This is a genomic window from Pseudomonas sp. Y3 TE3536 (genome assembly GCF_053629175.1).
This window is the reverse complement of sequence record NZ_JBRJHU010000001.1, coordinates 4,467,536-4,582,878: the sequence shown is the minus strand read 5'-3', so window position 1 is coordinate 4,582,878 and position 115,343 is coordinate 4,467,536. Positions and strand designations below refer to the sequence as shown.

Below are 115,343 nucleotides of genomic sequence, written 5' to 3'. Positions count from 1 at the left end.
CGATCGGGCCGGACGATACCAGCACCTCGCGGTTGCAATGCACCGTGTGGGTCTGCCCGCCCTCGTCATACTCCACGCCCACTGCGCGCTTGCCGTCGAGCAGGATGCGCCGGGTCATGGCGTGGGTCACCACGGTCAGGTTCGGCCGGTTCATCGCCGGGCGCAGGTAGGCATTGGCGGTGGACCAGCGCACCCCGTCCTTCACGGTCATGTGCATGGCGCCGAAGCCTTCCTGCATGTAGCCATTGCAGTCGGCGGTCTTGATGTAGCCGGCCTCAGCCCCGGCCTCTACCCAGGCACCGTACAGCGGGTTCTGCATGTTGTTGCCGTTGTTGGTGGCCAGCGGCCCTGCGCCGCCGCGGTAGTCATCGCCACCAAACTTGAAATGCTCGGCGCGCTTGAAGTACGGCAGGCAGTTGCGGTAGCTCCAGTGCTTCGCGCCCAGGCTTTCCCATTCATCGAAGTCGCAGGCATGGCCACGGATGTACACCAGCCCGTTGATCGAGGACGATCCCCCCAGCACTTTGCCCCTCGGGCAGTGCAATCGGCGGCCGTCCAGGTGGGCTTCGGCGGCGGTCTCGTAGCGCCAGTTGTACTTCTTGGTATTCATCGGCAGCGAGAACGCACTGGGCATCTGGATGAGCACGCTGCGGTCACTGCCGCCGAACTCCAGCACCAGTACCGAGGTGCCGGCATCTTCGGTCAGGCGGTTGGCCAGGACGCAGCCGGCAGAGCCTGCGCCGATGATGATGTAGTCGTATCGTTTTTTCATTGTTCTAGTCCTGTACGCGAAGGCCTGCGGCCTCGATGTTGCGTTCATTGCCCTTGGGGTAGCCGCCCCAGCCCAGGCGTGTGGCCAGCAGGCGGGTCAGGCCGTAATGCACCAGCCCGGCCAGCAGGCAGGACGGCAGCGAGGCGGTGGCGAAGGTGAAGAAATCGGTATGGGCCAAGGTCTGCGGGTTGAACACCACCACGTAGATGGCAAACCCTGCCACCAGCGCCAGCAGCGCGATGGGGTTGAAGCCTTTGCAGAAGCGCAACGGCGAGCCGCTTTGCTCGGCATACAAATGGCGCAGGTTCAGGCGTTGCTTGCGCAGGAAGAAGTAATCGGCGATGCCGATGCCGGCCAGCGCGCTGTTCAGCGCCGACGTCCACACCAAGAAGATGAAGAAGCCGTCGTAGATACCCGGGAGGCACACCACGATGACCACCGGGATGATGCAGAAGAGCCCGATCAGCATCCCCCAGCCCAGGCTGCGCAAACGCTCCCCGGCCAACTGACGCAGGCCGATGACGGCTGTGTAGAGGATGTTGACCATGCCCGTCAGGTTGGCCAGCGCCAGAAAGCTCAGGGCAATCACGCCGAAGGTCATGCCGCCGGCCAGCCGCATCCAGGCGGTGGGGTCGCTGCTGCCCAGGGTAGTGGCGGCGAACAGGCTGACCGACTCACCCAGTGAAGCTGCGCCGAAGATGCCCACCAGGTTGGGCCAAAACGCCGTCCGCTGGTTGCTGCACAGGCGCGACAGGTTGCCGATGTAGGGCCACCAGGAGAATCCCGCAGCGATGTTGATTTCTACCGCGATCATGAAGTTGACGTGCGGGTTTTCGAACGGAGGCTGCAAGGGCGGCATGGCCAGCAGTTCGCCGAAACTGTAGCGGCGGGAGATGAAATACATCAGCGCCAGCATGATCAGGATCAAGCTGGGCGCGATCACCGCGCTCAGGCGGCGGATCATGTCTGGCCCGCGCATGGCCACCAGCGCCGCCAGCACGATGGCCAGCAAGGCCCCGGCGGTCACCAGCCAGTCATTGCTGTCGGGCTGGCTGTGCTGCACGAGGGTTTCCAGGTTGTCCAGCGCACGCCCGCACATCAGCCCCAGCACCGCCAGCCAACCCATGGTCAGGATCACCACCGAAAGGGTATAGACCAGCCGGCTGCCATTGAGGCCAAACATGCTGCGCAGGAAAGTGAACTGCTCGACGCCGTACTTGCCGCACGGCAGGCAGGTGGACGAGGCCGCGAGCACCACGCCGATGATGTTGCCGATGATGATCGCGGCAATGCCTTGCAAGGGCCCGACAAACAGCGCGGTGGCACCGCCGATCAAAAACACCCAGGTGGCCACCGCCAACGCCGAGTTGGCGTAGGCATAACCCCAGAAGCCCCAGACCCGCTCGCCCGGCAGCAAGGGTGTATCGCCGCGTTCGGCGGCCAGGCGAAATTCCTGCTCTCTGGAGCGGCTCATGGCTGGCCCCCCAGGTAATACGCGCCCACCACCATGACCAGGGTCAGCACGGCCAGGGCAACAATATCCGCCGCGCTCAGCGCGCCGGGCCAGTGCGCCCTGCCCTCCAGTTCTTCATAGGCGCGCAGGCGCCGTTCCAGGTCTTGTGCACGCTCGGTATCCACTTGGCTGTTCATTGGCATCACCTCGACGGGTTCTTGTTCTTGAAATTCGATGCGTTCATGTGGCCCGCGTCGCTCGCCAAACCAGGCGACGCGGGCCAGCCCTGTACCTCAGGGCAAGGTGATCCAGACCGCCTTGGTCTCCAGCAAAAACTCCAGTTGTTCAGCGCCCATGTCCTTGCCATAGCCCGATTGTTTGTAGCCACCAAACGGCATGGAGGGGTCCAGCGTGCTGTGGGCGTTGACGTAGACGGTGCCAGCGCGCAGGCGCGGGATCAGCCCGTGGACCTTGCCCAGGTCGTTGGAATAGATGGCCGCGGCCAAGCCGTATTCCGAATCGTTGGCCAGCGCCAGGGCCTGCTCCTGGGTATCGAAGGGCAAGGTCACCAGCACCGGGCCGAAGATCTCCTCGCGGACGATGCGCATGGCGTTGTTGCAGTGGGCGAAGATGGTCGGCTGCACGTAGAAGCCCGGGCCTTCGACCGGCTCGCCACCGTAGTACACCTGCGCCCCTTCGGCCTTGCCCAGGGCGATGTATTCCAGTACCCGCTGCTGTTGCTGGCGCGACACCATGGGGCTGATGAAGCAGTCAGGGTCCAGGCCCGGGGCAATCTTCAGCGTGGCCGTATAGCGGGCCAGCGCTTCGAGGAAGGCTGGGTAGACGCTGCGCTCGACATAGGCACGGGTACCGGCATCACACACCTGCCCCGAGTTGAAGAACACACCGTTGGCGACCGCCTCGGCCGCCGCGTCAATGTCGGCATCGGCGAACACGATCACCGGCGACTTGCCGCCCAGTTCCAGGGTAAGGCGTTTCATCTGGTCCATCGCCGCCTTGCCCACCGAGCAGCCCACCGGGGTAGAGCCGGTGAAGCTCAGCTTGTCGATGCCTGGGTGGCTGGACATCGCCGTGCCCACCACGCTGCCGCGACCGGTGACGATGTTCAGCACACCGTCAGGGATGCCCGCCGCCTGCACCAGCTCGGCAAAGCGCAGGGCCGACAGCGACGTCAGCTCCGCCGGTTTTACCACCACGGTGCAGCCTGTCGCCAACGCCGCGCCGAGCTTCCAAGCCATGGTTTGCAGCGGGAAGTTCCAGGGCACGATGGCCCCCACCACGCCAACCGCTTCCTTGCGGGTGTAGGCCAGGTAGTTGCCCGGCAGCGAAGGCTCGACCGTGCGCCCATGAATCTTGCTGGCCCAGCCGGCGAAATAGCGCAGCGTATCGACGGTACCTTGGATATCCACCGCGCGGGCCTGGGCGACCGACTTGCCCATGTCGATCGACTCGATCTGCGCCAGCTCGTCGGCATTGTCTTCTATGAGGTCGGCCAAGCGATGAATCAGGCGCTCACGTTCCAGGGGCTTGAGCTGGCTCCAGGGGCCGCCATCGAATTGCGCACGGGCGGCACGCACCGCGCGGTCGAGGTCGTCCTGCGTGCCCATCGGGATGCGCGTCAGCACGCCCTCGGTGGACGGTTCGATGACCTCGGCGCTGGCACCGTCACTGGCCTCGAGCCAGGCACCGCCAATGAACATGCGCTGGGGCTTGCAGAGAAAACGCTGGGTGGCCTCGGAAACGCCGAAGGCCTGCAGGTAGGCTTTTACCTTGTTGTCCACGGTACAGTCTCCGGATCAGCGGGCGTTGGCACGCGCGTGGAAGATGAAGCCGATGCTGTTCATCAGCAATTGCGCGGCCAGAATCGAGGTCACGCCTGCCGGGTCGTAGGCTGGGGCCACTTCCACCAGGTCCATGCCGACAATCCGCCCCTGGCTGCGTCGGGCCAACGCCTGGATGATCTCCAGCACTTCGTAGTAGAAGAATCCGCCATGGCTCGGGGTGCCGGTGCCTGGGGCGATGGACGGGTCGAAGCCATCGATGTCGATGGTGATGTAGTAGTCGCGGCCCTCGGGGATCTTCGCCAGCACACCTTCGCAGCCCAGGCGACGCACGTCGCGTACCGAGAGGATCTGCGAGCCGGCTTCGCGTGCGGCATCGTAGTCGTCGCGGTTGGAGGACGACACGTTGCGGATGCCCATTTGGGTCATGCCGACGATGTGGTCCAGCTCCGAGGCGCGGCGCAAGGGGCTGCCATGGCCGTAGCGCACGCCATGGCGCTCGTCGACGAAGTCGAGGTGGGCATCGAAGTGCACGATGTGGATCGGCCCACGCCCTTCGAAGGCCTTGATGACTGGCGCATGGATCGAGTGGTCGCCGCCCAGTACGATCGGCATGGCACCCGCCGCGAGGATCTGGCGCACGGCCGACTCGATGTTGGCATTGCTGGTGGCCATGTCGGTGTGCACGATATCGGCGTCGCCGACATCGACCATGCGCAGCTGGTCATCGGTCAGGTAGGTGGCGTCATCTTCGAAGTCGTAGGCACCGGCGTGGCCGAACGAGAACAGGGTCGATGCCTCGCGGATGCCGCGCGGTCCGAACCGTGCGCCCGAGCGCCATTGGGTCCCCATGTCGTTGGGCGCGCCGAGGATCGCCACATCGGCGTCGATGGCATTCCAGTCGGTGCAGATGGGTGACTTGGCGAAGGTGCAATGCCCTACGAAGGGCAGGTTCAGGCGGCCGGATTCATAACCGTGCTTTGCCATGTTCGGGTTTCTCCACTTATTGTTCTGGTCAGGAGACGGGGCGACTGCTCGACCGCCGTTGCAGCCACTATGGCGGCAGGCCAACGCGGGAAAAATGCGCAAGTGCAGATGCATACATCGGCCAACCCGAAGTAATCGCCCGCTGCCAGCGGCCAGGCGAAATGCCGGGTGTGCACCGGCAGTCATTTGCAGGTGCCGGGCATTGCAGTGATCACAGGGGCGTGGTTAGCTTGAAAAAAAACAATGGCCGGACGCTCATATCAGCCAGCGCGATGTGACGCACCGCCAGGAGGCCCCAGTGATCCAGCTCCACGACGTCGATCTGAAGCTCCTCAGGGTATTCACCACCATCGTCAGGTGCGGTGGCTTTTCTGCGGCGCAGGCCGCCCTCAACGCCGGCCAATCGACCATCAGCGAACAGATGACGCACCTGGAAACCCGCCTTGGGGTCAAGCTGTGCCAGCGCGGGCGCAGTGGCTTTCGCCTGACCGAACAGGGCGTGGCCATCCACGAAGCCACCTTGCGCCTGCTCAGCGCGGTGGAAAGCTTTTGCATGGATGCCGACGTGCTCAAGCAGCACATCAGCGGCAAGCTCAACCTGGGCATCATCGACTCCACCCTGACCGACACCGCCTCGCCTCTGCCGCGCACCACCCAGCGATTTGTTTCACGCGGGCACGATGCCCACCTGCACATCTACATCGGCGCCCCGGCCGAGCTGGAAGAGCGTGTGCTGGACAGCCGGCTGCACCTGGCCATCGGCCATTTTCCGCTGCGCGTGCCGGGGCTTTCGTACCTGCCGCTGTACGACGAAGCCCTGGGGCTGTACTGCGGCCGACGCCATCCGTTGTACGCCAGCAAGGCGGCGAACGGCCGGTTGCTTGAAGAGGTTCGCCAGTGCCATATCGTGGTGCGCGGCTATATGCAGCAATACGACCTGGAGCAACTGGGCATCACCAAGGCCGCCGCGACCGTGGAGAACATCGAGGCGGCCGCGATCCTGATCATTTCCGGTGCCTATATCGGGTTTCTGCCGGTGCACTTCGCCGAGCAGTGGGTGAAAACCGGCGAAATGCGCCGGCTGGGCGCGAACACCCTGGACCTCACCTCGCCCTTCGACGTAATCACCCGGCGCGGCGTGTCACCACCGCCGATCCTGCGGGCGTTCCTCGAAGACCTGAACGCCTGCATGCACCAGGCTGGGGGCGTTTGAGCCCGCAGGCTCAGGCAATAACCCGGGCAACCTGCTGCGCGCGAACAAGCCCGGTCGTCACCAGGCCCTGAAGCCTTGCCACCAGCACGGCGCGGGCGGTTGGCGAGGTGGCCGGGTCGATAATCCGATACTGGCGATCGCACCAGCCGCTGATCTCCTGTAGCCAGCCGGCCTGCAAGACGGGCTCGGCGTCCAGGCGCTGCAACAGGTAGGCCACTTGCTGCCAGCCAGACAACAAGTGGAGCACCGCCAAGCGACGCGGCGCCGGGCATTCATGCCAATGGCGGTCCAACCAGGCGCTTGCCTCGACATTGACGGTCGCCCAGGGCAGCTTGCCCAATTGCACGATGGTGGCGGCGAACACCTTGTCCGAAGGGTCGCCCAGCAGGCCGAACAGCTCACCCGCAGTGGCCTCCCCTGCCTGGTGCACCGCAGCAAAACGCACAAAGGGATAGCGCGATTGCAAGGCGGCCCTCCACCACGCGAGGGGGAGTTCCACCTGCAGCTCTGCGCCAAGGCCGAGCACGCCCAGCCAATCGCGTTTTGTGGTGGGCATTTCACCGGCCAGGCGCGCCGCCAACACCGCCGCAGCGTCAACCCCGTAGCGCGGCGCCTGCCAACGCGCAAGGCTGCGGATCGCGGGCGAGGCATCCAGCAAGACTTGGCGCAGTAACGGCTGCGGGTCATCCAGCAAGGGCAGCAATGCCCGCAGCACACAGACCCGCACCTTGGCAGCCGCGTGTGGCAAGGCGTGCACTAACAGTGGCACGGCTTGCGCAGCGGGGAGCGCCTGGCACGCAGCAACCGCTGCCAGGCGAACAGTCAATTCGCGGTGGGCCAAGGCATCACGCAGCAGGGTTGCAGGCTCGGTGTCGGCTTCCAGCAAGCGCGCAAACAGAAAACGCGCGGTCTTGCCTTGCCGGGTCAGAAAATCAAGGTGGACTTCACGCCGAACCTGCGCCCCCTGCAATACTGCACACACCTGTTCCAGGGTGGCAGCATGATCGACCCGCCGGCGCGCAGCCAGCGCCACCACTGATTCCAGGGCGCTCAACAATGACGTCACATGGGCGCCTGTGAGGTAAGGCTGAATGCCCGCCTTGGCCAGTTCGCGAACCTGCGGCACCCAGTCATTCAACCGCTCGATCAGCGCCTGCAAGGCTTGCGGCGTTTGCTCGGCGCACAGCGCCCGTACCGCGACTTCTCGCACGAAGCCGTTGTCGTGATGGCTGAGGGTGATCCACGTATCGCCATCACGGGCAGACGCGATCAGTTCGAGGGCTTCATTACGCCGCTGCTCGGCCCAGGACCCTGCCGGTACCTGCCTTGCCTTCAGCCGACCCAACCAGTTGCTGACGGAGCTTACATTCATTCCCTTGTATTCCATGTGCGTGCAGTGTGGGCTTCAGACGCTATTCGAAGGCTCAGGTTTCACGGCAGCTGAATTCGGAGCCTGGTTCAATCTGCTTCTGCAGCCAGCTGCCCCTCGATCCAGTCGATGAATGCCCGCACGTGTGGTCGTTTCAACTGCTCTTTGCGGGCGACCAGGTAGTAGGCGAAACGTGAAGGCCAGGGCCGGTCCACGGCCACCACCAGGCTGCCGTCACGCAGCCCCTCTTCGGCGTGTTGCGCCTGAACCAGGGCGATACCTTGACCACTCGCGGCCGCACTTAGCAACAGCAGTTCTTCGTCAAAACTCGGCCCGCGCCGGCTGCGGCTGTCGGGCTCGAAGCCATGGGCCTGCAACCACAGCGTCCAGTCGGCACGGTCGGCATCCTGCAGCAGCGGGTACTGCAAGCAATCCTCAGGCGCATGCAGTGGCGGGCCGCTGGCGAGCAGTGCCGGGCTGCACACCGGCAACAGCACCGGCGCCAGCAAGGGTATCGACTGCAGCCCCGGGTAGTCGCCCAGGCCATGGCGCAAGGCGATGTCGACACGGTCACGGTGCAAGTCGACCAACGCCGCCGTGGCCTCGACACGGACCTCGATGCCGGGGTGCAGCGTGCTGAAACTGGCCAGGCGCGGCACCAGCCAGCTAGAAGCGAAGGACGGTTGCGTGCTGATGGTCAGGGTGCTGGCGCGGGCCAGGGCTTCAAGGTCGAGCAGTGCACGCTCGATGTCGCCGAAGCCACGTGATACGCCTGGGTACAGGCTCGCCCCAGCCTCGGTGAGTTGCACGCCATGACGGCTGCGGGTCAACAGAGTGACGCCTAGGCGGTCCTCCAGCAGGCGAATCTGCTGGCTGATGGCCCCTGGCGTAACCCCCATGCGCTCTGCGGCGGCTTTCAAGCTACCCAGGCGAGTGGTTTCGCTGAAGGCGCGCAAGGCAAGCAGTGGCAGGACGGCGCCCATTACATTCCTCACTTTAGAAAAACTAACGCTTAGGGTAGAAGCAATCGTTTTTGTATCTTGCTTCATCTGCATAGCATAGCGCTCAGGCCAAACAACTTGCGTTAGTTTTCCTGAGGTTACTCGATATGCCTGACCCGTCACTGGTGCTCTATACCGACAGCTCGCCCAACGGCTTCAAAGCCACCATCGCCCTCGAAGAGATGGGCCTGCCCTATCGCCTGGAACATGTTCGCATCGAGCACGACGAGCATCTGCAAGCAGGCTTTCTGGCGCTCAACCCGGCAGGCCGCATTCCGGTGTTAGTCGACCACGGCGCCAACATCGTGCTGTTCGAGTCGGCCGCCATCTTGCTGTACCTGGCACAGCGCAGTGGCCAGTTGCTCGACTCCGCACCGCAGCCACGCTGGGCGGCGATCACCTGGCTGATGTACCACAGCGCCAGCATGGGGCCGCTGCTCGGCCAGCGCGTGCACTTCGAATGCTTCGAAGCCACGCCCAACCCCGCTGCGCTCAAGCGCTACCGCAGCCTTACCGAAAGCACCTTCGCGGTCCTCGACCAGCACCTTGCCAGCCACCCATGGCTGGCCGGCGACCACTACTCGATCGCGGACATCGCGACTTTCGCCTGGCTGCACATCGCCGCCCTGGTGGGCTTCGACTTCAGCCCGCACCGCCACCTGACGCGGTGGTACCAGCAGGTGGAGCAGCGCCCCGCCGTGCAACGCGGCATCCGCCTGCCAGCTCCGGCCACCGGCCCATGAACGCCCACAACCCAGGAACAGCCATGAACGCTAAAGCTGCCACCTGCGGCGTCAACGCCAACGCTTTCGCCCACCACCCCGGCTACCGGCGCATGTTTGCCCCAGATCACCTGACCCTGGGTATCTTCATGCCGCAGCGCTTTTATGACGGCGACCTGCAGGCCCTGGCCGGGCAGGCGCGGCTGGTCGGTGAAATCGACCGCCTGGGCTTTGCCGCAGCCTGGGTGCGCGATGTGCCGTTGTTTGACCCAGCCTTCGGTGATGCCGGTCAGGTATTCGACCCGTTCACCTATCTGGCTTACCTGGCCGCGCACACCCGGCAGATCGCCCTGGTGACCGGCAGCGCGATCTTTGCCTTGCGCCACCCGATCGACCTGGCCAAGGCCGCCACCACCGTTGATACCTTGTCGGGCGGGCGCTTGGTGCTGGGCATTGCCTCAGGCGACCGCCCCGTGGAGTTTCCCGCCTACGGCCTGGACCACGGCAGCCGCGGCGAGCGCTTTGCGCACAGCGTGGACTACTTCCGCCAACTGTTGGCCGAGCACCCAGGGCCTATTCAGTCGCCGTTGGGCCAGCTCAGTAACGCCCGGCTGTTGCCCAGGCCTGTGTCAGGGCGCATCCCCCTGGTGGTGACCGGCTCCTCGCGCCAGACCCTGCAGTGGCTTGGCGAGCACGCCGATGGCTGGCTGACCTACCCCGACGCCACCCATAACATCCTGGGCCCACGCCGCCTGGCCGAAAAAATCCGCGCCTGGCGCGAAGCGATCCCGGGCGGGGGGTTCCGCCCGCACATGACCAATGAATGGATCGACTTGGACGACGACCCCAACTTCCCGCGTACGCCGCAGCAAGGCGGCTATGTACTGCGCACCGGGCGCAACGGGCTGATCGACTTGCTTGGCGAGTGGCGCGAGGCTGGGGTCAATCATGCGGCCTTGGGCGTGCAGATGGCGCGGCGCCCGGCCCGGGAAATCATTCAGGAACTGGCCGAAGAGGTAGTGCCGCTGTTTCCGGCGCTGGCCGGGCCTGCACCGCAGTCGCAAGACTGGTAAAGCGTGCCAGGCAACGCAGATGCACAGCATACGGTATGGGGCTTGCCCGCAAAGCAGGCGCCGCGGTGGATGGCACGGGCTTCGCCCGTGTTCGCGGGCAAGCCCGCTCCCACCCGAACGGTGTAGCCGGCAAGGCTAGCGCCGCACCTGTGGAAGCAACTGTCTCGCGCAATTTATAAAAATTGATTCATTACGTGGGAGCGGGCTTGCCCCGCGAACACCGGCGAAGCCGGTGCCATACAACGCGTAGCCCCATTCGCGGGGCAAGTCGGATCGCCGCACCGCCGCTCCCCCCCCGAACGGTGTAGCCTCCAAGGCTAGCGCCGCACCTGTGGGCTTGTTCAAATGTCTGGGGGCAACCCATCCTCTGGGAGATCACCCAGCCCTTTGGGCCGCGTTGTCGAGCAGAGAACAAAGTTCGTAAGCGAGTTGCTGACCCTGTGGGAGCGGGTTTACCCGCGAACACGGGCGAAGCCCGTGCCATCCAAGGTGGTGCCTGCTCCGCGTGTAAACCCATTCCTACAGAAATCACGCTGCACCTTGAGCCTGCGCTGTACTTTCAGGCTTTGGTAGCGGTTGCTCTCGCCATGGCGTGCCCGTCCGGATCATCGCGTTGTTGCACGATGAAGACCCGCATACCACTACAAGACAGTTGCTCCCACACGGGCACTGCTAGAACAGTGAAACGTGAGCTTTCCTACAGAAGCGGGCTTGCCTGTGGCATTGCCGCGAGCCACTGCATCATCAACTGTGCCAGCACTTGAGGCTGTTCAAGCGGGATCATATGACCGGAGCCTTGAATGATCTCGAGGCGTGCGCCCGGGATGTGACCGCATAAGGCTTCAGCCTCTTCAACTTGCCTCAGCGCGTCCTGCGCTGCCGCAATCACAAGTGTCGGGCACTGGATCTGATGAGGCCCCACACCCGCTCTGGTCAGCAGCGACTGTGTGGCAAATACCGCATGCCCCATGCGTGTCCCCATCTCACGAATTCTGCCAGTCAGGGCGTTATCCGCAGCACGCTGCGAATGCACCGACTGCCTGATGGCAGCCAGGCTCAAACCGCGAAACTGCCCGTGAGCCGACGCATCGACCGCCGCTTGCTTGGCTTTCTGCCGCTCGGGCGAATCTTCACGCAGGGAGGTAGCGATCAGTATCAGGGCAGCTACACGATCTGGGCATTGCTGCACGATTGATCTCGCCACATAGCCCCCAAGGGAAAAACCAACGAGGACGAAACGAGGCGGCGCACTTGCCACGACATGGCGGGCGATCTGCGCAAGGGTTTGCCCCTCGAGCAGGTTGGCCCGGTGGACCTCACACGTAGCGGGCAGGCTCTCGACCACTTCATCCCAGAGCGTTTCGTCCAGCATGAAGCCTGGGATCAACACCAGGGGGAGCGCGTTTTCAGGGGGCATGTTCTTCACCAGGCAATCCAGACAGCAGCATACGGGCCAACGCTGATCAGTTACACAGCGGGTCGCGCAACGCATCGGCGGCGCGTGAACCTGCGGAGTCTCGACTGTGGGTCAGTACCACCTCCGCCACCGGCAGGTCCGGCAGGCCGTGCCGTAGGTCGAGCACCTTGAGGTGCGCCGGCAAGCTGCAGCGGGTGACCACCGCCACCGCCAGGCCAATCCTGAAGAGTTGATTGCGCTGGGCATCACGCTGGTTGCCGCATGGCGCTTGCCGATGCTGTTCACCGTCGCGATTGGCGTGGCGTCGTTGGCGGTACTGCGATTGTATTGGCAGTGAGAACCTGGATCTTGCCCTTCTGCGCGATAAGGACGCTGCATGCTCGTCAACTGGGTCCGCCTAAGCCCCGCGCCAGCTTCGAGTGACTGATCTGCTTAAGATAATGCGTGCAAAACAGCCGCAACCATGTGCTCTTCACTGCTTGTTCCGTCAACCCGCAACACTTCAGACGTTTGCTCTGCCAACCACGCCTCGTGCCACGCTCGGTTGCGCCCCGAGAAGTTAGGGTCGTCATACTGCGAGGCCCATTCGCGGAAGGCCGTGTGGATCCCGTGCATGTCGCCACCCGGTGCAATCCGATCGCCAAAGCGCTCTTTTTCACGCGCGGCCAGCCGTTCAAGGCGAATGGGCGTGGGGGTGACGACGAACACGGTCAGGTCGACGTGCGCAAGCAGCGCATCGCCCCACACCATGCAGGAACCGGTCAGTACCCAATCTTGGTCACCGAGCTTTTGCTGGATCACTTTCACGCGGTCAGGGACAGGCCGCTTGGTCGTGAAAGGTGGGTCGGTGGGCATCCAGTAAGCATCATCGACATCGACATGCCGCGCACCCAGCACGGTCGCGAGGTTTTTACCCAAGGTGGTCACACCGGCACAGGAAGCACCCGTAATGTAGATTCGCAATTGTTCCTCCATGAATGCACGTCGAATTCGGGGCAGCACTATACACCCGACCTGCGCAAGACGCTGAAGCCGACGGCTGGCATCGGGTCAGCGTCAGGAAGAAAAGGCAGCCTCAACGCTCCATGACATAAGTACCCGGCGCAGGGCAAAGCGGCCGGTACTTGCGCGAGCCCAGCTTCTTTGGCGCCGCCAGGCTTTCGCCGGAACGCTGCCCAATCCATTCGCGCCAATGCGGCCACCAACTGCCTTGCTGGCGCTCCCCGGCGTTCTGCAGCCAGGTTTCCGGCGCCTCGGCGGCGGCGGGCGCCGCGTAGTAGAACGACTTGGGGTTGCCGGGTGGGTTTACCAGGCTTTGCAAGTGGCCGGCATTGGACAGCACGTAGGTCGTGTCCTCGCCGAACAGCCGGGCGGTGCCGTAGCAGCCTTGCCAGGGGGTGATGTGGTCGGTAGTGCCGCCCACCACATAGGCGCCCACCGTTACCTGGGTCATGTCGATCAACTCGCCGTCAATCTCCAGGGTGCCGGGGTTGCTGTAGGGGTTTTGCTGGATGAGGTCGAGGTAGTCAGCGTGCAGCTGAGCGGGGAGCCGCGTGGTGTCGTCGTTCCAGGCGAGAATGTCGAATGCCGGCGGCGGGTTGCCCAGCAGGTAGTTGTTGACCCAGTAGTTCCAGATCAGGTCGTTCGGGCGCATCCAGGCGAACATGCGGCCCATGTCCTGGCCACTGAGCACACCCTTGCGCCGGGAGCTGGCCTTGGCCGCGCGCAGGGCGGACGGCGTGGTGAACATACCCAAGGTGGTGTCGTTAAGCGCCGACGCCGTGTCGAGCACGCACACGGCCCAGCTGGTATTGGCCACCTTGTGGCCCTCACCACGGGCCGCCAGCCAGCCCAGGTAGGCTGCCAGGGTGATGCCGCCCGAGCAGGAGCCCCACATGTTTACATCCGGGCTACGGGTAATTCGACGCGCGACGTCCACCGCCTGATCGAGGCACAGCGCGTAATCGGACAAGCCCCAGTCGCAGTGCTCGCGGGTGGGGTTGCGCCAACTGATGACGAACAGGCTCACGCCGCTGTCCTGTATCCACTTGACCAGGCTTTTTTCCGGCGACAGGTCGATGGCGTAGTACTTGTTGATCTGCGGCGGCGACATGACCAAGGGCCGGGCAAAGACCTTTTCGGTGGTGGGCGCGAACTGCAGCAGCTCGAACATTTCGCAGCGAAACACCACCTCGCCCTTGGCCGTGGCGATGTTTTCACCCACCGTGAATGGCGTACTGTCGACCTGCCTCGGGAGGCCGCGGTTATTCAGCATGTCCTGGCCGAAGTGGCGGATGCCCCTGGCCATGCTCATGCCGCCTGTGTCCACCAATTTGCGCAGCGCCGCGGGGTTGGTCAGCGGGGAGTTGCTCGGTGCCAAGGCATCGGCCATCTGTGCTGCGACGAAGCGGGCGCGGCTTTTTTCCAGCGGAGCCAGGTCGGTGGCCTCGATGAAGCGGGTCAGCTCTGCCTGGCCAGCCAGGTAACTCTGCAACAGTGCGCGCAGGAAGGCGTTGGATTGCCAGGCCGGGTCGGCGAAGCGCTTGTCCTTCGGGTCTGGCGCGATGCTGGTGTTGCCTGCGACGATGCCGCGCAGCGCCTTCAGGTAGCCCCCCACATGGGCACCCGCCTTGAGCGGCGAGGTGCCTACGGCCTTGAGCAGGTAGCCGGCTGAACTGGCCAGGTCGGCCGGGCGCATGCTGACCAGGGGGTTGCCTGCCAGAGGCTGGCTGGGGGTGACGGTCTCGTTCGTTTGCGTGGATCTGCTCATGGCGGCTCTTGATTCCGGGCACGGTTGTGTTGTGCTCCGACTCTAAGGCAGCCGTGGCTGCGGCCACTTCTCATCCCGCGACAGCGGTTTTTCACTTCATGACGGGGGAGCGATCTGACCGAAAGCACCGGCAAACTCGGTGCCATCCACGCTATGGTCAACACGACTGCCCGAAAGAGCAATCACGGCTAGGCACCTCGATGCCTGGACACAGGATGCTAGCGCTCACCGCACTTTCCAGAGGCTCCGTTCGTTGACTGACTCACAGCACAGCCCTACCTACGCAAAACGGTTCGAAGCCGTGCTTGCCTACATCGACAACCATCTCGAAGATGACCTGTCGGTGAATGCACTGAGTCGCATCGCCAACTTCTCGGCGTTTCACTTCCATCGGCAGTTCACGGCGTTCATGGGCGTTCCGGTTTCACGCTATGTGCAACTGATGCGGCTTCGACGCGCGGCGCACCAATTGGTCGCCTCGCCCGCAACGTCCGTGCTGGAGGCCGCATTTGGCGCTGGTTTCGAAAGCCCCGAAGCCTTTTCCAGAGCCTTCAAGCGTGCCTTCGGCATGGCGCCGAGCGTGTTCGCCAAGGCCCCGAACTGGCAGGCCTGGAGTGCGGTATTCGTTGTTCCCCATCGTTCCAGGAGTATCACCATGCAGATCCGTATCGTGGATTTCACCGAAACCCGCGTAGCCGCGCTCGAACACCGAGGTGCGCCCGCCCTAGTCGGCGAAAGCGTCGCGCGTTTTCGCCAATGGCGCATGCACAGCGGCCAATCGCCAGTGGCCAGCAGCCGCACCTTCGGCATCCCCTTCGACAACCCCGACACCACACCGTTGCACGCCTTCCGCTTCGCCGTTTGCGGCGAGATAGACGAGGCTGTGCAGCCCAACGATTTCGGCGTGCACGAACGGCTTATCCCGGCAGGGCGCTGCGCGGTGGTTCGGCATACCGGTTCGCCTGACTACATTGGCGAAACCATCTACCCGCTTTATCGTGACTGGTTGCCGTCGAGCAACGAAGAGCTGCGCGACCATCCGCTGTTCTTCCATTACCTGAGCGCGTACCCGGAAACGCCCTTGGAGCAATGGCAAACGGATATCTACGTCCCGCTGAAGTAGGCCGAGCCCTGCCCGCCCGGTGCCGGGCCGCCGAGCCCCCACCCATGAGCCTCTTCGATAAAGTGCAGCACTGCACGCGAACGCTCGTCAATCCGTGAAATCAGCGAAAGTTCACTGACCATTTCCGCTTGCGCCAGGGGCACGATGCGGATGCCCGGCATGGTCAGCCGGGTCATGGTTTCGGGCACGATGCTCAGGCCGATGCCGGCGGCCACCAGCCCGGGAATACTCATCAGCGACGGCACATACATGATGTTCTGCGGGTGCAACTGGTGCTGCCGGCACGCTTGGAGGGTGTGGGAGGTCAGGCCGATGCCGGTGCTGTCCTGGAGAAACACGAACTTTTCGTGGCGCAGGGTCGACAGGTCCCCGCTGAAGCGGTCGGCCAATTCATGGTTGTCCGGGATGAGCAGGACGAGCCTGGACTGGCTGAATGGGTGGGTGCGCAGACGGTCCGGCAGGTGGTCCTTGAACACCCGGGCAAAGGCCAGGTCGAGTTTGTGGTCGAGCAACATGTCGAACTGCGCGCGAATACCGGCGTCGACCAGCGACACCTTGACCTCGGGGAACGTGCTGAAGTAATGCCGGAGCAATTGCGGCAAATTGGCTTCGAACAATGCCGAGTGGTAACCGATGTTGATTTCGCCCACCTCCCCCCGCTTGGCACGCCGGGCCGCAGCCATTGCCCGTTCGCTGGCCTCGATGGACTGCCGCGCGTGAGGCAGGAACGCCTCGCCAGCAGCGGTCAACGCCACGCCGCGGTTCTCCCGCCGGAACAGCGTTAGCCCGAGCTCGGACTCAAGCGTTCGCATCAATTGGCTCAGTGCCGGTTGCGCAATGCCCAGTTGCTCTGCCGCCCGGCTGAAGTGCTGCAGGTCAGCGGCGACCACAAACGCTCTAAGGTGACGCAGTTCCATAATCGCTACCCATAAGGCTGGCTTATCTATTTATCGTGATTTCGATAATTATTCTGCAAGCAGGATGCGCTAACGTCTATTCACTTCGACGATTCCTTTCCACTGCATAGCCCGAGCGGAATCGTATGGGTATTCCGACACCATAAAAACAATGACGAGCCCCTTATGAGCACAATCAGTGACGCGCCTCATGATTCGCGCATGCCTCGCAAAGCGGTGACCGCCGCCACCATTGGCACAGCCCTGGAATGGTTCGACTTCACGTTGTATGGCGCGATGTCCGCGACCATTCTGCCCAAGTTGTTTTTCCCCGCGATGGAACCCACCGCAGGCCTGCTCGCTTCGCTGGCAACGTTCGGTGTCGGCCTGGCCGCCCGGCCCCTGGGCGCCATTACCTGTGGCTACCTCGGTGACAAACTCGGCCGCCGCAACTTGATGCTGGCCACCGTAACCATGATGGGCCTGGCTTCGGTACTGATGGGGTTGTTGCCCACCTACGGCCAGGTGGGTATCTGGGCGCCGATCCTGCTGGTGCTGCTGCGGATCATTCAAGGCTTCGCACTGGGTGGCGAGTCCACTGGCGCGCAACTGATGGCGCTGGAACACGCCTCCCCCGATCGTCGCGGGCGCTATTCCGGCATGCTCGGCCTGTGCTCACCCCTTAGCCAGATTTTGGCCAACGGCGTATTGATGGGCCTGGCAGCGACGCTTTCAAGCGAGCAGTTCGAGAGCTTCGGCTGGCGAATCCCGTTCCTGATGAGCTTCGTCCTGGTAATCGTCGCAATTTTCATCCGCCTGAAAGTCGATGAAACCCCGGCCTTCGTGGCCTTGAAGAAGGCCCCGCTCAAACAGGAAAAGAGCCCGCTCACATCAGCCGTGAGCAGCCATTACAAAACCATCCTGCGACTGATGCTGTTCTTCTGCTCACCCGCTGCGCTGTTCTACTTGATCGTGATTTTCTCCCTCAGCTACCTGACCAAGCACCTCGGTTTTAGCCAATCGACAGGGTTCATGTCGCTGATGGTGGCTAACATGTGCGCGATTTTCGGTGCGCTTGCCGGTGGTTATCTGTCCGATCGTTGGGGGCGTAAAAAGGCGCTGGCATTGGGTTCGTGCATGACGTTGCTGATCCTGTTCGTCTACTTCCCAATCCTCAACACCCTGAACGTCCCCGCCATCATGGCAATCATGGGGCTGTTCCTGGGCTTCACCCAGTTCCAAAGCGGCATCCAGCCTGTGGCCTTCGCCGAAGCGTTTCCTACCCAGGTCCGCTACTCGGGCTCGGCACTGGCCTACACAGGCGCCAATCTGGTGATCGGTGGCCCAATGCCGATGATCGCCGTGTGGCTGATGAGCCAGTCGAACAACTCGCCGTGGCCGCTGGTGACGCTGTGCGCGGTGATCAACCTGATCTCGCTGGCGATGATCATCACCGGCCGGGAAACCCGCGGCATCGACCTGAACGCCGTCGCCGAAGACGACACCGTCGAAGCCCGCGCTACCACCCTTCTTTCCAAATAACGCAGCAGGACAATCATGAATCGCACCGTTTTCATCCTTAACGGCCCTAACTTGAACCTGCTGGGTCGCCGTGAGCCGCACATCTACGGCCACACCACGCTTGAGCAAATCCGCCAACGCAGTGAAAGCCTGGCGCTGGAACTTGACCTGATATGCGACTTTCGCCAAACCAACCACGAAGGCGTCATGGTCGACTGGATTCAGGAAGCCTTCGAGCAAGGCGCTGCAGTGATCATCAACCCGGCCGGCCTTTCGTTTCACTCGATTCCAGTACTGGATGCGCTGAAATTACTCGACACACCGCTGGTCGAACTGCACCTGTCGAACATTCATGCACGGGACGAACTGCACCGCCACTCGATCATGTCTGGCGTGGTCAATACAGTGATCTGCGGCATGGGCGCTGACGGGTATCCCCTCGCAATCCGGGCTATCGATACTTTACTGCGGCGTCGGGCAGCCAACACTTAACCGCCCTTCACCGGACGCTGACCGGGTGGTCCTTCGGCAACTTCGGAATGTCGCGCTTACACCCTGAACCGCCCTACCAGCGCTGTCATTTCCCCCACCAGGCCCGACAGCGCCTGGCTCGCCGCACGGGTTTGCTGCGCCCCGGTCGCCGACTGGTTCGACAACTCGCGAATATTCAGCAAGTTCCGGTCCACTTCCCGCGCCACCTGGGCCTGCTCCTCCGCCGCACTGGCGATCACCAGGTTGCGCTCGTTGATCTCGCCGATGGCACTGTAGATGCCTTCCAGCACCTGCCCCGACGCCAGAGTAATGTCCAGGGTCGACTGGGCCCGGCTGGTGCTGGCCTGCATTGATGCAACCGCGGCTTCGGTACCTTGCTGCACGCGCCCGATCATCTGTTCGATTTCCTGGGTCGATGCTTGTGTGCGGTAGGCGAGCGTACGCACCTCGTCCGCTACCACCGCAAAACCACGCCCGGCCTCACCGGCGCGGGCGGCCTCGATGGCGGCGTTGAGCGCCAGCAGGTTGGTCTGCTCGGACACCGAACGGATCACTTCCAGCACCTTGCCGATGTCCCGCACCTGCCCCACCAGCTGCTCCAGGTGCCCACTGCTGGCCTGAATCTCATGGGTCATGGCCTCGGTACCGTCGATATTCTCGTTGACTTGCCGGCGGCTTTTTTCGGCCAGTTGATTCGATGCCTGCGTGGTCTCGGACGTGGAGACGGCGTTACGTGCGACCTCCTCGACCGCCGTGGTCATTTCGGTGACGGCAGTGGCAGCCTGCTCCAGCTCCTGGCCCTGCTGGCGCAGGTTATTGGCGCTTTCCTCGGTAACGGTGTTCAGCGCCGTCGCCGCGTCAGCCAGCTGTTGTGTGCAGCTGCTGAGCTTGCCGAGGGTTTCGCGCTGGCTCTGCTGCATGCGCTCCAGTTCGTGGAACAGCTGGCCGATTTCGTTGCGCCGCTGCACCACCACCGGCACGCTCAGGTCGCCGCCGGCGATGCGCTTAAAGTGCTGGCCAGCTTCACGCAATGGGTGCAACACACGCTGTGCAATGAACGCCCAGCACAGCGCCGCCAGCAGCAACGTCACGCCCAGCAGCCCCAGGCTCAGCAGTTGTGCGCGCTCCAGACGGCGGTCGGACTCGAGCATGATCTGCTGGCTGCGCTCGCTCAAGGTGGCTACCAGTTGCTGACGCAGCGCCTGCAGGCGGCCCATGGCATTGCCGGCATCGGTGTTGACCTTGAAGTACTGCTCCAGCGAGCGCTGCCGCACCGCCTCACGCTGCCCCGCCACCGCCTTGGCGTAGTCGGCGAAGGTGGCCTGCAGTTCCTTGGCCGCCGCATGCAGCGCAGGTTCGCGGGCGTTGCCGACGAACTCATCGACCAGTTTCTGGCTCTTGTCGTTCAATTCGACCGACAGCGCCATGCGCTTGTTCGCACTCTCATCGTGGCCGCCCAGTTGCTCGATGAAACCCGAGGACACGTTGGCGCTGGCGCGGATCGCCATGAGCAACGCATTGTTCAACCGGTCCGACTGGTGCGCGGTCTGGTCCAGTTCGCTGATCTGCTCATCGCTGCCCACCGCCGCGCGCCAGGCGCTGACGGTGGAGAACAGCAAGGTCAGGCTGAACAGCGACAGCACCCAGAACATTCCGGTGCGGATCTTCAGGTCGGCAAACATACGGGCAGTACTCCTCATGGTCCTGTTGGCACCCCTTCTCATCGGGATTTCGATGGCGGGTGAGCAGGTATCGGAGTGCCCGCTGCGGGCTTGAGTGGCCCTGAGGCGCTTGTGTGCGGTAACCGCACGATTGTTGCCGGCGCCTTGCATGTGGCGGCGCATACGTGCAAGGGTAAAAAAGGAACGTCAGTCATCAGAAAAGGAAGATAAGCACCTTATGCTTGGAATCACACGTATCCATCGCTACGTGCGCCCATTGCCTGCAAGCCAAGCAGCAGCCAGTGGGCGTGACGTCAACGTCAAACCAGGCGCCCGCCTGGCCGCGAAGCTTGCCACCCTCCTCTGCACACCCCGCGCCGTCCCGCCCTACCTCTGGGTCAACCCCGAGCGCCCCCCTGTCGATCGCATGCCCCCTACCTGACCGCCCACACGCCGTCATCGCACCGGCCTCGCCATTCAGTGGCTGAAGGCGGGATGTCTCACGCAAAAAAAGGGGCAACACCCATGATCATGTTTCAGGGCAAGAAAATTCACAGCGCCATCTTCGACATGGATGGCACGATGTTCGACACCGAGCGCCTGCGTTTCAGGACGCTGAAGCAAGCTTCGCTGGAAATCTTCGGCACCGCCTTGAGCGAGCAAACGCTGATCGGCTCGCTGGGCCTGAGCGCGAAAAAGGCCGAGGCCCTCGCCAAGGCTCACAACGGCGATGACTTCCCCTATGCGCAGATCCGCCAGCGCGCCGATGAGCTCGAACTGGCGTACGTGCGCAACCATGGCGTGCCGATCAAAGCCGGCCTGCTCGAGGTGCTGGAGCGCCTGCGCAAGTCCGGCCTGACCCTGGCGGTCGCCACGTCCAGCCGCCGCGCCATCGCCGAGGAGTACCTGATCAACGCCAACGTGCTCAAGTACTTCGACATCACCGTTTGCGGCGACGAAGTCAGCCAAGGCAAACCCCACCCAGAAATCTTCCTGCACGCCGCCCGCGCGCTCAATTGCCAACCCGGCCAGTGCTTCATGGTCGAGGACTCAGAAAATGGCCTGCTCTCAGCGATCCGCGCCGGGGGCCAGGCAATCCTGATCGAGGACATCAAGCCGCCCGCGCCCGAGGTCAAGGCCGGCGCGCTCATGGCCTACCGTGGCATGCACGCCTTCCTCGCCGACTTGAGCGAGTGCGTGCCCGACTTGGGCATGCCGGCGCTCGACGAGGCGTTCCCTGCCTCACTGAACCAGTTCCGCGTCGGCATCCACGGCTTCGGCGCCATCGGGGGCGGCTACCTGACCCAGGTGCTGTCCCATTGGGACGGCTACACGCGCCCCTGCGAAATCATTGCCGCGACCCGTTCGCGCATGCTCCGCGAATCGGTCGCTGCGTTCGGCCGCTACAGCGTGCGCTACGGCGCCACCGCGTTCGACCAGACCATCGACAATGTGCGCATGATCGACATGGACGACGAAGAGGCGGTAATCGAGATGTACAACGCCGCCGAAGTCGTCGGCATGAGCCTGCCCGAGCAGGCCATCGCGCATCAGGCCAAGGTCATTGCCAAGGGTTTGCTGCGGCGCTTCGAACGCAGGGGGCGCGAGCTGACCGTACTGATCGTGTTGAACAAGATTGGCGGTGCGGCGTTCGTCCGGCGCCAGGTGCAGGCGCAGTTGGCGCTGCTGTGCACGCCACAGGTGTGCAAGCAGGTGCTGGAAAAGACCCATTTTGCCGAAACGGTGGTCAGCCGCATCGTTTCCAAGATCAGCAATGACGCGCTGGTTCGGCAGTTACGCATCAAGTCGCAGATCTTCAAGAACAGCCTGGAGGATGAGCCAGCGGTCACCCGCAAACCCGCCACGCCAGCCCCTGAATACGAACGGCTTATCGGGCACTTCAGGCCCTTTGCACAATCCAGCAGTGCCATGAGCCAGTTGCACCTGATTCTGTTCAACAGCGAGCCCGACATGCCGCTGTACGTGGAGCGTGGCAGTGATTTGCTGGAGCGGCTGCGCCAGGTAAAAACGGTCGCAGACATTACCCAGATCCAGATCATCAAGAACCGCTTATGGAATGGGCCACACGCAATCATCGCCTGGTATGCGAGCCTGCTGGGGCACACCTGGGTCGGCCAGGGCATGGGGGACGCCCGCGTCAGTGCGCTGGCGCAGCGCCTGATTCATCAGGAAGTGGCGCCAGCGTTGATGGCCGAATACCCGCAGATGTCAGAGGTCGTCAGCAGCTTTGCCAATGCGTTTCTCGAACGGTGCAAAACCTCGTTCAAGGACCCTTGCGTGCGGGTTGGGCGCGACCCCATGCGTAAATTGCAGCGTAACGAGCGCATCCTCAGCAGCATCGACCTGGCCCGCAAGCATGGCATTCAAACGCCTGCGCTGGCGTATGGGGCGGCGCTGGCCATTCACTATGCGCTGCACGGCAACGCCAGCAAAGATCGCGAGGCCCAGTTGATCAAGGCGCTGTACACGGCCAGCGGCGAACGTGTCGAAGCGGTGCTGACCCATGACGGGGAGTATCAGGGCAAGCCTTATCCGGGGCTGGACCCGGTCAGAGATGCGGAGATGGTCGAAAGCATTTCGGCCAACTTCCGGCTGTTGCTGGAACGGGACAGGGCTGACTGGGCACTGCCCGCTGCGTTGGCGCGGGGGTCGTCCGAGTGTGGTAGGGCGTCGGCCAAGCATTCGCTACCGGTTGCTTGAAGCGGTTTGGTAAGGGCGGTGTGTCGATGTGTTCGCCCTGACATCGTCAGCGCCTGGGAAATCGAGCGCCGCCCGCGCGGCGCATCGCGAGCTCTGCTCGCTCCTACGTTTATTTCGGGCCAATCATGCCTGGGGGATTGGCGCGCGAACGGGCGCATGACGCGATGGTGCGTCGTACAAACCCGGCGGTCGCGCGCGCGTGTCACAGGCGTTACTGGCCAAAAACAAACGTAGGAGCGAGCAGAGCTCGCGATGCGCCGCGCGGGCGGCGCTCGAACTCACAGGCGCCGCAAATGTCGAGGTGAACGACTGACTGACTCAACACTGACCACCGCCAGCACTAGGTCGCAAACCGTCGACCGGGAATGACCGCTTTCGACCCTTTGCAGTCGTTCGGGGTGTCTACCAAACCAAGGGCGATTCATACTGCCGGGTGGATAGGTGCTCTGAGGCGTGTAGCCGGCTTGGGAAAAGACAATCCTCGCTGTGCAGATGGGCTTGATGTATCCAGGCCTGTAGGGCCAGCCGAGTTTGCTCTGTAATCTCAAACTGCACGGGGCGCTGAGTTTTCTGCTGCATCAGAACCGCTCTGCTAAGGACGTGCACCATGTCGACACACACCGCACGGCAAAGTGCTTGTGGCTGGGTTTGTCGAAGGCCACCTGCACCTGGAAAAAGCCAACGTGATGCAGCGCAAGGCCAACCGTTCCGGCACCTTGAAGGAAGCGATCGCTGTCACCGCCGAACTGAAGCCCACACTGACCCGTGAGGATATCCGCGAACGTTCGATCCAGGTGCTGCGCGCACTGGTTCAGGCCGGTACCACGCATGTGCGTGCCCATGCCGAGTTCGACCCGCCCAAGGCTTCACCGGGCTCGAAGTGGTGCTGGAGTTGCGCGAGCAATTCCGCGAGGTGATCGACATCCAGGTCGTGGCGTTTCCGCAAGAAGGCATTCTCAAGCTGCCTGGCATGCAGGCCATGATGGCCCAGGCAATGGAGATGGGGGCCGATGTGGTGGGCGGCATTCCCTACAACGACGTGTCGCCGCTGGAGCACATAGATTTCGTCTTTGACTTGGCCAAGCGCTACGGCAAAGACATCGACTTGCACCAGGACTTCGCCGATGACGCCGAGCACATGACCATCGAGTACGTGGCACGTCGAACCATTGCCGAAGGCTACCACGGGCGCGTCTGCGTTGGGCATCTGACCAGCCTGGCCGCCGCCTCGCCAGCGCGACGGGCACAGGTGATTGCGTTGCTACGTGAGGCCGACATCAGCGTGATGTGCCTGCCCGCCACCGACCTGCACCTGGGGGCTCGGGGTGACAGTCACAATGTCAGACGCACCCTGACACCGGTGCGTGCACTGCGCGACGGCGGTGTCACGGTTTGCCTGGCCACCAACAACATCCGCAATGCATTCACACCGTATGGCAGGTGCTCAAGCGCGGCAAGGTGGTTGCCACGGCTGAGCATCGTAGGTCAGTCGCATTTTGAGGCCATCTTGAAGAATTCGTAATCAAGCGGGCTCATTTATCCCCGTGGAGAAGAGCACTGGCTGCGTCTCAGGAAGGTGGCATTGGATCGAGAGCGGCCACTGGCAAGATGGTAGACGTTTCGTTTCTACAGCCAACGCCTGACCTGTTTGCAGTACTGCGCAAACTCCCTCCCGAAAAGGCTGGCAAGGGCCCGCTCCTCCGGCCCGATCTGGAAGCGGTTCATGTAGATCACGAAGCCCAGCACGCCCAGCAGCGCTGGCGGCCAGGCGAGAAAGATCGACCAGGCTATCAGCACTGTGGCGAATCCTAAGTACATGGGGTTGCGTGTGTACCTGTAAACGCCCGAGCTGACCAGGGCCGAAGCCGTTTCAGGCTTCAGCGGGTTGACTGTGGTACGTGCGTGACGGAAGGAAAGCACGCCGGCCAGGCAAACCGCTACGCCTGCCAGCAATACCAACAGCGCAAGGCCAATGCGCCATTCGAGAGTCAGCTCCAGTGTTCCCGGCAAGTGTCGAGCTGCGAACCACGCCAACAGGCCGAACAGGGTAGCGACCAGCGGCGGAGGAATACGGTTGTCCATGATGAATGCCCGGTAGAGAGAAACTGGCTACCAGCGTGAGGGTTGTAGCCACTTCAGGGTCAAGCCGCTTGTGTACGATAGAGACCTCAGGGGCTCATATGACTTTCACCGCGCGCCCAATGAACTTCACCGGGCCCGTTGGAGCACCGGTCGGGGAGCCGCCCGCTTTCTCAAGGGTCAGCTCGAACAGCTGATTCGGCTCAAGCGCAGGCAAGCGCGTCAGCGGCACGCGGTACTGTTCGCCCGGTTTGACCAACCCCAGCGAAACAGGTGCGCGCCACTGCTCGCCCTTGGTCCAGAACTGCAGGGTCATGCCTTCGGGCACATCGTCCACGCCAAGCGGGATCAGTTCGATCATGCTCGCATCGTTGGCTTGCACTACCCACCCCGGGGCCTGCCCCGACGGCGCTACCAGCACCACCATGTAGGTGGTCACAGGCGGTGTCTTGGTCAGCAGCGCCAAGGCCAGAAGCAAGCTCGCGGCCAACCCCGCAGCGCTCAAGCCCTGCCAGAGTCCAAGCCGCTGCCACCAGCCAGCGCGTGGTTGCCCGGACGGTTGAGCCTCTTCAAGGCTGCGCTCGATCCGGCCCCACAAGCGGTGGCTTGGCGTGATGGGTTCAGCCTGCGTGGTCAGTTCGAGCAGGCGGGCCTCCCAGGCATCCACTGCGGCGCGTACGGCCGGCTCCGTTTTCAACCGGTCCTGCATGGCAGCACGCTGCTCGCCACTCAAGGTACCCAGCACGTACTCGGCTGCCAGGTCGTCCAGGTCCTCGGCGCTGTCATCACCTGGGGTACGCTTCATGTCATGCACTCCCGCAGGGCCTTCAGGCTTCGCTTGATCCATGCCTTCACGGTGCCTAGCGGCGCACCCAGCAGCGCTGCGATTTCGGCATTGCTGCAACCGTCCACATACGCGTGCAGGATGCAACGCTGGGGGGCGGGTTGCAGTTGCTCAAGGCAGCGATAGATTTTCGCCGAGCCTGACCACAATTGCAGGTCGTCCAGCTCCGGGGCCAGGGTTACAGCCGCGATCATGCCAGTCTCGTCCAGGTCGGTTTCCCAGCGGCCGTCACGCACGAAGTTCAGTGCCAGGTGACGGGTAATGCTGTAGACCCAGCCCCGGGCTGAACCGCGCGACGGGTCATAGCTGGCAGCACGTGTCCAGATACGCACAAAGGCATCGTGAACGATATCCTCCGCGCTCGCCTGATCGCGCGCGATGCGCCGTGCGACGCCCAGCAAACGCGCCCCCTCATGCTCATAGAGCGCCTGCAAGGCACGGCGGTCTCCTTGGGCACAAGCGGCAAGACAGCCCTCGAAATCAAATGGAACAACGGGCGAATTCAAAATGGGGTCGTTCCTTCATCATGAAACCTGGACGGTGCCCTGCCTTACCGGCCTGGGGCACGTCCAGCAGCGTAGATGATCAATCGCTGGCCTGCCGCTCAAGCCCTCGTCACTTGGCCGACCAGAACACGTAGTCCGCCTGGTACTTGACTACTTGTTGCGCGCCTTTGCTCTGCGCCGTGCAGTCCATGGCAGGCGCTACGCCACCGCGCGTCGCCAGGCGCTGGATGTAGCTGACCCCTTGCATCGCGCCCTTGCCCTCGGCAGGGTTGGCCTTGACCAGTTGATACGGGATATCGCCTTTGGCCGCCGGGGCGACGGCAAGCTGGGTGCCGGTCACTTTCGAACCGTCCTTGGCCTGCCAGGTGGCCGGAGGACCAAAATAGTCACCTACAGGTTTGCCGCTGCGATCATTGAGCACCGCCTTGGGCCCGACGAAAAACCACTCCGTCTGGCCTGGCGCATTGGCCTTGTCGCGGCATTCGTAGGTGATCTCACCGACACCGACGGTTTCCAGCATGATGGCGTGGCCGTCGGGTACCTTGACGGCGTCCGGGACGCCCGACTGGGCATGGGCGGGTGCAGACGCAAGTACAAGGCAGGCGGCGAGCAGGGAGAAAGCGGGCTTGATGATCATGGGGCGAACTCCGTGGGGTCATGGGTCAGGCAATCACCGACTGCCTGATAAGAACTACCCATCGGGTGCCGTTCTGGATGCACCGGCACAAAAATAATTTTGCATGCTCGTAATCGATACCGTGCTGACGCCGAAGCAGGCGTGCAGGCTTGCAACGGTCCACTCATCAGGCCGAGGCGGTTACGCTGGCGTTTTCCACCTGCACGGAAGCGCCAGTGAAAGAGGCATACCAAGGAAGCTGCTTGTGCGCAGCGGTCAGTTACCTGCTGCTTACCCCGCCAAAGGCCGTGAGCCACTGCCATTGCAGCCAGTGCCGCAAAGGGCACGGGGCAGCATTCGCTTCTTACGGCAGTGTTCCTCGCAGCATGCTGCGCATCCTTCGCGGCGCCACCAGTATCAAGGCCTATGCGTCCTCGCCGCTGGTAGCGCGGGAGTTTTGCGTGGAGTGCGCCTCGACCCTGTTCTGGTCACGCACCCAAGGTGAGTTTGCCGACTGGATATCGATAGCGCTGGGCACGCTTGATACGCCTGTCCTGCCCAAGCAGCAGAAACACCTTCACCTCGATTCTGCTGCCTCGTGGTACGCGCCCTGCAGCGCAGTGCCTCAAACTGACTGAGATTGCAAAGCATCCTGATACCCCTATAATTGCGATCAATTCTTATCCGCACTTTATAATCAGGAAGATCCAGGTGCCCTACCCCCAGCCGCCCGCATCAGCCCGGCATGATGAGATGCACGCCCTGTACCGCGACCACAGCCAATGGCTGCAAGGCTGGATTCGCAGGCGCCTGGGTAATGCAGACCGGGCGGCCGATATTACCCAGGACACCTTTCTGCGCCTGATCAGCAGCGCGCTACGCCAGCCATTGGCAGAGCCTCGCAGCTTTCTGGCCACCGTGGCGCGGCGAGTGATGATCGACCAGCTGCGCCGACGCAACCTTGAGCAGGCCTACCTGGAGTTCCTCGCCAGCCAGCCGGTACTCGAAGAGTGCTCGCCCGAACAACGCCTGCTGATGCTGGAAACCCTGATGCAACTGAACGCCATGCTCGACGGGCTGGGCCAGAAAGTGCGTGACACCTTTCTGTACGTGCAACTCGATGGCCTGACCTACCCAGAGGTCGCCCAGCGCCTCGGTGTGTCGGTCAGTTCGGTGACGAAGTACATGGCCAAGGCCACCGAACGTTGCCTGCTGTTCGCTTTTGATGCGCAACTGTGAACCCCGCCGACCAGCGCCAGGCCCTGCGCGAAGCGGCACACTGGCATGCGCGCTTTCTCGCAGCGCCTGACTGCGCCGAAAACCGGGCACAGTGGCAAGCCTGGCTTGACGAAGCGCCTTTGCACGGTTGGGCCTGGGGGCGCCTGGAGCAATTGCAGGCAGGCCTTGCGGGCGTGCATGGCCCGCTGGCACGGCATACCCTTGCCGCAGGACAGATCGGGACGGGACGGCGTAAGGTGCTCAAGACGCTGGTGCTCGGTGTGGGGCTGGCCGGGGTAGCCTGGACAGGCTATCGCAACGCCCCCATCTGGTTGGCCGATGTGCGTACCGCGACCGGCGAACGCCGCAGCCTGACCCTGCAGGATGGCACGCGGCTGACGCTCAATACAGCCTCTGTGGTCGATATCCGGTACAGCGCAGAGCAGCGCCTGATCGTCCTGGTCGAAGGCGAAATCGCCGTACACACCGCCGCTGACTCTCGCCCGCTGCGGGTGCGCACGGTACATGGCGACATGCGCGCCCTGGGCACTGATTTCACCGTGCGCCTGCATGCCGACTGCACCGAGCTGTCCGTTATCGAACACGCCGTTGCGGTGCACAACGCCGCGAGCGCCCATGAGGTGCGGGTTGAAGCAGGCATGGCCCTGGCCTTCGACAACGGGCTGCTGCCAGAGCCACGCCCAGCCGAAATGGCTCGCACGGCATGGCGCGATGGCCAACTGGTGCTCGACGGCTGGCCGCTGCGCCGCGCCCTGGCCGAACTGCAGCGCTACCGCCCCGGCGTGCTGAGTTGCAGTGACGACGTGGCCGGGCTGCGTCTGGCTGGGGTGTATCCACTGGACGACACCGACCGCGCCCTGGTGGCGATTGCCGAGGCGCTGCAGCTGAAAGTCAGCACCTGGACTCGCTACTGGGTCAGGCTGATGCCTGCCACGTCGTGATGTCAGGTGAAAATATTTCTCAACCGCATTGTCGGATTGGCCTCTCTCGTTCGAGCTCTCCTGCAAACCGCCCAAACAGGCATTTGAAGGAGCTGTCATGCCTAGAACAACAAGCTGCCCATACCCACGCCGAAAACACCTCACCTCCCTGCTGCTTGGCAGCGCCATCGCAGTGCATGCCGGGCTGCTGGCCCCGCTGCTGTCGACGGGCGCCCAGGCCCACGCCGAACAGGCCAGCCGCGTCTACGATATCGCCCCAGGGCCGTTGATGACGACCCTGAACCGCTTCGCCCGCGAGGCCGGGGTGCTGCTGTCGTTCGATGCGGCGCTGACCCAGGGACGGCAGAGCAGCGGGCTGCGCGGTGGCTACAGTATCGAACAGGGGTTTGCCCAACTGCTGGCCGGCACCGGGCTACAGGCTTTGCTGGTGGGCAACAACTATGTGCTGGTGAGCCAGGTTGATGCAGGTTCGGCGCTGCAACTGGGCGCAACCAGCATCACGGGTGAAGGTTTGGGCCTGACCACCGAGGGAAGCGGCTCTTACACCACCGGCGAAACTGCCGCCGCCACACGCCTGAACCTGAGCCTGCGCAAAACCCCGCAGTCGATCAGCGTGGTCACCCGCCAGCAGATGGACGACCAGAACCTGCAAAGTGTTTCCGAAGTCCTGAAGCAAACGCCCGGTGTCACGGTCAACCAGGAAAGCTCCGAAGCCTTTACCTTCTATTCGCGCGGTTTCAAGCTGGATAACTACCAGTTCGATGGTGTGCCCAGCCTGTCCTCCGACGGCGGCTCATTGCGCGACAACTACAGCATCGGCAACAGCCTGGTCTATGACCGGGTCGAAGTGCTCAAGGGCGCAACCGGCCTGGTCAACGGCGCCGGCAACCCTTCGGGGGTCATCAACCTGGTGCGCAAGCGCCCCACTGCCGAACTACAGGGCCATATCGGCGCAGGCGCCGGGTCCTGGGACAAATACCAGGCCGACTTCGACCTTGCCGGCCCGTTGACCGACAGCGGTAATGTCCGTGGCCGCATGGTGGCTGGCACCCAATCCCAGCACAGTTACGTCGAGTACCTGACCGGCGAGCAGAACACCTTCTATGGCGTGCTGGAAGCCGACCTCAGCGAGAGCACCCTGTTCACGCTTGGCTACGACGTGCAGAAAAACTACGACAACGGCAGCACCACCGGCGCACTGCCCGCGTTCTTCCTCGATGGCCGTACGGTCAAGTTCGACCGTGACACCAACGCCGCCGACCGCTGGACCTGGCGCAACCAGGAAACCCAGCGTGCCTTTGCAGAACTTGCCCATACCTTCGATAACGACTGGGTACTCAAGGGCGTGCTCAGCAGCCGTGATTACCGCTCGCGCGAGCTGATCTCGGGCATCAGCAGCGAGGCCATCCAGGCAGACGGCAGCATTTCCCATGGCTTTATCGGCGGCAACATCGACCCCGATACCGGCGCCGTGAACAACAACGGCACCGCGAGCAAATTCAACACCACCAGCAAGGAAAAAGGCCTGGACCTGTATGCTCGCGGCCCGTTCTCGCTGGGCGGACGCGTGCATGAAGCCGTGTTCGGCTACAGCATCGCCCACACCAAATCCACCTCCAAGCGTGATGATGGCGTGACCAATGGCGTCATCGACGACGTATTCCAGTGGGACGGCTACGGCGATACCCCGACCAACTTTGAATGGTGGTCCACCTTTGATATCGAAGCGCGGCAGAAGGTTGGCTTCGCGGCCACCATTCTCAAACCCACCGACGCGCTGGCAGTTATCCTGGGGGCACGGATCGTCGACTACAAATGGGACATCGACACGATCAACGCCATCGGTCGCCGCCTCCCGGCCAGCGCCACCAACTCCAGTGAAATCGTGCCTTACGCCGGCGTCACCTACGACCTGGACCAGTACCACACCGTGTATGCCAGTTACACCGACGTGTTCAAGCCGCAGGCCTACAGCCTCGGTACGGACGGCAAGCCCATCGACCCGCTCACCGGCGCCAGCTATGAGATCGGTATCAAAGGCGCCTACTTCGAAAACCGCCTGAATGCCAGCCTGGCCCTGTTCGAGCTGAAGCAGGACAACTTCGCAGTGCTCACCGGCGGCACCACGCCAAGTGGCGGCGGCGCCTACCGGGCAGCGCAAGGCGTCACCACGCGCGGCGTCGAGCTGGAAATGAACGGCGAACTGATGAAGGACCTGCAAGTGATGGCGGGCTACACCTTCGCCGAATCCCACGATGCGGATGACCAGCGCGTGGCGACCAACCAACCGCAACATCTGCTCAAGCTGGCGACCAACTACCGCCTGCAGGGCGAATGGCGCAAGTTCACCGTGGGCGGTAATGCGTATTGGCAGAGTTCGACCTTCTTCAAGCCAAGCGATGAGGACTGGTACGCGATCGACGACCCGGCTGCCAAGTTCGAACAGAAGTCCTACGCGCTGGTGGGGCTGGTAGGTGGCTATGACTTCACCCGCAACCTGAAGGCTACCCTTAACGTCAACAACCTGTTCGACAAGCATTACTACAGTGGCATTGGCAACTACGGCACGGTTTTCTATGGGGCGCCGCGTAACCTGATGGTCAATGTGAAGTACAGCTTCTAGGATATTCCCAAGCACCAGACCGAAGCCCCCGGCACCACGACGCCGGGGGACCGTGCCCATGATGGGTTCACTGCGCGTAAAGGGTCACGACAATTTCCAACAGAGCAATCACGGCTAGGCACCCCAATGCCTGAACAGCGGATGCTAGCGCTCACCGCACCTTCCGGAGACTCCGCTCGTTGACTGACTCACAGCACTGCCCTGCCTACGCGAAACGGTTCGAAGCCGTGCTTGCCTACATCGACAGCCACCTTGAAGGTGACCTGTCGGTGAACGCCTTGAGCCGCATCGCCAACTTCTCGGCGTTTCACTTCCATCGGCAGTTCACGGCATACATTGGTATCTGTTCATGCCCATGGTCGCCTGGTTGGTGCAATCGGTTTTTCTCAATGTGCAATTCCCTGCCATACCGTTCTGGGGCTGGATGTTGGTCAACATTGGCCTGACCACGCTGGTGAACGTCCTGGGGCTTAGCCTTGCCGACCGGACAAACAAATTGCTGACAGGGTTGGGCATCGCCCTTGTGTTGCTGTTTGTGGTGCTGTGCGTTGTCCACCTGGCCCATCAGTCTCCGGTAGCCCTGACCGCGCCACTCTGGAACCCCAGTAGCACCTTCCTAGGTGTGTCTGCAGCGGCGGCCGTGGCGGCCTATTCCTATCTGGGTTTCGATGCAGTCACTACAATGGCCGAGGAAACGCGCGACGCGAAGCGCAACATCCCGCGCGCCGTGGTGCTGGTGATGGCAACGGCAGGCCTGCTGTTTGCGTTGGTGGCGTACATCATGCAGCTGGTCCATCCCGGCGGCGTATTCGAAGATGCCCAGATTGCTACTTATCTCATGTCCGTCGAAGTGGGCGGGCAGATATTTGCGGATTGGCTGAACCTCGGTTTGATCATCTCCGGGTTTGCTTCGGGCCTCATCGTGCAACTCAGTACCAGCCGCCTGCTTTACTTCATGGGCCGGGCCGACATACTGCCCAAGAAGTTCTTCGGCACACTCAGCCCGAAGACCCAGGCTCCGGTGTTCAACCTGCTGTTCACCGCCGTAATCGGACTGCTGGGTTTGAACCTCACGCTCGAAATGGCGACCACCTTCATCAACTTCGGTGCCTTCCTTGGGTTCACCGCAGTGAACCTGTGCGTCATCTGCTACTTCTACCGCGCTCGTCGGTGCCAGAGCCTCGGGCTTGTGAGTTATCTGTTGTTTCCACTGCTGGGCATGTGCGTAAACCTGTATCTGGTGAGCCAGCTGAGTGCGACCGCGATCGTCATTGGGCTCTGTTGGCTTACCCTCGGCGTGATCTATCTCACCTGGCTGACACATGTTTCGAAAAATCCATGAAGGAAGTGTTTCATCCGTTCGGTATCAAGATGACCGGACATGATGGACATATTCAAGATCCATTGCACGCAGCGTTGAGAGACCGAGGCTACATCCACAACAAGGTCAGGAAAAAGCCAATCATGGGTTTCCTATGTACAGACCACTTTGAGCCACTGACTGTCCACCATGGGTCGAAAACGGTCGCCAATGCATATCCGCCCCCCATCGCCCCTCATCAGCCAGCCGCCGCTCTGCGCAGCACCTTTCATCGATCTCACTGATGAGTACTATCAAGCCGCGCGCCTGTGTGGTTGCCCACCCCCGCCCGTATAATCTCTTCCAATTTTCCCCCTCCTCCTCGTCTTTCAGGCGACTTCCCCTTGGAACCCAGCACCATGCCAAGCGACAGCCAGGCCCCTAGCGGCCTTCCCGAACATAATCAACAAAGCGTCAAACAGCAGTGGCTGGCGATTCTTTCGGTCGCGGTGGGTGCCTTTGCCCTGGTGACCAGCGAGTTTCTCCCGGTCGGCGTACTCAACGATGTCGCCAGCGACTTGGGCATCAGCGCCGGCCAGGCCGGGCTGATGGTTACCCTGCCCGGCATCATGGCCGCCCTCGCCGCCCCCTTGTTGTCTGTAGGCATTGGCGCCTTGGACCGTCGTTACCTGCTGATCGGCCTGACGCTGATCATGATCATCGCCAACGCGGTGGTGGCCTACGCCAGCGACTTCAACCTGCTGCTGTTCGGCCGTGTGCTGCTGGGCATCAGCATCGGCGGCTTCTGGGCGACGGCCATTGCCCTCAGCGGCCGCCTGGCGCCCAAGGGTGTGGGCGTTGCGCAGGCCACGTCGATCATCATGGTCGGTGTGACACTAGCCACTGTCCTGGGTGTGCCCGTGGGCACCTGGTTGAGTGGCCTGATGGGCTGGCGCATGACGTTTCTGGTGACCGCGTTGGTGGGCGTGCCGGTGCTGCTGGCGCAGATCCTGCTGCTGCCGCGGCTTAACCCAGACAAGGCCATTCGCATCAGTGACCTGCCGGCGCTGTTCATCAATCCGCAGGCGCGGGTTGGCTTGATCGCGGTATTGCTGATTGGCCTGGCGCACTTTGCCGCCTACACCTATGTCGCGCCCTTCTTCAAGCAAAGCGCTGGCTTTGATGGGCCGACCATTGGTTCGTTGCTGCTGCTCTATGGCGTCGCGGGCGTCATCGGCAATATTTTCGCCGGCTTCGCCGCCAACCGAAGCGTCCGTCATACCCTGATGCTGGTTGCGCTTATGATTGGCGTCAGCACCGCGCTGTTCCCCTACTTTGCCACCGGCATGACCGGCGCGGCGATGCTGATCGCACTGTGGGGCTTCGCCTTCGGCGCCTTCCCGGCGTGCGCCAGTATCTGGATGTTTGTCGTAGCACCCAAAGATGTCGAACGCGGCATGCCACTGTTCGTCGCTATGTTCCAGGTGATCATTGCCTTGGGCTCGTTCTTCGGTGGGCAGATCGTCGACCAGTTGGGCACCGCAGTACTGCTGAGCTTGGCCACGGCACTGGTGGGTTGTGGTTTTGCGACGGTGCTGGTGCTGGGGCGTAACGTGAGTAACCGATTGGCGGTTCAACCCTGCTGATAGGGGCGCAAGCTGCCAACGGCCTTTGGCAGCTTGCGCCTTTGTGTGCCGCACTCGTATACAGGTCTTTTTGGGCAGGCAGCAGACGCCGCGGCCGCAGGGCGACGGCGGTGCGTCGCTGGCGCCCTTCAATCATGAGGTAAAATAAAGTTCATCTCAAAAATAATGAGATTGCCTCATATTCCTTCACGCCTGAAAATCCCCCTATCGTTTTTTGCGCCGGCTCGCAGGTTACCTGGCGAAGCCCACACTGCGTAAACGCACCGGAAAGCTCTGGTGCACTGAACAATTAAGGGATTAAGGCACCGCACCAACATGAACAACACGCTTGCTTTTGCTATCAAGAGCGTCTGTTTCGATGAGCACTACCAGCCCTCGGACAACACGCGCATCACCACCAACTTTGCCAACCTGGCGAGAGGCACCAGCCGCCAAGCGAATTTACGCAACACCTTGAAGATGATCGACAATCACTTCAATGCATTGGCGCATTGGGACAACCCCACCGGCGATCGTTACACGGTAGCGCTGGAGATCATTTCCGTTGAGATGAGTCTCGATGCTGAAAGCGGTGACCCGGCCCTGCCGCTGATCGAACTACTGAAAACGACCGTCATTGATAAAAAAACCAACACGCGTATCGATGGCATTGTCGGCAATAACTTCTCGTCCTACGTGCGCGATTATGATTTCAGCGTGCGCTTGCTGGCCCACAACAAAGGCCGGCCCACCTTCAGCACGCCAGAGGATTTCGGCGACCTGCATGGAAAACTGTTCCAGTGCTTCGTGAACTCAGCGGCCTACAAAGCGCATTTCAACAAGCCACCGGTTATTTGCCTGAGCGTTTCGAGCAGCAAAACCTATCAGCGCACTGAAAACCAGCACCCTGTACTGGGGGTCGAGTACCAGCAAGACGCGTATTCGCTGACGGATGAGTACTTCAAGAAAATGGGCTTGAAGGTTCGCTACTTCATGCCGCCAAACAGCGTTGCGCCGCTGGCTTTTTACTTCGCCGGCGACCTGCTGGGTGATTACAGCAACCTTGAACTCATCAGCACCATCAGCACGATGGACACCTTCCAGAAGATTTACCGCCCCGAGATTTACAACGCGAACGCGGTCGCTGGAAGGTCCTATCAGCCCAGCTTGCAGCACCAGGACTATTCATTGACGCGCATTGTCTATGATCGCGAAGAGCGCAGCCGACTGGCGATTGAACAAGGTCGGTTCGCCGAAGAGCACTTCATCAAACCCTACCACGCCGTACTTGAGCAGTGGTCCGCCAATTACGCTCATTGACGCTTCCCACGTTCAAGGTCTTTTACTATGAAAAAGCTGTTACCCACTTCAACCGCCGGCAGTTTGCCTAAACCGTCCTGGCTCGCACAACCTGAGACACTTTGGTCGCCTTGGAAGCTGCAAGATGAGGCCCTGATCGAGGGCAAACACGATGCCTTGCGTTTGTCATTGCACGAGCAGCAAGTTGCAGGCATTGACATTGTCAGCGATGGTGAGCAAACGCGACAGCACTTTGTCACGACGTTTATTGAGCACCTCAGCGGTGTCGATTTCGAGAAGCGTGAAACCGTTAGAATTCGCGATCGCTATGACGCCAGCGTGCCGACGGTTGTCGGGGCTGTGGCTCGCCAGAAACCGGTGTTTGTCGAGGATGCCAAGTTCTTGCGTCAGCAAACCAAGCAACCCATAAAATGGGCACTGCCGGGTCCCATGACCATGATTGATACGCTGTACGACAGCCACTATAAAAGCCGTGAAAAGCTGGCCTGGGATTTTGCCAAAATCCTCAACCAGGAGGCCAAGGAGTTAGAAGCCGCTGGGGTCGACATCATCCAGTTCGATGAACCTGCATTCAATGTCTTCTTTGATGAGGTGAACGACTGGGGGGTGGCCACCCTGGAGAGGGCCATTGAAGGGCTTAAATGCGAAACGGCCGTGCATATCTGCTACGGGTATGGCATCAAGGCCAACACCGACTGGAAAAAAACCCTCGGGTCAGAATGGCGGCAGTATGAAGAAGCCTTCCCCAAGCTGCAAAAATCCAGCATCGACATCGTTTCGCTGGAATGCCACAACTCGCGCGTGCCGATGGACCTGATTGAACTGATTCGCGGTAAAAAGGTGATGGTTGGCGCCATTGATGTGGCAACCCATACCATTGAAACACCCGAGGAAGTGGCCAACACCCTGCGCAAGGCCCTTCAGTTCGTTGACATCGACAAGCTCTACCCGTGCACCAACTGCGGCATGGCGCCGTTACCGCGTCACGTTGCCAGGGGGAAATTGAGTGCGTTGACTGCAGGCGCTGAAATCGTCCGCAGAGAGTATGCGAACGCATAGTGAACTCACGGTATACGTGGTTTACGGGGGGCCGCTTCAGGCCCTCCTTGGCACACTCGATCAGCACTTACTGCTCAGGGTCTTTATGTCACTTCCCACTGCTGCAATCGAACCGTCGCGGTTTCGCGAAGCCCTCGGGCACTACGCCTCCGGCATCACGGTGATTACATCACACCTTGACGATGAACCGATTGGCTTCACCTGCCAGTCGTTCTACAGCGTGTCGATGAGCCCGCCGCTGGTGTCGTTCAGCGTAATGTGCAGTTCTGCCAGCTACCCCAAAATTCGCCGGGCAGGTCGATTTACGGTCAATATCCTGTCGGGTGAACAAGCCAAGGTGTCCAACCAGTTCGCCCGACGCGGCACGGACAAGTGGCACGGGATCGACTGGAAGAAATCACCGCTCGGTAATCCGGTCATTGCCGGCAGCCTGCACTGGCTTGATTGCGAAATTCACGCCGAGCACGTCGCAGGTGACCACCTGATCGTGATCGGTGAAGTGAAAGCGCTAAACCCGCAAGCCGCTGCTACCACGCAGCCATTACTGTATTTCAAAGGCGAGTATTGCCACCTCCCCACAGCAGCCGCCTGAAAAGGGTTGACTGCGCTGCAACCCGCAGCGTCGATTCAACTTCCCGCTCTGTGTTCTTCCCAGCCTTGGCCAATCCCTCTACAATCGAGAGTGTTTCGTATTTGCATCCTCCGCCGGCTGGGAGAGGGAATGTCCACAATGCCCCCCGACGCAGTACCTCATGAGCATCTGCATGTGCTGTACCGCGACCACAACGTGTGGTTGCGTAGCTGGTTGCGCCATCGGCTGAACAACTCAGCGGATGCCGCGGACCTGGCCCAGGATACCTTTGTGCGCGTGCTGCTGGCTCGCACCGCCAACAGCCTGAAGGAGCCTCGGCACTACCTGGCGACCATCGCCCGCGGCCTGGTCATCGATCTGTACCGGCGGCGCAGCCTGGAACAGGCCTACCTCGAAGCCTTGCAACTGCGCCCCGAAGCGTATGCCCCTTCAGCAGAAACCCGTGCACAGATCCTGGATAGCCTGCTGGCCATCGATCGCCTGCTCGATGGCCTAGGCACGCGTACCCGGCAAATTTTCCTGGCGGTGCAGCTGGATGGGCTGTCCTACGAGAAAGCCGCTGAACGCTGTGGGGTATCGGTGAGCACCGTGCGCAAGCACCTGGCCCGCGGCCTGATGCATTGCCTGCTGCTGGACGAGGTATGAAGCGCGCCCTGGCCCAGGCGGTGGACTGGTATGTGCGCCTTAACGAAAGCACGGTCAGCCCTGCCACCCACAGCCAGTGGCAAGCCTGGCTGGCGGCGGACCCGCAGCACGCACAAGCCTGGGCCCGGCTTGAACACTTGCAGCAGCGCTTGGCCCAAGCCCCTGCGGCGGTAGGTGCGGCGACCCTTGAACAAGCCCGGCAACAGCGCCGTGCGGCGGTGAAGATGCTGGCGCTGTTGCTCGGGGTCGGCGTGGTCGGTTGGCAGGGTTATCAGCTTTCGCCTTGGCAGGCGGACTACGCCACGCGCGTGGGGCAACGCCGCCACCTGACGCTGGCTGACGGCAGCCGCTTGGTGCTGGACACCGACACCCAAGTGAACCTGCATTTCGATGGCCAGCAACGGCTGATCGTGCTGAAGCAGGGCGAAATTCTGGTGGAGACGGCCAAGGATGCGCGCCCGCTGAGTGTGCAGTCGGCGGAGGGCCGAATCCTCGCCCTCGGCACGCGCTTTGCCGTGCGCCAGGGGCACGGCAGCACCCGGGTAACGGTCGAGGCGCACGCCGTGGAGGTCAGGCCACGGCTGGCGCAGGCACAGGTGATGCGTGCCGAAGCTGGGCAAACCCTGACCTTTACCGCAGACCGAATCGGGCCACTGCAACCCGCCGCCGCGCAAAGTTCAGCCTGGGCGCGGGGCATGCTGGTGGTGGTCGACTGGCGCCTGGACGAGGTGCTCGCCGAGCTTTCACGCTACCGCCCCGGCTACCTCGGTTGCACGCCCGAGGTCGCCGGTTTGCGGCTGTCCGGCACCTTCCTGCTGGATGACAGCGAGGCGGTGCTGGCCAATCTGCAGGACTCGCTGCCCGTGCACATCCGGCGCCTGACCCGTTACTGGGTGCGGATCGAGGCAGGTGCGGCATGAAGCAGAATTTTTTCGCGTGAGGGGTAACAGATTTCGATTTCTGCTTCGGCTCTAGCTGCACATGCGTAAAAAACGCAGCCACTGCCAACCCCAACAGGAAGTTGTTCATGTTCGTACCCCCCTCCCGACTCGCCTGCGGTATCCACCGCGCAGCGCTCACCCTGAGCCTGGCCGGCTCGCTGCTGGTGCTGCCCGCTGCCTGGGCGCAAGCACAGCGCTATGACATCCCGGCTGGCAGCCTGGCCGAGGCCCTCAGCCAATTCGCTGCCGCCAGCGGGGTCATGATCACTTTCAGCGCCGAAGATACCGCGGGCCTCGGCTCACCAGGCCTGCAGGGGGATTTCGAGCTGCACCAGGGGTTTGCCCACTTGCTCCAGGGCAGCGGCCTGCGGCTCGTGCAGGCGGGGAACAAACGGTACGTGCTGGCCAAGGCCGAGCGCGGCGCCGCCTTGGAACTGGGCGCCACCAGCATCAACGCCGCAGGCCTGGGGGGCACCACCGAGGGCACTGGCTCGTACACCACGGGCCAGAGCAACACGGCCACCAAACTGCCGTTGACCCTTCGCGAAACCCCGCAGTCGATCAGCGTGGTTACCCGTCAGCGTATAGATGACCAGGGGCTGAACGACATCACCGAGGTGTTGCAGCAGACGCCCGGGTTATCGGTGCAGAGCCTTGGCAGTGAGCGTTTCAACATTTATTCGCGTGGCTACTCGGTCGATAACTACCAGTTCGACGGCATCCCCACCACGCTGGATATCGCAACCCAGATGTCGGCGCAGAGCCTGGCCGACATGGCCATCTACGACCGTGTCGAAGTGCTGCGCGGTGCTACTGGGCTAATGACCGGCGCGGGCGACCCTTCTGCCACGATCAACCTCGTGCGCAAACGTCCTACGGCCGAATTCAAGGGCCACATCACGGCTGGCGTGGGTTCGTGGGACAAGTACCGTAGCGAAGTCGACCTGTCCGGCCCGTTGACGCCCACCGGTAACGTGCGTGGGCGGATGGTCGCGGCTTACCAGCAGAACAACAGCTTCATGGACCATTATTCCCAGGAAAAACAGATTTTCTACGGGGTCCTCGAAGCCGACCTGACCGACACCACGTTGCTGACGGTGGGTGCCGACTACCAGAAAAACAACCCGCAAGGCTCGTCTTCGGTGGCGTTCCCGCTGTTCCACAGCAATGGCGAGCAAACGTCGTTCTCGCGCTCCACCAACAGCGCCGCGCGCTGGAGCCACAACCCGCAAGATGCCCTCAACACCTTCGCAAGCCTCGAGCAGAAACTGGCGTATGACTGGACCCTGAAGGCGTCGGTCAACCAAATGTATATCAAGCGTGACGACTACAAACTGGCCACCGCCAGTTGGGGCTTCCCCGACGAGAGCACTGGTGCAGGTGTACGCCTGTATGGTGGCGCAGGCAGCACCTGGCAGAAACAGACCGGCCTGGATGTGCAAGCCCAAGGCCCGTTCCAGCTGTTCGGCCGCCAGCATGAGTTGATCGTCGGCTACAACTATTCACGTTACGAAAACCGCCATACGCCGACCCGGGGTACCCGCATCGAAGGCACCTTCGTCAACGTCTACGACTGGGACAACTACACAGACAAACCGGTAATGGGTGGCGGCAAGCTCTATGATGGCGACACCGTCATTCACCAGACCGGCACCTACATTGCCACCCGCCTGCGCCCGACCGATGACCTGTCGGTTATCCTGGGTGCGCGAGTCAGCAAGTACGACTACGACTACGACCTGACCTACCCGGCGACGCCCCTCAGCAACCGCACGACCGACTACAAGGAAAACGGCGTTGTCACCCCTTACGCCGGTGTGGTCTATGACCTCAACGACATCCACTCGGTGTATGCCAGCTGGACCAGCATCTACAAACCACAGAGCCTGCGTGATGCCGACGGCTCGACCCTCGAGCCGCGTGAGGGCGACAACTACGAGGTGGGCCTGAAGAGTGAATTCTTCGACGGTCGCCTGAATACCAGCATCGCAGCCTATGAGGTCAAGCAGGACAACCTGGCCGTGCTCGACGAAGGCAAGACCGTCAACAATGATGGTATGACTGCCGCGTACAAAGCCGTGAGCGGCGCCACCACCCGTGGCTTTGAAGTCGAGGCCAACGGCGAGTTGATGCCCGGCTGGAACGTCTCGGCCAGCTATAACCACGGCATCACCAAGGACCGCGATGGGGAGCGCTTGAACACCGAAGCCCCGGCCAACATGGTGAAGCTGTGGAGCACCTACCGGCTACCGGGCGACTTCGACCGCCTGACCGTCGGCGGCGGTGCCAATTGGCAGAGCGGCACCCACATCACCGTCACGCCCAGCACCGCATTGGGCACGGTCAAAGCCAAGCAATCGCAGTTCACCGTGGTCAACCTGATGGCCCGCTATCAACTGACCGACCAACTTTCCACGACGCTCAACATCAACAACCTGTTCGACAAGAAATACATCAGTGCGTTGGATACCACCTTCTACAGCGGCTATTACGGCGAGCCGCGCAACGTGATGTTGAATACCCGATACGATTTCTGAGCAGCCTCATGGCCTGAAATAAGGGGCCGCTGCGCGCCGAGTGTGTGATTTTTGCTGCTGAGCCTGCGTCTGAAACGCTACCCCTCGCTGTCGAATGGGGAGTGATAACAGGGCCTTCCATGCAAACGCTGTTGAACGAGATTCTCGACGAAGTGCGCCCCTTGATCGGCAAGGGCAAAGTGGCTGACTACATTCCTGCGCTGGCCGACGTGCCAGCGCAGCAATTAGGCATCGCAGTCTATGGCAACGATGGCAGTTATCACTGCGCGGGTGACGCCCTGGTGCCATTCTCGGTGCAGAGCATTTCCAAGGTATTCAGCCTGGTCCAGGCAATTGGCCATTCCGGTGAAGCCATTTGGGAGCGGCTTGGGCATGAGCCGTCAGGCCAGCCATTCAACTCGCTGGTGCAGCTGGAGTTCGAGCGCGGGCGCCCACGCAATCCCTTTATCAATGCCGGTGCGTTGGTCATCTGCGATATCAACCAATCGCGCTTCGCAGCCCCCACGTTGTCGATGCGCGATTTCGTGCGACGGCTCTCGGCCAACCCCCATATTGCGATCGATACCCGCGTCGCGGATTCGGAGTATCAATTCCGCGCGCGCAACGCGGCCATGGCTTACCTCATGCAGTCCTTTGGCAACTTCCATAACGACGTCGAGACGGTGTTACGCAGTTACTTCAGTTACTGCGCGCTGCAGATGAGCTGCCTCGATCTGGCCCGCGCCTTCTGCTTTTTGGCCAACGACGGGTTCTGCAAGCACAGCGGCGAGCAAATCCTGAGCCGACGCCAGACCCAGCAGGTGAACTCGATCATGGCCACCAGCGGGTTGTATGACGAAGCTGGGAATTTCGCCTACCGCGTGGGGTTGCCAGGCAAGAGTGGCGTGGGTGGCGGTATTGTAGCAATCGTGCCGGGCCAATTTACCGTATGCGTGTGGTCGCCTGAACTGAATGCCGCGGGCAACTCCTACGCGGGCATGGCGGCGCTCGAGTTGTTGAGTTCACGGATCGGGTGGTCGGTGTTCTGACGCATTACGTGGGAGCGGGCTTGCCCCGCGAACACCGGCGAAGCCGGTGCCATGCACCGCGTAGCCCCATTCGCGGGGCAAGCCCGCTCCCACAGAACTATTCCGACAGAGCCTAGTGTGCGTGCGCCCAAGCACTGGGCCTGCGCGAAGACGCACCCGAACGCAATTTCTTGATGTCTTAAATCATGACCATATGCGTCGTTTAAGACATATCAATTTCTCTGCATCATGGCTCCACACCCAATCAACGGAGCTGGACCATGACTCAGGAATACAAAGGCACTGCCCTGATCACAGGCGCATCTTCCGGCATCGGCGCGATCTACGCCGAACGCCTGGCTCAACGTGGCTACGACCTGGTTCTGGTCGCCCGCAATCGTGATCGCCTCAATGCCCTCGCCAGCCGTATTACCAACGAGACCCAGCAGAGCGTGGAAGTCTTCCAGGCGGACCTGGCCAGCTCAGCGGACTTGGCGCGCGTCGAGCGCAAATTGCGCGAGGACGCCAGCATCAACCTGTTGGTTAATAACGCCGGCATCGGCACACACACCATCTTGATGGAAAGCGATGTCGAGCGCATGGCCGAGATGATCACGCTCAACGTCACCGCGCTGACACGGCTCACCTACGCCGCCGCTCCGGGCTTCGTCGCTCGCAAACAGGGCGCAGTCATCAATATTTCCTCCATCGTCAGCCTGGCCCCCGAATTACTGAATGGTGTGTACGGCGCAAGCAAAGCCTACGTAACGGCCTTCACTCAGTCACTGCACAAGGAGCTGGCAGAACATGGCGTCAGGGTTCAAGCGGTGCTGCCAGGCGCCACAGCGACCGACTTCTGGGAGATCGGGGGGCTGCCTGTCGAAAACCTTGATCCCAACATCGTGATGTCAGCCAGCGACCTGGTGGATGGCGCTCTTCAAGATTTCGACAACAGCGTTCTGATCTCCATCCCTTCCATGCACGACCTGCAGCATTTCGAACGCTACGAAAGCAGCCGCAAGGCGCTGTTCGGGCATCTTTCCAGCAACACACTCGCACCGCGTTACGGCGCTTGATCAAACAACTTGAGCGTGGCGAAAGTCTTCTTCGGATTAGCTAGTTTTTGAGGCACACAAAGGGCGTTAGCCTGGCATCACTCTCTGACCTGTAAAGGACAACGTCACATGAAAGCCGTAGTTTTCCAAGAAGCTGGTTTGCCCATTCACGATGCTCGTTCCCTGTTCGAAACAGACCTGCCCACGCCCACGCCTGGAGCTCGCGATCTGCTTGTCGAGGTTAAGGCTATTGCAGTGAACCCGGTAGATACGAAGGTACGAGCTCGCAGCTCCAGCCAAGCGGTTCAGGTGCTGGGTTGGGATACCGTCGGCATCGTCCGTGAAGTGGGCAGTGATGTGTCACTGTTCAACGTGGGTGACGAAGTATTTTACGCCGGCGCAATCGATCGCCCGGGCAGCTACAGCGAATTTCACCTGGTCGATGAGCGCATCGTCGGCCACAAGCCGCGTAGCTTGGACAATGCCAGTGCCGCAGCTTTGCCGCTGACCTCCATCACTGCCTGGGAGCTGCTGTTCGACCGACTGGGCGTGCAGGAAAACGGGGGTGAAGGCCAAAGCCTGCTGGTGATCGGCGCCGGTGGCGGCGTTGGCTCGATCCTGGTTCAGCTGGCTCGCAAACTGACTCAACTGACCGTCATCGGTACAGCGTCGCGGCCAGAGACCCAGTCTTGGGTGCAAGAACTGGGCGCCCACCATGTGATTGATCACTCCGCCTCAATCCCACTGCAACTCGAAAACCTGAAACTCAACCCGGTCGACTACGTCATCAGCCTGACCCATACCGATACCTACCTGCCGCAGCTCGTTGAAGTGCTTCGCCCACAAGGCAAACTGGCGCTGATCGATGACCCCGCACAACTGGATGTCATGCCGCTCAAGCGCAAATCGCTTTCGCTGCACTGGGAACTCATGTTCACGCGATCGCTTTATCACACTGCAGACATGATCAAACAGCATGAGTTGCTGAACAGAATTTCGGTGCTGGTCGATAACGGCGTGATCCAGACCACCATCGGGGAACACTTCGGCAAAATCAGCTCGGACAACCTGAAGCGCGCCCATGCTCTGATCGAGAGCTGCAAAGCCAAAGGCAAGATCGTTCTCGAAGGTTTCTAACCCGCTGGTACATTCGCGACTCGGCTACACAAAACGGTTGAAACAGTAGCGGTAACAAAACGTCGGGGATTTCTGGGCAAGCGGACATCTGTAACCGGGGCCGCTTCGCGGCCCATCGCCGGCAAGCGCGGCTCCCACAGGTACAGCGCATGCCTGAAGGCTGGTGATATTCCGGTGGGAGCCGGCTTGCCGGCGATGAGGCCTGCACTGACAGCAGAGCTTTGGATCAGTGTACGCCTTGGGTCGATTGCGGCCAGTCATGACCGTCTGCTTACGACCCATTGCGGTCGTTCACGAGCGACGTGGGCTGCAGTTTCCGTTTCCCGGGCTGACCGTTCAGTTTGCGGCGTTGTTCATCTGCTGAAGTTCAAGTTGCTTGGCAGCACTGGCCTCAAGGTTTGCACGCTCTTCATCCAGGTACCGATAAATGCTTTGCAGGTTGGCGATCTTCTGCTTGATCTCTGCCATCTTTTTTTCAATTAGCCTGGCGCCGTCAGCACAGTCAATCAGCTGGTTCCGCTGCGCATCCAGAATCTCGCCAATTTCCCCAAGGGAAAACCCCATGCTTTGCGCGCGCTGGATAAAGTCCAGATCGTGCAGCGTTTGCTCGGTGTAAACGCGATAGTTGTTGGTTTGCCGCAGCGGTGAGATCAGGCCAAGTTGCTCGTAGTAACGCAGCGTATGGCGGCTGGCGCCGCTGCGCGCCTCGAGTTCGCCGATTTTCATGACAATACCGCTTGACCCTAGAGTTGGGTCGATAGTTTACGCTTTGTTTCTCACCTTCAACAAGGAACAGGGAAATGAGCGTGGAGTGCTTTGTTACAGGCGGAACGGGCTTTGTTGGCCAACATTTGGTGGCGAACTTGAGTGCAAAAGGTCACACCATCAGGGTGTTGATGCGTCGCCCAGAGCAATTGGCTGCACTGCGCGAGCACGTCGCTAATTTGGGCGGGTGCGCCAGCCGGGTGTTTGCCGTAGCGGGCGATTTGGAACGGGACAACCTCGGGCTGAGTCCTGCTGACCGGGAGGTGCTAAGGCACGCCAGCGTCATATTCCATCTAGGCGCCCACTTCGCATGGGGGCTGTCAGTGGAGCATTCCCGTGCGGTAAATGTGGAAGGGGCAAAGCGCGTGGCGCTTCTGGCGGCAGAGCAAAAAAGCCGTTTAGTCATGATCGGCGGCTTCATGCTGAAAAATCATAAACACCTGCAACGCATCGGAATTGATCCTCGTAGTCCGGAGTTGACGAACTGGTCTGCCGTCTATCGACGTGTGGGTGGTTACGAGGGCAGCAAGCTGGAGGCGCATTTTGCGACCCTGGCGCTCATGTCTGCCAAGGGTGGGGAGATTACCGTTGTCCACCCTGCGACGGTCTGTGGCCACAGCAGCACGGGGCATATTCTTGAGGGGCAGCCACTGGTGGCGCTGATACGCAACCTTGTGCAGGGAAAGCTCACTGCTGTACCCGGTACCGCCAAGCACTGGCTGCCACTGGTCACCGTCGATTATCTGGCTGAGCTGGTGGCAGTTTGTGCGTTTGACCCTGCCATGGTAGGCCAGGAATTGCTGGCACTTGATGACCACACCCCAAACTTGCGAGAACTCCTGATGCAGGTTGCACAACCGTTGGGCTTAAAGTCTCCCAAGCATCACATTCCCCTACGGTTGTTGAAGCTGCTATTGGCTATTCCCCCCGTCGCGTCGTTCTTGCACACAAAACCCGAAGCCTTGGACTTTATCCAAACCACGCGTTTTGATACAACGGCGGTCGAGCAATTTGCAAAACGGCATAAAATTGCCAAACCGGATATCCGTCAGTCATTGCAGCACACGGCAGCGTTCGTCAATTCCTATTGCATCGCCAAAGGCTAGGCACCTGACTTCTCCTCCTCAACATTTATGCCGTCGATACTGGCGGAATTCTATCGAACGACAACTCAGCGACAGGGATCGCCAGCCATGCAATCAACTTTCGGCAAAGGCGTCATATTTGCACTTTCCGCTGCAGCACTGAACGCAACAATCGGTGTACTCAGCAAAGTACTCATGAGTAATGGCTTCACCGCCAGCAGTGTCGCTGTGATCAAGACCGTACTGGGGTGCATGCTTCTTTCGATCTTACTGTTTTTCCTCAAGCGCCCTGCGGTGTCGACCCAATGGGTTCAGGCTGCTATCTGTGCATTCCTTGGCATCTTTGTGCTGTTCCATTTCGAAACGTCCGCCTATAGACACTACGCTGCGGCAGGTGTGGTAGTAGTGCTGATGGCCAGTGCCTCAATTTCGTCGATCATCCTAGGGCGCATTTTTCTCAAGGATGCCATCACTGCGAACGCTACCCTAGGCGCCGCATTGGCTATCGCTGGGATTTCGGTGATCTTCGGTGGCGACCTGCAGCAGGGCTTTAGCCTGCAAGGTGCTGCGCTCGCCTCCATTGCCGGCTCCGGCTATGGGGCTTTTTCGGTTGCCATGAAGCGTATGGGAGTATCGGGAGGGCTGCACTTCACCCGTCAGTTGTTGTTCTTTGGCAGCCTGTATCTGCTGATGCCAGCTGCCGCCGATGGTTTCGCGATCGGCGAGTTGTCGCCGCTGGCGATCGCGGCGCTGCTGGCGCTGGCCACACTGCCGACAATCCTCGGCTTCTTCTGCACCACCAAAGCCATCGAGTACCTGAAGCCATCCCAAGTGCAGGCACTGGAGCTGACGGAGCCACTGTTCGCCGCGCTGCTGGCATTTGTAGCGCTTAACGAAGTGCCGCCCCAAAGCCTGTACGCGGGAGCGGCACTGATCATCGTCGGCCTGTGCTTCTCCAATGAACTGATTCGCTTGGGCGGCAAAGCATCCGCCCCTTCAGCCTCAGGTCGATAGCGCCCTTTCATGGTGGGTAGCGATGGGCCAGAAACAGTCGCTTTCTAGGCCCTGCGGCAGATCGCGGGGCAAGCCCGCTCCCACAAAGATGGATGACGATACTTTTCTTACAAAACCTAATGCTGCTTGACGCTTTGCCACCCCACTGGCTCATCAGCTAGGACAATACGGTTTTACACCGCTGCGCTGCGCTCGCGCAGATCAGTGTTCAAGATACGGTCGTTATCGCTGTAGTCGACCGGACAATCAATCACATGCACCCCTGGGTTGGAGACACAGTGGTCAAGTAGCGGAATCAACGAGTCGGCACTTTCTACGCGATACCCATTAGCGCCATAGGATTCAGCATACTTGACGAAGTCAGGGTTACCGTAGTCCAGGCCAAAATCAATGAAGCCCATGTTGGCCTGTTTCCAGCGGATCATGCCATAGCCGTCGTCACGCAGGATCACCACGGTGATGTGCATCCCTAAACGAACTGCGGTTTCGAGCTCCTGGCTATTCATCATGAATCCGCCGTCGCCGCACACCGAGATCACCGGGCGATCCGGGTACACAAGGTGCGCCGCCATCGCCGATGGCAGGCCGGCGCCCATGGTTGCCAGGGCGTTGTCGAGCAGCACGGTGTTGGGCTTGTGCGCCTTGTAGTTGCGGGCGAACCAGATTTTGTAGATGCCGTTGTCCAGGGCAACTATGCCTTCGGACGGCAGCACGCGACGGATGTCGGCTACCAGGCGCTGCGGATAGACGGGGAAGCGGGCGTCGTCAGCGCCTTCAGAGATCTGCGCTTCGTTGGCTTCACGGATGGCCATCAGGCGGGTGAAGTCCCAGTGCGAGGTGTCAGCCAGGGCTTCATTGATCTGCCACACAGCGTTCGCGATGTCGCCGATCACTTCGACCTGGGGGAAGTACACGGCGTCGACTTCAGCGGCACGGAAGCTGATGTGAATGACTTCGGTGCCACCGCGAACCATGAAGAATGGCGGCTTTTCGATCACGTCATGGCCGATGTTGATGATCAGGTCGGCGGCTTCGATTGCACGGTGTACAAAATCACCGGACGACAGCGCAGCATTACCAAGGAAGCAAGGATGACGCTCGTCGACCACACCTTTGCCCATTTGGGTGGTGATGAACGGGATTCGAGTCTCGTCGATTAGTTGCTTGAGGACTTTGGCGGTCATCTTGCGGTTCGCACCGGCGCCGATCACCAGGATAGGGTTGCGGGCACTGTGCAGCTTTTCAACCGCCGCTTCGATTGCCTTGTGCTCGGCTAACGGTCGACGGTGAAGGCTCTGAGGGATCGGTAACGCATCGGTCTGCTCCGCAGCGATGTCTTCCGGCAGCTCCAGATGTACAGCCCCGGGCTTCTCTTCTTCAGCCAGGCGGAAGGCTTCGCGCATGCGGGCTGGAATGTTGTCGGCCGAGGCGAACTGGTGCGTGTACTTGGTGATCGGGGCCATCATGCCGCACACATCGATGATCTGGAAGCGGCCCTGTTTGGACTTCTTGATCGGCTTTTGACCGGTGATCATCATCATCGGCATCCCCCCCAGGTAGGCGTAGGCACTGGCGGTAACCAGGTTGGTCGCGCCAGGCCCCAGGGTCGACAGGCTGACGCCAGTCTTGCCGGTCAGGCGCCCATAGGTAGCTGCCATGAAACCTGCAGACTGCTCGTGACGGGTCAGTACCAACTTGACCCTCGATTTACGCAGGGATTCGAGCAGATCGAGATTTTCCTCGCCGGGGATGCCGAACACGTACTCGACACCTTCACTTTCCAAACATTGCACTACGAGATCAGCTGCCTTGGCCATCTATTTGCCCTGCCACTAACGAGAGTGAGCCACGCGAGCAGATGACGAGATCTCTGCCCGGTGCTGAATGAGTTTTTGGTAAAGATAAAACGTGTGGATTATTTTGTTTTTCGAGGAAGCACCATGGTGGCGTCAATTGCAACCAACGCATTCAAGGCGAGCGCCGACACACCGACGGTAGCGCGTGCCGGGTATGGACTTTCAAAGTAACGCCCCATTATTTCGTTCACGACACCGAAGTGCGAGAGTTCCGTGAGGTAAATAGTGAGTTTTCCTACGTCAGCAAAACTACCGCCTGCGGCTTGTGCTACTGCCTGGAGGTTCTCGAGTACCTGAATGGTTTGGGCTTCAATCCCTTGAGCCAATTCCATCTTTTCAGGGGAAAGCGCGATTTGCCCTGTCAGGAATACCCATTCCCCCATGTGGACGGCTTGCGAATACGGGCCGATAGCTTTCGGCGCCTGGTCACTGTGAACAGCGATTCTGCTCATTAAAATTGATCCTGTATTAGGGCGCGATCCAACCCGCCTGCCAATGCTCGCCTTGCAAAATGAAGCGTGCCCGTTGGTGGATATCCTGGGTAAGATCAAGCCACTCTATTTGTCGTAGGTGGACAGCCAGTACAGCGAAATTTTTGAAACCCTCCCTGTGCGTTTCATAGGCTACAGAAGGTGAAGAAATCGACTCGCCGGGTATGCGCCCATGGCGAAAGAGCGCTTGAGTTCTTCCCCGTGCCTGCTCCCAGTGCTTGGCAAGCAGCGACACATCAGACACAGGTTTACCTAGGCCTTCAAGCCGAAGCTGACGCTTGCCAGACGGGTCGACGGCGGTAATACCGACTCTAGGTTCGGCCAGTATCTCTGCAAGCTTCGCCGACCGCTTGTCCACATAAAAGATGATCGACTTCGTAGACTCATCCGCATGGCGCAAGACAACGGTGCTTACCTTAGGTTGCCCTTCAGCATTGACCGTGGCCAGTTGCATCAAGCGAAAGGGATTTGGACTACCGCCAACCGGTATAGCTAAATTTGACCATACCTCAGCCAATATCAGATCAAGCATGGCAATCGCCCAAAATGAAAAAGGGCCGCGTACGGCGTGCGGCCCGGAGGCACTCAGACGCTGCGTGTAACGCCGCCATCGACCTTGATGTTCTGGCCGGTAATGTAGGCTGCCCCTTCGCTCGCCAGGAAGGCGACAGTGGCGGCAATCTCCTCACTGGTGCCATAGCGCTTAAGCGGCACACCTTCTCGACGCTGTTCGGTAGCAGGGAGACTGTCGATCCAACCAGGCAGCACGTTATTAATGCGAATGTTGTCAGCGGCGTACTTGTCCGCATAGATTTTGCTGAACGACGCCAAACCGGCACGGAACACTGCCGAGGTAGGGAAGAGTTCGCTTGGTTCGAACGCCCATGCAGTAGAAATGTTGATGATTGCACCGCCTTTCTGGCGCTGCATGTACGGGGTCACCAGCCGCGCCGGGCGAATGACGTTGAGCAGGTAGGTCTCCATACCCTGGTGCCAGTCTTCGTCGCTGATTTCAAGAATGGGTGCCCGCGGACCATGGCCGGCGCTGTTAACCAACACATCGATACGGCCCCATTTCTGAATGACTGCGTCGACTAGGCGCTGCAGGTCTTCATTTGACTGGTTACTGCCGGTTACACCAATACCGCCTAGCTCTTGCGCCAGGGCCTCGCCTTTGCCAGACGAAGAGAGAATACCGACCTTGAAGCCGTCGGCAGCCAATCTACGTGCTGCCGCCGCTCCCATGCCGCTACCACCGGCAGTGACTATTGCTACTTTTTCTACTGACATACATCCCCCTAAGTGAGGCGTTGACGGGTTGTTGGTGAAATGAGACTAGCACCGCTCAGCACGTCTCAGAGAGACAACAACCCTTCTTCCTGCCAGTAGATAATCTATAGCCTCGCCTGTTCAAGTAGCCACGTTCGGACGGTTTCGAGGGCCGCCGGCTGGTGAGCGTTTCGCGGCCAGACCAGATAATAGGCTTTGTCCAAGCTCATTTGATGCGCCATCGCCAGCGCTAACCTTCCTGCCTCTAGGTCTGCTTTGACGAAGTGGTAGCTGGCCAATGCCAGCCCTTGTCCTGCTGCTGCAGCCTCGATCGCAAGTACCGTTTGGTTGAACCGCACATTTTTAGAGGGTTGGCGGATGGGGCTCTGGAAGGCCTGATCTATGAACTCAGGCCAGAAACTGTGAGCGTCATGCAGCAGCGTGTATTCCTGCAGTTTTTCCACGCTCTCTGGCCGACCCAGTTGTTCAAGCAATACCGGGCTAGCTACCGCAACTATACGTTCAGTCAGAAAAAGCTCGGCATTGAGCATGTTCTCGAAAGGTGCACGTCCGTAGCGGACAGCGATGTCAGTTCCACCAGGCCGAAATTGCGAAATGCGGTCAGTGGCAAGTACTTGCAGATCGATCTGAGGGTGCGCAACTGAGAACGAGGACAGCCGAGGGATTAGCCACTTTGCCGCAAAAGTAGGCGTGACGCTGACCGTCAGTTCCAGCCCCACTGGTTTGAGGGCTTGCGTGGCCGTAGTGATCAAGGCGAATGCCTCACGAATTGCCAAGCTGTAGCCCCTCCCGGGTTCCGTTAAGCTCAGCCCTCTCGGCAACCGCTCAAACAACTTCAACTCCAGGCTCGTCTCAAGCCCTCGTATCTGCTGTGCCACAGCGGCCTGAGTGACACCTAGCTCGTCGGCAGCCAGCCGAAAATTCAGATGACGGGCAACCACCTCGAATACCCTGAGCGCGTTAAGGGGAGGCAACAAGGTATGTCCGTTCATAGTATTTTTTCTAATGGCAAGCGAGGGATTTAATGCCGCTTTGGGAGGGTGATAGGCGCTGCCTATAACGCCCACGGACTACATCTAGTCCTCTTTCGTCCACTCCAAAGTGCCAGGGAACCTCGCTACGAAGCGCGTGCCGGCCTCAGGCGTAGAGGTTACTGATAACGTCCCGTTGTGACCCGTTACGATCTGGGATGCGATATACAAACCGAGCCCCAGCCCCTCCCCGCGGCCACCGGCTGCCGACCTTTTGAACGGCTGGAACAGTAGCGGTAACAAAACGTCGGGGATTTCTGGGCCATGGTTCATCACTGACAGCACTATATGATTTTCTTGCATGCTTGCGGTCACCTCTATCGGAAGATCACGCGCCCCATGAGCCACTGCATTGCCCAAGAGGTTTGAAAGCAACTGCCCCATTCTCCCAGCATCACAGAAGACCCCAGGTGAAATGATCACCTCTTGACGGATGGTGGCGTTGGGATGACTCGTCATGATTTCATTGATGACGGCAATAAAAACGTCACCCAGGTTGTCCACTAACGTCCGTTTGACCGGAATGCCTCCCCCCAGCTTTCCTCGAGAAAAATCCAGGACATCTTCAATCAAGTTGTTCATCCGCTGCGAGCTTTGTCGTATTGCAGTGGCAAGCTGCTGCTCGCGACCGGCGGGAAGCTTAGCCTCCAGTAGATCGGCGCTCATTCTGATAGCGCACAGTGGCGAACGGAGGTCATGCCCCAGTACGGCAATGAACTGCTCCCGGACAGTGCCGGTCTCAGCTGCATTGGCCAGTTCAATCGTTTTGGTCTCAAGGTCCGCCAAAACGTCGAGTTGAACAGCTATTAACTGGGCGAACAGCGTTAGCGTTTTGCACACCGCCTCTTCATCAAAATGGGCCGGAACCTCATCGATAGCACAGAGCGTTCCGAAGAAGTCTCCGTTTGTCCTGGTGATAGGAATGGAGACGTAGCTTTCTAAGCCGTATGTCTGAGGGGTGTGGTGGGTTGAGTACACCGGATGCTCACTGGCATTCCTGAATATAACGGGTTTGCGGTGCTGACGAATTTCGTGGCAAATCGTCGTTTCCAGCACCAACTCACCGCCAGGTATAAGCCCAAAATCAATAGAATCATCGACAGCGCAAGCCACCCATTTTGTCTCGGTGACACGCGCAATTGCCGCAAAGCGCATGCCGGTAACATGCTTCACCATATTGAGAATAAGCGGGACGGCCTCGATCTTGGCAATCGTACTGATGTCGTGTGAAAGGTCAGACGGATAAGGCATCAAGATCGCCGATTGGGTGAATGGCAAATTGGAATTAAAGCGTAAGCCCCTGCGTTTGACAATGAGCCGGGAAAAGCGTCGGGGCCAAAAGTGGACGAATCATCAAACCGGCAGGATGCGCGTCCAGTAACGGGTAAGTTGCTGGATTCGGATGGGTAACGAGCGGGCAATCGTGTTCAATGTCAGCTCGATATTACCAAGCGAATACGAGCCCGACACCCGCAAATGGCTGACCTCGGGCGCGCAGCCAAGATAGCCGGGGCAATAGCGCTGCAACTCATTGATCAGTAGGTCCAGCCTCCAGCCTTCCACTACCAGCCGCCCCTGGGCCCAGGCCTCTTCGGCTGTTTTCAACGCCTGCATGCCCAACAGTCGCTGACGATCAAACGTCACCGATTGCCCTTCCTCGATCACGACCTCATCGGTGGCCTGCTCAGGGCGTACCGCAACGGCATGCTGGTAGACGCTAAGACGCGTCAGCCCGTCTAACTGGCGCACGGCAAAACGAGTGCCCAATGCGCGCAGCTCCCCCTGGGCACTGCGCACCAGGAACGGACGGGAGTCCTTGCCGGTGGTTACGTGGATCTCACCGGCCCGAAGGATCAGCAAGCGCGTGCTGGCATTGAACATTACATCCAGCGCGGTATCGGTATCCAACACCAGCAAGGTGCCGTCAGCAAGCGCCTCTTGGCGCTGTTCTCCGGTGCGGGTTTTGAGATCGGCCATCCATTTTGGCGCAACGTCATAGCCTTGCCATACCAATGAACTCGCGCCGGCGCCGAGCAACAACCCCTTGAGAAGGGTGCGGCGATTCGGCCCGCTCTCGCGTAACGTGGACTTTTCCATGACCGCCCAGGCCAACTGCTGCGGCATGCTGCCAAGGCGCGCCTGCAATTCGGTCAACTGCTGCCATGCCCATTCATGCTCCGCACTTCGGCAGTGCCAGCGCTGCCACTGTGCGCGCAGCGCCGGGTCGTCAGGGTTCGCGGACAGGTGCGCGAACCACTGCGCAGCGTGGCGAAGCGCTTGGCGCTGGGCGTCGTTGGTCACCAGGGATTGTCCACGAGGTACAAGAGGCAGCGTTCGGTGGCTCGGGCCATATATTTGGTCACTGAGCTGGCGGACACCTGTAATTGTTCCGCGATCTGAGGGTAGGTCAGCCCTTGCACTTGCGACATCAGGAACGCCGTTTTCGCCTTCACGCCCAGGCCATCAAGCATGCGATCCAGCTCCAGCAGTGTCTGGAGCAAGGAAAGCTGTTCCTCGGCAGAAATCTCGAACGACTCAGGCTGCGCGGCGAGCACTTCGAGGTAGGCACGCTCCACCGACTGACGGCGAAAACTGTCGATCATTACCCGCTTGGCGATGGTTACCAGAAAATGCCGTGGCTCATTGAGCGTGGCCGCCAGGGGTTCACGGCGCTCGGCGAGCAGCACGCGAAGAAAGGTGTCCTGGGCGAAGTCTGCCGCCGCCTGCGAACACCCGGTACGCTTGCGCAGCCAGCTGATAAGCCAGGGTTGATGGTCGTTGTAGAGCGTCGCGATAGGGTTGCCAGACGGCATGTCGAAGCCAAGCAGAGAATAAGAATTAATCTCAATATAGTGAATTGGTGGCCTGAGGGCAATCGACTTTTGGGCCAAAAAACAGGCCAAAAAAAATTTCAAAACGCGTTGTCACTTTACGCTCGGCAGCGCGACTCCTTTTGCAGACACCTCATAAAATGCCAACAATCGCATCAGGAGAAAGCATGCAGCATCCCCTCCCAGGCTTCTGCACCGCCACGTTGAACACCCCAAGCGCGCTATGCCTTGCCCTAATGGGTGCATCGTTGTTGATGGCCACTCCAGCACTTACTCGCGCGGCTGAAAGCCAGGTACCAGCCCGTACCCTGCACCTGCAGGAATTTGTTATCGAAGCCGGGTCTCTTGCCACTGTGCTGAACAGCTTTGCCACCAGAGCAGGCGTTGTCTTGTCGTTCGACAACGGCCTGACCGAAGGCAAGCAGAGCCGGGGCATCAACGGACGCTACAGTATCGATCAGGGCTTTTCTGTGTTGCTGAGCGGGTCTGGATTGCAGGCAGTTGCCGGTGGGGATAACAGCTATGTGGTACTGCCGGCTGCACCGTCGGGCTCATTGCAACTGGGCGTGACCAACGTGACAGGCTCGGGGCTGGGCGCCATCACCGAGGGGTCGAGGTCCTACACGACAGGTAGCACCAACACAGCGACGCGGATGAATCTCTCGCTGCGCGAAACGCCGCAGTCGGTCAGCGTCGTCACGCGTCAGCAAATGGACGATCAAAACATGCAATCCCTGGAAGACGTTGCGAGGGCTGCGACGGGAATCAACACCACCAAGGATTTTGGTACCGAACGCTCACGCTATTTCTCCCGCGGTTTCCAGGTTAACGACCTGCAATACGACGGCGTACCGACCAGCATTTCCGAAAGCTACTCGATGGACGTGACCTCTGTTAACAACATGGCCATCTACGACCGGGTAGAGTTTGTTCGCGGCGCAAACGGCTTGATGCAGGGTGCGGGAAACCCCTCGGCGGCCATCAACCTGGTGCGCAAGCGGCCAACGGATACCTATAAGCTCAAAGCAGAAATCGGCGGCGGCTCCTGGGATAATTACCATAGTCAGATCGACGTAAGCGGGCCGTTGAACGAACAGGGCACGCTGCGTGGCAGGACCGTACTGTTATACAACGCCGGCAATAGTTTCGTAGACCGTGCCGACAAAGAGAACCAGCTGTTCTACGCCATTGGCGAAGCCGACGTGAGTGAAGATACGACCGTGACTCTCGGCACCGTCTTTCAAAAGGATTATCACGGCGGTTATGACTGGGGCGGCTTGCCCACTCAACTCGATGGCAGCTTCTATCCACTGTCGCGCTCGGCGTCCTTTGCGCCAAGCTGGGCCCACCTGAACAAAATCAATCGCACGGTATTCGCTGACATCAAGCATGCGTTCAACGATGACTGGAAACTCACCGTCAATACTAACCTGATGTGGTCGAATGCCGATTTCCTCGGGCTCTACGGCAACAATATTGGTAACGACCAGTTCCGCCTGTCCACCAACGACACAACATACGACGACGAACAAATCAGCCTTGATGCCGCGCTGAACGGCGCTTTCTACCTGCTCGGCCAGCGCCACGAACTGGTGTTTGGCGCTAACGCGCGCAAAGACCGGTTCATCAACGAGTCGCGTTACAACAACAACCCAAGCGTCGTCGATATTCTGGGTTTCGCCCCTTCGCACGTAGTCGCGCCCACCTATAGCTACGAACGCATCCAGTACCGCAACGTACGCAAGGACAAAGGGCTTTATGCCGCCACCCGGTTGAACCCCAGCGACGACCTGCATGTGATAGTGGGCAGCCGTTTCAGCTGGGTTGACTACGCGTCTGCTGACTATGACGACCGTTTCAAGGAAAACGGAAAAGTCATTCCTTATGCGGGCGTCGTGTATGACCTGACTGACAATGCCTCGGTTTACGCCAGCTACACCGAGATTTATCAGGTTCAAAGCAACTACGACATCAACAACACACTGCTCAACCCTATCACCGGCAGCAACTACGAAATCGGCCTAAAGAACGAGTTCTACGACGGGCTGCTCAATACGTCGGTGGCGGTATTTCAGGTTGACCAAAGCCATTTACCTCAGGCGGTCGCTGGCGCAGACCGTATTTGCGGGCCAGGGCATAGCTCAACGTGCTACGAGGAAGGCGGCAAGGTGCGCAACCGAGGTTTTGAAGTAGAGGCTTCTGGCGAGATTCTCCCCGGTTGGAACGCCGTGCTCGGCTACACCTACAGTCACCCTGAATATGTCGGCGGAACCCGCAAAGGTACCGACTACGCCACCGAAACCTCCCCGCGCCGATTAGTCAAACTGGCCACCAACTACCGTTTGCCCGGCGAATTGGACAACTGGCGCGTGGGCGGCAGCCTCTATCATCAGAGCAAAGTCTACCTGGGCAGCGTGGAGCAAGGTGCATACAGCCTGGTCGATCTGAACGCCAATTACCAGATCAACAAGAACCTGAGCGCACAACTGAACCTGAACAACGTGTTTGACAAGCATTTTTACGCTGCCGTCTATAACTCGAACCTGGGCAACTATTACGGTGAGCCGCGTAACTTCGCTGTTACGTTACGGTACGAAAACTGACGTGGCCTGGTCTCGCCGCAGCCATGTGGTGTGCGGCGAGATTGCAGACCTGTACTGAACAGCAGTGGATGGCAGGTTTGGGTCGATAGCGGTCACTGGCGAATGGCTGCAATCGAACCCAAGCGGCCAGTTGGGGGGGCTTTGAATCCCCCCTAAAGCGCTTCCTGAAAATCAGTTACCACTTACCAGAATGTGCCACGGAGAGTCAGCATGTGATTGCGCTCGTCGCCATACCAGTTACCCGACGCCGAAGAGCCTAACGTTGCGTAGTAGGTCTTGTCGAAGATGTTGTTGGCGTTGTAGGCCAAGGTCCAGTGATCATCGATCCTGTACTCGACCAACGCATTCCACACCGCGTAACCACCCTGACGGTAGTCATAGGCTTCGTTGCGCAACACGTTACCGGCGCTGTCGATCACACTGGCGGTCCCGCTGACCAGGTTGGCACTCTGCACGGTCACGCCACCACCGACCTTGAAGTCATGGAACTGGCCCGGCATCTGGTAGGTGCTCCACAGCTTGAACTGGTGCTTGGGGGTGATACTGCTGAACGCCGTGTTGTCCTGGCGGTTGCGGTTGTTGTTGTAGGTGTAGCCGGCCAGCACGTTCCAGTCCGGCAGGATCTCACCGGTCAGCTCCATGTCGATGCCCTTGCTGACCACTTCGCCCTGGGTAAGGTAGCAGCAGTTGCCACCGAACAGCACGTTGGTGAGCTGGTAGGCCGGATCGACCACCGCCTCGTTGTTTCGCTTGGTGTAGTACAGCGCAAACGAAGCATTCACTGCGCCATTGAACAGCTCGCCCTTGATCCCGGTTTCGTAGGTCTTGCCCTTCATCGCCTCGATCGAGCTGCCTGGCAGCGGGCCCTGCAGCTTGTTCTGCTGTGGTTTGTAGATCTCGGAATAGCTGACGTAGGTCGACCACTCGTCATTCAGGTCGTAAACCAGACCGCCATAGGGCACCAGCTTGGTGGGTTCACGTGTGTCGATGTCCGACTCGACGGTCCAAACACCATTGCTGCGGGCGCGGTACAACTGCTCGAACTTATAACGCTGGGCTCGGGCGCCGACGATCAGGTGCAGCGGGTCAGCCAGTTGCAGGCGCAGTGTCGAGTACAAGCCGTATTGGGTTTGAGTGTTGGGGTTATAGTCACGGTAGAAGTCCTTGTTAGTCGGCGGCATCACCCACGGCGTAGAGCTTGGGTTGAACACGTTGATCGGGCCGCCGGACCCGGACGACTGCAGGGTGCCTTCCCATTGGCTGGTGATTTTCTGGTAGTCGATGCCCATGAGAAATTCATGCTGCAGGTCGAATACCTGGAATTTGCCGGCGATGTTGGCATCCCAAAGCTTCTGGTCGCTGCGGTATTGGTTGACGTTGCCGCTCCAGGCCGGGCCATCAAGGGTGACCGGGTTGACCGAGCCGAAGTTGAATGCACTCTTGCTGAAACCCGAGTCCAGTGTTTGGGTGTAGGTGACGTTGGCTTTCCAGTCGTCATTGAATGTGTGGTCGACCTTGGCGAACACTTCCTGAGAGCGGCCATCCAGATAGGCCCAGTTCTCGGTCAGGCTGGTGCTGCGCGATAGGCCCAGGTCGGCACCGGTGCTGTAGCGCGGCAGGCCAGTGCCGGAGCCGGTCTCGTGAATGCGCTCAGAGCGGCCGCCGACGGTCAGCATGGTGTCTGGCGTGATGTCGGCCTCCAGAATGCCATATACGATCGGCTTTTCAGTGGCACGGTCGTCGAGCATGTACTGACGGTCGGTGTAGGCGGCGACCAGGCGACCACGCAGCTTGCCATCGATGCCCAACGGCCCGGTGACGTCGAACTGGGTGCGGTAGTTGTCCCAGCTGCCAGCCGACATGTCGACCTTGAGTTGATAGGTGTCCAGCGGTCGCTTGCGCACCAGGTTGATCATGCCGCCCGGGTCACCGGTGCCACCGAACAGGGCGGACGAGCCACGCAGCACTTCAACGTGGTCGAACTCGACCATGTCGTAGTTCTTGTTCGAGTAGAAGCTGCCTGACGTGGTCCCCAGGGCCATCGGTGCAGCACCGTCAATCTGGATGTTCTCCACCTTGAAGCCGCGCGAATAGAAGTCCGAAAGGCGGAAGTTGTTGTTCTTCACCGTGATGCCGGGGGTAATCTTCATGGCATCGGCAAGGTCGGTCATACGCTGTTCTTCGATGACCTGGTTGGTGATCACCGACACCGATTGTGGTGTCTGCCGCAGGCTTGTCGGGGTCTTGGAGCCGATACTGACCTTCTCGGTGGTGTATGAGCCGGTATTCTCGGTCATCATGCCCATGCCCTGGCCTTCGATGAGGGTACTGCCCAGTTCCAATGCAGGTCCGCCGTCATTCGTCAGCGGTTGTAAGGACCAGTTGCCATCGACGGCCTGCGTTGCTGTCAAACCAGTGCCCTCCAGCAGCAAGTGAAGTGCCATGTCATCAGACATCTCGCCGTTGACGGCTTGTGCCTGTTTGCCTTCGACCATGTTCGGCGTGTACGGCAGGCTGATGCCGGATCGCTCGGCAAAGCGGTTTAACGCCTGGCCCAGCGGTGCTGCGGGCAAGTCGTAGCGCTGTGCAGGTTGCTGCGCCTGAGCCATTTGGCAGAGGCTCGACATCGTGCCAATGAAGATGGCCTGGGCAAGCAAGGCGGGACGATAACGGGATTGCAGATCCATCGAGTTGCGGCTCCTGAAAAATGCGGGCTTTTTCTTCTTGTCGAAGGAGCCTGCTAAACCCCGTAAACAACCCGGCAGTTTTTTTCAGGCGGGAACGATGCGCACCCACAGCGACGTACGCCAGACCAGGCGTACAGGCAGCGTGTGGGTCAGGGTGCGCAGGGCATTGTCGGTATCGTCTAGCTGAAATACGCCAGAGATCTTCAGCCCGGCCACGGCCGGGTCGCAGCCCACCCAGCCCGCACGTTGGCGCCCTAGTTGATCGAGCACGGCCTGCAAGGGCATGTCCCGGGCGATCAACACACCGCGGACCCAGGCGGAGCCTTCGAATGTCGGCCGTTCGACAAGTCGGGAGCCGGCACTGTCGATCCGCCATTGTTGCCCGGCTTGCGCTCGCGCTGGCGCCTGGCCCGGAAGCTGAACAGCAACGCTGCCTTGGTCAACGGTCAACCGTGTGTAGCCGTGTTCTTGGCAAAGGTTGAACGCTGCGTTCGTTGTCTCGTAGCGCCCTTGCGCCGTCGTCACGCAAAGCGGGCGCTGCAACGCGTCGAGGGCCGTTTGTACGTACGCCTGCCCTTCCCGCAGTAAGATCCGGCGCCCGCGCGAATCGAGCCTTACATCCATGGCACTCCTGCTGTCGAGTTGCACCGTACTGCCGTCGGCCAGTGCGAAGCGGCGTCGCTCGCCGGTGCTGGTGCTGTAGTCGGCGAAGCTGCGGCGCCAAGGCGACTGCTGCAGGGCACCACCCGCCATGCCCAAGCCAAAAATGCCCAATCCGAGCGTCTTGATCGCCGTGCGGCGCCCCTGATTAGCCAGCGTACTAATTGCGACACCGGACGGTAGCTCGCGCGCGAGCGGGAAACAGGCTTGAGCCTCTTGCAGGGCTTGCCAGCGCGCCTCATGCCTCGGATCCGCCTGGCGCCAAGCCAAGCACGCTGCACTCACGCTCGGAGCATGTTGCGAGGACTCGAGTTTCACCAGCCAGTCGATGGCTTGGTCGAGCACCTTGTCTGTCATGGTTCGAGTGTAAGCTGGTAACAGTGACGAATAGCCTTGGCCATATACTTCTCTACGCTGCTCAGGCTGACCCCCAGGCGGGCTGCGATATCTTGGTAGCTGAGGCCCTCCAGGCGCGACAGCAGAAACGCCATGCGTACCTTCGGTGCAAGGCCGTCAAGCAAGGCGTCGATCTGCATCAGCGTCTGCAACAGCATCAATTGTCGCTCAGCAGAGGGCGCTTCAGCCTCCGGCAACTGCGCCAACGCCTGTAGATAGGCCGCCTCAAGCTTCTGCCGGCGATAGCGGTCGATCAACAGCCCTTTCGCTACACTGCTCAACCAAGCCCTGGGTTGGCGCAATCCAGCAAGCTGCTGCGGGCGCAGAATGGCATGCAGGAAGGTGTCCTGTGCAACGTCAGACGCATGATCACCGAAGTGATGCCGGCGTTGCAGCCAACTGAGCAACCAGAGGTGATGATCACGGTAAAGACCGGCGATGCGCTCGCGTGTTTCAGGTGCGATAGCTGGGGAAGGCAACACGATCGTTCCTCGCGTCCATGATCAGAATGGAATGCATCTGCTAATCATTCGCAATGGTACAGGGTTCCAAGGGGGACTCTCAAGGGGCTGATCAACCACCGACCACAGCACGCTTTTGTGCACACACATGTCCGGCCTCAGCGCGCCCCGCTTCTCGCCTCACCCCCTCCGGCATTTGCACGATCGATTCCCCAGGCCTGAGCCATTAGACGGCCACCGGCCTTTGAGCATGGGCAGCGTCGCATGCCGTGCTGACGGTGTTCGCCCAGAGCATGATGGGAACCGTTGAACCCGCCTAACCTGCCACCCTTTCAAAGGCGTAATCCTTGAAAACTAACCACCCGATCCCATGGGAGCACTGTACATGCCTATCGACTTCAGGCCCGCTCAAGCCTCGGATGCGCACGATATTGCGCGCTTCTTTCAACTGACATCGGAGGGCATGGCCGATTACATATGGAGCAAGCTTGCCGCACCCGGGGAAGCATTACTGAGTGTCGGCACATCTCGCTATGCCAGGGAACAGGGCGACTTTTCCTATAAGAACTGCCTGATGGCCATTTTCGAAGGGCGCGTCATCGGCATGATGCATAGCTATGCCTTGCGCGAGACCCCTGACAGGCCTGTCGAGACAGACCCGGTCCTCGCGCCTTATGCCGACATGGAAATACCCGGCACCTTATACATATCCAGCCTGGCCCTGGATGAGGCCTGGCGCAGCCAAGGGCTGGGCGTCCAGTTTCTTCGCCATGCTCAGCAACGCGCTGAGGACTCTGGCCTGGATGGGCTATGCCTGATCGATTATGCAGAAAACCACGGTGCACGCCGCTTCTACGAACGTCACGGTTTTCAAATTGTTAAAACCTGCCAGATCGTTCCGCACCCGATGCTGAGCGTAACCGGTGAAGCCTATTTGATGTATCGCCCTACCCACAACGTGCTCGAGAAAAAACCATGAACAACAAACTGACCGTGTTCCGCGAACTGGATATCCAACCGGTGCGCGACCTTCCCTTTTTTGAAGAGGTCGTGGAAGGCACCCCTCATACGCTGACGTCCAAGTACTATCACGATGAACAGCAAGGCCGCATTGCCGGAGAATGGGAAGCCAGCACCGGCGCGTGGCGCATCGACTACAAAGTGTGGGAGTTCTGCCATGTCCTGAGTGGACGCTGCGTCATCGAGCTTGAGGGCAGCGCCCCCGTCACACTGGCCGCTGGCGACACGTTCATTATCGAACCGGGCGCCAAGGGCAAATGGACTGTGCTGGAAGACATGAAAAAGAACTTCGTGATCCTCCTGCCCGCGAACTAGGCACCGGGTAGCGTTTCATCGAGCGCAGCGCAAAGCCAGTTTGCATGCTTGCCTGCTGGCGGCGCTCGAATGTTCTTTGGCAGGCCACAACAGCCCTATTCAGTGTCTGCTTTGGGTCGATTGCGGTCAGTCGCGACCGGCTGCTTTCGACCCATAGCAGCCAGTCGTGTCTGAGGTGATCTTTGTGGGAGCGGGTTTACCCGCGAACACGGGCGAAGCCCGTGCCATCCTCCGCGTTGCCTGCTTCGCGGGTAAACCCGCTCCCACAATAAATGTTGGTGAGTCCAACGGCAGCCATGGGTTGACTGCAGCCGTTATCCAGTGACCGCTATCGACCCGAAGCTGCCGCTCATCGGCGATCAAATTGCGATCCAACTGTCTAGCCGGCGAGTGAAACCACTAAGTCAAATGCTGTAATAGGAATGTATGCCAAGGCGATGCTCGAATAATGCTCGCGAGACCTGGCGATGAACGCGCAGAGTGGAAGGGCAATCATGATCACGTCCAATACGCCCCATAGCGCTATTGGCGATGCCTTGAAAAAGCTTACGTTTACGACAAGCCCGAGGAATAAATAAGCAGACAGGAACAACAGCGCGTAACGGCCATCCTGTTCGAAGTAAACCTGAAGGCCATTCTGCTCATCCTCACTGCGACTGGGGAGCAACAGCGCAGAGGCTATAAAAAGAGAAAGCGCTAACAGAACGAGCAGGAGAAACTCCAAAAATGTGAACGTAACTTTTATGGCCGGCAGAGCGTTTACAGCCCACCAGAAGTCAAGTTGCGTAGTGAACAGCATCGTGGCCCAGGCGAGCGGTACCCAATCAGGCTTCGCCGCGCGGCGAATGCGGAATACCGTCAATACCCCCAGTAGAAGCCGAGTGACGGAGAGCCCGAGTATCATCGAGAGTATCGTGGCAACGATCGGAAAATTGCTCATGGTACACCCAGGCTTTGGATATTCTGGTTTTAGCACACCATCCGACAGTAGGCCGGTTATATCGCGCCCTGATGAATAAACGATTGCCCTAGGGCAGCCTTTCATGCGTCCCATGAGGATACAGTCCCACAGCCTGCCCTCTGTGATTGATGAACAAATTTCATGAACCCTTGCCAATTTAACCGTCTAGTCCCCACTCGGTAGCTCGCTTACTGTTCTCCCAACACCAAATGTCGGGAGATCCAGATGCACAAGCGCACACTCGGAAACAGTTCACTTGAAGTGTCAGCCCTGGGCTTGGGTTGCATGGGCTTAAGCCATGGCTACGGCCCCGCGACTGATACACAACAGGCCATTGCGCTGATCCGATCGGCGTTTGACCGGGGCGTCACGTTCTTCGATACCGCCGAGGTTTACGGCCCCTACCTGAACGAACAGGTGGTGGGCGAAGCCCTGGCACCGGTGCGCGATGAAGTGGTCATCGCCACCAAGTTCGGCTTCACCTTCGGCGACGACAATAAACAGCAGATTCTCAACAGCCGCCCCGAGCACATCCGGGTCGCGGTCGAGGGTTCGTTGCGTCGACTGCAGACCGACTACATCGATCTGCTTTACCAGCACCGCGTCGATCCGGACGTGCCGATCGAGGACGTCGCCGGCGTGGTGAAGGACTTGATTGGCGAAGGCAAGGTCAAGCACTTCGGCCTGTCGGAGGCCGGTGCGCAGACCATTCGCCGTGCACACGCGGTGCAACCGGTCACAGCGCTGCAAAGCGAATACTCATTGTGGTGGCGCGAGCCTGAGCAGGAAGTCCTGCCGACGCTTTGGGAACTGGGCATCGGCTTAGTGCCGTTCAGCCCACTGGGTAAAGGTTTTCTCACCGGCACGGTGTCGGCGCAGACCACTTACGGCAGCGACGATTTCCGCAGCATCGTCCCGCGTTTCAGTCATTCGGCCCTCCAAGCCAATCAGGACCTGGTGGTGTTGATCCGTCAGATCGCCGCGCAGAAACAGGCCACACCCGCACAGATCGCGCTGGCATGGCTGCTCGCGCAGGCACCGTGGATCGTACCGATTCCGGGGACGACCAAACTGCCTCGCCTGGAAGAAAACCTCGGTGGGGCGGACATCACGCTCGACGCCACCGAACTCACAGCGATCGATGCCGCACTGGCGCACATCCGCATTGAAGGCGAGCGCTATCCCGAAGCCCTAAAGGCGCGAGTCGGCCGATGAACAATGATCACGATCCGCTGCGGCGCACGGTGATCGCCGCCCTGGCCAGCGCCCCGCTGCTGTCGCTCGCCGACACGCAAGGCCCCAGTGAAACACCCCGCTCAGGCTCGCGGATTCTGGTCGCGTATTTCTCGCGTTCGGGTAATACCCGCGTGGTCGCCGGGCTGATCCAACGTGGGCTGAATGCCGATCTCTTCGAGATTCGCCCGGCCCAAGCCTACCCCGAGGACTATCTGCAAACCGTTGAGCAGGCACGTCAGGAGCGTGACAGCGGCTTCGAACCCGAGCTGCAAAACAAGGTTCAGTTCTTGAGCGACTACGACACGATCTATCTCGGCTTTCCGATCTGGGGTGAAACCACCCCGCCGATCGTGCGCGCCTTTCTCAGCGCCCACGACCTAACCAGCAAAACCCTTATCCCCTTCAACACCCACGGCGGTTATGGCTTGGGCAACAGCCGCAGCGTGCTGGTCAAGCACGCACCGAAGGCAGAGATTCTGGAAGGTTTTGTGATGCAGGGTGAGCAGGAGCGCAAGATCATGGAACGCGTGAACGGCTGGCTGAGCGATCACCCTCTTACGCGGTAATCGAATTCTGTACGGAGTGAAATCATGGAAATCCGCACGTTGGGCAACGGCCTGCAAGTGTCCGCACTCGGCCTTGGCTGCATGAGCATGACCTCGGCCTACGGGCCGGCTGCCGACAAAGCCAGCATGATCAGGCTGATTCGTTCGGCCTACGAGCACGGCATCACCTTGTTCGACACCGCCGAAGCATATGGCCCGTTTGCCAATGAAGAACTGCTGGGCGAGGCCTTGCAGCCGATCCGCGAGCAAGTCGTTATTGCCACCAAGTTCGGCTTCGATATCGACCTGATCACCGGCGCACGCGACGGGGGAACCAATAGCCGCCCGCAACATATCCGCGCCGTGGCCGAGGCGTCGTTGAGGCGCCTGCGTACCGATTGCATCGACCTGTTTTATCAGCACCGCGTTGATCCACTGGTGCCCATCGAAGACGTCGCCGGCACCGTCAAGGATCTTATCGCCGAAGGCAAGGTCAAGCATTTCGGCCTGTCTGAGGCGGGTGTGCAAACCATTCGCCGGGCGCACGCGGTGCAAGCGGTCACGGCGGTGCAGAGTGAATATTCGCTGTTCTGGCGAGGCCCGGAATTGGAGCTGCTGGCAGTGCTGGAAGAACTGGGGATCGGTTTCGTACCGTTCAGCCCGCTCGGCGCCGGTTTCCTCACCGGGCAGATCGACGAGCACACGCAGTTCGATGCCAGCGATTTCCGCAACTTCGTCCCGCGTTTTTCCCCTGAAGCGCGCATGGCCAACCTGGCATTGGTCAATGTGGTGAAAGCCGTCGCGCAACTCAAAAACGCCACGCCGGCGCAAGTGGCGCTGGCCTGGTTGCTCGCACAGAAACCGTGGATTGTGCCAATCCCGGGCACGACAAAGCAGCATCGACTGGAAGAGAACCTGGGCGCTGGCCAACTGCAATTGACCTGCGACGATCTGCGCGTGATCAACGAGCAGATGGCGCAGATTCAAGTGCTGGGGGAACGCCTTCCGGAGTCGGCATTGAAGATGACCGGACTCTGAGTCTGCCCAATCCGGCGCCACGTGCAGCGCCCTTTCACGCCTTACCGGAGTCGATCCGATGAACCGATTGATCGCACCACTCGTTGCTTTTTCATTCATGGCGGCAGAATCCCAAGCTGCTAGCGAAATCCGCGTTACGCCGAACGGCTCGCAGCCCTCGATCAAGGGCGCCGCGCAAAACTTCACCGGTAAGGTGCACGTTGATGGCCTCTTCAAGGGCGAGCCGCCGGCGCGCGTCGGAGGCGGCACGGTAACCTTTGAACCTAGCGCGCGCACGGCGTGGCACACCCATCCGCTGGGGCAAACGCTGATCGTCACCGCAGGCGTCGGCTACGTCCAACAAGAAGGTGGCCCGCGACAGGAGATCCGACCGGGCGACACTGTCTGGATCCCACCGCATACCCGTCACTGGCATGGCGCCACGGCCAGCAACGGCATGACCCACATCGCCATCGCTGAAGCCGAGGACGGCAACACCGTTACCTGGGCGGAGCAGGTCTCGGAGGCGCAATACGCCGGAGAATGAAGTTACGGAATGTGTCGATGCTGGTCACCTGGCATCTTCGCCGCAAACCGTCATCCGACCTCCAGGCCGCGCACCAGCGCGTTCGCGCCGCTATTGCAGCGGTCATGGCACTGTCGACTCATGAGCTCTGCTCAGAAGTCCATGCGCAATTTCGGGGTTAATCGAGACAACCATCCTCCGTACGATCCAGCGGCACCGCAGTGACCCACAAGCGATGGAGCCTCTCACGATGACCACTGACGCACGCAACAGCACTGCCATCCTCGCCCTCATGGCACTCTGTCTGGGTGTTGGGGCGATGTTCAGCGTTACCACTCAAGCAACCGAGGCATCGCAGACCATGGCCAGCACGCCCGCCAGCACAGCTACCTTGTCGCGCCAACAACAAGCGATTCCCCTGATCGCCGCGTTCATGGCCACCAGCGACATACCCCACCTCAACACCGCGCTCAATCAAGGGCTCGATGCCGGCTTGACCATCAGCGAAACCCGGGAAATTCTGGTGCAGCTTTACGCGTATGTGGGCTTCCCGCGCAGCCTGAACGCCTTGAACGAGCTGATGACGGTGGTGCAGACGCGCAAACAGCGCGGTATCGAAGACGCCCCGGGGCGTGAACCGAGCCGGGCGATTCCGATCGGGGATGAGCTGCTGGCTACCGGCACCGCGAATCAAACCAGAATCTCTGGCACCCCGGTCAAAGGCCCGGTGTTCGAGTTCGCTCCGGTGATCAACCAATTCCTGCAAACCCACCTGTTCGGCGACATCTTCGAGCGCGACAACCTCGACTGGCAAAGCCGCGAACTGGCGACTGTCGGGGCGCTGGCGGCAACGCCTGGGGTCGAGCCGCAATTGCGCTCGCACATGGCGGCGAGCTTGCGCGTCGGCCTGAGCACGGCACAGTTGCGCGAGGTCACGGAACTGCTGAAGAAACACAGCGATGCGCAGACGGCGGAACGTGCCAATACCGCGTTGACCCAGGCCCTCGCGGCTTCGGGGAAATGACATGAAATCTGCAAAGTACCTGCTGAGCATCCCGCTGTTGAGCCTGTTGGCGGCCTGCGCGAACCAGCCCGATGGCTCGTTGCTGATTCAACAACAAGGCAGCTTCGCCGCCGGCGGAACGGTGACCACTGCACCGGGCACCTTCAACCCGCGCCAACCAATGGCGCCCAACGGCCAGACCTACCACGGTGACCACGCCTACGCCTTCTATCAAATCCCGGTGGATGCGCGAAAACTGCCCATCGTCATGTGGCACGGTGCGGGTCAGTTTTCCAAGACCTGGGAAACTACCGCCGATGGTCGCGAAGGCTTTCAGAACATTTTTCTGCGCCGCCATTACGGCGTCTACCTGATCGATCAGCCACGGCGTGGCGATGCCGGGCGCAGCATGGTCGAGACCACAATCAAGCCTGTGCCTGACGAGCAACTGTGGTTCAACCAGTTCCGCATCGGCCTGTGGCCTAACTACTTCAACGGTGTGCAAGTGGCACAGGATGCCCAGACCCGCGAGCAGTTTTTCCGGGCGATGACGCCGAACACCGGGCCGTTCGACATGGGCGTGGTTTCTGATGGCGTGTCAGCACTGTTCGACAAAATCGGCCCGGGGATTTTATTCACTCATTCGCAAGGTGGCGGGCCAGGCTGGTTGACGACGATCAAGAACGACAAGGTCAAAGCCATCGTGGCGTTCGAACCCGGCAGCAGCTTCGTGTTTGCTGATGGTGAGGTGCCTGCGCCGATTCCCAGCGCGTTCGACACGGTGCAAGGCGCGGCGGTGCCGATCGAGCAATTCATGGCCCTCACGCGCATTCCGATTCTGATCCTCTATGGCGACAACATCCCTGAGCAGGCGGTCGAGCTGCCCGCTCAGGACAGTTGGCGCGCACGCCTGAAGATGGCCCGGCTCTGGCGTGACGCGGTCAATCGCCACGGCGGTGATGTGCGACTGATCCACCTGCCGGAGATCGGTATTAACGGCAATACCCACTTCCCCATGTCGGATCTGAACAACGTGCAGATCGCTGACATGGTCGCGCAATTCCTCAAAGAAAAACAGCTGGACTGAGCCAGACACTTCTGCAACTGCCGCCCTTTTTGATTGCCCAGGAGTTACACGTGAAAAACACTCTCAAAGCCACGTTCATGTCGGCCTTGGTCGGCCTCTCGGCGGGCGAAGCCTTGGCCGCCGATTACAAAAAGAACCCGTTCACCCTCGCCTACGACGGCGCGATCAGCAAGAACGAACCGGGCAAGGTCGACATCCATCCGGTCAGCTACAAACTCAACGGTCTGGATATCGCCGCCAACGTATACACCCCAGCTAACTATGACGCGAAGAAGACCTACCCGACCGTGGTCGTTGCACACCCCAATGGCGGTGTGAAAGAACAAGTCGCCGGTCTGTATGCTCAACGCTTGGCCGAACAGGGCTACATCACCATCACTGCCGATGCGGCGTACCAGGGCTCCAGCGGTGGTCAGCCGCGCAGCATCGATAAACCGGCGTATCGCATCGAAGACATTCACGGCATGGCCGACTTCATCAGCCAGTTTGCCGGCGTCGATGACAAGCGCCTGGGCCTGCTCGGCATCTGTGGCGGCGGTGGTTATTCGTTGGCGGCAGCGCAAACCGACAAACGCTTCAAATCGCTGGCAACGGTGAGCATGTTCAACTCGGGCCGGGTACGTCGCAACGGCTACAACGACTCGCAAATGGACAGCATTGCGCAACGCCTGCAACAGGCGTCAGCAGCTCGCGCGCAAGAAGCGGCCGGCGGCGCGGTGCTGTATTCGGGCGATGCCAACCTCACCGACGAGCAGATTGCCAAACTGCCCTTCGAGCTGTATCGCCAAGGTTATGAGTACTACTGGAAGACCCACGCGCACCCGAACTCGACCTTCAAATACACCACCAGCAGCCTGATCGACTTGATGCGTTTCGACGCCACTGATCATATCGAGCTGATCAACCAACCGCTGCTGATGATCGCCGGCAGCAAAGCCGACAGCCTGTACATGACGCAGGACGCCTTCGCCAAAGCCACCGGCACCACCGACAAGGAAGTGTTTATCCTCGACGGCGCGACGCACATCGAAACCTATTGGGTACCGCGTTATGTCGATGCCGCGATTGGCAAACTGACCGCGTTTTACGGCCGCACCTTGTAATCAACGCGCTTGGGGGTCGCGCATCCGTGTGCAACCTGCTTTCATGGATCAATCCCGCGCCCCTTCATGAGAGGCCCTCATCAATGTCACGCGCTAATCTTAACGACCTGCAAGCCTTCGTGGTCATCACCCGCGAAGGCAGTTTCACCCGTGCGGCCGCCCAGCTTGGCGTCTCGCAGTCGGCACTGAGCCATACCATGCGCGCGCTGGAAAGCCGTTTGGGCGTGCGCTTGTTGACGCGTACCACGCGCAGCGTTTCGCCGACCGAGGCGGGTCAGCGGCTGTATCAATCGATGGCGCCGCGGTTCGATGAGATCGAACTCGAACTGGCCGCGGTCAGCGAATTTCGTGACACCCCGGCAGGCAATGTGCGGATTCAGGCATCCGAACACGCCGCCAACAACATTCTGTGGCCCAAGCTTTCAAAGGTGCTTCCCGACTACCCGGACATCAATGTCGAAATCACCGTCGACTACGCCCTCTCCGACATCGTCGCGCAACGCTATGACGCCGGTGTACGCCTGGGAGACCAGGTGGCCAAGGACATGATCGCCGTACCCATCGGGCCGCCCCTGCGCATCGCGGTCGTGGGCTCACCTGATTATTTCAAACAGCGGCCGGTGCCGAAGGAGCCCGGTGATCTGGCCGCGCAAAATTGCATCAATCTGCGCCTCCCCACCCATGGCAGCCTGATGCAATGGGACTTTGAAAAGGATGGCCATGAACTGAAGGCCCGTGTCGAAGGGCAATGGACGTTCAACAGCAGCGTGCCGATCCTGCGTGCGGCCGTGGCGGGATGTGGCTTGGGTTTCCTGCCGGAAGACATGGTGGCGAAGGAGCTAGCCGATGGCAGCCTTGTGCGGGTATTGGAAGATTGGTGCCAACCCTTTGCCGGTTACCATCTCTACTACCCAAATCGCCGTGAACATTCATCAGCATTTGGCGTTGTAGTTGAAGCATTGCTCTACAAGCACTGAGTCACCGACCTGAGCATCTGAATTTTACCCGCCCCACAAACCCGCGATTCAGCAGACGCTTTTTGATCGATTGCAGTCGTACGTGACCGGCCGCAATGGGTCGAATGCAGTTGTTCGCTAGTGACCGCTATCGACCCATGGCTGCCAGTCGTGTCTGAGGTGATCTTTGTGGGAGCGGGTTTACCCGCGAACACGGGCGAAGCCCGTGCCATCCTCCGCGTTGCCTGCTTCGCGGGTAAACCCGCTCCCACTATAAATGTTGGTGAGTCCAACGGCAGCCATGGGTCGATTGCAGCCGCTCGCTAGTAACCCCTTTCGACCCCTAGCTGACAGCCGTAGCCGTGCTGCAGCCAAAAGGAGGGCTCAGTTCACCATCACTTCGTCCAGCGCCCGTTCAAGGGTGCTGACCGTGCGCTCGATATTGTGCAGCTTTTCGAGCCCGAACAGACCGATACGGAAGGTCTGGAAGTCGGCCGGCTCATCACATTGCAACGGCACTCCGGCGGCTATCTGTAGGCCGTGTTCTGCAAATTTCTTACCGTTCTTGATGTCGGGATCATCGGTGTAGCTCACCACTACACCCGGGGCCTGAAAGCCGGCTGCGGCCACGCTTTTGATGCCTCTGCCGGTCAACATGGCGCGGACGCGATCGCCCAGCGCCTGTTGTTCATCGCGCACCTTGTCGAAACCGTAGGCTTGCATCTCGTTCATCACGTCGTTGAATCGCGCGAGAGAATCGCTGGGCATGGTCGCGTGGTAAGCATGTCCGCCCTGTTCGTATGCCTGCATGATCTGAAGCCACTTTTTCAGGTCGCAGGCAAAGCTGCTGCTATGCGTCTGCTCGATGCGCTCGAGGGCCAAAGCACTGAGCATCACCAGCGCGCAGCAAGGGGAGGCGCTCCAGCCTTTCTGCGGTGCGCTGATCAGCAGGTCGACTGCGCACTTGTCCATATCAACCCAAAGCGTGCCTGAGGCGATGCAGTCCAGTACGAACAGCCCCCCCACTGCATGCACAGCGTCGCCAATGGCCCGCAAGTAATCGTCGGGCAGGATAATCCCGGATGACGTTTCAACGTGTGGTGCAAAGACAATCTGCGGTTTGTGCGCCTCAATGGCCGCTAACACTTCGTCCAGAGGCGGGGGCGCGTAGGCTGGCTGGCGACCCGTGTCGATCGGTTGGGCTTTCAGCACCGTGGTAGCCGCCGGAATGTTGCCCATCTCAAGGATCTGGCTCCAGCGATAACTGAACCAACCGTTGCGGATCACCAGGCACTGCTGGCCGGTGGCAAACTGCCGCGCTACCGATTCCATGCCGAATGTACCGCTACCCGGCACTACTGCAACAGCCTGAGCGTTATAGGCCTGTTTCAAGGTGCTGGAAATGTTCTTCATCACGCCTTGAAATGCCTGCGACATATGATTGAGCGAGCGGTCGGTGTAGACCACCGAATACTCGACCAGCCCCTCAGGATCAATACTTGGATAGAGCTTTGACATGCGGTGACTCCTTTGGCAGAGATGTCATTGGTATGGACCCAGTCCTAAGCCTTGGCAACTGAGAAGTTAGAACATGGCTCGGACAGAGGTCGTTCACGTCCGGTTAGTCGACAGCAGGCGGTGGTGACTGTCTGCTATCACCCCACCCAACAAGACATTAAGCTACCGCACTGTCTGACCGCTCTCTCAGGACGAGGCCAACCATGTTCGATCACCCGACCCACCCCGAAATCGCTGGATGGTTCACCCAGTTCAATGTCCCTGAGGTGTCCTACAGCGTCTGCTCCATTGACCTGAGCAATGAGCCGCCCGAGCACTGGTTTTACAAACGCAAGAAGTTGCGGCCTGAAAGCCTGAAACTCGATCTGCACATCCCGGCCAACGGTAGCTGGTGGGTCGACCTGTCGCGTCATGACAAGCTCTTCAACGTCCAGTGGCGCCCCAACGATGACCTGCGCATCGAGTCGCAGCAACTGCGCTACCGCAAGCAGATCAAGTGGCCCCGCCTGCACAACCTGATGGGCTTCCCCTTGCTGGTCGAACAGTTGCAGCAGTGCCTCGAGGTGACCTTCCTGCGCCATGCCAATATAGGGGCGCGCTTGCTGGAACCCGAAGCGTTGGCGCGCAATCCAGAACTACGGCAATGGCTAGCACCCTGTGCCGACACTTTTGGCTGGAACAGGCGAATGCAGCCGGAATAACAGGGCCGTGCGATTCACCTACAAGCTCAAGCGTCGCCCGCTACCCATCAATCCGATCAATCTCCTCCTGGCTCAGCGCACGCCAATCAGCCGGCAAAATCCCGTAATCGGCGCGCGCGGACTCCAAGGCCTGCGCCAATGACAGCATCAGGTGATCGCCTTCAACCTGTTGAGCGCAGTAATCAATGAAGCGAATCTCCAGATAAACCGGCGGGTCCTCCCCTCCTTCGACCTCAAGACCAAACAGCACGATGGCCGTTACGTTGGGACGATATTCACAGGGTTGCCGCACCTTGGCGAACAGGTACACGGGCTTTTCCGTCATTCGTTCAACTCCGTTACATGCCCGGGTACAGACCCGCAGGGGGTTGGTAGTCGGGGTCTTCGAAGCGACTGTTACTGTAAGTCGTTTTGGCCGTTGGCCCGCCGTGGGGGTACGTCACTTGCGGGTTGGGGACGAGGTGCCACTCGGCGCCGTCTTTGTCGCGCTCAATCAGCGTGGGATACAGCGTGCAGGTACCGCCTGAACCGGAGGTCAACCTGAACTGATAGTAGCGCCCTGCCTGGGGCGTGAACTGAGTTACGACCATGCAGGATTGCGTACGCGGCCCCTCCCAGAACATGCCCACCTGCGTTTTGATACCGGGCCTGACACGGGTTTCGAAGTAGTCGAACGTCAAGTCCTGCCCGGCTTTGGGCATGCCCTGGTCCTGTGTATTGATGAACGGCAGCGGCCCGGTGCGGATCACGCCGCCCGAGCGCACGCCGTTTTCGTATTGGTAAATAGTGGCATGCTGCGTGAAGTTGACGACGCGAACCCACGCGGGATCCGGCTCGTTTTCAGGCGCGACGAAGTAATCGGTATGAGGTAAATATTGGCAGCCCGCAAACAACGGCAGAAGCAGCAAGCAGCGTGCAGTACGTATCGACATGGCGCATGTCCTTTGCAAAGTGCCTGTACAGACCACACGAGCGGGGATGCATTCCCTAGCTGCTTCAATAATGTCACGCTTAGCCGTCGGCCAAACGGTCATGGCGAATCGCTTTGAGGGGGCTATCGTTGCTTGTCTGGGCAACGACTACCGACCGAGGGCGGGGCGATGAACACCAGTGATCTTCTTGAACAGTTACTCCGGGCCGGGCAAGGCTCGCAAGCGCAACAAGGCAGCGGTGGCCTGTCATCGCAAGATGGCCTGGGCGGTTTGGGCGGCTTGCTGGGTGGTTTGCTTAACGGCGGCAGTGCCGCGGGTGGCGGCGGTGGCCTTGGCGGTCTACTGGGCGGCCTGTTGCGGGGTGGCGGCAGCGCTGGCGGCGTTAGCCAGGGGCGCGCCACGGGTGGCACCAATTACGCGGCCCTGGCGTCGCTGGGCATGATGGCGTTCCAGGCCTATCAAAGCTGGCAGCGCAGCCAGGCGGCAGCCCCGCAACAGGCCATGCGTACTGTCGATCAATTGTCCGGCCCCGAGGCCGAGGGCCACAGCCATGCAATATTGCGCGCGCTAATTGCGGCAGCCAAAGCTGACGGGCGCATCGACGAGCAAGAAGAACAGTTGATCTACGCAGAAATCAAACGTCACACCAGCGACCCGCAACTGCAGCAGTGGCTGGATGACGAAGTCAGCAAACCCCTCGATGCTGCCGAAGTGGCACAGTCGGCACAGGACCCGGCCATGGCTGCGGAGATGTACCTGGCCAGCGTGATGCTGGTGGATGACCAGCAGGCCGCAGAGCGGGCCTACCTTGATGAACTGGCCAGCGCTCTGCAAATCGACCCGACCTTGCAGGTGCACCTGGAACAACAGGCCAAGGGAGCCGCCTGACCGGGCTGAGATGCCTGCGCGATTTCATTAACCTGAAGCCCGCGCAGGCATGGCCCCGAGCGTAAACAGCCTGTGAGGTTGTGCTGTTTAGCTGTCACCTTCCTGCACACTGACCCTCACGCCCGTGCTAGCGATTTCGTATTCGGATTCCGATATCTGCCGCACGGCCCCACCGAATTGCATTTCATAATGCACCGGACCTTCATGCCGAATCATTCCATTGGGCGAGCGCTCAACGGTCTCATCCTGATAAATGTTGATCACGTAGACCACATTATCCGTACCCACCCCAACTTTTTTTCCAACGTATTTGTCCGCCATATCCTTACGCCTTGAGTGAAACCTCACAGCCGCTGCACCTGGGATGCAGACCGTTAAAGCCTGTGCGCAATGGCGCAAGCGGTCTGTGCGCTACCGTACAGACGCTTCGAATTAGATAGCTGCCGCAGGCTAATTAGACAGGCTGGATGGTATCCTCCAGCGGTTTTACCCCGTTGGCAGTAGCGGACGGCGAACAGGACAAAAGGAAAATGTCATGCGTACACGCACCCTCCTCGCGGCATTCGGCGCCGCGTTCACACTGCTGTCAGCCCCGGCATCGGCCACCCAGCCGGCGCCCGTGACGCCGACACAGGTGAACAAAGACCGCATTTCGGTAACGGTCGAAGGCAGCGGCCCTGATGTGATCTTGATCCCAGGTTTGGCGTCTTCCCGCGAGGTGTGGCGTGATCTGGCCACCCGCTTGCAGCGCAGCCACCGCCTTCACCTGGTACAGGTCGCAGGTTTCGCCGGCGCACCTGCGGTGTCCGACGCGCGTGGAGAAGTCGTGGCGCCAACGGCCGAGGCCATCGCTGACTACATCCGCACCCAGCACCTCAAGGCCCCGGTCATCATTGGTCACTCGTTGGGTGGCGAGGTGGCGCTGATGCTCGGAGCGCGTCACCCCGATCAGGTCGCGCGGCTGATGGTCGTCGATGCCCTGCCCTTCTACACACTGCTCATGAACCCTTTCGCAACCCGCGAGACAGCCGAACCGCAGGCGGCTGCATTCCGCGATTCGCTGCTGGCGTCAACGCCTGAGCAGGCTGAAGCCCTGCAGCGTGTATCCATTGCCCGCTTGGTAAAAAGCGAAGCAGCCCGGCCTGTGCTGCTTACGGCGGCGACAAGCTCGGATCGGCAGACCACGGCGCAAGCCACTTACGAACTGATGACCACCGACCTGCGCCCGGAGCTTGATCGCATCCAGGTGCCGGTCGAGGTCGTCTATGCCTATGACCCGGTGTACGGCATCCCCGCGGCCAACGTCGAGGCGACCTTCCGCAACGCCTATGCCAATGCCCCGCACATCAACTTCACGCGCATTGACGACAGCTTCCACTTCGTCATGCTCGACCAGCCAGAAGCGTTCGCCAACGTGGTCACTGATTTCCTGCAGCCCTAGCGGGCGCCTGCCACCGCCGTTCAGCGCTTGAGCAGGGCAATGAAAAACAGCCCGCCAAGCGCCGCAGTGGCAATGCCGATCGGCAGGTCTTGCGGGGCGATCAGGGTGCGTGCAGCCACGTCTACCCAGACCAGGAAAATCCCCCCCAGCAGTGCACTCACCGGCATCAGCCGGCGGTTTTCCGCCCCCACCAGCGCCCGCGCCATGTGCGGCACCATCAAGCCGACAAAGCCAATGGCACCGGAGAGCGACACCAGCACACCGGTCAGCAACGAGGTGCAGGTGAACACCTGCAGGCGCAGGCGTCGGCCGCTGAAGCCCAGGCTCACTGCGGTCTGCTCACCGCTCATCAGCGCATTCAGCCCGCGCCCCATGACCTGCAAGGCCACCAGCCCCAGCACCACGCAAAGCGCCGGCAACCAGAGGACATGCCAACGCGCCGCCCCCAAGCCTCCCAGCATCCAGAACACCACCGAGGCGGCAGCGTGCTGGTCGCCCGTGTACAGCAGCAGGTTGACCACGGCCATCAACACGAACGACACGGCGACGCCCGCCAGCAGCAGGCGGTCGCTTTCCATGCGGCCATGGCGCCGCGCCACGGCGATCACCAGCAGCATGCTCGCCGCCGCGCCCATGAACGCCGCCAACGGCAGGCTGAAGGCGCCGATGAATTCGCCGAGGTAGAGCATCACCAGCACCGCCCCCAACGCCGCGCCGGAGCTGACGCCCAGCAGGTGCGGGTCTGCCAGGGGGTTACGGGTCACGGCCTGCAGCGCCGTGCCGACCAGTGCCAAGCCGGCACCCACCAAGGCCCCCAGTAAAACCCGGGGGGCGCGAATCAGCCAGACGATCTGCGCCTGGCTTTGGGACCACTCGCCTGGCCCGGCGATGCCCAGTTGCTGGCCGACGATCCCGGCCACGTGGGCCAGCGGTACCGATGCGGGGCCGAATGCCAGGGCGATCAGGCACGACACCAGCAACAGTGCAGTCAGCATCACGATCAACCACCGGTAGGCCACGGGGCTGTGCCCGACCCTCATTGAACGGCACCTTGGAACAGCTGTGGATGCAGGGCAGCAGCCAGCTTCTCGATGGCCAGGGCGTTCTCGACAGCGGGCGTTACCTCCAGATAAGTCAGCACGATGAAGCGCTGCTCACGAATCGCCTGCACGTCTTTCAACGCTGGCTGTCGCAGCAAGAAATCGCGCTTCTGCTGCCAACTGCTCGGGCCATAGTCGACGATCAGAATGACCTGCGGGTCGCGCTCCACCACACTCTCCCAGTTCACCTGGGTCCAGCTGGCAGACACGTCGTCCATCACATTGCGACCGCCTGCCGCCTCGATCAGGGCCTGGGGTACGCCCAGCCTTCCCGAGGTGGTCGGGCGGTCTTCGCCACTGTCGTACAGAAACACGCGGGGCGCAGGCTGCGCATGCTCAACCCGGCGCTGCACGTCACCGATGCGCGTGCGCATGTTCGCGATCAAGGCGTCGGCCTGGGGCTCGACGGAAAAAATCCGGCCTAGATTGCCCAGGTCGCGATAAACGTCATCCAGCCTGGCCCGTTGCTGGGCCATGACCCACGAACACGACTCGCTCAGCTCGTACACCGGGATACCGAACGGCGCGAGGGTGCTGGGCGTGACTGGCCCACCGACCTGCATGCCGTAGTTCCAGCCGGCAAAGAACAGGTCGGTTTCAGCCGCCAACAAGGTTTCGATGGCGGGGTAACGGCTCGCCAGCGGTGGTACGCCCTGCAGCGCTGCATCCACCCACGGGTCGCGGTGCTTGCTGGCAGTGAAGCCGGTGTAGCCGATGATGTGCTCGCGCAGCCCCAGGTGCAGCAGCATGGCGGTCATGTTCACGTCGTGCACCACGACCCGCTGCGGTGGCTGGGTGAACGTTATGTCGCGGTCACAGCTGCGCACGCTCAGGGGGTAATCGCTGGCCATCGCAGGCAGCGCGGTCAGCAGCGCCAACAGGCCGATCAGGTAGCGGACAGTCATGTTCGGGTGATCCAGGTAATGCGTGGGTAGGGATGCAGAGGATGCGGGTCGACCAGCGCCTCGACGCCGAAAACCTGCAGCAGCAGCGCGGGGGTCAGCACCTGCTGTGGCGTACCGCAGGCGACGATGCGCCCGCCGTCGATGACGTACAGCCGATCGCAAAACGCAGCCGCCAGGTTGAGGTCGTGGAAGCTGGCCAAAATGCTCAGGCCCAGGCCACGCAGGTGCTGAAGCAGCTCCAGCTGGTAGCGTGGGTCGAGGTGGTTGGTTGGCTCGTCGAGTAGCAGCAGCTGTGGCGTCTGCACCAGCGCCCGGGCCAGCAGCACGCGCTGTTTCTCGCCGCCAGACAGGCTGGCAAAGGCCCGTTCGCCCTCGCCGGCAAGGCCAACTTGCGCCAGTGCCTGGGCCACTTGCCGGGCGTCCTCGGCCGTGTCGCCGTCGAACAAGCCCTTGTGCGGTGCGCGCCCCATCGCAACGATGTCGCCAACGCTCAAGCCAAACGCGTCGGGAAACTCCTGCAGCACCACCGCGATGCGTTGTGCGCTCCAGCGTGCGCTGCGTTGCCAAAGGTCATCACCGCCAAGGCGCACACGGCCCTCGGCAGGTTCGTTGGCGCGGTAGGCGCACCGCAGCAGGCTGGTCTTGCCGCTGCCATTGGGGCCGATCAAGCCGACGAACTCGCCCTGCTCCACCCGCAGGTCCACACCCTGCAGCAGCGGGCGCGGCGGCTGTCCCCGTTCAAGCAGGGCCCAGTCCAGGGCCTCGATGTGCAGTTGCGTCATGGGCATCACCTCCAGGAAGCACCGGCCAGGGGCCGGTGCGACAGGCTCAGAAGCTGTAGTCAGCTGTGACGAAGAACGAACGCGGTTCGCCCAGGTACCACTGCCGGCCGTTGTTACCCGTGGTGGTGGCGTACTGGCGGTCGAACAGGTTGTTCAACTGCAGGCCCAGGGTCAGGTCCGGTTGCACGTGCCAGTCGATGTTGGCGTCAACCACGGTGTAGCTGGGCACCTCGACGGTGTTGGCGTTGTCGGCGTAGCGGCTGTCGACATAGCGCGCCCCGGCGCCGGCACTGAAGCGTTGGCCGAAGTCTTTGCTCAACCACAGGTTGGCGGAGCGGCGCGGCACGTTGATCGGCTGGTTGCCGGAGTAGTCGTTGGCGCCACTGGCAAACTCGTCATACTCCGCGCGCACCCAGGCGGCGTTGGCAGACAGTTGCACGTCATACGGCAGGCGCAGTTCGAGGGTGGCCTCGATGCCGTCCGACGACTGTTGGCCGACCTGCTGTTGCAGCGTGGGGTTGAGCGGGTCGGTGCTCAGCAGCTTTTTCTTGACGATGTGATACGCCGCCAGGGTCCACTCGCCTCGCCCGTCAGGCAGCATGTGCTTGATGCCGGCTTCGGTCTGTTTGGCGGTGCTCAGGTCCCATTGCTGCTGCGCGGCGTTGAGGGTGAGCAGGTTGCTCACACCTTCGGTACTGGTAGCGTACTGGCCATAAACCGACAGGTCCTCGGTCAGCGCGAACACCAGGCCGGCGCGCCAGTTGTCGCCAGACAAGCTGCGATCGGTGCGGGTATCGGCATCCAGGTCGTCGCGGTTCAGGTGCACCTGGTCGCGGCGTGCACCGGTGATCAACGACAGGCGCTCGGTGAGTTGCGTGCGGTTTTCGGCGAACAGCGAGAACTGCTTGGCCTGGTTGGCTTCGCGCGAGCGGTAAGGGTCGTTGCTGATGTACTCGCCCCCACCGGAACCGGACAGCGGCACGGTATCGGTCAGGGTGTTGCCGAAGTCGTGCTTGCGCACGAAACGGATCGTGTTGTAGTCGGCGCCCACCACGGTCTGGCTGTCCAGGCCGAACAGTGGGTGTTGCAGGGTGAACGACTGGCGATCGCCAAGCTGTTCCTGGGTCTGCTTGATGCTGATGAAGCTGCTGCGCCGCACCTGGTCGCCTGGCAGCCAGGTGTAGGTCTCGGCGTTGCGCCAGCGGCGCTGGGCCTTGAGGAAGTACAGTTGGTTGCTGGCGGTGAGGTTGTCGTTGATTACCCAGTCGGTGACTAGCCGTGTGGACTGGTCGTTGTAATGCACTTCGGCGTTGTCGACGTTGTAGTTGTGATCGCGCAGCGACTCGCGGTAATGCCCGTCCACCAACGGCGTCCCCATGTACTGCTGCGGGTCTTGGTCTCCGTAGTCGTGGCTGAGGGTGAAGCTCAGTTCATCGCTGGGCTGCCAGCGCAGCGCGCCGCTGATGGCAAGGCTCTGCGAATCGCCCCGGTCGACCCAGCCGTTGCTGGCCAGCTTGTTGAGGTTCAGGCGGTAGCTCAAGGTGTCGGTCAGCGAGCCGCCGCTGTCCAGGGCCATCTGCCGACGGTCATCCGAGCCGTAGCCCAGGCGCAGGTGATTGCGGATTTCGCCTTCAAAGGGCTTCTTCGGCACGACGTTGACCACCGCACCGGTGGCGCCCTCCCCGTACAGCACCGAGGCCGGGCCGCGCAGCACATCGATGCGCTCGACCGACCAGGTATCGACCGGGAAGGTCACTGTGCCGGCGCCCACGTACAGCCGGGTACCGTCGTACAACTGCATGGTCGAGCTGTGCCCGGTGAAGCCGCGGGCCGACAAGGCCGTGCCGCCGTTACCGGGGGTGCCGATGAAGGTGATGCCGGGTGAACGGGTGACCGCGTCCTGCACCGTGGCGTTGTTGCGCTTGAGGATTTGCTCGGCACTGATATTGGTCACGCTGGCTGGGGTTTCCAGCGGCGTCAGGCCAAGCCTCGAGCCACTGGTGCCTGGGGTATGCAGGTCGGGCTGAGGGTTGTGCTCGGCCGTGCCGGTAATGTCCGTGGCCGGTAGCGCCAGGGCGTTGTCCGCCTCGGCGGCGTGGGCGGCAACAGAGAGAAAAACACAGGGCACCAGGCTGGCGTGCAGCAGCGTACCTGGCAGAGAACTGAACAGCGAATAACGGGACATGTCGTTCCACTTGAAGCAGGAATGAAAGAATCCCGGGGGAACAACGCAAAGAGGAATCGCGGGCGAGCACGCCCACGGAAACCGGCCTGCGCCCGCCCACCGCGGGTTTGCCAAACGATGCTTCAGGCCGGTCTCCGGGCTCGCGAGGGTCATGAAGCCTTCACCTTCCCATGCCAGGGCACAGTGGTGTCTTGAATGCTTCGCTCGCATACCGTTGCGGGGGCAGCGCCGGACTGATCATCGAACGATGACGAACCGGCTTCCCGTTTCACCCCATGCACGGCGGCAGGGGGCACCTGAAACAGGCGCGCAGATGACCATCAAAAGCCCGCTGCGTCAACCGGCTTGTGGCAAACAGGTCGCCTGAGCTCGCCACTTCAGGCCCTGGGCGAACGCGTCACGGTTCAATCATCGCCAGGGCTTTCTACTGCCTTTTCTGGCGCGGCATTTTGTAACGTTCAGTAAGAAGTTTTTGCATGGACATCATTCCCACCACTCTTTAGCCTTACGCCTCCGTCGAAGTGGGGACCCCGTGTGAAGCAGCAGTCAGCTAAACGAAAGCCCGCCCTCTGGGGCATTCTCATGGTCGCCGCGAGCCTCTGCGCACACGCAGAAAGCACACCCCAACAAAGCCCGACGCTGGTGTATTCCTGGCCCGTTAACGCAGGCCCGCTCGACCCACACGGCTACTCGCCCAATCAGATGTACGCCCAGGCCATGGTGTATGAACCGCTGGTGCGTTACACCTCGGCGGGCACTGTAGAGCCGTGGTTGGCACAGGCTTGGCAAGTCTCCGACGATGGCAAGACCTACACCTTCAACTTGCGAGATGGCGTGCGCTTCAGTGACGGCACGCCATTCGACGCTGCAGCTGCCAAGGCCAACCTGGATGCCGTCCTTGCCAACAGCCAACGCCATCGCTGGATGGAGCTGGTCACCACCCTCGACCACATCGAGGCCCCTGACCGCCTGACCTTGCGCCTGGTGCTCAAGCACCCGTATTACCCAACGTTGATGGAACTGGCCCAAGTGCGCCCGCTGCGCTTCGGCGCCCCACAGGCCAAACCTGGCGAACCCGCCGGCACCGGCCCATGGATGCGCGTCGAATCGCGCTTGGGCGAGTATGACCGCTTTGCCCGCAACCCCTTTTACTGGGGCGCAAAGCCGGCCTATGGCGAGGTGCGGGTAAACGTCATCCCTGATCCCAACAGCCGCGCGCTGGCCCTGCAGGCCGGCGAGCTCGAGCTGATTCAAGGGGCCGCCGGCGAGATTACCGCCGGCACGTTCGTGCGCCTGCGCGACCAAGGCTTCGCCACCGCCCTCTCGGCACCGCTGGCTACCCGCACCCTGGCGATGAACACCGGGCATGGCGCCACCCGTGACCTGGCCGTGCGTCAAGCGATCAACCAAGCGGTGAACAAGCAGGCCATCATCGACAAGATTCTGTATGGCCTCGAGCCCCGTGCCGATACCCTGTTCGCCAGCAACATGCCCTATGCCGACATCGGCCTGAAACCCTACGCCTACGACCCTGCCCAAGCCGCCCGCGAACTTGACGCTGCCGGCTGGACCCTGACGGCAGGCACAACGGTACGTAGCAAGGCCGGTGAACCGCTGTCGATCGAACTGGTGTTCCTCGGCACCAGCGCACTGCAGAAGAGCCTGGCCGAAGTGCTGCAAGGCGAGCTGGCTAACGTCGGCATGCGCATTGAGCTGCGTGCGGTCGAAGAAGGTGGGCTGGTCCGGCGCCAGCGCGATGGCGACTTCGGCATGATCTTCGCCGACACCTGGGGAGCGCCCTACGACCCGCACTCCTTTGTCAGCTCCATGCGCTATGCCGGCCATGCCGACTACATGGCGCAGCGCGGTTTGGCGATCAAGGACGAACTGGACCAACGCATTGGCCAGGTACTGGCAAGTACCGACGCGCAGCAACGCGCCGAACAGTACCGGTTCATCCTCACCACCTTGCATGAGCAAGCCGTGTACCTGCCGATTTCCTACCTTACCGCCATCAGCGTTCGCCGCGACTCCGTTGCCCATGTGCAATTTGGCAGCACGCTGTTCGACGTGCCGTTCGAAGCCATGACACCGAAGCAGGGAGACTGACATGCTGCGCTATATCCTGTTGCGGCTGGCACTGCTGGTACCGGTAATGCTCGGTGTTTCACTGCTGGTCTTCGTGCTGCTGCACCTGGGCAGCACCGACCCGGCCCTGGACTACCTTCGCCTGTCGCACATCCCGCCGACTGACGCGGCCATTGCCGAAGTCCGCCATACCTTGGGCCTCGACCGGCCGTTGCTTGAGCAGTACCTGACCTGGCTCGCGAAGGCCGTGCAGCTGGACTTCGGTATTTCATACCTCACGGGGCGGCCGGTGCTCGACGACCTCCTTTACTACCTGCCCGCCACCTTGCAACTGGGCGGCCTGGCCCTGGCCTGCACGCTGCTGCTGTCGATTCCGCTTGGCCTGGTGGCTGCGCGCTGGCAAGGGCGCTGGCCCGATCACGCCGTTCGTGCGGTGACGTTCCTGGGTGTCTCGATGCCCAACTTCTGGTTGGCGTTTCTGCTGATTGCGCTGTTTTCCCTTTGGCTGGGCTGGCTACCGCCACTGGGCCGCGGCAGTGCCGGGCATCTGGTGATGCCGGTACTGGCGATTGCCCTGATGTCGATGTCGATCAACGCCCGCCTGTTGCGGGCAAGCCTGCTGGAGGCCAGCGGCCAGCGTTATGTCACCTACGCCCGTGCCCGCGGGCTGCCCGAGCGCCGGGTATGGCGTGACCACGTGCTGCGCAACGCCTGGCTACCTTTCGTCACGGCCACCGGTATGCACATTGGGGAATTGATCGGCGGGGCACTGGTAATCGAGACCATCTTCGCCTGGCCCGGCGTCGGCCGCTTCGCGGTGTCGGCGGTGCTCAACCGCGACTTTCCGGTCATACAGTGCTTCACCCTGCTGCTGACAGGCCTGCTGATGGTCTGCAACCTGGTGGTGGATGTCTGTTATGCCTGGCTCGACCCTCGCAGCCGTCTTGAAGGGGTCGACGCATGAGTGTGCTGGCCATCTTCCGTCGCGCTACGCTGGCCGGCCAGGCCAACCTGATTGCAGGGCTGGTACTGGTCAGCGTGCTCTGCATGTTGGCCGTGTTTGGCCAATGGCTTGCCCCGCACGACCCGGACCTGGTCGACCTCGGCCGACGCCTGATGCCACCGGACAGCAGCCACTGGCTGGGCACCGACCACCTTGGCCGCGACGTGCTGTCCCGGTTGATCGTCGGCACACGACTGTCGCTGGGCAGCGTAGTGCTGACACTGGCGCTGGTGCTGTTTCTGGGCCTGCTGGTGGGCGGGGTGTCCGGGTTTGTCGGTGGCAAGGTCGACCTGCTGCTGATGCGCCTGTGCGACATGTTCATGACCTTCCCCACGCTGGTGCTGGCGTTCTTCTTCGTCACCCTGCTGGGTACTGGCCTGAGCAACGTGATCATTGCCATCGCCCTGTCGCACTGGGCATGGTATGCGCGCATGGTGCGCGGCATGGTCATCGCCCAACGCGGCCGCGAATACGTGATGGCATCACGCCTGGCCGGTGCTTCACGTTGGGCACGGCTGCGCCAGCATGTGCTGCCGAACATTGCCGGCCCCTTGCTGGTGCTGGCCACGATGGACATCGGGCACATGATGCTGCATGTCTCGGGGCTGTCCTTCCTCGGCCTTGGCGTCACCCCGCCCAGTGCCGAATGGGGGGTGATGATCAACGATGCCAAGGAGTTCATCTGGACCCAGCCGCAACTGCTGCTGTTGCCTGGGCTGATGATCTTCTTCTCGGTAATGGCGTTCAACCTGCTGGGCGATGCGTTGCGTGATCGCCTGGACCCATCCCAGGAGGCTCATTGAATGCCAGTGTCGACGTTACAGCTCAAAGGCCTGTGTATCGAAGGGCGTGCTGGCGTGTTGGTGGACGACGTCGACCTGCAGCTGCGCCGCGGTGAAGTCTGTGCCCTGGTCGGTCACAGCGGATCGGGCAAATCGCTCAGTTGCCTGGGTTTGCTTGACCTGCTGCCGCCAGGCCTGCGCCGTACACGCGGCCAGTTGCTGCACGATGGCAAGCCATTGGCGGCCGATCAGGTGCGTGGGCAGCTTGCCAGCCTGATCCAGCAGAACCCACGCAGTGCATTCAACCCTGTGCGCAACATGGCTAGCCATGCCCAGGAAACCCTGAAACTGCGAGGGGTCGTCGGCAGCGCTGCACATGCGCGGATGGATGAATGCCTGGAGGCCGTGGGGTTGGATGACCGCAGTCGGGTCTTGCAGTCGTTCGCGTTCCAGCTCAGTGGTGGCATGTTGCAGCGCATGATGATCGCCCTTGCGCTCATGGCCGAAAGCCCCTTTCTGCTGGCGGACGAGCCCACCAGCGACCTCGACGCCGTGAGCCAGGCGCGCTTTCTCGACCTGCTCATGAAGCTGGTGCAGCAGCACAGGCTTGGCGTGCTGTTGGTGACCCATGACATGGGGGTGGTTGCCCGCTGTGCCGACCATGTCGCGGTGATGGAAGCGGGGCGCGTCGTCGAGCGGCAAACAGTGCATGGCCTGTTCGATCAGCCTGCCAGCGCCACCGCCCGCACCCTGCTTGAAGCCCATCAGCTACTGAACGGGAGCCAGCCATGAGCCTGCTGCACGTTAACCAACTCGGGCATGGCTACCGTTCCGGAGGGCTACTGAGCAGACGCGGCTGGCTGCAGGTGCTCGACGGCATTGAGCTTGAGTTGCAGCCCGGTGAGTCGCTTGGCCTGCTCGGCAGCAGCGGCAGCGGCAAGAGCACGCTTGCCCGGTTACTGCTCGGCCTGGAGAAACCCGCGTGTGGCCAGGTGACATTTGCCGGCCAAGAGGTCAGCCGACTGCGCGGCGGTGAGGCCCGTGCTTTCTTGCGCGCCGTTCAGTTGGTACTCCAGGACGCGCCCAGCGCGTTCAACCCGCAACGCAGCATCGGCTGGAGCATTGCCGAGCCGTTGCGTCACCTGAGCGAGCTGGACGAAGCTGCACGCAACGCCCGTACCGTGGAGCTCCTAGAGCACATGGGCCTGCGCAGCGAGCATGCCGAGCGCCTGCCGCACCAACTCAGTGGTGGCCAACTGCAGCGCGCCAATATCGCCCGCGCGCTGGCCATCTCACCCAAACTGGTAATACTGGACGAGGCCTTGTCAAACCTGGACCGGGTGTTGCAACTGCAGCTGCTGCAGCGCCTGGACGCACTTCGACGCGAGCACGGCACCGCGTTCTTGCTGATCACCCATGACCTGAGCCTGGTGCGCTACTTCTGCCAACGGGTGGTCGTGTTGGACGCCGGGCGTATCATCGAGGAGCGTCAGATAGACGGTAGGCTTTCGTTCGATCACGCCGTTGGCAAGCAGCTACAGGCCGCAGTACTGCCGGTGCGCCCAACAATACGCGAGCCTGAGGCAGGGTCGCCGGCGGCCTTGTCACCTGCGGCAGTTCGGGCGACGACTAGACTGAGTGTCTGACCCAGCCGGTGGCTAGCAAAGCTGCCTGCCTGCGCCAGCCCCAGAGCCCGACGCCGTGGAGGCACTGCGCACTTGAGCTTCATCGTCTGGGTGGCCATGCTCGGCGCAGTCTTGTTGCTGCTGGCGTTGACCTCCTCTTACCTGCGCTGGATCCCGGTCACGACCTCGGTCGTGTGCCTGGCCCTGGGCGTCGCGCTGGGCCCCGGTGGCCTCGGCTTGCTGCAACTCGAGCTGCCCGATGCGCACGGCTGGATGGAGCACCTGACCGAGGTCGCCGTGCTGTTTTCCCTGTTTGTCAGCGGCCTCAAGCTGCGCCTGCCGCTGAGCAGCCGCAGCTGGCGGGTGGCGGTTTTCCTGGCTGGGCCGGTCATGCTGGCTTGCATCGCCGGGGTCAGCCTGGTGCTGCATTACGGCCTGAACCTGGGCTGGGGCGTGTCGGTGTTGATTGGCGCCATCCTGGCCCCGACCGATCCGGTGCTGGCCACCTTGGTCCAGGTCAATGACGCGCAGGACTACGACCGCGTGCGCTTCAGCCTGTCGGGTGAGGCAGGGCTCAACGATGGGGTCGCCTTTCCGTTCGTAATCCTGGGCTTGCTGCTTGTGCAGGGCGCAGCAGGCAGCCAATGGCTGACTGACTGGCTGTGGCAAGACGTGCTGTGGGCGGTGCCCGCCGGCTTGCTCAGTGGTTATTGGATGGGGCGCGGCCTAGGGCACCTGACCCTGTACCTGCGCACCCGGCACGAGGACAGCACCCTCTCACCCAACGACTACCTGGCGCTGGCGCTGATCGCGATGGCTTATGTGGTGGCCGACCTGATCCATGGCTATGGGTTTCTCGCGGTGTTCGCTGCCGGGCTGGGCCTGCGACAGGCCGAAGTGCACGCCAGCCCCACCCCGCAAGCGCCTGCAGAACACCTTGTGCAGCCTGTGGTCGGCCACCAGCATGTCGCCCCGGAGCACGCGGTCAAAGGCGATATCGCCGCGCTGGAAGACACGCAGGTCGCAGCCGGCATCATGCTGGGCGACATGCTCTCGTTTGGTGGGCTTGTGGAGCGGGCGATGGAGGTGTTTCTGGTGACCTTGCTCGGTGTCGTGTTGATCGAGCACTGGGACTGGCGCGCACTGACCGTAGGCGCGGCGCTGTTCGTGTTCATTCGGCCATTGAGTACGCTGATCATCCCAGGGCGTGGCTTGCTGGACCTTCGCCAGCGCGGCATGCTGGGCTGGTTCGGCATACGTGGTATCGGCAGCCTTTACTACCTGTTCTACTCGGTAAACCACGGCCTGACCACCAGCGATGCCGCGGCCATCACCAACCTCACGCTGTCGGTGGTGGCGCTGAGTATTGTCGTGCATGGGTTAAGCGTGCAGCCTCTTCTGTCGCGTTATGAAGCAGGCCGAAAACGCCGTGACGGCTAACCAAGCGCCCTGCCCTGCGTGATCAAGCACACAGCGCCGGCAGTTCGCTACGCAGCAGTGCCGCAGCGGCGGGCTTTAGGAGGGAGGTATTCAGTGCATCGCGCTCAATCCACTTGCAAGCGACGATCTCGTTCTTCGGCACCGGCTTGTCCTGATCGTCCAGCTGAAGGGTAAAAATGTAATGGAGGGTGTTACCGACTTGCAGCGTGCATAGCGCCACCAGGCGCTCACGGCAAATCCCTGTCTCCTCTTTCAGCTCTCGGCTGGCGGCGTGCAACGGTGCCTCATTCGTGCCCACACCGCCCCCCGGAAAGCCCCATTTCCTGGCCTTTCTACGCACCAGGAGTATTTTGCCACTGCGAAAGCACAGCACCGTCGCTCTGCTCCTGAGGCTGCTCCTGTCAGACATGCCTACCTCCTACTTACCAAAACACTGCCCTGCGCTCGCAAGCGGGTAGCGTTATTCACATGGATGCGAATATCGCGCCACTTTGAAAGTGGATAACCCTGCTTGAGAAAGCGTGGCCCGGGCAGTAGTTCCGTTCGGTAGGTAGAAGATTGCCCAGGCCTGTCGACATTGAAGGTATCGGTGCATGGCACCGACTTCGCCGGTGTTCGCGGGGCAAGCCCGCTCCCACGTAATGCGTCAATTTTTAGAAATTGCGCAAGACAGTTGCTCCTACAGGCAAGCACTGCTCTCAAGGGCAGCGTTGTACCTGCGCGTTGGCTTGCCAGCGGGCGGTCAAGCGTCAGGGAGCGCTGCGATAATCGAGATTTCGACCAGCACGGCAGGGTCATACAACTTGGCTTGCACCGTTGCGCGCGCTGGCGCACACCCCTGCGGCAACCACTGGTCCCACACCTGATTCATGCCCGCGAAGTCGGCATCGATGTCTTTGAGGTAAAGGGTTGCGGACAAAATCCGTGTCTTGTCTGTGCCGGCCTGGTCGAGCAGTCGCTCGATGTTCTGCAAGGTTTCACGGGTTTGTTGCTGCACATCGCCCGCAAAATCGTTGGCAACCTCACCCGACAGGTACACGGTGCCTTGGTGCTTGACCACAAGGCTCATGCGAGCGTTAGTGTGCAGGCGTTCGATCGTCATCTGAAATATCCTTATCTTGTTGTTATATAAATAAAAAGATTGTGAAGCATGCGTAGGCGATTGCTGCATCTGACGGGCACGATAAGGCTCGTCAGCTAGGCCCATTATCCACAATTGACGTTCAAGCTGTAGCCCGCTGGCTGACAGCGCAGCAATCAGCCCACCACCGGCTTCAACAACGCCTGCGCCTCGTAGAGCGGTGGCAGGTAGCGCAGCCGTATCTCGTCGACGCTCAACCGCGAGGCGTGGGTGGTGATCGTCAGCGTCGCCTTCAACTGGCCGCTACGGTCCAGCAGCGGTACCCCCAGCACGCGCATGCCGATTTCGTATTCCTGGTCGACGATGCTGTAGCCCTGCTGGCGCACGCGCTGCAACTCTGCTTCCAGCAGCGCCCGATCGGTCTGGGTATAGGGCGTGAGCGGGCGGAGCGGGTTGCGTGAGAAGTAGTCATCGCGCGCGGCCTCCTCCAGCGCTGCCAGCCAGATTCGCCCGCCGGCGGTGCAGTACATCGGCACCCGCGAGCCGGGCCTGATCGACAACGAGGCGATGTGGCTGTAGCGGCTGCGCACCAGGTGGATGATTTCATCGCCGTCACGGGTGCCGACCGAGACATGCTCCTGGGTCTGCCGCGCCACTTGCTCGACGATGGGCCGCAGCATGCGCGGCAACTGGGCCGAGTCCACGTAGGCCTGGCCGATGCGCAGCGCCTTGGGCGTGAGCCAGTACTGGCGGCTGTCGGTGTCGGCAAAGCCTTCGTGTACCAACGTCAGCAGGAAGCGGCGCGCGGCGCTGGGGGTAAGGCCCGATTGCCTGGCTGCCTGGGGCACGGTCAGGCGCGGCTGATCGACGCTGAACAGTTGCATCAATGCCAGGCCTTTCTGCAAGCCCGCGATAAGGTCGCGGGGGTGGATATCGGGTTGATTCATTGGGGTTCTCCAGTGATGCGCGAGCCCGGGTAGGAGCAGCCTTGTGCTGCGAAGAGGCCGGTGGCAAAACCCTCGATCTTCACTGTTTTTACTGGCCTCTTCGCAGCACAAGGCTGCTCCTACAGTGAGAGAGCGTATTTCTGACGGACATTTTTCAGCATTGCCCGCCAATAATCGCTACCTGACTGCGATTATCGCACTACCCGCCCGACAAGCGCATTTCCCCGCGCCCTGCACCCGGTCACCCTTGCTGCACAACAACAGCAAGCACGGAGGTCAGCATGATTCGGGGTTCGACAGAACTGGTCGCCATCGTCGGTTCACCCATCGCCCAGGTGAAATCGCCTGAAAACTTCAACACCTGGTTCGCCAGCAACGGCTGCGACCTGGCAATGCTCCCCATCGACCTGCAAGAGACTGCGCTGCAAGCCTTTGTCGGCAGCCTGCGCGGCTGGCAGAACCTGCGCGGTTGCGTGGTCACCGTGCCCTACAAACAGGCACTGGCCGCACGCCTGGACGGCCTCAGTGCGCGCGCCGCCGCACTGGGTTCGGTCAACGTGGTGCGCCGCCACAGTGACGGCCGCCTGCTCGGCGACAATGTCGACGGCGCAGGCTTTCTTGGCGCCGCACGCAAACAGGGCTTTCAACCGGCAGGCAAACGCGCGCTGGTGATTGGTTGTGGTGGGGTGGGCAGTGCAATCGCCTACGCACTGGGCGAAGCGGGCGTGCGCCAGATCACCCTCAGCGACCCCAGCACTACCCGCGTTGGCGCGCTTTGCGAAGTACTCGGCACGGCCTTCCCCAGTCTCGACATCGCCACCCACTACCGCTCGCTGGAAGCATTCGACTTGGTGGTCAACGCGTCGCCGGTCGGCATGGGCAGTACCGATGAGTTGCCGCTGCCGGCGCCGATGCTGGCAACCCTGCAACCCTCCACGTTGGTTGCCGACGTGGTCACCTCGCCAGAAATCACCCCACTGTTGCAGCAGGCACGCGACCGGGGCTGTGCGATCCAGACTGGACCGCAGATGGCCTTCGCCCAACTCGGACACCTCGGCGCCTTCATGGGCGTCACCCCGCTGGAGATCTGAGCCATGGCCGCTACCGAACACGCGCAACCGGTGTACGACTTGGTGGTCCTCGGCAGTGGTGCCGGGGGCTTTGCCGCCGCCGCCACGGCCGCCAGCCTTGGCCTGAAGGTACTGGTCTTGGAGAAAGCCGACACTTTCGGCGGCACGTCGGCGATTTCCGGCGGTGCGGCGTGGGTGTATGGCACCGATCAAGCCCGTGCAGCCGGCGCCAAAGACTCCCCCGAAGCCATGCGCACCTACCTGAAAACCGTGATTGGTGCCGGCTACAACGCACCGCTGGTAGACGCCTTCATTGCACGCGGGCATGAAGCGCTGCGCTGGCTGGAGCGCCACACCGAACTGCGCTATGCCCTGCGCCCGCACTCACCGGACTATTACCCGGATGAGCCCGGCGCCACCCAGTTCGGCCGGGCGCTGGAAATGGTCGAGTACGACGGCCGCCGCCTCGGCCCGCGCTTCAAGGACCTGAAAATGCCGCCGCCGGGCATGCTGTTGTTCGGCGGGATGATGGTCAACCGTGTGGATATCCAGCATTTTCTTGGCCTGCGCAAATCACCACGCTCCCTGTGGCATTGCCTGAAGCTGATGGCGCGCTATGCGTTGGACCGCCTTCGCCATCACCGTGGCACCCGCCTGACCACCGGCAATGCGCTGATTGCACGCCTGGCCACCACGGCCTTTGCCCATGGCACGCAACTGTGGCTGCGCAGCGAGGCTAAGGCGCTGATCGTCGAGCACGGCGCGGTGACTGGCGTGGTGGTGCAGCACGAAGGCCGGCGCGTGCAGGTGCGTGCCCGGGGTGGCGTGGTCTGCGCCATGGGCGGCTTTGCAGCCGGCGAACTGGCTGCCGCCTACCGCCCAGGCATTGATGCGCCGCACCTGACCATGTCGCCGCCAACCAATGACGGCGCCGCGCTGCACCTGGGTGAAGCGGTGGATGCTGCCTACGGCGAGGGGCTGGCCGCCAACTTCTTCTGGGCACCCGTTTCCGAATTGCGCCATGCCAATGGTGAGCGCGAACGCTTCCCGCACCTGGTCACCGACCGTGCCAAACCGGGGGTGATCGCGATCAACCCGGCCGGGCAGCGCTTCGTCAACGAGTCGAACTCCTACCATCACTTCGTGCAGACCATGTTCGCCAGCAACCTCAGCACCTGCTGGCTGATCTGCGACGCCGAGGCCATGAACCGCTACGGCCTGGGCCTGGCACGCCCGAAACCCGTGAACAACGCGGCACTGATCGACGCCGGCTACGTATACCGTGCCGCCACACCGCACGCCCTGGCCGAGGCCATCGGCGTCGACCCTCAGGCATTGCAGGCGACGCTGGAGCGCTTCAACGCCGACGCCCGCAACGGCATCGACCGCGCATTCGACAAAGGCGGCAACAGCTACAACCGCTACATGGGCGACCCGCATCACACGCCCAACCCCTGCCTCGCGCCCCTGGTCAAAGCGCCCTTCTACGCCATCCAGCTCCACACCGGCGACCTGGGCTCGGCACGCGGCCTGGTGACCGACGCCCATGCCAACGTGCTCAACCGCGCCGGTACGCCGGTTGCCGGCCTTTATGCAACGGGCAACGACATGAACTCATTGATGAACGGCACCTACCCCGGCCCAGGCATCACCCTAGGCCCTGCCCTCACCTTCGGCTGGATCGCCGCCAGCCATATTGCCAACCGCCTGCAGGCGCAGGCCCAACCTCTGGAGACAAACGCATGTACTACGAACTGAGAACCTACACCCTCGACCCACTGAAAATGGCCGACTGGCTGGCCCTGTACCAAAGCCACGCGCTGGCGGTGCAGAGCGAGCACCTGGGCAAGCTGGTCGGTTTCTTTACCAGTGAATTCGGCGAGGTCAACCAGGTGGTGCACCTGTGGGCCTACACCAGCCTCGACGACCGCATGCAGCGCCGCGCGACGATGGCGGCGGACCCGCGCTGGGCGGAGTTCTCGCAGCGCAATCGCGAGCTGGGCGCAGTGTTGCGGTTGCAGTCGCGGTTGATGCGGCCGACCGGCTTTTCGCCGCTGCAGTAACTGACGCCCCCTCCAACCTGACCGGAGCTCCTCCATGCACCCCCTGGAATGTGACGTACTTGTCCTCGGCTCCGGCGCCTCTGGCCTGGCTGCCGCAGTAACCGCCGCCCATCACGGCCTGAAGGTGATCGTCGCGGAAAAGGCCAGCCAGTTCGGCGGCACCAGCGCCTGGTCGGGGGGCTGGTTATGGATACCCCGCAACCCGCTGGCGATCGCCGAAGGCACCGTCGAAGCCGACGATGCGCCAGAACGCTACCTGCGCGCACAGACCCACGTCGCCGAACTGGACCCACGCCAGCAGGCGTTTTTGCGCCATGGACCGGAGATGGTGGCGTTCTTCCAGCGACATACCGCCGTGCAGTTCCAGTCCGGGACGAAATTGCCCGACATGCATGAGGGGGATGGCAGTGCGCGTGGCGGGCGCTCCCTCTGTGCACAGCCGTTCGACGGGCGCCTGCTTGGGCACTGGATCCACCGGCTACGGCCCCCCCTGGACATCGTCAGCCTGGCCGGCATGGGCATCGCCGGTGGCGCAGACATGGCCGCCTTCTTCAACGCCAGCCGCTCCCCCAAGGCGGCCTGGCACGTCGGCAAACGCCTGCTGCGCCATGGGCGCGATTTGCTGCTGCACCGTCGCGGCCTGCAACTGGTCAACGGCAACGCGCTGGTGGCGCGCCTGCTGCGCAGTGCCCTCGACCTGGGCGTGACGCTGTTGCATGACCGGCAGGCCACAGGCTTGCTGAGGGATGGGCGTATCACAGGCGTGCAGTTTAGCGATGGCCAGGTGATCCGTACGCGACGCGGTGTCGTGTTGGCCTGCGGCGGGTTCCCTCATGACCGCCAGCGCATCGCCCAGCTGATACCCCATGCCCCTGAGGGCGATCGCCATTATTCCGCAGCGCCGCCGCAGAACAATGGCGACGGCCTGCGCCTGGGCGAACAGGTCGGCGCACAGGTCGCCACCACGGCGGCCCACGCCGGGGCCTGGGCGCCGGTCTCACTGGTGCCCCGAAGCGACGGCAGCCTCGGCCACTTCCCGCACCTGATCGACCGCGCCAAGCCGGGTTTCATTGCTGTACGCCGAGACGGTCGACGGTTCGTCAACGAGGCCGACAGCTACCATGCTTTCATGAATGCGCTGTTCACCTCCACGCCACCCGGTGAGGAGCACGAAGCCTGGTTGATCTGTGACCACGCCGCGCAACGTCGCTACGGCATCGGCTGGGCCAAGCCGTTCCCCTTCCCTGCCGGTTTCTATGAGCGCCGTGGCTACCTGTTCAGCGGCCCTACCCTGGGGCAGCTGGCCGCACGCTGCGGGATCGACGCAGCGCAACTGCAGCGCACCGTGGCACATTTCAACCACCATGCGGCGCAGGGCACGGACCCGGACTTCCAGCGTGGCGCATCGCTGTATAACCGTGCGCAGGGCGACCCCTTGCACGCGCCCAATCCGTCGCTGCGGCCGCTGCTGCACGGGCCCTTTCATGCGGTAAAACTGCTGCCGGGCAGCCTCGGCACCTTCGCCGGCCTGCACACGGATGCTTCGGCACAGGTAATGGACAGCCTGCAGCGCCCAATACCTGGCCTGTTCGCGGTCGGCAACGACATGCACAGCATCATGGGCGGGCACTACCCCAGCGGCGGTATCACCCTGGGCCCTGGGATGACCTTCGGTTACCTGGCAGGCATGGCACTGTGCAATCAGCCAGAAGACGCCGCGTCACTTTTGTTCGATCATCGAACAGTAGCCCCATCTTTGAATTGACGCTCCCCCCTTCACTGCTCACCATAAATGACCTTGCACGCCCAGCCTTGCCCTGGGCAAAACCGCGTTCCAGACGCATTGCCGTTCAAAACAATTTCAAGAAACGACTTCACATGACCCCTTCCAAGTTCGACACTGCCAGCCCCCGCCTCGCCCATGGATCCATCGGCGACAAGGTGCGCGGCGCCTTCGCCGTCGGCAAGACCCGCTGGGGCATGCTTGCCCTGGTGTTCTTCGCCACCACCCTGAACTACATCGACCGTGCCGCCCTCGGCATCATGCAACCCGTCCTCGCCAAGGACATGGGCTGGACGGCGATGGACTACGCCAACATCAACTTCTGGTTCCAGGTCGGCTATGCCATCGGCTTTGTGCTGCAGGGCCGGCTGATCGACAAAGTCGGGGTAAAACACGCCTTCTTCGGCGCAGTACTGCTGTGGAGCCTGGCCACCGGCGCCCATGGCCTGGCGACCTCGGCAGCAGGCTTTATGGTCTGCCGCTTCATTCTGGGCCTGACCGAGGCGGCCAATTATCCGGCGTGTGTAAAGACCACGCGCTTGTGGTTCCCCGCCGGCGAGCGCGCCATCGCCACCGGCCTGTTTAACGCCGGCACCAACGTCGGCGCCATGGTCACCCCGGCGCTGCTGCCACTGATTCTCGCTGCCTGGGGTTGGCAGGCCGCGTTCATCGCCATGGGTAGCCTCGGCCTGGTTTGGGTGGTGTTGTGGGGTTTGAAGTATTTCAACCCTGAGGCGCACCCGCACGTTCGCCAGAGCGAGCTGGACTATATCCAGCAAGACGTGGAGCCCGAAGCCAAACCCGTGCCGTTCAGCCGCATCCTGCGCCAGCGCGGCACCTGGGCCTTTGCCGTGGCCTACTCGATCACGGCGCCGGTGTTCTGGTTTTACCTGTACTGGCTGCCGCCGTTTCTCAACCAGCAGTACGACCTGGGCATCAGCGTCACCCAGATGGGGATCCCGTTGATCCTGATCTGGCTGACTGCAGACTTCGGCAGCATCGGCGGCGGCATTCTGTCGTCCTGGCTGATCGGCCGCGGCGTGCGCGCCACCCGTGCCCGGTTGATCTCGATGTTGATCTTTGCCTGCACCATCGTCAGCGTGGTCTTCGCTGCCCACGCCAGTGGCCTGTGGGTCGCGGTGCTTGCCATCGCCGTGGCGGTCGGCGCGCACCAAGCCTGGACCGCGAACATCTGGAGCCTGGTCATGGACTACACGCCCAAGCATCTGGTGAGCACGGTGTTCGGCTTCGGCAGCATGTGCGCGGCCATCGGCGGCATGTTCATGACACAGATCGTCGGCAGCGTGCTGACGGTCACCCACAACAATTATGCGGTGCTGTTCACCATGATTCCGGTGATGTACTTCATTGCCCTGGTGTGGATGTACTTCATGGCGCCGCGTGGGATTGAGGCCGCTTGAGGGCTAACCAGGTTTCCTCTATGGGGCTCTTCGGAGCCTCTTTTTTTGCCTGCAGACAGGCCATTGGACCTTTGCGCTAACTTGGACCGGCCTTGAGGTTTACTGTCATGCGCTGCTTTGCAGCCCTTGGCTGGCTTGCCAGCTTTCACAGAACAACACATACCGAATAGATTTAGCAGGGGCCTGTGGGAGCTGGCTTGCCAGCGAACACCGGCGAAGCCGGTGCCATACACCGCGTCGCCTTCTTCGCGGGTAAACCCGCTCCCACAGGGTTCAGCGATTTGCTTTCGATCTTTGTTCTCTTCGCGGCAACGCAGCCCAAAGGGCTGGGTTACTTCTTACAGAACAACACATACCTGATTGATTTAGCAGGGACCTGTGGGAGCTGGCTTGCCAGCGAACACCGGCGAAGCCGGTGCCACACACCGCGTCGCCTGCATCGCCGGCAAGCCGGCTCCCACAGGGTCAGCGACTTGCTTGCGATCTTTGTTCTCTGCTCGACAACGCAGCCCAAAGGGCTGGTTAATTCTTACAGAACAACACATACCTGATTGATATAGCAGGGACCTGTGGGAGCTGGCTTGCCAGCGAACACCGGCGAAGCCGGTGCCATACACCGCGTCGCCTGCATCGCCGGCAAGCCGGCTCCCACAGGGTCAGCGACTTGCTTGCGATCTTTGTTCTCTGCTCGACAACGCAGCCCAAAGGGCTGGGTTACTTCTTACAGAACAACACATACCTGATTGATTTAGCAGGGACCTGTGGGAGCTGGCTTGCCAGCGAACACCGGCGAAGCCGGTGCCATACACCGCGTCGCCTTCTTCGCGGGTAAACCCGCTCTCACAGGGTCAGCGACTTGCTTGCGATCTTTGTTCTCTGCTCGACAACGCGGCCCAAAGGGCTGGGTTACTTCTTACAGAACAACACATATCTGATTGATTTAGCAGGGACCTGTGGGAGCGGGTTTACCCGCGAACACCGGCGAAGCCGGTGCCATACACCGCGTCGCCTGCTTCGCGGGTAAACCCGCTCCCACAGGATTGGGGACTCGCTTGCGATCTTTGTTCTCTTCGCGGCAACGCAACCAAAAGGGCTGGGTTACTTCTTACAGAACAACACATACCTAATAGATTTAGCAGGGACCTGTGGGAGCAGGTTTACCCGCGAACACCGGCGAAGCCGGTGCCATATACCGCGGCGCCTGCTTCGCGGGTAAACCCGCTCCCACAGGATTGGGGACTCGCTTGCGATCTTTGTTCTCTGCGCCTGCACAGCGGCCCTTGAAGTTCAAACCCGCGCCAATACCGCCTTGGCTTTCTCCAGCGCCATCCGCGCACGCTGCTCGCCACTCACGCCCTGCTCCAGTAACTGCCGCGTCGGAATCTCCAGGCTCAGCGGTACGGTGGCCGGCAAGCCACGCAACAGGCCGATCAAATCAGCATCGCCATCACCCGGGAAGCGCCGTTCGTTGCGGGCCTGGCGCAGGATCTCGTCCATGTCGTCCGGCACCGGGCCGGCCACGTCGCACAGCTGCGCATAGCGCATGCGCTGCGGTGCCAAGTGGGCCAGGTCGTCGAGTGAGGAAGCGGAGCGGTTGAAATGGAAGGCGTCCACCAGAACGCAGCCGTTTGCCCGGTCAGCGTTGGCAACCACACGCATGGCCTGGCGCAGGTCGCGAACGTCAGTCCAGGGCATGAACTCCAGGTGCGGATGGATGCCATAGCCCGCCGCCAGGTCGCACAGTGCGGCAAAGCGCTCCGTGAGGCGTGCCTCGTCCGGGTCGTTACCGGCCACCAGCAGTTCGGTCCCGCCCAGCTCGGCCCCCACCGCCAGAATGGCTTCGAAATCGGCAACACAGGTTTCAGGCTTGAGGCGCAGGATTTCCAGGTCGAGTACCTTGATGCCGGTATCGCGCAGGCGCGCCTGGGTCTGCCGGCGCAGGTCAGCGTCGGCCACCAGCGGGAAGTGCTGTTCCTCTGCGGTAGCCGGCACCAAACGCAGGCCCACGTGGCTGTAGCCGGCACGGGCAGCGGCCTCCACCATGGCCGGCGGCGAAAGCTCGAGCACCGTCAGCGCGGCAAGGGAAAAAATACGGTCAGTCATGTTCGTTACCTGAAGGCAATTAAAGGTGTGAAGGGGGCTCGCGTCAGGCGATCGTCTCGGGGGCACAAACCCGGCCGCTTTCGGCTGCCTGGCGGATCGCCTCGACCAGGGCCAGCGTGCGGCCACCATCTGCAGCATCGGTCAAGGGGGCCTCTTCACCGCGGGCGACGCGAATGAAGTGCTGCAATTGCAAGGTCAACGCTTCACCTGCCGGCGTTTCGGCGCCACTTTGCAGCAAGGGTGTGTGCCAGCCGGAGCCTGCTTCGCCGTACTGCCAGTGCTTGAGCTGCGGAATGCTCAGCGCGCCGTGGCTGCCGGCCAGCAGGTAGCAGGGCTGGCCGTCCTGACGCGGGTAGATCGGGCTCTCGCCGGACGTCAACTCCCAGCTCCAGGGGGCAGCCACCGCGTCCGAACCTGTCAGGCTGCCCAGCGCCCCGTTGGCGAACTGCAGCAGCACGGCGGCGCTGTCTTCATTGGCATACCCACGCACATCGTTGCGGGTGAACGCCTGCACCTGCACGACCTCGCCGCACAGGTAGCGCAGCAGGTCGAGGTCGTGAATCAGGTTGGTCAGCAAAAAACCGGCGCCCGGCTCGCGGCGCCAGGGGGTGTCGAAGTAGCTGTCGGGCTTCTGCAACTGCCACAGCGCAGTGACATTGATCAGCCTACCCAGCGCCCCCTCGGCAATCAGGCCGCGCGCGCTGGCGATCAGCGGGTTGTGCCGACGATGGTGGCCAACCAGTACAGGCACGCCACAGCGCTTGGACGCTTCGACCAACGCACGGACTTCGTCCAGGTGCACGCCCACAGGCTTTTCCACCAGCACCGGCACGCCGGCTGCGATGCAATCGAGCGCGGTGGCCACGTGCAGGTTGTTGGGGTTGGCGACGATCACGGCCTCGGGTTTGACGCTGGCCAGCATCTGCCGGTGATCGGCGTAATAGGCCACCCCGCATTCGGCGGCGAAAGCCTCAGCCTGCGGGCCGGGGTCTGCCACCGCGCACAACTGCGCTTGCGGCAGCTGGCGCAGGTGCTGGTAGTGCTGGCGGCCCATGATACCGGCGCCAATCAGGGCGATACGAAGCGGTGCATTCAACGGACTGTCCTCTTGTCATTGTTGTCGGGCATAAATTACGGAACAGTGTTCCAGTATTTACACTTGACAATTTAGAACCCGGGTCCGCTTTACAGAAGCGCCGCCTGCACAGACTGTGCGGTTATCGACCACTAATGAACAGGCGACGCTTTAGGCAAACAGCTCACTGGCCTGGCTTGCCGCCGACAGTTCGCCCACTGCCGCCAATAAAAGGCTAGCCAGTTCAGGCAGGCGCCCTTGCGCCAGCCGGGCACTGGGACCGGCGATGCTCAGCACCCCGATCACCTCGTCAGTGCGTGGGCGCCGCACCACGGCGGCCAACGCTGACGTGCCCACCGCTGAGGTCTGCTCGACCCAGGCATAGCCACGCTCCCGTGCACGCTGTAGGTAGCCCAGCAGTTCATCCGTGGAACGCGGCGCATTCGGGCCGAACTGTGCCGGGTCGGCGATGCCTTGGCGCAAGACCATCTGCAGCGCTTCGTCGTCGCTCAGGCTGGCCAGCCAGGCATGCCCGGAGGCGGTGTAGAACAGCGGGGCATCGCGGCCCATGTCGGGGTCGTAGCGCAAGCCGGAGCGCGCGCCCTGGGACTTGGCGATCCAGGTCTGGCGGCTGCCTTCGATCACGCCCAGGCGCACCAGCTCGCCGCTGTCCTGGGCCAGGCGATCGAGAATCGGCTGAATGATGTCGGCGCCACTGCTGGACAGGTAGCGAAAGCCCATCGCCACCAGCTTGGCAGACAGCTGATAGCGGCTGTTGTCGCGGTTCTGCCGCACGTAGCCCAGGCGGATCAGCTCGGCCAGCATGCGGTGGGTGGCGCTCTTGGGGATCTCCAGGCGCTCGGCCAACGTCTGCAGGGCAAGGCCCTCAGGCTCGCCGGTCAGGCTTTCTACAAGACTGAAGGCGCGTTCGATCTGACTACCAGCCATGGCTAAGGTCCCTGAAAAATGGATGAATTCTGGAAGATGATTCCACAGCCACGGCCATCGGCGCAGCAGGCGGGCGTTGAAGTGTCCGGTTATCGACCAGTTCTGCACGGCCTCACTTGCATCCGGCACCGTCTCACATAAAGAATATGGAATCACGTTCCAATAATAATACCGGAGACCCTGCGATGCCTACCGACACCTTGCAAGCCGAATACGACGTTCTGGTCATTGGCTCAGGCGCAGCCGGCCTGGCCGCAGCGGTAACGGCAGCCTGGCATGGGCAGCGCGTGATGCTGGTAGAGAAAGCGCCGGTGTTTGGCGGTGCCACGGCCTGGTCCGGAGGCTGGGCCTGGGTACCCCGCAACCCGCTGGCCCGCCGCGCCGGCATCGTCGAAGACATCGAACAGCCTCGCACCTACCTGCGTAACGAATTGGGCACGCATTACGATGCTGAACGGGTTGATGCCTTCCTCGAGGCCTGCCCGCACATGGTCGCCTTTTTCGAGAAACACACTGCGCTGCAGTTTGTCGACGGCAACGCCATCCCCGACATGCATGGCGACACACCCGGCGCCGCCACCGGTGGGCACCAGGTGATCGCCGCGCCCTATGATGCCCGCGAGGTCGGCGCGCTGTTGCCCCGCCTGCGCAAGACCCTGCGCGAGACCTCGTTCATGGGCATGCCGATCATGGCCGGCCCTGACCTGGCCGCCTTCCTCAACATGACCCGCTCGCCACGGGCCTTCTTGCATGTGTGCAAGCGCTTTGGCCGCCACCTGTACCACCTCGCCCGCCATGGCCGGGCCATGCACCTGGTCAACGGCGTAGCCCTAGTGGCGCGCCTGGCCAAATCGGCCGAAGACCTGGGCGTGCGGCTGCTGGAATCTGCCCCGGCCAAGCGCCTGCTGATTGAGCACGGCCAAGTGCGCGGCGCCGTGATAGGCACACCGCAGGGTGACCTTACCGTCCGGGCGAAAGCCGTGGTGCTCGCCGCCGGGGGCTTCCCCAACGACAGTACGCGGCGCCGGCAGCTGTTTGCGCGTGATGCCAGTGGCCATGACAACCTCGCCCTGCCCCCGCAGTCCTGCTCGGGCGATGGCCTGCGCCTTGGCGAATCGGCAGGCGGTGTGGTGGCCACCGACCTGAAATCTGCAGTGGCCTGGGCACCGGTCTCCAAAGTGCCGCACCGCGACGGCAGCGTCGGCCACTTCCCGCACATCATCGAACGCGGCAAGCCCGGCGTTATTGGCGTGTTGGCCAGCGGTAAGCGCTTCGTCAACGAGGCGCACGGCTATTACGACTATGTGTCAGCCATGCTCGAGGCGGTGCCGCCGGGCGAGGAAGCCTGCTCGTGGCTGATTTGCGACCACCGCTTCTTGCGGCGTTACGGCCTCGGTCACGCCCGGCCTGCGCCGTTGCCAGTATGGCCGCACCTGCGCAGTGGCTACCTCAAGCGCGGTGCCAGCCTCGAACAATTGGCCCGCGCCTGCGGCATCGACCCTGTCGGCTTGAGTGCCACCGTCGCGGAGTACAACAGCCATGCGCGCCACGGCAAGGACCCGGCCTTTGGCCGCGGCTCCACGCCGTTCAACCGCAAGCAGGGTGACCCGGCGTACAGCGGGCCGAACCCGTGCGTGGCGCCGATCGAACAAGGGCCGTTCTATGCTGTGAAGGTTCAGCCCGGTTGCTTTGGCACCTTTGCCGGCTTGCGCACCGATGGCCATGCGCGGGTACTGGATGAGCAAGGCCAGCCGATTGGCGGGCTTTATGCCGCCGGTACCGACATGGCCAGTGTGTTTGGCGGCTGGTACCCCTCAGGTGGCATCAACCTGGGCCCGGCGCTGACGTTCGGTTACGTGGCCGGGCGGCATATTGCCGGGGCGCAGGCGCCCGAATAAGGCCACCGTTTGGCGGCCATCGGGTAAAAACTGTACAAAAAAATCATCCTGTATAGCTTTGCGGTGAAAGCTAAACTATACCTGTACAAGAAAACTTTTTTGTACAGGAAAGTGAATGCACAGCTACCTGCAAACCTTCGCCGAACGCTTTGCCAGCCTCGATGCGCACACCCTCGACATGCTCGGTGACCTGTACAGCGAGGACGTGACCTTTCGCGACCCCCTGCACCAGATCAGCGGCTTGCCTGCGCTGCGGGGGTACTTCGCGCAGCTGTACGCGAACGTGCAGGAGGTTCGCTACACCTTCGAGGGTTACGACGAAGTGCAGCCGGGGCACGGGTACCTGCGCTGGACCTTGCATTTTCGCCACCCTCGCCTAGGCAATGGCGCGCTGATCAGCCTGCAAGGCTGCAGCCACCTGCGTTGGCACGAGCGGGTTCACTTTCATCAGGATTACTTCGACGCCGGTGCGCTGCTTTACGAGCACGTCCCCATCATGGGCAGCGCGGTCCGCTGGCTCAAAGGCAGGCTGGCATGAGCCGCTGCTGGGTGACCGGTGCCAGCAGTGGCATGGGCGCGGCGCTGGCCCTGCGCTTGCTGGAGCAGGGGCATCAGGTGGCCTTGGGTGGCCGCCAGGCCGACCGCTTGGCAGCCTTAGCGGCGCGGTTTGCGCAGCAGGCCATGCTGGCCATCGGCGATAACGACGAACCGGGCCAGGTCGCCAAGGTTGCCGAGCAGATCGAGCATGCCTGGGGTGCACTCGACCTGGTGATCCTCAACGCGGGTACCTGCGAATACCTGGAACCAGGGCACTTCGACCCGGCGCTGGTCGAACGGGTGATGCGCACCAACCTGATCGGCACCAGCCACTGCCTTGCCGCTGCCCTGCCCTTGCTGCGCCGTGGCCAGCGCCCGCACCTGGTGGTGGTGGGCAGCTCGGTGAGCTGGCTGGCCCTGCCCCGTGCCGGCGCCTATGGCGCGTCCAAGGCGGCCTTGCGTTACCTGGTGGAGTCGCTGCGCATCGACCTGGTCCGCGAGGGCATTGATGTCACCCTCGTCAGCCCTGGCTTCGTCGACACGCCCTTGACCCAGCGCAACGACTTCCCCATGCCACAGCGCTGGAGCGCCGAGCGCGCCGCCGGGCACATCGTCGCGCGCTTGGCCAAACGCCCGCTGGAAATCAACTTCCCCGGCGCATTCACTTGGGTGTTGCGCCTGCTCGGCGCATTGCCGGTGCGCTGGCGTCTGCAGCTAGGCCAACGCCTGGCACGAAACCCACGGGAATAGCACGCCATGCGCATCGCAATCATCGGCAGCGGTATCGCTGGCCTCACCTGTGCCCACTTGCTCTCACGCCAGCATGCGCTGACGGTGTTCGAGGCGGCTGACTGGGTGGGTGGCCACACCCATACCGTCGACGTGAACTGGGGCGGCCAGCAGTATGCGCTGGACACCGGGTTCATCGTCTTCAACGATTGGACTTACCCGCATTTCATTCGCCTGCTCGAACACCTGGGGGTGGCTGCGCGGCCGACCCAGATGAGCTTTGCGGTGCATGACCCCGCCAGTGGCCTGGAGTACAACGGCCATGACCTCGACACCTTGTTCGCCCAACGGCGCAACCTGTTGTCACCTGGGTTCTGGGGCATGCTGCGCGACATCCTGCGCTTCAATCGCCAAGCCCTGGCCGACCTGGACAACCGGCGCATCGAAGAAGACACCACGCTGGGCAGCTACCTGCGCACACACGGCTATGGGCGGCGCTTCATCAACCACTACATCGTGCCCATGGGCTCGGCGATCTGGTCGATGTCACGCGCCGACATGCTGGGCTTTCCGTTGCAGTTTTTCGTGCGTTTTTGCCGCAACCACGGTTTGCTGTCGGTCAACCAGCGCCCGCAATGGCGGGTGATCGAAGGTGGCTCGCGCAGCTACGTGGCACCGTTGTGCCAGCCCTTTGCCGAGCGTATCCGGCGCAACTGCCCCGTGGCCCGGGTGATCCGTGACGCCGACGGCGTGACTGTGATCAGTGCTGCCGGTACCGAGCGCTTCGACAAGGTGGTGTTCGCCTGCCACAGCGACCAGGCCCTGGCCCTGCTGGCAACACCCAGTGCGGACGAGCGTGCGGTGCTGGGTACCCTCACCTACGCCAGCAATGATGTGGTGCTGCACACCGACACTCGCCTGCTACCGCGTCGGCGCAGAGCCTGGGCCAGCTGGAACTATCAGCTGGGCGGCGCCGAGCAGGCACCTGCGGCACTCACCTACAACATGAACATCCTGCAGGGCATCGACGCCCCGGTCACCTTCTGCGTGAGCCTCAACCAGACGGCGCAGATCGACCCAGCCCAGGTGCTCGCCCGCTTCAGCTACAGCCACCCGCAGTACAGCCTCGCGGCCTTGGCTGCACAGGCCCGCCAAGGCGAACTGCAGGGCCGCCAGCACAGCTACTACTGCGGTGCCTACTGGGGCAACGGCTTCCATGAAGACGGCGTGCTCAGCGCGTTGAAAGTGGCAGAATACTTCGGAGAGCGCTTGTGAACAGCAGCCTGTGTCATGGCTGGGTCAGCCATCGGCGGCTGACCCCGCGGCACCATGCATTCCGCTACCGGGTCGGCATGTTCTACCTGGACCTGGACGAGCAAAAACACTGGCGCGGCCTGTCGCGCTGGCTCGCGCGCTCGCGGCTGGCGCCCTTGTGCTGGCGGGAAACCGACTACCTGCCGGCACTGACCGCGCGTGGCATACCGTTGGCCCAGGCCGCCCGCCAGCTGGTCGGCCAAGCAACCGGGCACGCACCCCAAGGCGCGGTGCACCTGCTCACGCAACTGCGCTGCTGGGGGCTGTCGTTCAACCCGGTGAGCGTCTACTTCTGCCATGACCGCGACGGTCACCTGGTGGCGATACTGCTGGAGGTCCGCAATACCCCCTGGCGGCAGCGCCACCACTACGTGCTGCCGGTGCAAGACGGCCAACCCGACGCATTTAGCCTGGCCAAGGCGTTTCATGTATCGCCGTTCATGCCGCTGGACATGGACTACCGCCTGCGCTTCGTGCTCGACGGCCAGCGCGTCCACGTGCACATGGCGAACTGGCGCGATGGGCACAAGGTATTCGAGGCCCACCTGGCGCTGCGCCGCGAACCGCTGGACCGGCCCGCCTTGCACCGCTACATCCTGAGCTTCCCGTGGATGAGCCTGCGTACGGTGTCTGCCATCTACTGGCAGGCCCTGCGCCTGCTGCTCAAGCGCACCCCTGTCTACAACCACACCGCCAGCCAGGGCGACCTGAGCCTTGGCCACGCCTGTAAGGAACCTGATCATGTCCGACCCCACACTGAGCGTTAGCAAGTCGGCCGGCCTGACGCCGGTGCTTGGCAGCCTGGCCCGGATGGCCGTGCTGGCGCAATTGCGGCGCTTGAGCCAAGGCTGCCTGCGTTTGATCTGCAATGACCAGCACTGGAACTTCGGTGACGCCGGCAGCGCGCTGTATGCCGAAGTCGAGATCGTCGATGACGCCGCCTGGAGCCTGATCGCCGGCAACGGTTCGATCGGTGCTGGGGAGGCTTATATCCATGGCTACTGGCGCACCCCCGACCTGGCGGCGGTAACCCGCCTGTTCGTGGCCAACCTGGACGTGCTGGATGCCCTCGAAGGTGGCCTAGCGCGCTTCGGCCGCCCGGCACTGCGCCTGCTGCATCGCCTTAACCGCAACAGCCGACGCGGTGCGCGGCGCAACATCCTGGCCCACTACGACCTGGGCAATGCGCTGTTCGAACGGCTGCTCGACCCAACCCTGATGTATTCCGCGGCACAGTTCGACAGCCCCGAGCAGACCTTGGAGCACGCCCAGTTGAACAAGCTGGAGCGCATCTGCCAGAAGCTTGAGCTCAAGCCCCACGAGCACCTGCTGGAAATCGGCAGCGGCTGGGGCAGCTTGGCCATCCATGCCGCTACCCACTTCGGCTGCCGCGTGACCACCACGACGCTTTCCGAGGCGCAGTACGCGCACACGCTGCAACGCGTGCAGGCGGCAGGCCTGGAGCAGCGCATCACGGTACTGCGCCAGGACTACCGCGACTTGCAAGGGCGCTTCGACAAGCTGGTGTCGATCGAAATGATCGAAGCCGTCGGCCATCGTTACCTGCCCCTGTACTTTCGCCACTGCGCCGCGCTGCTCAAGGACGACGGCCTGATGCTGTTGCAGGCCATCACCATTCGTGACCAGCGCTATGAAAAGGCCCGGCGTTCGGTGGACTTCATACAACGCTACATCTTCCCCGGCGGCGCCCTCCCCTCACTAAGCGTCCTGCTCGACACCGCCAGCCGCCAGACGGCGCTGAACCTGGTGCACCTGGAGGACTTCGGCACCGACTATGCGCGCACCTTGCGCCATTGGCGCGACAACCTGCGCCATGCGCGCAACGCGTTGATGGAGTTGGGCTACGACGAAACCTTCCAGCGCCTGTGGGAGTTCTACCTGTGTTATTGCCAGGGCGGTTTCGAAGAGCGCGCCATTGGCGTGGCACAGCTGCTATGGGCCGCGCCCCAGGCCCGCCGCGCGCCCCTACCAGGCGCCTGACCAGGCAGGCAAAGGCTGCACACTTCCCGGTAGGAGCAGCCTTGTGCTGCGAAGAGGCCAGTGAACATTACGAAGATCAACGATGCTGTCGCCGGCCTCTTCGCAGCACAAGGCTGCTCCTACAAAGGGCGGGACATGTGATCACTGCGGTATCGGCAACGCCAGGGTGATGCAGAAAACACGTGCCTGAGCCTGGCATGCAATGGCTGCACACTTCCCGGTAGGAGCAGCCTTGTGCTGCGAAGAGGCCAGTGAACATTGCGAAGATCTACGGTGCTGTCGCCGGCCTCTTCGCAGCACAAGGCTGCTCCTACAAAGGGCGGGTCATGTGATCACTGCGGGAGCGGCATCGCCAGGGTGATGCAGAAAACAGGCGCCTGACCAGGCTGGCAAAGGCTGCACACTTCCCGGTAGGAGCAGCCTTGCGCTGCGAAGAGGCCAGTGAACATTACGAAGATCAACGGTGCTGTCGCCGGCCTCTTCGCAGCACAAGGCTGCTCCTACAAAGGGCGGGTCATGTGATCACTGCGGGAGCGGCATCGCCAGGGTGATGCAGAAAACAGGCGCCTGACCAGGCAGGCAAAGGCTGCACACTTCCCGGTAGGAGCAGCCTTGCGCTGCGAAGAGGCCAGTGAACATTACGAAGATCAACGGTGCTGTCGCCGGCCTCTTCGCAGCACAAGGCTGCTCCTACAAAGGGCGGGTCATGTGATCACTGCGGGAGTGGCATCGCCAGGGTGATGCAGAAGGTAGTACCCGCCTGCTCGGTCGATGTGACCGAAACTTCACCTGCATGCGCCTGGGCTATCTGCCTGACAATAAACAGCCCCAGCCCAATGCTGCCGGCCTTTGCAGCCCGTTGCTGGCCGCGTACCAGCGGCTCGAACAGGCGCCCAAGCAGCTCGGCAGGGATGGGTACGCCCCAATTGTGTACGCTCACGGTAGCTGCACGCCCATAACTGCGCGATGTCACTTGTATGGGCGCACCGCGCTCGCCATAGGCGACGGCATTGGCGACCAGGTTGCTGACGGCTTGATGAAGGCGGTCTTTGTCGAACAGGGCGCTGCGCTCGCCCAGGTGCAGGTGAATCAAGGGGTAATCGGGGCAGGTCAGGCGCAGCTCTTCCACGCACCTTGCAACAGCCTCTGACAGGTCGCACAGCACAGGATGCAGGGCAATGCCTCGCCCTTCTTGCAGCAACGTGTAGTCCAGAAGGTCCGCCACCAGCCGCTGGGCCCGCGCCACCGAATCGCTGATGGTGCCCAGCAGCTTGAGCGTATCGGCAGTGTGCTGGCGACGCGACAGCAACTCTGCAGCCATGCTCACGGCCTGCAGCGGTGTACGCAGGTCATGGCAGACCATGCCCAGCATCTGCTGGGGCGACACGGTCGGCTTGTACATCGGCGCCGGTAAAGGGGGCATCAGGGCGAGGGAAAGCACGGGGCAAACTCCTATGGCGGAACAGGTTCAACGGGAGGCAGGAGCAGCATGTGCCCTCTACCCGGGCGGGTCTGTTCGCTACCGTACAGACCCAGCCTGCCTGCCCCACGCACACTGCTTATCTACCGGTCAGCTCACGGCACCCGACACCCATGGACAACCCTTGGCTTCGCGCACTCAGCTACGTGCAACGCCTGGCCAACCGTGCCCGGCGCTGGCGCGCGCCACGGCACGCGTTCACCTACGAAAGCCTGCTGCGCTCGGAGCTGTACAGCGCCAAGCAACTGGCCGAGCACGGCACCTGGCTCGCCAGCCAGCACCGCTTGAGCCAGTTGCCTGCCGACGATTCGCTGCTCGACCGCCTGGCCGATAACGAACGCATGCTCTACGCAAGCTGTACCGCCCTCGCCGCCGCCCTGCCCGACTCACGCCCGACGCTGCCTGCCGCGCAGTGGCTGCTCGACAACTTTTACCTGGTCGAAAGCCATATCCGCATCGCCAAACGCCACCTGCCCAGCGATTACAGCCTGCAACTGCCCCGGCTGGACAATGGCGCCTCTAGCGGCTTGCCGCGGGTCTATGACATTGCACTGGAAACCATCTGCCACGGCGATGGCCGGGTCGACGTCGAGAGCCTGAGCCACTTTGTCGAGGCCTATCAGCAAACCGCCACGCTGACCCTGGGCGAGCTCTGGGCGATCCCGATCATGCTGAGGCTGGCGCTGATCGAGAACCTGCGCCGCGTGGCCGCCCGGGTCATGGCCAACGGGGCGGACCGCGACCTGGCCAATGGCTGGGCCGACACCCTCAGCGAAACCGCCGAACGCGATGCCAAAAGCGTGGTGCTGGTGGTCGCCGACATGGCCCGCTCAGAACCACCGATGACCGCCGCCTTCGTCGCCGAGCTGGCCAGGCGGCTGCAGGGTCACAGCAGCGCGTTGACCCAGCCATTGGCCTGGATCGAGCAACTGCTGGGCGAGTCGGCAATGAGCATCGAGCGCCAGGTGCAGCTCGATGCGCAACAGCAGGCCATCGACCAGGTCTCTATCAGCAACAGCATCGGCAGCCTGCGGCTGCTGTCGACCGTGGACTGGCGGCTGTTCGTCGAACACCTGAGCCATGTCGAGCACGTACTCGGCCAAGACCCCGCCGCCGTGTACGCAGCCATGGACTTCGCCAGCCGTGATCACTATCGGCACATCGTCGAACGGCTGGCGCGGCACAGCGCCTTCAGTGAAGAACAGGTGGCCCACACCGCCATCGAACTGGCGCGTGCCGCAAGCGCGACGTCGCACTCACAGGCAGCCCACGTCGGCTATTACCTGGCAGGCGCTGGCCTGGCGTTGCTGGAACAGCGCCTGGGGGCGCGGGTGGCGCTTGCCGAGCGCTGGCAGCGCCTGTTGCACCGAGCACCGCTGGCGTTCTACCTGGTGCCGTCGGCACTGCTCTCATGCCTGCTGGCCTGGGGCTTCGTCGCGGGCATGGCCGCCGAGGGCTGGCCTACCTGGGCAGTGGCGGCCATGGCCCTTCCCGTGCTGCTGACCACCAGCCGGCTTGCCATCGGCCTGGTCAACTGGCTGGTGACCCTGACCGTGAAGCCTGCGTTTCTGCCACGGCTGGACTACGCCGCGGGGATTCCCGTCGAGGCCCGCACCCTGGTCGTGGTGCCGAGCCTGCTGGGCAACGCGGCCGACGTCGAAGAGCTGGTCGAAGGCCTTGAGGTGCGCTACCTGGCCAACCGTGATGACCACCTGCATTTCGCGCTGTTGAGCGACTTCATGGACGCCCCCACACAAACCTGCGCCGAAGACACGGCCCTGCTCGACCTCGCCAGTGACGGTATTGGTGCACTGAACAAGAAATACGGTGAGCGCTTCTTCCTGTTGCACCGGCCGCGGCTGTGGAACCCCACCGAACGATGCTGGATGGGCCACGAGCGCAAGCGCGGCAAGCTCGCAGCGCTCAATGCCTTGCTGCGCAGACGCGGGGCCGAGTGCTTCATGCGCATCGTCGGCGACCTGCGCACGCTCGATCGGGTGCGCTACGTCATCACCCTGGACACCGACACCCAGTTGCCACGCGATGTGGCGCAGAAGTTTGTCGGTGCCATGCAGCACCCCTTGAACCGCGCCTGCTTCGATGCCGACAGCGGCCGAATCCAGTCAGGCTACGCGATCCTGCAACCACGGGTCGGCATCAGCCTGCCCAGCGTGTCGCGCTCCCCCTACGCCCGCCTGTTCGGCAGCGATGCCGGGGTCGACCCTTACACCCTGGCGGTGTCGGACGTGTACCAGGACCTGTTCCTCAGTGGCTCCTTCATTGGCAAGGGCATCTACGCCGTGGATGCCTTCGAGCGGGCCCTGGACGGGCGCTTTGCCGACAACCGTGTACTCAGCCACGACCTGATCGAAGGCTGCTACGCCCATGCCGGCCTGCTCAGTGACGTGCAGTTGTTCGAGGCGTATCCGGCGCGTTACAGCGCCGATGTAAAGCGCCGCCACCGCTGGATACGCGGCGATTGGCAACTGCTGCCGTGGCTGGTGCCGTGGCTGCGCACCGGCGTCGAAGGCCAGGCGCAGCGCCCGCTGAGCGCGCTGTCGCGGTGGAAGATCTTCGACAACCTGCGCCGCAGCCTGGAGCCGGCCGCGCTGCTGACGGCATTGCTGTGGGGCTGGCTGGCCAGCACCACGCCGCTGCTGTGGACCGTCGCACTGCTGGGCCTGCTGCTGACCCGCCCACTGCTGGACACGCTGCTCGAACTGGTGCGCAAGACCACTGATGTGCCACTGGCCGAGCACCTGCTTGCCGCCCTGCACACCTCGGGCATCTACTTCGTGCGGGCCGGGTTGTCGCTGGCCTGGTTGCCGTTCGAGACCCGCTACAGCCTGGATGCCATCGCCCGCACGCTGTGGCGGCTGACCGTGAGCAAACGCCGGCTGCTGCAGTGGAACCCTTCGCGGGAGGATGAACGCAACAGTGCCGATACCCTGCAGGCGGTGTATCGCGAGCAATGGGTACAGCCCGCCCTGGTGCTGCTGCTGACGGGCGCCTTGGCGCTACACCCCAGTGTCCTGCTGCTGGCGTCGCCCATTCTCGCGCTGTGGCTGCTTGGCCCGGCCCTGGCCTGGTGGCTGAGCCGCACGCGCGGGCGCAGCGTGTTTGCACCGCAGCCCCAGGACTTGCGTTTTCTGCACCGGCTGGCCAGGCGCAATTGGGCCTTCTTCGACCGCCATGTAGGACCTGCCGACAACTGGCTGCCGCCCGACAACCTACAGGAGCCGCCCTTCCCCAACATCGCTCACCGCACGTCGCCGACCAACATCGGCATGGCCCTGCTCTCGCACTTGGCCGCCCATGATTTTGGTTACCTGACGGCCGGCCGCCTGTTCCAGCGCCTGACCCAGATGCTCGACAACCTGGACCACCTGGAGCGCTACAAGGGGCACTTCTACAACTGGTACGACACCCAGACCCGCGCGCCCTTGCACCCGCTGTACATTTCTGCGGTGGACAGCGGCAACCTGGCGGCCCTGCTGCTGACGCTCAAGCCCGGGCTGCTGGCGATGGCCGATACCCCCGTGCTCGACCGCCGCCTGAGCCAGGGCCTGCTGGACACGCTCGATATCCTGCACGAAACGTTCGCCACCGCAGGCCGGGCTGGCGAACCGCTGGAAGCGCTGGGCAAACAGCTGCGGCAAGCCCATGAGCAACCGGCCCCGTTGCCTGCCTCGTTGATGCAACAGCTCGCCGAGCAAGTACAAGGGCTGATCCAACAATCCGCCCCGCCCGCTACCGAGGCCGACGATTGCCTGTTCTGGCTGGAGGCCCTGCATCAGCAATGCCTGGACCTGGCTGGCGAACTGCACGCCTTGCAACTGCCACCCGGCAATGCGCCGGCGCTTCAGGCAGCGTTGAGCTGGCGCCAGCTTGCGCAGCTAGAGCCGGACCACTGGCCCGCCGACGAACGCCTGACCGTGGCCACCGTCCGCACGCAGGCCTGCCAGCGCATCGAGCAAGCGCACAGCCTGGCGCAGCGGATCGCCGCCATCGCCAGCATGGACTTCAGCTTCCTCTACGACACCCAGCGCGACCTGTTCGCCATCGGCTACAACGCCGATGAACATCGCCTGGACACCGCGTTCTATGACTTGCTGGCCTCGGAAATGCGCCTGACCAACTTCGTGGTCATCGCCCAGGGCCAGGTCCCCCAGGCCAGTTGGTTCGCCTTGGGCCGGCTACTCACCAGCAATGCCGGTGTGCCGGTGCTGTTGTCGTGGTCGGGGTCGATGTTCGAATACCTGATGCCGCTGCTGGTGATGCCGAGCTACGAAGGCACCTTGCTCGACCAGACCTGCCGCGCCGCGGTCGAACGGCAGATCGACCACGGCAACCTGCTGGGCATCCCATGGGGCGTTTCTGAGTCGGCCTACAACGCCTTGGACGCTCACCTGAACTACCAATATCGCGCGTTTGGCGTACCCGGCCTGGGCCTCAAACGCGGCCTGGGCGAAGAACGCGTGGTCGCCCCCTACGCTAGTGCGCTGGCCCTGTTGGTAGCGCCGGGCGCCGCCTGCCGTAACTTGCAACGCCTGAGCAAGCTGGGGCTGGCTGGCCGCTTCGGGCTGTACGAAGCCATTGACTACAGCGAGGCGCGCCTCCCCCCGGGCCAGAGCGCCGTGGTGATCCGCTCGTTCATGGCTCACCACCAGGGCATGAGCCTGCTGGCCCTGACTTCCTTGTTGCTGGACAAACCCATGCAACGGCGCTTCACCTCCGACCCGCAATGCCAGGCCAGCCTGCTGCTGTTACAGGAACGCGTGCCGAAAACCGCCGCGCCGTACCTGCATACCCTGCAGGCACCGGCCGTGGACGCGGCAGGCCACACAGGCGAAACCCGGCTACGGGTGTTCAGCGAACCGAACCGGCGCCACCCCGCCGTGCAACTGCTTTCCAATGGCCGCTACCACGTCATGGTCAACCATGTCGGCAGTGGCTACAGCCAGCGCAATGGCTTGGCCGTGACCCGTTGGCGCGAAGACGCCACCCGCGATGACTTGGGCAGCTTCTGCTACCTGCGGGACGTCGCCAGCGGTGCATTCTGGTCAACCACTTACCAGCCCACGCGGCACCGCGGCAGTAATCAGGAGGCTATTTTCAGCGATGGCCGCGCCGAGTTCCGCATCCGTGAAAACGACTTCGACTGCCATACCGAAATAGCCGTGTCCCCCGAAGACGACATCGAACTGCGACGCCTGCACCTGACCAACCACAGTGACCAGCCGCGCACCCTGGAGCTGACCAGCTACGCCGAAGTGGTGCTGGCACCGGCGCTCAGCGATGCCCTGCACCCGGCATTCAGCAAGCTGTTCGTGCAGACCGAACTGGTCCGCCCGCTGCAGGCCATCATCTGCACCCGGCGGCCGCGCTCGCAGCAGGACGCGGTGCCGTGGATGTGCCATGTGTTGGCCGTGCATGGCGCCGACATCGATGCGGTGTCTTACGAAACCGACCGTGCGCGTTTCATTGGCCGTGGCCGCACCCTGG

The 115,343-nt window shown here is 61.8% G+C and carries 104 protein-coding genes, 2 pseudogenes and 1 riboswitch (2 of these 107 running past the window's edge); of the genes and pseudogenes, 61 read left to right on the top strand and 45 right to left on the bottom strand.

All coding sequences use genetic code 11. From position 1 onward, the window contains the following. The 5 genes from betA to speB form a co-directional block, all read right to left on the bottom strand. On the bottom strand, positions 1–772 hold the start of the coding sequence (gene betA, locus AB7M33_RS20795; protein WP_099429685.1) for a choline dehydrogenase. It extends 914 nt beyond the left edge of the window; only the first 772 of its 1,686 coding nucleotides appear in the window; its start codon is at positions 770–772; the stop codon falls past the left edge of the window. A 4-nt stretch (positions 773–776) separates the two neighbouring features. Next, entirely contained in the window at positions 777–2,246 is a 1,470-nt protein-coding gene (locus AB7M33_RS20790; RefSeq protein WP_099429686.1) for a cytosine permease, read from the bottom strand. Next, a complete protein-coding gene (locus AB7M33_RS20785; protein WP_454243490.1) occupies positions 2,243–2,422 on the bottom strand; it encodes a hypothetical protein in 180 nt (59 codons plus the stop codon). Before AB7M33_RS20785 ends, AB7M33_RS20790 begins: the two co-directional genes overlap by 4 nt. A 96-nt stretch (positions 2,423–2,518) precedes the next feature. Next, positions 2,519–4,027, bottom strand: a complete 1,509-nt coding sequence (locus AB7M33_RS20780) for an aldehyde dehydrogenase family protein (RefSeq protein WP_265969689.1) — start codon at positions 4,025–4,027, stop codon at positions 2,519–2,521. Positions 4,028–4,042: 15 nt separating this feature from the next. Continuing rightward, positions 4,043–5,014, bottom strand: a complete 972-nt coding sequence (speB, locus tag AB7M33_RS20775) for an agmatinase (RefSeq protein ID WP_027596333.1) — start codon at positions 5,012–5,014, stop codon at positions 4,043–4,045. A gap of 298 nt (positions 5,015–5,312) precedes the next feature. On the opposite strand from speB, the gene AB7M33_RS20770 reads away from it, so the two are divergent. Continuing rightward, complete coding sequence (locus tag AB7M33_RS20770; RefSeq protein WP_027596332.1) at positions 5,313–6,227, top strand: LysR family transcriptional regulator; 915 nt, start codon at positions 5,313–5,315, stop codon at positions 6,225–6,227. Between the two features lie 10 nt (positions 6,228–6,237). Here the strand turns inward: AB7M33_RS20770 and AB7M33_RS20765 are convergent, their stop codons facing one another. Together AB7M33_RS20765 and AB7M33_RS20760 are read right to left on the bottom strand one after the other, a co-directional pair. Next, positions 6,238–7,599 (bottom strand): HEAT repeat domain-containing protein, encoded by a 1,362-nt coding sequence (locus AB7M33_RS20765; RefSeq protein WP_454243489.1) that lies wholly within the window; start codon positions 7,597–7,599, stop codon positions 6,238–6,240. Positions 7,600–7,685: 86 nt separating this feature from the next. After that, positions 7,686–8,579 carry a LysR substrate-binding domain-containing protein gene (locus tag AB7M33_RS20760; RefSeq protein ID WP_454243488.1) on the bottom strand — a complete coding sequence of 298 codons (894 nt, stop codon included), beginning with the start codon at positions 8,577–8,579 and terminating at the stop codon, positions 7,686–7,688. 125 nt (positions 8,580–8,704) lie between these two features. Between AB7M33_RS20760 and AB7M33_RS20755 the strand changes: the two genes are divergently transcribed. Further along, positions 8,705–9,340 (top strand): glutathione S-transferase family protein, encoded by a 636-nt coding sequence (locus AB7M33_RS20755; protein WP_454243487.1) that lies wholly within the window; start codon positions 8,705–8,707, stop codon positions 9,338–9,340. A gap of 23 nt (positions 9,341–9,363) precedes the next feature. Continuing rightward, complete coding sequence (locus tag AB7M33_RS20750) at positions 9,364–10,392, top strand: LLM class oxidoreductase (protein WP_454243486.1); 1,029 nt, start codon at positions 9,364–9,366, stop codon at positions 10,390–10,392. A gap of 697 nt (positions 10,393–11,089) precedes the next feature. Here the strand turns inward: AB7M33_RS20750 and AB7M33_RS20745 are convergent. Beyond that, the gene (locus AB7M33_RS20745; RefSeq protein WP_454244243.1) at positions 11,090–11,809 is read right to left on the bottom strand and encodes an alpha/beta fold hydrolase; all 720 of its coding nucleotides are present in this window, start codon (positions 11,807–11,809) and stop codon (positions 11,090–11,092) included. A gap of 172 nt (positions 11,810–11,981) precedes the next feature. Here AB7M33_RS20745 and AB7M33_RS20740 point away from each other — a divergent pair, with 172 nt between their 5' ends. After that, entirely contained in the window at positions 11,982–12,146 is a 165-nt protein-coding gene (locus tag AB7M33_RS20740) for a hypothetical protein (RefSeq protein WP_454243485.1), read from the top strand. A gap of 95 nt (positions 12,147–12,241) precedes the next feature. Here AB7M33_RS20740 and AB7M33_RS20735 read toward each other — a convergent pair whose 3' ends face one another. Both AB7M33_RS20735 and AB7M33_RS20730 read right to left on the bottom strand, forming a co-directional pair. Further along, positions 12,242–12,772: an adenylate kinase gene (locus tag AB7M33_RS20735; RefSeq protein WP_454244242.1), complete on the bottom strand. Its 531-nt coding sequence runs from the start codon at positions 12,770–12,772 to the stop codon at positions 12,242–12,244. A 112-nt stretch (positions 12,773–12,884) separates the two neighbouring features. Next, the gene (locus AB7M33_RS20730) at positions 12,885–14,579 is read right to left on the bottom strand and encodes an alpha/beta fold hydrolase (RefSeq protein WP_454243484.1); all 1,695 of its coding nucleotides are present in this window, start codon (positions 14,577–14,579) and stop codon (positions 12,885–12,887) included. A gap of 253 nt (positions 14,580–14,832) precedes the next feature. Here AB7M33_RS20730 and AB7M33_RS20725 point away from each other — a divergent pair, with 253 nt between their 5' ends. After that, positions 14,833–15,702 (top strand): AraC family transcriptional regulator, encoded by an 870-nt coding sequence (locus AB7M33_RS20725; protein WP_454243483.1) that lies wholly within the window; start codon positions 14,833–14,835, stop codon positions 15,700–15,702. Here AB7M33_RS20725 and AB7M33_RS20720 read toward each other — a convergent pair. After that, on the bottom strand, positions 15,684–16,619 hold the full coding sequence (locus AB7M33_RS20720; protein ID WP_454243482.1) for a LysR family transcriptional regulator: 936 nt from the start codon (positions 16,617–16,619) through the stop codon (positions 15,684–15,686). The two genes, AB7M33_RS20725 and AB7M33_RS20720, sit on opposite strands and share 19 nt — an antisense overlap. Before the next feature lie 165 nt (positions 16,620–16,784). Between AB7M33_RS20720 and AB7M33_RS20715 the strand changes: the two genes are divergently transcribed. Then, on the top strand, positions 16,785–18,140 hold the full coding sequence (locus tag AB7M33_RS20715) for an MFS transporter (RefSeq protein WP_238211325.1): 1,356 nt from the start codon (positions 16,785–16,787) through the stop codon (positions 18,138–18,140). Between the two features lie 15 nt (positions 18,141–18,155). Further along, the gene (locus tag AB7M33_RS20710) at positions 18,156–18,611 is read left to right on the top strand and encodes a type II 3-dehydroquinate dehydratase (RefSeq protein WP_454243481.1); all 456 of its coding nucleotides are present in this window, start codon (positions 18,156–18,158) and stop codon (positions 18,609–18,611) included. Positions 18,612–18,667: 56 nt separating this feature from the next. Here the strand turns inward: AB7M33_RS20710 and AB7M33_RS20705 are convergent, their stop codons facing one another. Further along, positions 18,668–20,293 carry a methyl-accepting chemotaxis protein gene (locus AB7M33_RS20705; protein WP_454243480.1) on the bottom strand — a complete coding sequence of 542 codons (1,626 nt, stop codon included), beginning with the start codon at positions 20,291–20,293 and terminating at the stop codon, positions 18,668–18,670. 217 nt (positions 20,294–20,510) lie between these two features. Between AB7M33_RS20705 and AB7M33_RS20700 the strand changes: the two genes are divergently transcribed. Both AB7M33_RS20700 and mtlD read left to right on the top strand, forming a co-directional pair. Further along, the gene (locus tag AB7M33_RS20700) at positions 20,511–20,714 is read left to right on the top strand and encodes a hypothetical protein (protein ID WP_217835009.1); all 204 of its coding nucleotides are present in this window, start codon (positions 20,511–20,513) and stop codon (positions 20,712–20,714) included. An 83-nt stretch (positions 20,715–20,797) separates the two neighbouring features. Then, positions 20,798–22,993, top strand: coding sequence for a bifunctional mannitol-1-phosphate dehydrogenase/phosphatase (gene mtlD, locus AB7M33_RS20695; RefSeq protein WP_454243479.1), 2,196 nt, complete (start codon positions 20,798–20,800; stop codon positions 22,991–22,993). A 423-nt stretch (positions 22,994–23,416) separates the two neighbouring features. Here mtlD and AB7M33_RS20690 read toward each other — a convergent pair. Next, positions 23,417–23,593: pseudogene (locus tag AB7M33_RS20690) on the bottom strand (integrase); the annotation flags it as partial. A 38-nt stretch (positions 23,594–23,631) separates the two neighbouring features. Between AB7M33_RS20690 and AB7M33_RS20685 the strand changes: the two are divergent. Next, positions 23,632–23,910 (top strand): hypothetical protein, encoded by a 279-nt coding sequence (locus AB7M33_RS20685; protein ID WP_238216957.1) that lies wholly within the window; start codon positions 23,632–23,634, stop codon positions 23,908–23,910. Then, complete coding sequence (locus AB7M33_RS20680; RefSeq protein WP_225876651.1) at positions 23,886–24,515, top strand: amidohydrolase family protein; 630 nt, start codon at positions 23,886–23,888, stop codon at positions 24,513–24,515. The genes AB7M33_RS20685 and AB7M33_RS20680 overlap by 25 nt, the downstream gene beginning before the upstream one ends. 104 nt (positions 24,516–24,619) lie before the next feature. On the opposite strand, the gene AB7M33_RS20675 is transcribed toward AB7M33_RS20680, so the two are convergent. From AB7M33_RS20675 to AB7M33_RS20660, 4 genes are all read right to left on the bottom strand, one after another. Further along, positions 24,620–25,075 (bottom strand): methyltransferase family protein, encoded by a 456-nt coding sequence (locus AB7M33_RS20675; protein ID WP_027596318.1) that lies wholly within the window; start codon positions 25,073–25,075, stop codon positions 24,620–24,622. A 94-nt stretch (positions 25,076–25,169) separates the two neighbouring features. Next, positions 25,170–25,877 (bottom strand): anti-sigma factor, encoded by a 708-nt coding sequence (locus AB7M33_RS20670; protein ID WP_027596317.1) that lies wholly within the window; start codon positions 25,875–25,877, stop codon positions 25,170–25,172. After that, a complete protein-coding gene (locus tag AB7M33_RS20665) occupies positions 25,874–26,422 on the bottom strand; it encodes a sigma-70 family RNA polymerase sigma factor (RefSeq protein ID WP_027596316.1) in 549 nt (182 codons plus the stop codon). The genes AB7M33_RS20670 and AB7M33_RS20665 overlap by 4 nt, the downstream gene beginning before the upstream one ends. 109 nt (positions 26,423–26,531) lie before the next feature. After that, complete coding sequence (locus AB7M33_RS20660; RefSeq protein WP_027596315.1) at positions 26,532–27,059, bottom strand: DUF3455 domain-containing protein; 528 nt, start codon at positions 27,057–27,059, stop codon at positions 26,532–26,534. Positions 27,060–27,274: 215 nt separating this feature from the next. On the opposite strand from AB7M33_RS20660, the gene AB7M33_RS20655 reads away from it, so the two are divergent. From AB7M33_RS20655 to AB7M33_RS20580, 16 genes and pseudogenes are all read left to right on the top strand, one after another. Then, entirely contained in the window at positions 27,275–27,676 is a 402-nt protein-coding gene (locus AB7M33_RS20655) for a GFA family protein (RefSeq protein WP_454244241.1), read from the top strand. A gap of 115 nt (positions 27,677–27,791) precedes the next feature. Further along, positions 27,792–28,277, top strand: a complete 486-nt coding sequence (locus tag AB7M33_RS20650; RefSeq protein ID WP_033694335.1) for a sigma-70 family RNA polymerase sigma factor — start codon at positions 27,792–27,794, stop codon at positions 28,275–28,277. After that, complete coding sequence (locus AB7M33_RS20645) at positions 28,274–29,218, top strand: FecR domain-containing protein (protein ID WP_027596313.1); 945 nt, start codon at positions 28,274–28,276, stop codon at positions 29,216–29,218. Before AB7M33_RS20650 ends, AB7M33_RS20645 begins: the two co-directional genes overlap by 4 nt. Before the next feature lie 97 nt (positions 29,219–29,315). Beyond that, positions 29,316–31,841 (top strand): TonB-dependent siderophore receptor, encoded by a 2,526-nt coding sequence (locus tag AB7M33_RS20640; protein WP_027596312.1) that lies wholly within the window; start codon positions 29,316–29,318, stop codon positions 31,839–31,841. A gap of 179 nt (positions 31,842–32,020) precedes the next feature. Beyond that, a pseudogene (locus AB7M33_RS20635) lies at positions 32,021–32,185 on the top strand (AraC family transcriptional regulator); the annotation flags it as partial. Between the two features lie 5 nt (positions 32,186–32,190). Further along, entirely contained in the window at positions 32,191–33,183 is a 993-nt protein-coding gene (locus tag AB7M33_RS20630; protein ID WP_454243478.1) for an APC family permease, read from the top strand. A 377-nt stretch (positions 33,184–33,560) separates the two neighbouring features. Then, positions 33,561–34,787, top strand: coding sequence for an MFS transporter (locus tag AB7M33_RS20625; protein WP_027596311.1), 1,227 nt, complete (start codon positions 33,561–33,563; stop codon positions 34,785–34,787). 315 nt (positions 34,788–35,102) lie between these two features. Next, entirely contained in the window at positions 35,103–36,086 is a 984-nt protein-coding gene (locus AB7M33_RS20620) for a DUF1852 domain-containing protein (protein ID WP_454243477.1), read from the top strand. 27 nt (positions 36,087–36,113) lie between these two features. Beyond that, on the top strand, positions 36,114–37,145 hold the full coding sequence (locus tag AB7M33_RS20615) for a methionine synthase (RefSeq protein ID WP_454243476.1): 1,032 nt from the start codon (positions 36,114–36,116) through the stop codon (positions 37,143–37,145). Between the two features lie 85 nt (positions 37,146–37,230). Beyond that, positions 37,231–37,737, top strand: a complete 507-nt coding sequence (locus AB7M33_RS20610; RefSeq protein ID WP_454243475.1) for a flavin reductase family protein — start codon at positions 37,231–37,233, stop codon at positions 37,735–37,737. A 129-nt stretch (positions 37,738–37,866) separates the two neighbouring features. Then, positions 37,867–38,382 (top strand): sigma-70 family RNA polymerase sigma factor, encoded by a 516-nt coding sequence (locus AB7M33_RS20605; protein ID WP_454243474.1) that lies wholly within the window; start codon positions 37,867–37,869, stop codon positions 38,380–38,382. Further along, the gene (locus AB7M33_RS20600) at positions 38,379–39,302 is read left to right on the top strand and encodes a FecR domain-containing protein (RefSeq protein ID WP_454243473.1); all 924 of its coding nucleotides are present in this window, start codon (positions 38,379–38,381) and stop codon (positions 39,300–39,302) included. Before AB7M33_RS20605 ends, AB7M33_RS20600 begins: the two co-directional genes overlap by 4 nt. A gap of 107 nt (positions 39,303–39,409) precedes the next feature. Further along, positions 39,410–41,860, top strand: a complete 2,451-nt coding sequence (locus AB7M33_RS20595; RefSeq protein WP_454243472.1) for a TonB-dependent siderophore receptor — start codon at positions 39,410–39,412, stop codon at positions 41,858–41,860. A gap of 119 nt (positions 41,861–41,979) precedes the next feature. Beyond that, positions 41,980–42,888: a glutaminase B gene (gene glsB / locus AB7M33_RS20590; protein ID WP_027596305.1), complete on the top strand. Its 909-nt coding sequence runs from the start codon at positions 41,980–41,982 to the stop codon at positions 42,886–42,888. Positions 42,889–43,148: 260 nt separating this feature from the next. Next, complete coding sequence (locus AB7M33_RS20585; RefSeq protein WP_454243471.1) at positions 43,149–43,943, top strand: SDR family NAD(P)-dependent oxidoreductase; 795 nt, start codon at positions 43,149–43,151, stop codon at positions 43,941–43,943. Between the two features lie 108 nt (positions 43,944–44,051). After that, complete coding sequence (locus AB7M33_RS20580; RefSeq protein ID WP_454243470.1) at positions 44,052–45,059, top strand: zinc-binding alcohol dehydrogenase family protein; 1,008 nt, start codon at positions 44,052–44,054, stop codon at positions 45,057–45,059. 336 nt (positions 45,060–45,395) lie between these two features. Here AB7M33_RS20580 and AB7M33_RS20575 read toward each other — a convergent pair whose 3' ends face one another. Beyond that, positions 45,396–45,785 (bottom strand): MerR family transcriptional regulator, encoded by a 390-nt coding sequence (locus AB7M33_RS20575; RefSeq protein WP_099429712.1) that lies wholly within the window; start codon positions 45,783–45,785, stop codon positions 45,396–45,398. Between the two features lie 74 nt (positions 45,786–45,859). On the opposite strand from AB7M33_RS20575, the gene AB7M33_RS20570 reads away from it, so the two are divergent. Both AB7M33_RS20570 and AB7M33_RS20565 read left to right on the top strand, forming a co-directional pair. Further along, positions 45,860–46,930, top strand: a complete 1,071-nt coding sequence (locus AB7M33_RS20570) for an SDR family oxidoreductase (RefSeq protein ID WP_085273187.1) — start codon at positions 45,860–45,862, stop codon at positions 46,928–46,930. 87 nt (positions 46,931–47,017) lie between these two features. Further along, positions 47,018–47,923, top strand: coding sequence for a DMT family transporter (locus tag AB7M33_RS20565; protein WP_099429714.1), 906 nt, complete (start codon positions 47,018–47,020; stop codon positions 47,921–47,923). A 173-nt stretch (positions 47,924–48,096) separates the two neighbouring features. Here the strand turns inward: AB7M33_RS20565 and AB7M33_RS20560 are convergent, their stop codons facing one another. The 8 genes from AB7M33_RS20560 to AB7M33_RS20525 all read right to left on the bottom strand — a co-directional run bounded on the left by AB7M33_RS20560 (position 48,097) and on the right by AB7M33_RS20525 (position 55,404). Further along, positions 48,097–49,740, bottom strand: coding sequence for an acetolactate synthase large subunit (locus AB7M33_RS20560; protein WP_454243469.1), 1,644 nt, complete (start codon positions 49,738–49,740; stop codon positions 48,097–48,099). Between the two features lie 98 nt (positions 49,741–49,838). Next, entirely contained in the window at positions 49,839–50,231 is a 393-nt protein-coding gene (locus AB7M33_RS20555) for a Rid family detoxifying hydrolase (RefSeq protein WP_099429716.1), read from the bottom strand. Positions 50,232–50,247: 16 nt separating this feature from the next. Continuing rightward, on the bottom strand, positions 50,248–50,802 hold the full coding sequence (locus tag AB7M33_RS20550) for a pyridoxamine 5'-phosphate oxidase family protein (RefSeq protein WP_099429717.1): 555 nt from the start codon (positions 50,800–50,802) through the stop codon (positions 50,248–50,250). A gap of 53 nt (positions 50,803–50,855) precedes the next feature. Then, a complete protein-coding gene (locus AB7M33_RS20545) occupies positions 50,856–51,560 on the bottom strand; it encodes an SDR family oxidoreductase (RefSeq protein WP_027596294.1) in 705 nt (234 codons plus the stop codon). Positions 51,561–51,664: 104 nt separating this feature from the next. Next, the gene (locus AB7M33_RS20540; protein ID WP_265969501.1) at positions 51,665–52,552 is read right to left on the bottom strand and encodes a LysR substrate-binding domain-containing protein; all 888 of its coding nucleotides are present in this window, start codon (positions 52,550–52,552) and stop codon (positions 51,665–51,667) included. An 84-nt stretch (positions 52,553–52,636) separates the two neighbouring features. Continuing rightward, a complete protein-coding gene (locus tag AB7M33_RS20535) occupies positions 52,637–53,842 on the bottom strand; it encodes a GAF domain-containing sensor histidine kinase (RefSeq protein ID WP_454243468.1) in 1,206 nt (401 codons plus the stop codon). A gap of 102 nt (positions 53,843–53,944) precedes the next feature. Further along, the gene (locus tag AB7M33_RS20530; protein WP_454243467.1) at positions 53,945–54,892 is read right to left on the bottom strand and encodes a FecR domain-containing protein; all 948 of its coding nucleotides are present in this window, start codon (positions 54,890–54,892) and stop codon (positions 53,945–53,947) included. Beyond that, on the bottom strand, positions 54,889–55,404 hold the full coding sequence (locus tag AB7M33_RS20525) for a sigma-70 family RNA polymerase sigma factor (RefSeq protein ID WP_274888744.1): 516 nt from the start codon (positions 55,402–55,404) through the stop codon (positions 54,889–54,891). Before AB7M33_RS20525 ends, AB7M33_RS20530 begins: the two co-directional genes overlap by 4 nt. 185 nt (positions 55,405–55,589) lie before the next feature. On the opposite strand from AB7M33_RS20525, the gene AB7M33_RS20520 reads away from it, so the two are divergent. After that, a complete protein-coding gene (locus AB7M33_RS20520; protein ID WP_454243466.1) occupies positions 55,590–58,025 on the top strand; it encodes a TonB-dependent siderophore receptor in 2,436 nt (811 codons plus the stop codon). A gap of 182 nt (positions 58,026–58,207) precedes the next feature. Here AB7M33_RS20520 and AB7M33_RS20515 read toward each other — a convergent pair whose 3' ends face one another. From AB7M33_RS20515 to AB7M33_RS20505, 3 genes are all read right to left on the bottom strand, one after another. Then, positions 58,208–60,712 (bottom strand): TonB-dependent siderophore receptor, encoded by a 2,505-nt coding sequence (locus tag AB7M33_RS20515; RefSeq protein ID WP_454243465.1) that lies wholly within the window; start codon positions 60,710–60,712, stop codon positions 58,208–58,210. A gap of 84 nt (positions 60,713–60,796) precedes the next feature. Next, positions 60,797–61,717, bottom strand: a complete 921-nt coding sequence (locus tag AB7M33_RS20510) for a FecR family protein (protein WP_454243464.1) — start codon at positions 61,715–61,717, stop codon at positions 60,797–60,799. 8 nt (positions 61,718–61,725) lie between these two features. Then, positions 61,726–62,250, bottom strand: coding sequence for a sigma-70 family RNA polymerase sigma factor (locus AB7M33_RS20505; protein WP_454243463.1), 525 nt, complete (start codon positions 62,248–62,250; stop codon positions 61,726–61,728). Between the two features lie 364 nt (positions 62,251–62,614). Here AB7M33_RS20505 and AB7M33_RS20500 point away from each other — a divergent pair, with 364 nt between their 5' ends. Next, positions 62,615–63,208: a GNAT family N-acetyltransferase gene (locus AB7M33_RS20500; RefSeq protein WP_265969506.1), complete on the top strand. Its 594-nt coding sequence runs from the start codon at positions 62,615–62,617 to the stop codon at positions 63,206–63,208. Then, on the top strand, positions 63,205–63,564 hold the full coding sequence (locus tag AB7M33_RS20495) for a cupin domain-containing protein (protein WP_454243462.1): 360 nt from the start codon (positions 63,205–63,207) through the stop codon (positions 63,562–63,564). Before AB7M33_RS20500 ends, AB7M33_RS20495 begins: the two co-directional genes overlap by 4 nt. A gap of 379 nt (positions 63,565–63,943) precedes the next feature. Here AB7M33_RS20495 and AB7M33_RS20490 read toward each other — a convergent pair whose 3' ends face one another. Next, positions 63,944–64,504, bottom strand: coding sequence for a hypothetical protein (locus AB7M33_RS20490; RefSeq protein ID WP_099429722.1), 561 nt, complete (start codon positions 64,502–64,504; stop codon positions 63,944–63,946). Between the two features lie 246 nt (positions 64,505–64,750). On the opposite strand from AB7M33_RS20490, the gene AB7M33_RS20485 reads away from it, so the two are divergent. The 8 genes from AB7M33_RS20485 (at position 64,751) to AB7M33_RS20450 (ending at position 72,019) form a co-directional block, all read left to right on the top strand. After that, positions 64,751–65,740, top strand: a complete 990-nt coding sequence (locus tag AB7M33_RS20485; RefSeq protein WP_454243461.1) for an aldo/keto reductase — start codon at positions 64,751–64,753, stop codon at positions 65,738–65,740. Further along, positions 65,737–66,327, top strand: a complete 591-nt coding sequence (locus AB7M33_RS20480; protein WP_454243460.1) for a flavodoxin — start codon at positions 65,737–65,739, stop codon at positions 66,325–66,327. The genes AB7M33_RS20485 and AB7M33_RS20480 overlap by 4 nt, the downstream gene beginning before the upstream one ends. A gap of 24 nt (positions 66,328–66,351) precedes the next feature. Continuing rightward, positions 66,352–67,344, top strand: a complete 993-nt coding sequence (locus AB7M33_RS20475; protein ID WP_454243459.1) for an aldo/keto reductase — start codon at positions 66,352–66,354, stop codon at positions 67,342–67,344. 58 nt (positions 67,345–67,402) lie between these two features. Next, on the top strand, positions 67,403–67,870 hold the full coding sequence (locus tag AB7M33_RS20470) for a (R)-mandelonitrile lyase (protein ID WP_265970342.1): 468 nt from the start codon (positions 67,403–67,405) through the stop codon (positions 67,868–67,870). 229 nt (positions 67,871–68,099) lie between these two features. Beyond that, entirely contained in the window at positions 68,100–68,873 is a 774-nt protein-coding gene (locus AB7M33_RS20465) for a carboxymuconolactone decarboxylase family protein (protein ID WP_454243458.1), read from the top strand. A 121-nt stretch (positions 68,874–68,994) separates the two neighbouring features. Continuing rightward, positions 68,995–69,939 (top strand): alpha/beta hydrolase, encoded by a 945-nt coding sequence (locus tag AB7M33_RS20460; RefSeq protein WP_454244240.1) that lies wholly within the window; start codon positions 68,995–68,997, stop codon positions 69,937–69,939. Positions 69,940–69,989: 50 nt separating this feature from the next. Further along, on the top strand, positions 69,990–71,042 hold the full coding sequence (locus tag AB7M33_RS20455) for an alpha/beta hydrolase (protein WP_454243457.1): 1,053 nt from the start codon (positions 69,990–69,992) through the stop codon (positions 71,040–71,042). 83 nt (positions 71,043–71,125) lie between these two features. Then, positions 71,126–72,019, top strand: a complete 894-nt coding sequence (locus AB7M33_RS20450) for a LysR family transcriptional regulator (RefSeq protein ID WP_265970345.1) — start codon at positions 71,126–71,128, stop codon at positions 72,017–72,019. 363 nt (positions 72,020–72,382) lie between these two features. Here AB7M33_RS20450 and AB7M33_RS20445 read toward each other — a convergent pair whose 3' ends face one another. Beyond that, positions 72,383–73,516: an aminotransferase class V-fold PLP-dependent enzyme gene (locus tag AB7M33_RS20445; RefSeq protein ID WP_454243456.1), complete on the bottom strand. Its 1,134-nt coding sequence runs from the start codon at positions 73,514–73,516 to the stop codon at positions 72,383–72,385. 203 nt (positions 73,517–73,719) lie between these two features. Here AB7M33_RS20445 and AB7M33_RS20440 point away from each other — a divergent pair, with 203 nt between their 5' ends. Beyond that, positions 73,720–74,217: a hypothetical protein gene (locus tag AB7M33_RS20440; RefSeq protein ID WP_454243455.1), complete on the top strand. Its 498-nt coding sequence runs from the start codon at positions 73,720–73,722 to the stop codon at positions 74,215–74,217. 40 nt (positions 74,218–74,257) lie between these two features. Here the strand turns inward: AB7M33_RS20440 and AB7M33_RS20435 are convergent, their stop codons facing one another. Both AB7M33_RS20435 and AB7M33_RS20430 read right to left on the bottom strand, forming a co-directional pair. Continuing rightward, positions 74,258–74,542 (bottom strand): hypothetical protein, encoded by a 285-nt coding sequence (locus AB7M33_RS20435; RefSeq protein ID WP_099429730.1) that lies wholly within the window; start codon positions 74,540–74,542, stop codon positions 74,258–74,260. A gap of 13 nt (positions 74,543–74,555) precedes the next feature. Then, on the bottom strand, positions 74,556–75,149 hold the full coding sequence (locus AB7M33_RS20430) for a hypothetical protein (RefSeq protein ID WP_454243454.1): 594 nt from the start codon (positions 75,147–75,149) through the stop codon (positions 74,556–74,558). A gap of 168 nt (positions 75,150–75,317) precedes the next feature. On the opposite strand from AB7M33_RS20430, the gene AB7M33_RS20425 reads away from it, so the two are divergent. Further along, positions 75,318–76,037, top strand: a complete 720-nt coding sequence (locus AB7M33_RS20425) for a tellurite resistance TerB family protein (protein WP_099429732.1) — start codon at positions 75,318–75,320, stop codon at positions 76,035–76,037. An 87-nt stretch (positions 76,038–76,124) separates the two neighbouring features. On the opposite strand, the gene AB7M33_RS20420 is transcribed toward AB7M33_RS20425, so the two are convergent. Further along, on the bottom strand, positions 76,125–76,358 hold the full coding sequence (locus AB7M33_RS20420) for a hypothetical protein (protein WP_099429733.1): 234 nt from the start codon (positions 76,356–76,358) through the stop codon (positions 76,125–76,127). 214 nt (positions 76,359–76,572) lie between these two features. Here AB7M33_RS20420 and AB7M33_RS20415 point away from each other — a divergent pair, with 214 nt between their 5' ends. Beyond that, entirely contained in the window at positions 76,573–77,478 is a 906-nt protein-coding gene (locus AB7M33_RS20415) for an alpha/beta fold hydrolase (RefSeq protein ID WP_454243453.1), read from the top strand. Between the two features lie 20 nt (positions 77,479–77,498). Here the strand turns inward: AB7M33_RS20415 and AB7M33_RS20410 are convergent, their stop codons facing one another. Genes AB7M33_RS20410 through AB7M33_RS20395 form a run of 4 tightly spaced genes read right to left on the bottom strand, consistent with a single transcriptional unit; the run spans position 77,499 to position 82,450 of the window. Then, complete coding sequence (locus AB7M33_RS20410) at positions 77,499–78,518, bottom strand: FecCD family ABC transporter permease (RefSeq protein ID WP_085273170.1); 1,020 nt, start codon at positions 78,516–78,518, stop codon at positions 77,499–77,501. Next, positions 78,515–79,483 carry an ABC transporter substrate-binding protein gene (locus tag AB7M33_RS20405; RefSeq protein ID WP_027596265.1) on the bottom strand — a complete coding sequence of 323 codons (969 nt, stop codon included), beginning with the start codon at positions 79,481–79,483 and terminating at the stop codon, positions 78,515–78,517. Before AB7M33_RS20405 ends, AB7M33_RS20410 begins: the two co-directional genes overlap by 4 nt. Continuing rightward, complete coding sequence (locus AB7M33_RS20400; protein WP_265969513.1) at positions 79,480–80,265, bottom strand: ABC transporter ATP-binding protein; 786 nt, start codon at positions 80,263–80,265, stop codon at positions 79,480–79,482. The genes AB7M33_RS20405 and AB7M33_RS20400 overlap by 4 nt, the downstream gene beginning before the upstream one ends. A gap of 46 nt (positions 80,266–80,311) precedes the next feature. Continuing rightward, the gene (locus AB7M33_RS20395) at positions 80,312–82,450 is read right to left on the bottom strand and encodes a TonB-dependent receptor (protein WP_454243452.1); all 2,139 of its coding nucleotides are present in this window, start codon (positions 82,448–82,450) and stop codon (positions 80,312–80,314) included. A 108-nt stretch (positions 82,451–82,558) separates the two neighbouring features. Next, a riboswitch (cobalamin riboswitch) is annotated at positions 82,559–82,765 on the bottom strand. 219 nt (positions 82,766–82,984) lie between these two features. On the opposite strand from AB7M33_RS20395, the gene nikA reads away from it, so the two are divergent. From nikA to AB7M33_RS20365, 6 genes are all read left to right on the top strand, one after another. Further along, positions 82,985–84,559, top strand: coding sequence for a nickel ABC transporter substrate-binding protein (nikA, locus tag AB7M33_RS20390; protein ID WP_454243451.1), 1,575 nt, complete (start codon positions 82,985–82,987; stop codon positions 84,557–84,559). Between the two features lies 1 nt (position 84,560). Beyond that, positions 84,561–85,502 carry a nickel ABC transporter permease subunit NikB gene (nikB, locus tag AB7M33_RS20385; RefSeq protein WP_454243450.1) on the top strand — a complete coding sequence of 314 codons (942 nt, stop codon included), beginning with the start codon at positions 84,561–84,563 and terminating at the stop codon, positions 85,500–85,502. Further along, complete coding sequence (gene nikC / locus AB7M33_RS20380) at positions 85,499–86,344, top strand: nickel ABC transporter permease subunit NikC (RefSeq protein ID WP_454243449.1); 846 nt, start codon at positions 85,499–85,501, stop codon at positions 86,342–86,344. The genes nikB and nikC overlap by 4 nt, the downstream gene beginning before the upstream one ends. Next, the gene (nikD, locus tag AB7M33_RS20375; RefSeq protein ID WP_454243448.1) at positions 86,345–87,115 is read left to right on the top strand and encodes a nickel import ATP-binding protein NikD; all 771 of its coding nucleotides are present in this window, start codon (positions 86,345–86,347) and stop codon (positions 87,113–87,115) included. It begins immediately after the preceding gene. Next, positions 87,112–87,969, top strand: a complete 858-nt coding sequence (gene nikE, locus AB7M33_RS20370) for a nickel import ATP-binding protein NikE (protein ID WP_099429743.1) — start codon at positions 87,112–87,114, stop codon at positions 87,967–87,969. The genes nikD and nikE overlap by 4 nt, the downstream gene beginning before the upstream one ends. A gap of 72 nt (positions 87,970–88,041) precedes the next feature. Continuing rightward, positions 88,042–89,388, top strand: a complete 1,347-nt coding sequence (locus AB7M33_RS20365) for a cation:proton antiporter (RefSeq protein ID WP_027596258.1) — start codon at positions 88,042–88,044, stop codon at positions 89,386–89,388. A 22-nt stretch (positions 89,389–89,410) separates the two neighbouring features. Here AB7M33_RS20365 and AB7M33_RS20360 read toward each other — a convergent pair whose 3' ends face one another. From AB7M33_RS20360 to AB7M33_RS20350, 3 genes are all read right to left on the bottom strand, one after another. Then, the gene (locus AB7M33_RS20360; RefSeq protein WP_099429745.1) at positions 89,411–89,797 is read right to left on the bottom strand and encodes an NUDIX domain-containing protein; all 387 of its coding nucleotides are present in this window, start codon (positions 89,795–89,797) and stop codon (positions 89,411–89,413) included. 333 nt (positions 89,798–90,130) lie between these two features. Continuing rightward, complete coding sequence (locus tag AB7M33_RS20355) at positions 90,131–90,490, bottom strand: RidA family protein (protein ID WP_027596256.1); 360 nt, start codon at positions 90,488–90,490, stop codon at positions 90,131–90,133. A 155-nt stretch (positions 90,491–90,645) separates the two neighbouring features. Then, positions 90,646–91,416 (bottom strand): IclR family transcriptional regulator domain-containing protein, encoded by a 771-nt coding sequence (locus AB7M33_RS20350; protein WP_454243447.1) that lies wholly within the window; start codon positions 91,414–91,416, stop codon positions 90,646–90,648. Between the two features lie 281 nt (positions 91,417–91,697). Between AB7M33_RS20350 and AB7M33_RS20345 the strand changes: the two genes are divergently transcribed. The 5 genes from AB7M33_RS20345 (at position 91,698) to AB7M33_RS20325 (ending at position 97,753) form a co-directional block, all read left to right on the top strand. Beyond that, the gene (locus AB7M33_RS20345) at positions 91,698–92,507 is read left to right on the top strand and encodes a shikimate dehydrogenase family protein (RefSeq protein WP_454243446.1); all 810 of its coding nucleotides are present in this window, start codon (positions 91,698–91,700) and stop codon (positions 92,505–92,507) included. 3 nt (positions 92,508–92,510) lie between these two features. After that, entirely contained in the window at positions 92,511–94,244 is a 1,734-nt protein-coding gene (locus tag AB7M33_RS20340; RefSeq protein WP_454243445.1) for an FAD-dependent oxidoreductase, read from the top strand. Then, positions 94,229–94,549 carry an NIPSNAP family protein gene (locus AB7M33_RS20335; RefSeq protein ID WP_454243444.1) on the top strand — a complete coding sequence of 107 codons (321 nt, stop codon included), beginning with the start codon at positions 94,229–94,231 and terminating at the stop codon, positions 94,547–94,549. The genes AB7M33_RS20340 and AB7M33_RS20335 overlap by 16 nt, the downstream gene beginning before the upstream one ends. Positions 94,550–94,583: 34 nt before the next feature. Continuing rightward, positions 94,584–96,314: an FAD-dependent oxidoreductase gene (locus tag AB7M33_RS20330; protein ID WP_454243443.1), complete on the top strand. Its 1,731-nt coding sequence runs from the start codon at positions 94,584–94,586 to the stop codon at positions 96,312–96,314. A 113-nt stretch (positions 96,315–96,427) separates the two neighbouring features. Then, the gene (locus tag AB7M33_RS20325; RefSeq protein ID WP_252824773.1) at positions 96,428–97,753 is read left to right on the top strand and encodes an MFS transporter; all 1,326 of its coding nucleotides are present in this window, start codon (positions 96,428–96,430) and stop codon (positions 97,751–97,753) included. A 1,287-nt stretch (positions 97,754–99,040) separates the two neighbouring features. On the opposite strand, the gene AB7M33_RS20320 is transcribed toward AB7M33_RS20325, so the two are convergent. The 3 genes from AB7M33_RS20320 to AB7M33_RS20310 all read right to left on the bottom strand — a co-directional run bounded on the left by AB7M33_RS20320 (position 99,041) and on the right by AB7M33_RS20310 (position 101,879). Beyond that, positions 99,041–99,856: a sugar phosphate isomerase/epimerase family protein gene (locus AB7M33_RS20320; protein ID WP_454243442.1), complete on the bottom strand. Its 816-nt coding sequence runs from the start codon at positions 99,854–99,856 to the stop codon at positions 99,041–99,043. 43 nt (positions 99,857–99,899) lie between these two features. Next, entirely contained in the window at positions 99,900–100,952 is a 1,053-nt protein-coding gene (locus tag AB7M33_RS20315) for a Gfo/Idh/MocA family protein (protein ID WP_454243441.1), read from the bottom strand. A 150-nt stretch (positions 100,953–101,102) separates the two neighbouring features. Beyond that, positions 101,103–101,879, bottom strand: coding sequence for an IclR family transcriptional regulator (locus AB7M33_RS20310; protein ID WP_099429755.1), 777 nt, complete (start codon positions 101,877–101,879; stop codon positions 101,103–101,105). A gap of 185 nt (positions 101,880–102,064) precedes the next feature. Between AB7M33_RS20310 and AB7M33_RS20305 the strand changes: the two genes are divergently transcribed. The 6 genes from AB7M33_RS20305 (at position 102,065) to AB7M33_RS20280 (ending at position 108,358) form a co-directional block, all read left to right on the top strand. Further along, complete coding sequence (locus AB7M33_RS20305; RefSeq protein WP_454243440.1) at positions 102,065–103,777, top strand: FAD-dependent oxidoreductase; 1,713 nt, start codon at positions 102,065–102,067, stop codon at positions 103,775–103,777. Between the two features lie 115 nt (positions 103,778–103,892). Further along, positions 103,893–104,315 carry a nuclear transport factor 2 family protein gene (locus AB7M33_RS20300; protein WP_027596246.1) on the top strand — a complete coding sequence of 141 codons (423 nt, stop codon included), beginning with the start codon at positions 103,893–103,895 and terminating at the stop codon, positions 104,313–104,315. Next, the gene (locus AB7M33_RS20295) at positions 104,312–105,064 is read left to right on the top strand and encodes an SDR family NAD(P)-dependent oxidoreductase (protein WP_454243439.1); all 753 of its coding nucleotides are present in this window, start codon (positions 104,312–104,314) and stop codon (positions 105,062–105,064) included. The genes AB7M33_RS20300 and AB7M33_RS20295 overlap by 4 nt, the downstream gene beginning before the upstream one ends. Positions 105,065–105,070: 6 nt before the next feature. Further along, positions 105,071–106,318, top strand: a complete 1,248-nt coding sequence (locus AB7M33_RS20290) for an NAD(P)/FAD-dependent oxidoreductase (RefSeq protein ID WP_454243438.1) — start codon at positions 105,071–105,073, stop codon at positions 106,316–106,318. Continuing rightward, complete coding sequence (locus AB7M33_RS20285) at positions 106,315–107,124, top strand: DUF1365 domain-containing protein (protein ID WP_454243437.1); 810 nt, start codon at positions 106,315–106,317, stop codon at positions 107,122–107,124. Before AB7M33_RS20290 ends, AB7M33_RS20285 begins: the two co-directional genes overlap by 4 nt. After that, on the top strand, positions 107,099–108,358 hold the full coding sequence (locus AB7M33_RS20280; protein ID WP_454243436.1) for a class I SAM-dependent methyltransferase: 1,260 nt from the start codon (positions 107,099–107,101) through the stop codon (positions 108,356–108,358). The genes AB7M33_RS20285 and AB7M33_RS20280 overlap by 26 nt, the downstream gene beginning before the upstream one ends. Before the next feature lie 712 nt (positions 108,359–109,070). On the opposite strand, the gene AB7M33_RS20275 is transcribed toward AB7M33_RS20280, so the two are convergent. Next, positions 109,071–109,799, bottom strand: coding sequence for a sensor histidine kinase (locus AB7M33_RS20275; protein ID WP_265970276.1), 729 nt, complete (start codon positions 109,797–109,799; stop codon positions 109,071–109,073). Between the two features lie 152 nt (positions 109,800–109,951). On the opposite strand from AB7M33_RS20275, the gene AB7M33_RS20270 reads away from it, so the two are divergent. Next, on the top strand, positions 109,952–115,343 hold the 5' portion of the coding sequence (locus AB7M33_RS20270; RefSeq protein ID WP_454243435.1) for a GH36-type glycosyl hydrolase domain-containing protein. Its footprint extends 3,233 nt past the window's final position; 5,392 of the gene's 8,625 nt are visible here — the first part of the coding sequence; the start codon lies at positions 109,952–109,954; its stop codon lies off the right edge, out of view.

Bases quoted from the DNA above. Each gene is read 5' to 3' on its own strand.
- AB7M33_RS20790 (WP_099429686.1), bottom strand. From the start codon at position 2,246: ATGAGCCGCTCCAGAGAGCAGGAATTTCGCCTGGCCGCCGAACGCGGC.
- AB7M33_RS20785 (WP_454243490.1), bottom strand. From the start codon at position 2,422: ATGAACAGCCAAGTGGATACCGAGCGTGCACAAGACCTGGAACGGCGC.
- speB (WP_027596333.1), bottom strand. From the start codon at position 5,014: ATGGCAAAGCACGGTTATGAATCCGGCCGCCTGAACCTGCCCTTCGTA.
- AB7M33_RS20765 (WP_454243489.1), bottom strand. From the start codon at position 7,599: ATGAATGTAAGCTCCGTCAGCAACTGGTTGGGTCGGCTGAAGGCAAGG.
- AB7M33_RS20760 (WP_454243488.1), bottom strand. From the start codon at position 8,579: ATGGGCGCCGTCCTGCCACTGCTTGCCTTGCGCGCCTTCAGCGAAACC.
- AB7M33_RS20755 (WP_454243487.1), top strand. From the start codon at position 8,705: ATGCCTGACCCGTCACTGGTGCTCTATACCGACAGCTCGCCCAACGGC.
- AB7M33_RS20750 (WP_454243486.1), top strand. From the start codon at position 9,364: ATGAACGCTAAAGCTGCCACCTGCGGCGTCAACGCCAACGCTTTCGCC.
- AB7M33_RS20745 (WP_454244243.1), bottom strand. From the start codon at position 11,809: ATGCCCCCTGAAAACGCGCTCCCCCTGGTGTTGATCCCAGGCTTCATG.
- AB7M33_RS20730 (WP_454243484.1), bottom strand. From the start codon at position 14,579: ATGAGCAGATCCACGCAAACGAACGAGACCGTCACCCCCAGCCAGCCT.
- AB7M33_RS20720 (WP_454243482.1), bottom strand. From the start codon at position 16,619: ATGGAACTGCGTCACCTTAGAGCGTTTGTGGTCGCCGCTGACCTGCAG.
- AB7M33_RS20715 (WP_238211325.1), top strand. From the start codon at position 16,785: ATGAGCACAATCAGTGACGCGCCTCATGATTCGCGCATGCCTCGCAAA.
- AB7M33_RS20710 (WP_454243481.1), top strand. From the start codon at position 18,156: ATGAATCGCACCGTTTTCATCCTTAACGGCCCTAACTTGAACCTGCTG.
- AB7M33_RS20705 (WP_454243480.1), bottom strand. From the start codon at position 20,293: ATGTTTGCCGACCTGAAGATCCGCACCGGAATGTTCTGGGTGCTGTCG.
- AB7M33_RS20700 (WP_217835009.1), top strand. From the start codon at position 20,511: ATGCTTGGAATCACACGTATCCATCGCTACGTGCGCCCATTGCCTGCA.
- mtlD (WP_454243479.1), top strand. From the start codon at position 20,798: ATGATCATGTTTCAGGGCAAGAAAATTCACAGCGCCATCTTCGACATG.
- AB7M33_RS20675 (WP_027596318.1), bottom strand. From the start codon at position 25,075: ATGGACAACCGTATTCCTCCGCCGCTGGTCGCTACCCTGTTCGGCCTG.
- AB7M33_RS20670 (WP_027596317.1), bottom strand. From the start codon at position 25,877: ATGAAGCGTACCCCAGGTGATGACAGCGCCGAGGACCTGGACGACCTG.
- AB7M33_RS20660 (WP_027596315.1), bottom strand. From the start codon at position 27,059: ATGATCATCAAGCCCGCTTTCTCCCTGCTCGCCGCCTGCCTTGTACTT.
- AB7M33_RS20650 (WP_033694335.1), top strand. From the start codon at position 27,792: ATGCACGCCCTGTACCGCGACCACAGCCAATGGCTGCAAGGCTGGATT.
- AB7M33_RS20640 (WP_027596312.1), top strand. From the start codon at position 29,316: ATGCCTAGAACAACAAGCTGCCCATACCCACGCCGAAAACACCTCACC.
- AB7M33_RS20630 (WP_454243478.1), top strand. From the start codon at position 32,191: ATGCCCATGGTCGCCTGGTTGGTGCAATCGGTTTTTCTCAATGTGCAA.
- AB7M33_RS20625 (WP_027596311.1), top strand. From the start codon at position 33,561: ATGCCAAGCGACAGCCAGGCCCCTAGCGGCCTTCCCGAACATAATCAA.
- AB7M33_RS20620 (WP_454243477.1), top strand. From the start codon at position 35,103: ATGAACAACACGCTTGCTTTTGCTATCAAGAGCGTCTGTTTCGATGAG.
- AB7M33_RS20615 (WP_454243476.1), top strand. From the start codon at position 36,114: ATGAAAAAGCTGTTACCCACTTCAACCGCCGGCAGTTTGCCTAAACCG.
- AB7M33_RS20610 (WP_454243475.1), top strand. From the start codon at position 37,231: ATGTCACTTCCCACTGCTGCAATCGAACCGTCGCGGTTTCGCGAAGCC.
- AB7M33_RS20605 (WP_454243474.1), top strand. From the start codon at position 37,867: ATGTCCACAATGCCCCCCGACGCAGTACCTCATGAGCATCTGCATGTG.
- AB7M33_RS20600 (WP_454243473.1), top strand. From the start codon at position 38,379: ATGAAGCGCGCCCTGGCCCAGGCGGTGGACTGGTATGTGCGCCTTAAC.
- AB7M33_RS20595 (WP_454243472.1), top strand. From the start codon at position 39,410: ATGTTCGTACCCCCCTCCCGACTCGCCTGCGGTATCCACCGCGCAGCG.
- glsB (WP_027596305.1), top strand. From the start codon at position 41,980: ATGCAAACGCTGTTGAACGAGATTCTCGACGAAGTGCGCCCCTTGATC.
- AB7M33_RS20585 (WP_454243471.1), top strand. From the start codon at position 43,149: ATGACTCAGGAATACAAAGGCACTGCCCTGATCACAGGCGCATCTTCC.
- AB7M33_RS20580 (WP_454243470.1), top strand. From the start codon at position 44,052: ATGAAAGCCGTAGTTTTCCAAGAAGCTGGTTTGCCCATTCACGATGCT.
- AB7M33_RS20575 (WP_099429712.1), bottom strand. From the start codon at position 45,785: ATGAAAATCGGCGAACTCGAGGCGCGCAGCGGCGCCAGCCGCCATACG.
- AB7M33_RS20570 (WP_085273187.1), top strand. From the start codon at position 45,860: ATGAGCGTGGAGTGCTTTGTTACAGGCGGAACGGGCTTTGTTGGCCAA.
- AB7M33_RS20565 (WP_099429714.1), top strand. From the start codon at position 47,018: ATGCAATCAACTTTCGGCAAAGGCGTCATATTTGCACTTTCCGCTGCA.
- AB7M33_RS20560 (WP_454243469.1), bottom strand. From the start codon at position 49,740: ATGGCCAAGGCAGCTGATCTCGTAGTGCAATGTTTGGAAAGTGAAGGT.
- AB7M33_RS20555 (WP_099429716.1), bottom strand. From the start codon at position 50,231: ATGAGCAGAATCGCTGTTCACAGTGACCAGGCGCCGAAAGCTATCGGC.
- AB7M33_RS20550 (WP_099429717.1), bottom strand. From the start codon at position 50,802: ATGCTTGATCTGATATTGGCTGAGGTATGGTCAAATTTAGCTATACCG.
- AB7M33_RS20545 (WP_027596294.1), bottom strand. From the start codon at position 51,560: ATGTCAGTAGAAAAAGTAGCAATAGTCACTGCCGGTGGTAGCGGCATG.
- AB7M33_RS20540 (WP_265969501.1), bottom strand. From the start codon at position 52,552: ATGAACGGACATACCTTGTTGCCTCCCCTTAACGCGCTCAGGGTATTC.
- AB7M33_RS20535 (WP_454243468.1), bottom strand. From the start codon at position 53,842: ATGCCTTATCCGTCTGACCTTTCACACGACATCAGTACGATTGCCAAG.
- AB7M33_RS20525 (WP_274888744.1), bottom strand. From the start codon at position 55,404: ATGCCGTCTGGCAACCCTATCGCGACGCTCTACAACGACCATCAACCC.
- AB7M33_RS20520 (WP_454243466.1), top strand. From the start codon at position 55,590: ATGCAGCATCCCCTCCCAGGCTTCTGCACCGCCACGTTGAACACCCCA.
- AB7M33_RS20515 (WP_454243465.1), bottom strand. From the start codon at position 60,712: ATGGATCTGCAATCCCGTTATCGTCCCGCCTTGCTTGCCCAGGCCATC.
- AB7M33_RS20500 (WP_265969506.1), top strand. From the start codon at position 62,615: ATGCCTATCGACTTCAGGCCCGCTCAAGCCTCGGATGCGCACGATATT.
- AB7M33_RS20495 (WP_454243462.1), top strand. From the start codon at position 63,205: ATGAACAACAAACTGACCGTGTTCCGCGAACTGGATATCCAACCGGTG.
- AB7M33_RS20490 (WP_099429722.1), bottom strand. From the start codon at position 64,504: ATGAGCAATTTTCCGATCGTTGCCACGATACTCTCGATGATACTCGGG.
- AB7M33_RS20485 (WP_454243461.1), top strand. From the start codon at position 64,751: ATGCACAAGCGCACACTCGGAAACAGTTCACTTGAAGTGTCAGCCCTG.
- AB7M33_RS20480 (WP_454243460.1), top strand. From the start codon at position 65,737: ATGAACAATGATCACGATCCGCTGCGGCGCACGGTGATCGCCGCCCTG.
- AB7M33_RS20475 (WP_454243459.1), top strand. From the start codon at position 66,352: ATGGAAATCCGCACGTTGGGCAACGGCCTGCAAGTGTCCGCACTCGGC.
- AB7M33_RS20470 (WP_265970342.1), top strand. From the start codon at position 67,403: ATGAACCGATTGATCGCACCACTCGTTGCTTTTTCATTCATGGCGGCA.
- AB7M33_RS20465 (WP_454243458.1), top strand. From the start codon at position 68,100: ATGACCACTGACGCACGCAACAGCACTGCCATCCTCGCCCTCATGGCA.
- AB7M33_RS20450 (WP_265970345.1), top strand. From the start codon at position 71,126: ATGTCACGCGCTAATCTTAACGACCTGCAAGCCTTCGTGGTCATCACC.
- AB7M33_RS20445 (WP_454243456.1), bottom strand. From the start codon at position 73,516: ATGTCAAAGCTCTATCCAAGTATTGATCCTGAGGGGCTGGTCGAGTAT.
- AB7M33_RS20440 (WP_454243455.1), top strand. From the start codon at position 73,720: ATGTTCGATCACCCGACCCACCCCGAAATCGCTGGATGGTTCACCCAG.
- AB7M33_RS20435 (WP_099429730.1), bottom strand. From the start codon at position 74,542: ATGACGGAAAAGCCCGTGTACCTGTTCGCCAAGGTGCGGCAACCCTGT.
- AB7M33_RS20430 (WP_454243454.1), bottom strand. From the start codon at position 75,149: ATGTCGATACGTACTGCACGCTGCTTGCTGCTTCTGCCGTTGTTTGCG.
- AB7M33_RS20425 (WP_099429732.1), top strand. From the start codon at position 75,318: ATGAACACCAGTGATCTTCTTGAACAGTTACTCCGGGCCGGGCAAGGC.
- AB7M33_RS20420 (WP_099429733.1), bottom strand. From the start codon at position 76,358: ATGGCGGACAAATACGTTGGAAAAAAAGTTGGGGTGGGTACGGATAAT.
- AB7M33_RS20415 (WP_454243453.1), top strand. From the start codon at position 76,573: ATGCGTACACGCACCCTCCTCGCGGCATTCGGCGCCGCGTTCACACTG.
- AB7M33_RS20410 (WP_085273170.1), bottom strand. From the start codon at position 78,518: ATGAGGGTCGGGCACAGCCCCGTGGCCTACCGGTGGTTGATCGTGATG.
- AB7M33_RS20405 (WP_027596265.1), bottom strand. From the start codon at position 79,483: ATGACTGTCCGCTACCTGATCGGCCTGTTGGCGCTGCTGACCGCGCTG.
- AB7M33_RS20400 (WP_265969513.1), bottom strand. From the start codon at position 80,265: ATGACGCAACTGCACATCGAGGCCCTGGACTGGGCCCTGCTTGAACGG.
- AB7M33_RS20395 (WP_454243452.1), bottom strand. From the start codon at position 82,450: ATGTCCCGTTATTCGCTGTTCAGTTCTCTGCCAGGTACGCTGCTGCAC.
- nikB (WP_454243450.1), top strand. From the start codon at position 84,561: ATGCTGCGCTATATCCTGTTGCGGCTGGCACTGCTGGTACCGGTAATG.
- nikC (WP_454243449.1), top strand. From the start codon at position 85,499: ATGAGTGTGCTGGCCATCTTCCGTCGCGCTACGCTGGCCGGCCAGGCC.
- nikD (WP_454243448.1), top strand. From the start codon at position 86,345: ATGCCAGTGTCGACGTTACAGCTCAAAGGCCTGTGTATCGAAGGGCGT.
- nikE (WP_099429743.1), top strand. From the start codon at position 87,112: ATGAGCCTGCTGCACGTTAACCAACTCGGGCATGGCTACCGTTCCGGA.
- AB7M33_RS20360 (WP_099429745.1), bottom strand. From the start codon at position 89,797: ATGTCTGACAGGAGCAGCCTCAGGAGCAGAGCGACGGTGCTGTGCTTT.
- AB7M33_RS20355 (WP_027596256.1), bottom strand. From the start codon at position 90,490: ATGACGATCGAACGCCTGCACACTAACGCTCGCATGAGCCTTGTGGTC.
- AB7M33_RS20350 (WP_454243447.1), bottom strand. From the start codon at position 91,416: ATGAATCAACCCGATATCCACCCCCGCGACCTTATCGCGGGCTTGCAG.
- AB7M33_RS20345 (WP_454243446.1), top strand. From the start codon at position 91,698: ATGATTCGGGGTTCGACAGAACTGGTCGCCATCGTCGGTTCACCCATC.
- AB7M33_RS20340 (WP_454243445.1), top strand. From the start codon at position 92,511: ATGGCCGCTACCGAACACGCGCAACCGGTGTACGACTTGGTGGTCCTC.
- AB7M33_RS20335 (WP_454243444.1), top strand. From the start codon at position 94,229: ATGTACTACGAACTGAGAACCTACACCCTCGACCCACTGAAAATGGCC.
- AB7M33_RS20330 (WP_454243443.1), top strand. From the start codon at position 94,584: ATGCACCCCCTGGAATGTGACGTACTTGTCCTCGGCTCCGGCGCCTCT.
- AB7M33_RS20325 (WP_252824773.1), top strand. From the start codon at position 96,428: ATGACCCCTTCCAAGTTCGACACTGCCAGCCCCCGCCTCGCCCATGGA.
- AB7M33_RS20320 (WP_454243442.1), bottom strand. From the start codon at position 99,856: ATGACTGACCGTATTTTTTCCCTTGCCGCGCTGACGGTGCTCGAGCTT.
- AB7M33_RS20310 (WP_099429755.1), bottom strand. From the start codon at position 101,879: ATGGCTGGTAGTCAGATCGAACGCGCCTTCAGTCTTGTAGAAAGCCTG.
- AB7M33_RS20305 (WP_454243440.1), top strand. From the start codon at position 102,065: ATGCCTACCGACACCTTGCAAGCCGAATACGACGTTCTGGTCATTGGC.
- AB7M33_RS20300 (WP_027596246.1), top strand. From the start codon at position 103,893: ATGCACAGCTACCTGCAAACCTTCGCCGAACGCTTTGCCAGCCTCGAT.
- AB7M33_RS20295 (WP_454243439.1), top strand. From the start codon at position 104,312: ATGAGCCGCTGCTGGGTGACCGGTGCCAGCAGTGGCATGGGCGCGGCG.
- AB7M33_RS20290 (WP_454243438.1), top strand. From the start codon at position 105,071: ATGCGCATCGCAATCATCGGCAGCGGTATCGCTGGCCTCACCTGTGCC.
- AB7M33_RS20280 (WP_454243436.1), top strand. From the start codon at position 107,099: ATGTCCGACCCCACACTGAGCGTTAGCAAGTCGGCCGGCCTGACGCCG.